At 64.4% G+C, this 108,939-nt stretch carries 115 protein-coding genes, 1 other RNA gene and 1 riboswitch (2 of these 117 running past the window's edge); of the genes, 53 read left to right on the top strand and 63 right to left on the bottom strand.

The genetic code is table 11. The features are described from left to right. The 6 genes from mraY to rsmH all read right to left on the bottom strand — a co-directional run. A protein-coding gene (gene mraY / locus ACVJ5M_RS12300) for a phospho-N-acetylmuramoyl-pentapeptide-transferase (RefSeq protein ID WP_014492955.1) crosses the window boundary here: on the bottom strand, positions 1-1,091 show its 5' portion. 13 nt of this gene lie to the left of the window's left edge; 1,091 of the gene's 1,104 nt are visible here — the first part of the coding sequence; it begins with the start codon at positions 1,089-1,091; its stop codon lies beyond the left edge, outside the window. A 161-nt stretch (positions 1,092-1,252) separates the two neighbouring features. Then, positions 1,253-2,632 carry a UDP-N-acetylmuramoyl-tripeptide--D-alanyl-D-alanine ligase gene (locus ACVJ5M_RS12295; protein WP_063981536.1) on the bottom strand — a complete coding sequence of 460 codons (1,380 nt, stop codon included), beginning with the start codon at positions 2,630-2,632 and terminating at the stop codon, positions 1,253-1,255. Beyond that, on the bottom strand, positions 2,629-4,101 hold the full coding sequence (locus ACVJ5M_RS12290) for a UDP-N-acetylmuramoyl-L-alanyl-D-glutamate--2,6-diaminopimelate ligase (RefSeq protein ID WP_354099551.1): 1,473 nt from the start codon (positions 4,099-4,101) through the stop codon (positions 2,629-2,631). Before ACVJ5M_RS12290 ends, ACVJ5M_RS12295 begins: the two co-directional genes overlap by 4 nt. 84 nt (positions 4,102-4,185) lie before the next feature. Further along, a complete protein-coding gene (locus ACVJ5M_RS12285) occupies positions 4,186-5,940 on the bottom strand; it encodes a peptidoglycan D,D-transpeptidase FtsI family protein (protein WP_071910386.1) in 1,755 nt (584 codons plus the stop codon). Further along, positions 5,937-6,329, bottom strand: coding sequence for a cell division protein FtsL (gene ftsL, locus ACVJ5M_RS12280; protein WP_354099550.1), 393 nt, complete (start codon positions 6,327-6,329; stop codon positions 5,937-5,939). Before ftsL ends, ACVJ5M_RS12285 begins: the two co-directional genes overlap by 4 nt. 3 nt (positions 6,330-6,332) lie before the next feature. Next, entirely contained in the window at positions 6,333-7,322 is a 990-nt protein-coding gene (gene rsmH, locus ACVJ5M_RS12275; protein ID WP_063986143.1) for a 16S rRNA (cytosine(1402)-N(4))-methyltransferase RsmH, read from the bottom strand. Positions 7,323-7,752: 430 nt separating this feature from the next. Here rsmH and ACVJ5M_RS12270 point away from each other — a divergent pair, with 430 nt between their 5' ends. Further along, a complete protein-coding gene (locus ACVJ5M_RS12270; RefSeq protein WP_175618141.1) occupies positions 7,753-8,616 on the top strand; it encodes an N-acetylmuramoyl-L-alanine amidase in 864 nt (287 codons plus the stop codon). A gap of 106 nt (positions 8,617-8,722) precedes the next feature. Here the strand turns inward: ACVJ5M_RS12270 and ACVJ5M_RS12265 are convergent, their stop codons facing one another. The 3 genes from ACVJ5M_RS12265 to ACVJ5M_RS12255 all read right to left on the bottom strand — a co-directional run bounded on the left by ACVJ5M_RS12265 (position 8,723) and on the right by ACVJ5M_RS12255 (position 10,756). After that, complete coding sequence (locus ACVJ5M_RS12265; RefSeq protein WP_371497445.1) at positions 8,723-9,958, bottom strand: RNA polymerase sigma factor; 1,236 nt, start codon at positions 9,956-9,958, stop codon at positions 8,723-8,725. Continuing rightward, positions 9,955-10,305: a YciI family protein gene (locus ACVJ5M_RS12260; RefSeq protein ID WP_063981533.1), complete on the bottom strand. Its 351-nt coding sequence runs from the start codon at positions 10,303-10,305 to the stop codon at positions 9,955-9,957. The genes ACVJ5M_RS12265 and ACVJ5M_RS12260 overlap by 4 nt, the downstream gene beginning before the upstream one ends. Before the next feature lie 100 nt (positions 10,306-10,405). Continuing rightward, entirely contained in the window at positions 10,406-10,756 is a 351-nt protein-coding gene (locus ACVJ5M_RS12255) for a YciI family protein (protein WP_063981532.1), read from the bottom strand. 149 nt (positions 10,757-10,905) lie between these two features. Between ACVJ5M_RS12255 and rnpB the strand changes: the two genes are divergently transcribed. Next, positions 10,906-11,385: RNase P RNA component class A (gene rnpB / locus ACVJ5M_RS12250), an RNA gene on the top strand. Between the two features lie 104 nt (positions 11,386-11,489). On the opposite strand, the gene ACVJ5M_RS12245 is transcribed toward rnpB, so the two are convergent. Beyond that, complete coding sequence (locus ACVJ5M_RS12245) at positions 11,490-12,203, bottom strand: alpha/beta fold hydrolase (protein WP_063986140.1); 714 nt, start codon at positions 12,201-12,203, stop codon at positions 11,490-11,492. Between the two features lie 72 nt (positions 12,204-12,275). Further along, on the bottom strand, positions 12,276-12,734 hold the full coding sequence (locus tag ACVJ5M_RS12240; protein WP_080584009.1) for a DUF983 domain-containing protein: 459 nt from the start codon (positions 12,732-12,734) through the stop codon (positions 12,276-12,278). 49 nt (positions 12,735-12,783) lie between these two features. Between ACVJ5M_RS12240 and ACVJ5M_RS12235 the strand changes: the two genes are divergently transcribed. Beyond that, a complete protein-coding gene (locus ACVJ5M_RS12235) occupies positions 12,784-14,154 on the top strand; it encodes an aminotransferase-like domain-containing protein (protein ID WP_354099549.1) in 1,371 nt (456 codons plus the stop codon). A 7-nt stretch (positions 14,155-14,161) separates the two neighbouring features. Here the strand turns inward: ACVJ5M_RS12235 and ACVJ5M_RS12230 are convergent, their stop codons facing one another. Next, on the bottom strand, positions 14,162-14,422 hold the full coding sequence (locus tag ACVJ5M_RS12230) for a hypothetical protein (RefSeq protein ID WP_063981530.1): 261 nt from the start codon (positions 14,420-14,422) through the stop codon (positions 14,162-14,164). A gap of 231 nt (positions 14,423-14,653) precedes the next feature. Here ACVJ5M_RS12230 and ACVJ5M_RS12225 point away from each other — a divergent pair, with 231 nt between their 5' ends. Next, the gene (locus tag ACVJ5M_RS12225) at positions 14,654-15,397 is read left to right on the top strand and encodes a sulfite exporter TauE/SafE family protein (RefSeq protein ID WP_063981529.1); all 744 of its coding nucleotides are present in this window, start codon (positions 14,654-14,656) and stop codon (positions 15,395-15,397) included. Here ACVJ5M_RS12225 and ACVJ5M_RS12220 read toward each other — a convergent pair. The 5 genes from ACVJ5M_RS12220 to ACVJ5M_RS12200 all read right to left on the bottom strand — a co-directional run bounded on the left by ACVJ5M_RS12220 (position 15,394) and on the right by ACVJ5M_RS12200 (position 23,451). Continuing rightward, on the bottom strand, positions 15,394-16,674 hold the full coding sequence (locus tag ACVJ5M_RS12220; protein WP_063981528.1) for an O-antigen ligase family protein: 1,281 nt from the start codon (positions 16,672-16,674) through the stop codon (positions 15,394-15,396). The genes ACVJ5M_RS12225 and ACVJ5M_RS12220 overlap by 4 nt on opposite strands. A gap of 90 nt (positions 16,675-16,764) precedes the next feature. Further along, the gene (locus tag ACVJ5M_RS12215; protein ID WP_063981527.1) at positions 16,765-18,171 is read right to left on the bottom strand and encodes an MATE family efflux transporter; all 1,407 of its coding nucleotides are present in this window, start codon (positions 18,169-18,171) and stop codon (positions 16,765-16,767) included. A 57-nt stretch (positions 18,172-18,228) separates the two neighbouring features. Further along, positions 18,229-20,028, bottom strand: coding sequence for an ABC transporter ATP-binding protein (locus tag ACVJ5M_RS12210; RefSeq protein WP_063981526.1), 1,800 nt, complete (start codon positions 20,026-20,028; stop codon positions 18,229-18,231). A 499-nt stretch (positions 20,029-20,527) separates the two neighbouring features. Continuing rightward, positions 20,528-22,111, bottom strand: coding sequence for a DHA2 family efflux MFS transporter permease subunit (locus ACVJ5M_RS12205; RefSeq protein WP_063981525.1), 1,584 nt, complete (start codon positions 22,109-22,111; stop codon positions 20,528-20,530). 29 nt (positions 22,112-22,140) lie between these two features. Beyond that, entirely contained in the window at positions 22,141-23,451 is a 1,311-nt protein-coding gene (locus ACVJ5M_RS12200) for an HlyD family secretion protein (RefSeq protein WP_063981524.1), read from the bottom strand. A gap of 199 nt (positions 23,452-23,650) precedes the next feature. Here ACVJ5M_RS12200 and ACVJ5M_RS12195 point away from each other — a divergent pair, with 199 nt between their 5' ends. Together ACVJ5M_RS12195 and ACVJ5M_RS12190 are read left to right on the top strand one after the other, a co-directional pair. Continuing rightward, positions 23,651-24,286 (top strand): TetR/AcrR family transcriptional regulator, encoded by a 636-nt coding sequence (locus ACVJ5M_RS12195; protein ID WP_063981523.1) that lies wholly within the window; start codon positions 23,651-23,653, stop codon positions 24,284-24,286. Between the two features lie 54 nt (positions 24,287-24,340). Continuing rightward, positions 24,341-24,682: a DUF6665 family protein gene (locus ACVJ5M_RS12190; protein ID WP_063981522.1), complete on the top strand. Its 342-nt coding sequence runs from the start codon at positions 24,341-24,343 to the stop codon at positions 24,680-24,682. A gap of 18 nt (positions 24,683-24,700) precedes the next feature. Here the strand turns inward: ACVJ5M_RS12190 and ACVJ5M_RS12185 are convergent, their stop codons facing one another. The 4 genes from ACVJ5M_RS12185 to ACVJ5M_RS12170 all read right to left on the bottom strand — a co-directional run bounded on the left by ACVJ5M_RS12185 (position 24,701) and on the right by ACVJ5M_RS12170 (position 28,160). Then, complete coding sequence (locus tag ACVJ5M_RS12185) at positions 24,701-25,288, bottom strand: histidine phosphatase family protein (protein WP_063981521.1); 588 nt, start codon at positions 25,286-25,288, stop codon at positions 24,701-24,703. 1 nt (position 25,289) lies between these two features. Beyond that, positions 25,290-26,495, bottom strand: coding sequence for an extensin-like domain-containing protein (locus tag ACVJ5M_RS12180; RefSeq protein ID WP_063981520.1), 1,206 nt, complete (start codon positions 26,493-26,495; stop codon positions 25,290-25,292). Between the two features lie 341 nt (positions 26,496-26,836). After that, positions 26,837-27,169: a hypothetical protein gene (locus ACVJ5M_RS12175; protein WP_063981519.1), complete on the bottom strand. Its 333-nt coding sequence runs from the start codon at positions 27,167-27,169 to the stop codon at positions 26,837-26,839. A gap of 130 nt (positions 27,170-27,299) precedes the next feature. Continuing rightward, positions 27,300-28,160, bottom strand: coding sequence for a DUF2147 domain-containing protein (locus ACVJ5M_RS12170; protein ID WP_063981518.1), 861 nt, complete (start codon positions 28,158-28,160; stop codon positions 27,300-27,302). A 190-nt stretch (positions 28,161-28,350) separates the two neighbouring features. Here ACVJ5M_RS12170 and ACVJ5M_RS12165 point away from each other — a divergent pair, with 190 nt between their 5' ends. Both ACVJ5M_RS12165 and ACVJ5M_RS12160 read left to right on the top strand, forming a co-directional pair. Next, entirely contained in the window at positions 28,351-29,136 is a 786-nt protein-coding gene (locus tag ACVJ5M_RS12165) for a DUF2147 domain-containing protein (RefSeq protein WP_354097207.1), read from the top strand. A gap of 436 nt (positions 29,137-29,572) precedes the next feature. Then, entirely contained in the window at positions 29,573-31,036 is a 1,464-nt protein-coding gene (locus ACVJ5M_RS12160) for a FecR domain-containing protein (RefSeq protein WP_354097265.1), read from the top strand. A 303-nt stretch (positions 31,037-31,339) separates the two neighbouring features. Here ACVJ5M_RS12160 and ACVJ5M_RS12155 read toward each other — a convergent pair whose 3' ends face one another. Together ACVJ5M_RS12155 and asd are read right to left on the bottom strand one after the other, a co-directional pair. Then, entirely contained in the window at positions 31,340-31,903 is a 564-nt protein-coding gene (locus tag ACVJ5M_RS12155) for an NUDIX hydrolase (RefSeq protein ID WP_063981515.1), read from the bottom strand. A 67-nt stretch (positions 31,904-31,970) separates the two neighbouring features. Beyond that, positions 31,971-32,834 carry an archaetidylserine decarboxylase gene (asd, locus tag ACVJ5M_RS12150; RefSeq protein ID WP_063981514.1) on the bottom strand — a complete coding sequence of 288 codons (864 nt, stop codon included), beginning with the start codon at positions 32,832-32,834 and terminating at the stop codon, positions 31,971-31,973. 35 nt (positions 32,835-32,869) lie between these two features. On the opposite strand from asd, the gene ACVJ5M_RS12145 reads away from it, so the two are divergent. After that, on the top strand, positions 32,870-34,534 hold the full coding sequence (locus ACVJ5M_RS12145) for an aminotransferase class III-fold pyridoxal phosphate-dependent enzyme (protein WP_063981513.1): 1,665 nt from the start codon (positions 32,870-32,872) through the stop codon (positions 34,532-34,534). A 376-nt stretch (positions 34,535-34,910) separates the two neighbouring features. Here the strand turns inward: ACVJ5M_RS12145 and ACVJ5M_RS12140 are convergent, their stop codons facing one another. From ACVJ5M_RS12140 to ACVJ5M_RS12130, 3 genes are all read right to left on the bottom strand, one after another. After that, a complete protein-coding gene (locus ACVJ5M_RS12140; protein ID WP_014492925.1) occupies positions 34,911-35,570 on the bottom strand; it encodes a hypothetical protein in 660 nt (219 codons plus the stop codon). 238 nt (positions 35,571-35,808) lie between these two features. Continuing rightward, positions 35,809-36,498: a class I SAM-dependent methyltransferase gene (locus tag ACVJ5M_RS12135; protein ID WP_063981512.1), complete on the bottom strand. Its 690-nt coding sequence runs from the start codon at positions 36,496-36,498 to the stop codon at positions 35,809-35,811. Positions 36,499-36,533: 35 nt separating this feature from the next. Then, complete coding sequence (locus tag ACVJ5M_RS12130) at positions 36,534-37,586, bottom strand: glycosyltransferase family 4 protein (RefSeq protein ID WP_063981511.1); 1,053 nt, start codon at positions 37,584-37,586, stop codon at positions 36,534-36,536. A gap of 275 nt (positions 37,587-37,861) precedes the next feature. Here ACVJ5M_RS12130 and ACVJ5M_RS12125 point away from each other — a divergent pair, with 275 nt between their 5' ends. The 3 genes from ACVJ5M_RS12125 (at position 37,862) to ACVJ5M_RS12115 (ending at position 39,641) form a co-directional block, all read left to right on the top strand. Continuing rightward, positions 37,862-38,569 carry a L,D-transpeptidase gene (locus tag ACVJ5M_RS12125; RefSeq protein WP_063981510.1) on the top strand — a complete coding sequence of 236 codons (708 nt, stop codon included), beginning with the start codon at positions 37,862-37,864 and terminating at the stop codon, positions 38,567-38,569. A gap of 110 nt (positions 38,570-38,679) precedes the next feature. Then, positions 38,680-39,102, top strand: coding sequence for a c-type cytochrome (locus ACVJ5M_RS12120; RefSeq protein WP_063986139.1), 423 nt, complete (start codon positions 38,680-38,682; stop codon positions 39,100-39,102). A gap of 206 nt (positions 39,103-39,308) precedes the next feature. Beyond that, positions 39,309-39,641, top strand: a complete 333-nt coding sequence (locus ACVJ5M_RS12115) for a GIY-YIG nuclease family protein (RefSeq protein ID WP_063981509.1) — start codon at positions 39,309-39,311, stop codon at positions 39,639-39,641. Between the two features lie 140 nt (positions 39,642-39,781). Here the strand turns inward: ACVJ5M_RS12115 and ACVJ5M_RS12110 are convergent, their stop codons facing one another. Both ACVJ5M_RS12110 and ACVJ5M_RS12105 read right to left on the bottom strand, forming a co-directional pair. Beyond that, positions 39,782-40,051 carry a hypothetical protein gene (locus ACVJ5M_RS12110; protein ID WP_063981508.1) on the bottom strand — a complete coding sequence of 90 codons (270 nt, stop codon included), beginning with the start codon at positions 40,049-40,051 and terminating at the stop codon, positions 39,782-39,784. Then, positions 40,044-40,838 (bottom strand): DUF899 domain-containing protein, encoded by a 795-nt coding sequence (locus ACVJ5M_RS12105; RefSeq protein ID WP_354097205.1) that lies wholly within the window; start codon positions 40,836-40,838, stop codon positions 40,044-40,046. Before ACVJ5M_RS12105 ends, ACVJ5M_RS12110 begins: the two co-directional genes overlap by 8 nt. 150 nt (positions 40,839-40,988) lie before the next feature. Between ACVJ5M_RS12105 and ACVJ5M_RS12100 the strand changes: the two genes are divergently transcribed. The 8 genes from ACVJ5M_RS12100 (at position 40,989) to ACVJ5M_RS12065 (ending at position 50,567) form a co-directional block, all read left to right on the top strand. Beyond that, complete coding sequence (locus tag ACVJ5M_RS12100) at positions 40,989-42,209, top strand: hypothetical protein (RefSeq protein ID WP_063981506.1); 1,221 nt, start codon at positions 40,989-40,991, stop codon at positions 42,207-42,209. 28 nt (positions 42,210-42,237) lie between these two features. After that, positions 42,238-42,876, top strand: coding sequence for a Vgb family protein (locus tag ACVJ5M_RS12095; protein WP_063981505.1), 639 nt, complete (start codon positions 42,238-42,240; stop codon positions 42,874-42,876). A gap of 138 nt (positions 42,877-43,014) precedes the next feature. Next, positions 43,015-44,583, top strand: a complete 1,569-nt coding sequence (locus ACVJ5M_RS12090) for a DUF4403 family protein (protein WP_063981504.1) — start codon at positions 43,015-43,017, stop codon at positions 44,581-44,583. A 129-nt stretch (positions 44,584-44,712) separates the two neighbouring features. Then, complete coding sequence (locus tag ACVJ5M_RS12085; RefSeq protein ID WP_063981503.1) at positions 44,713-45,837, top strand: ABC transporter ATP-binding protein; 1,125 nt, start codon at positions 44,713-44,715, stop codon at positions 45,835-45,837. A 56-nt stretch (positions 45,838-45,893) separates the two neighbouring features. Continuing rightward, a complete protein-coding gene (locus ACVJ5M_RS12080; RefSeq protein ID WP_063981502.1) occupies positions 45,894-46,952 on the top strand; it encodes an ABC transporter substrate-binding protein in 1,059 nt (352 codons plus the stop codon). A gap of 22 nt (positions 46,953-46,974) precedes the next feature. Continuing rightward, a complete protein-coding gene (locus ACVJ5M_RS12075) occupies positions 46,975-48,237 on the top strand; it encodes an ABC transporter permease (protein WP_354095473.1) in 1,263 nt (420 codons plus the stop codon). Continuing rightward, positions 48,234-49,064: an ABC transporter permease gene (locus tag ACVJ5M_RS12070; protein WP_063981501.1), complete on the top strand. Its 831-nt coding sequence runs from the start codon at positions 48,234-48,236 to the stop codon at positions 49,062-49,064. The genes ACVJ5M_RS12075 and ACVJ5M_RS12070 overlap by 4 nt, the downstream gene beginning before the upstream one ends. A gap of 291 nt (positions 49,065-49,355) precedes the next feature. Further along, a complete protein-coding gene (locus ACVJ5M_RS12065) occupies positions 49,356-50,567 on the top strand; it encodes an ABC transporter substrate-binding protein (protein ID WP_028156330.1) in 1,212 nt (403 codons plus the stop codon). Positions 50,568-50,790: 223 nt separating this feature from the next. Here ACVJ5M_RS12065 and ACVJ5M_RS12060 read toward each other — a convergent pair whose 3' ends face one another. Further along, positions 50,791-51,324: a PRC-barrel domain-containing protein gene (locus ACVJ5M_RS12060; protein WP_063981500.1), complete on the bottom strand. Its 534-nt coding sequence runs from the start codon at positions 51,322-51,324 to the stop codon at positions 50,791-50,793. Positions 51,325-51,561: 237 nt separating this feature from the next. After that, positions 51,562-52,149, bottom strand: a complete 588-nt coding sequence (locus ACVJ5M_RS12055; RefSeq protein ID WP_354099548.1) for a hypothetical protein — start codon at positions 52,147-52,149, stop codon at positions 51,562-51,564. Positions 52,150-52,329: 180 nt separating this feature from the next. On the opposite strand from ACVJ5M_RS12055, the gene ACVJ5M_RS12050 reads away from it, so the two are divergent. Further along, a complete protein-coding gene (locus ACVJ5M_RS12050; protein ID WP_063981498.1) occupies positions 52,330-53,094 on the top strand; it encodes a response regulator in 765 nt (254 codons plus the stop codon). 13 nt (positions 53,095-53,107) lie between these two features. Further along, positions 53,108-54,436, top strand: coding sequence for an ATP-binding protein (locus ACVJ5M_RS12045; protein ID WP_063981497.1), 1,329 nt, complete (start codon positions 53,108-53,110; stop codon positions 54,434-54,436). An 8-nt stretch (positions 54,437-54,444) separates the two neighbouring features. Here the strand turns inward: ACVJ5M_RS12045 and ACVJ5M_RS12040 are convergent, their stop codons facing one another. Then, positions 54,445-54,645: a hypothetical protein gene (locus ACVJ5M_RS12040; RefSeq protein ID WP_063981496.1), complete on the bottom strand. Its 201-nt coding sequence runs from the start codon at positions 54,643-54,645 to the stop codon at positions 54,445-54,447. Between the two features lie 224 nt (positions 54,646-54,869). On the opposite strand from ACVJ5M_RS12040, the gene ACVJ5M_RS12035 reads away from it, so the two are divergent. From ACVJ5M_RS12035 to thiC, 6 genes are all read left to right on the top strand, one after another. Then, a complete protein-coding gene (locus ACVJ5M_RS12035; RefSeq protein ID WP_063981495.1) occupies positions 54,870-55,406 on the top strand; it encodes a lytic transglycosylase domain-containing protein in 537 nt (178 codons plus the stop codon). A 156-nt stretch (positions 55,407-55,562) separates the two neighbouring features. Then, positions 55,563-55,691, top strand: a riboswitch (TPP riboswitch). Next, positions 55,679-56,689, top strand: coding sequence for an FAD-dependent oxidoreductase (locus tag ACVJ5M_RS12030; RefSeq protein ID WP_283017510.1), 1,011 nt, complete (start codon positions 55,679-55,681; stop codon positions 56,687-56,689). Its footprint overlaps the riboswitch before it by 13 nt. Then, positions 56,680-56,877 carry a sulfur carrier protein ThiS gene (gene thiS / locus ACVJ5M_RS12025; RefSeq protein WP_063981493.1) on the top strand — a complete coding sequence of 66 codons (198 nt, stop codon included), beginning with the start codon at positions 56,680-56,682 and terminating at the stop codon, positions 56,875-56,877. The genes ACVJ5M_RS12030 and thiS overlap by 10 nt, the downstream gene beginning before the upstream one ends. A gap of 171 nt (positions 56,878-57,048) precedes the next feature. Continuing rightward, positions 57,049-57,831, top strand: coding sequence for a thiazole synthase (locus ACVJ5M_RS12020; RefSeq protein WP_063986138.1), 783 nt, complete (start codon positions 57,049-57,051; stop codon positions 57,829-57,831). Next, positions 57,818-58,426 (top strand): thiamine phosphate synthase, encoded by a 609-nt coding sequence (locus ACVJ5M_RS12015; RefSeq protein WP_063981492.1) that lies wholly within the window; start codon positions 57,818-57,820, stop codon positions 58,424-58,426. The genes ACVJ5M_RS12020 and ACVJ5M_RS12015 overlap by 14 nt, the downstream gene beginning before the upstream one ends. A 168-nt stretch (positions 58,427-58,594) precedes the next feature. Further along, entirely contained in the window at positions 58,595-60,493 is a 1,899-nt protein-coding gene (thiC, locus tag ACVJ5M_RS12010) for a phosphomethylpyrimidine synthase ThiC (RefSeq protein WP_063981491.1), read from the top strand. Positions 60,494-60,577: 84 nt separating this feature from the next. On the opposite strand, the gene ACVJ5M_RS12005 is transcribed toward thiC, so the two are convergent. After that, positions 60,578-61,813, bottom strand: coding sequence for a Swt1 family HEPN domain-containing protein (locus tag ACVJ5M_RS12005; protein ID WP_354095471.1), 1,236 nt, complete (start codon positions 61,811-61,813; stop codon positions 60,578-60,580). Between the two features lie 71 nt (positions 61,814-61,884). On the opposite strand from ACVJ5M_RS12005, the gene ACVJ5M_RS12000 reads away from it, so the two are divergent. Further along, complete coding sequence (locus ACVJ5M_RS12000; RefSeq protein WP_063981489.1) at positions 61,885-62,397, top strand: mismatch-specific DNA-glycosylase; 513 nt, start codon at positions 61,885-61,887, stop codon at positions 62,395-62,397. 191 nt (positions 62,398-62,588) lie between these two features. On the opposite strand, the gene ACVJ5M_RS11995 is transcribed toward ACVJ5M_RS12000, so the two are convergent. Continuing rightward, positions 62,589-63,317 (bottom strand): SDR family oxidoreductase, encoded by a 729-nt coding sequence (locus ACVJ5M_RS11995; protein ID WP_283017513.1) that lies wholly within the window; start codon positions 63,315-63,317, stop codon positions 62,589-62,591. Positions 63,318-63,507: 190 nt separating this feature from the next. Then, entirely contained in the window at positions 63,508-63,945 is a 438-nt protein-coding gene (locus ACVJ5M_RS11990) for a VOC family protein (RefSeq protein WP_063986137.1), read from the bottom strand. 166 nt (positions 63,946-64,111) lie between these two features. Between ACVJ5M_RS11990 and ACVJ5M_RS11985 the strand changes: the two genes are divergently transcribed. The 3 genes from ACVJ5M_RS11985 (at position 64,112) to ACVJ5M_RS11975 (ending at position 66,060) form a co-directional block, all read left to right on the top strand. After that, entirely contained in the window at positions 64,112-64,762 is a 651-nt protein-coding gene (locus ACVJ5M_RS11985; RefSeq protein WP_063981488.1) for a glutathione S-transferase family protein, read from the top strand. 192 nt (positions 64,763-64,954) lie between these two features. After that, the gene (locus tag ACVJ5M_RS11980; protein ID WP_063981487.1) at positions 64,955-65,347 is read left to right on the top strand and encodes a hypothetical protein; all 393 of its coding nucleotides are present in this window, start codon (positions 64,955-64,957) and stop codon (positions 65,345-65,347) included. A gap of 11 nt (positions 65,348-65,358) precedes the next feature. Further along, positions 65,359-66,060, top strand: coding sequence for a glutathione S-transferase family protein (locus tag ACVJ5M_RS11975; RefSeq protein ID WP_063981486.1), 702 nt, complete (start codon positions 65,359-65,361; stop codon positions 66,058-66,060). Positions 66,061-66,177: 117 nt separating this feature from the next. On the opposite strand, the gene ACVJ5M_RS11970 is transcribed toward ACVJ5M_RS11975, so the two are convergent. After that, positions 66,178-66,612 carry a hypothetical protein gene (locus tag ACVJ5M_RS11970; protein ID WP_063981485.1) on the bottom strand — a complete coding sequence of 145 codons (435 nt, stop codon included), beginning with the start codon at positions 66,610-66,612 and terminating at the stop codon, positions 66,178-66,180. A 528-nt stretch (positions 66,613-67,140) separates the two neighbouring features. Here ACVJ5M_RS11970 and ACVJ5M_RS11965 point away from each other — a divergent pair. The 3 genes from ACVJ5M_RS11965 to ACVJ5M_RS11955 all read left to right on the top strand — a co-directional run bounded on the left by ACVJ5M_RS11965 (position 67,141) and on the right by ACVJ5M_RS11955 (position 68,450). Next, positions 67,141-67,524, top strand: coding sequence for a RidA family protein (locus ACVJ5M_RS11965; RefSeq protein WP_038941868.1), 384 nt, complete (start codon positions 67,141-67,143; stop codon positions 67,522-67,524). Positions 67,525-67,693: 169 nt separating this feature from the next. Next, positions 67,694-67,957, top strand: a complete 264-nt coding sequence (locus ACVJ5M_RS11960) for a hypothetical protein (protein ID WP_063981484.1) — start codon at positions 67,694-67,696, stop codon at positions 67,955-67,957. A gap of 241 nt (positions 67,958-68,198) precedes the next feature. Further along, positions 68,199-68,450, top strand: coding sequence for a hypothetical protein (locus tag ACVJ5M_RS11955; protein WP_063981483.1), 252 nt, complete (start codon positions 68,199-68,201; stop codon positions 68,448-68,450). 107 nt (positions 68,451-68,557) lie between these two features. On the opposite strand, the gene ACVJ5M_RS11950 is transcribed toward ACVJ5M_RS11955, so the two are convergent. Next, entirely contained in the window at positions 68,558-69,043 is a 486-nt protein-coding gene (locus ACVJ5M_RS11950) for a hypothetical protein (RefSeq protein ID WP_063981482.1), read from the bottom strand. A 111-nt stretch (positions 69,044-69,154) separates the two neighbouring features. Between ACVJ5M_RS11950 and ACVJ5M_RS11945 the strand changes: the two genes are divergently transcribed. The 4 genes from ACVJ5M_RS11945 to ACVJ5M_RS11930 all read left to right on the top strand — a co-directional run bounded on the left by ACVJ5M_RS11945 (position 69,155) and on the right by ACVJ5M_RS11930 (position 71,253). Then, positions 69,155-69,922: an SDR family NAD(P)-dependent oxidoreductase gene (locus ACVJ5M_RS11945; protein WP_063981481.1), complete on the top strand. Its 768-nt coding sequence runs from the start codon at positions 69,155-69,157 to the stop codon at positions 69,920-69,922. A 204-nt stretch (positions 69,923-70,126) separates the two neighbouring features. Further along, the gene (locus ACVJ5M_RS11940; protein ID WP_063981480.1) at positions 70,127-70,375 is read left to right on the top strand and encodes a helix-turn-helix domain-containing protein; all 249 of its coding nucleotides are present in this window, start codon (positions 70,127-70,129) and stop codon (positions 70,373-70,375) included. A gap of 50 nt (positions 70,376-70,425) precedes the next feature. Continuing rightward, the gene (locus ACVJ5M_RS11935) at positions 70,426-70,548 is read left to right on the top strand and encodes a hypothetical protein (protein WP_256376470.1); all 123 of its coding nucleotides are present in this window, start codon (positions 70,426-70,428) and stop codon (positions 70,546-70,548) included. A gap of 222 nt (positions 70,549-70,770) precedes the next feature. Next, positions 70,771-71,253, top strand: coding sequence for a collagen-like protein (locus tag ACVJ5M_RS11930; protein ID WP_283017514.1), 483 nt, complete (start codon positions 70,771-70,773; stop codon positions 71,251-71,253). Here ACVJ5M_RS11930 and ACVJ5M_RS11925 read toward each other — a convergent pair. Both ACVJ5M_RS11925 and ACVJ5M_RS11920 read right to left on the bottom strand, forming a co-directional pair. After that, positions 71,250-71,489 carry a hypothetical protein gene (locus ACVJ5M_RS11925; RefSeq protein ID WP_028152311.1) on the bottom strand — a complete coding sequence of 80 codons (240 nt, stop codon included), beginning with the start codon at positions 71,487-71,489 and terminating at the stop codon, positions 71,250-71,252. The two genes, ACVJ5M_RS11930 and ACVJ5M_RS11925, sit on opposite strands and share 4 nt — an antisense overlap. Before the next feature lie 95 nt (positions 71,490-71,584). Beyond that, positions 71,585-71,851: a DUF2277 domain-containing protein gene (locus ACVJ5M_RS11920; protein ID WP_063981478.1), complete on the bottom strand. Its 267-nt coding sequence runs from the start codon at positions 71,849-71,851 to the stop codon at positions 71,585-71,587. A gap of 242 nt (positions 71,852-72,093) precedes the next feature. On the opposite strand from ACVJ5M_RS11920, the gene ACVJ5M_RS11915 reads away from it, so the two are divergent. The 3 genes from ACVJ5M_RS11915 to ACVJ5M_RS11905 all read left to right on the top strand — a co-directional run bounded on the left by ACVJ5M_RS11915 (position 72,094) and on the right by ACVJ5M_RS11905 (position 74,034). Next, positions 72,094-73,155 (top strand): alpha/beta fold hydrolase, encoded by a 1,062-nt coding sequence (locus tag ACVJ5M_RS11915; RefSeq protein ID WP_354099547.1) that lies wholly within the window; start codon positions 72,094-72,096, stop codon positions 73,153-73,155. 18 nt (positions 73,156-73,173) lie between these two features. After that, positions 73,174-73,515, top strand: a complete 342-nt coding sequence (locus tag ACVJ5M_RS11910; protein ID WP_063981476.1) for an MmcQ/YjbR family DNA-binding protein — start codon at positions 73,174-73,176, stop codon at positions 73,513-73,515. Positions 73,516-73,680: 165 nt separating this feature from the next. Next, positions 73,681-74,034 carry a hypothetical protein gene (locus ACVJ5M_RS11905; RefSeq protein ID WP_028152315.1) on the top strand — a complete coding sequence of 118 codons (354 nt, stop codon included), beginning with the start codon at positions 73,681-73,683 and terminating at the stop codon, positions 74,032-74,034. A 5-nt stretch (positions 74,035-74,039) separates the two neighbouring features. On the opposite strand, the gene ACVJ5M_RS11900 is transcribed toward ACVJ5M_RS11905, so the two are convergent. Then, positions 74,040-74,282, bottom strand: a complete 243-nt coding sequence (locus ACVJ5M_RS11900) for a hypothetical protein (protein WP_028156300.1) — start codon at positions 74,280-74,282, stop codon at positions 74,040-74,042. A 45-nt stretch (positions 74,283-74,327) separates the two neighbouring features. After that, positions 74,328-75,764: a S8 family peptidase gene (locus ACVJ5M_RS11895; RefSeq protein ID WP_084794991.1), complete on the bottom strand. Its 1,437-nt coding sequence runs from the start codon at positions 75,762-75,764 to the stop codon at positions 74,328-74,330. 170 nt (positions 75,765-75,934) lie between these two features. On the opposite strand from ACVJ5M_RS11895, the gene ACVJ5M_RS11890 reads away from it, so the two are divergent. Continuing rightward, positions 75,935-76,537, top strand: a complete 603-nt coding sequence (locus ACVJ5M_RS11890; RefSeq protein WP_028156299.1) for a pyridoxamine 5'-phosphate oxidase family protein — start codon at positions 75,935-75,937, stop codon at positions 76,535-76,537. A 172-nt stretch (positions 76,538-76,709) separates the two neighbouring features. Here ACVJ5M_RS11890 and bfr read toward each other — a convergent pair whose 3' ends face one another. From bfr to ACVJ5M_RS11875, 3 genes are all read right to left on the bottom strand, one after another. Then, the gene (bfr, locus tag ACVJ5M_RS11885) at positions 76,710-77,198 is read right to left on the bottom strand and encodes a bacterioferritin (protein ID WP_014492874.1); all 489 of its coding nucleotides are present in this window, start codon (positions 77,196-77,198) and stop codon (positions 76,710-76,712) included. A gap of 130 nt (positions 77,199-77,328) precedes the next feature. Next, a complete protein-coding gene (locus ACVJ5M_RS11880; protein WP_063981474.1) occupies positions 77,329-77,601 on the bottom strand; it encodes a (2Fe-2S)-binding protein in 273 nt (90 codons plus the stop codon). A 161-nt stretch (positions 77,602-77,762) separates the two neighbouring features. Continuing rightward, a complete protein-coding gene (locus tag ACVJ5M_RS11875; protein ID WP_063986135.1) occupies positions 77,763-78,053 on the bottom strand; it encodes a hypothetical protein in 291 nt (96 codons plus the stop codon). Between the two features lie 135 nt (positions 78,054-78,188). Between ACVJ5M_RS11875 and ACVJ5M_RS11870 the strand changes: the two genes are divergently transcribed. After that, positions 78,189-78,515 carry a hypothetical protein gene (locus tag ACVJ5M_RS11870; protein WP_063981473.1) on the top strand — a complete coding sequence of 109 codons (327 nt, stop codon included), beginning with the start codon at positions 78,189-78,191 and terminating at the stop codon, positions 78,513-78,515. A 211-nt stretch (positions 78,516-78,726) separates the two neighbouring features. Continuing rightward, a complete protein-coding gene (locus ACVJ5M_RS11865; RefSeq protein WP_063981472.1) occupies positions 78,727-79,008 on the top strand; it encodes a hypothetical protein in 282 nt (93 codons plus the stop codon). A 101-nt stretch (positions 79,009-79,109) separates the two neighbouring features. Here the strand turns inward: ACVJ5M_RS11865 and ACVJ5M_RS11860 are convergent, their stop codons facing one another. Further along, positions 79,110-80,336 (bottom strand): lytic murein transglycosylase, encoded by a 1,227-nt coding sequence (locus tag ACVJ5M_RS11860; RefSeq protein ID WP_063981471.1) that lies wholly within the window; start codon positions 80,334-80,336, stop codon positions 79,110-79,112. 7 nt (positions 80,337-80,343) lie between these two features. Further along, a complete protein-coding gene (gene ettA, locus ACVJ5M_RS11855) occupies positions 80,344-81,993 on the bottom strand; it encodes an energy-dependent translational throttle protein EttA (protein ID WP_166102215.1) in 1,650 nt (549 codons plus the stop codon). Between the two features lie 236 nt (positions 81,994-82,229). On the opposite strand from ettA, the gene ACVJ5M_RS11850 reads away from it, so the two are divergent. Then, a complete protein-coding gene (locus tag ACVJ5M_RS11850; protein ID WP_028152324.1) occupies positions 82,230-82,445 on the top strand; it encodes a hypothetical protein in 216 nt (71 codons plus the stop codon). 133 nt (positions 82,446-82,578) lie between these two features. After that, positions 82,579-83,541 carry a D-2-hydroxyacid dehydrogenase family protein gene (locus ACVJ5M_RS11845; protein WP_456679292.1) on the top strand — a complete coding sequence of 321 codons (963 nt, stop codon included), beginning with the start codon at positions 82,579-82,581 and terminating at the stop codon, positions 83,539-83,541. Positions 83,542-83,597: 56 nt separating this feature from the next. On the opposite strand, the gene ACVJ5M_RS11840 is transcribed toward ACVJ5M_RS11845, so the two are convergent. Beyond that, positions 83,598-84,794 (bottom strand): L,D-transpeptidase family protein, encoded by a 1,197-nt coding sequence (locus ACVJ5M_RS11840; protein ID WP_456679291.1) that lies wholly within the window; start codon positions 84,792-84,794, stop codon positions 83,598-83,600. A gap of 366 nt (positions 84,795-85,160) precedes the next feature. Between ACVJ5M_RS11840 and ACVJ5M_RS11835 the strand changes: the two genes are divergently transcribed. Continuing rightward, complete coding sequence (locus ACVJ5M_RS11835; RefSeq protein WP_456679290.1) at positions 85,161-85,949, top strand: hypothetical protein; 789 nt, start codon at positions 85,161-85,163, stop codon at positions 85,947-85,949. Positions 85,950-85,951: 2 nt separating this feature from the next. On the opposite strand, the gene sseA is transcribed toward ACVJ5M_RS11835, so the two are convergent. The 3 genes from sseA to ACVJ5M_RS11820 form a co-directional block, all read right to left on the bottom strand. Continuing rightward, on the bottom strand, positions 85,952-86,806 hold the full coding sequence (sseA, locus tag ACVJ5M_RS11830; RefSeq protein ID WP_063981467.1) for a 3-mercaptopyruvate sulfurtransferase: 855 nt from the start codon (positions 86,804-86,806) through the stop codon (positions 85,952-85,954). Between the two features lie 185 nt (positions 86,807-86,991). Continuing rightward, positions 86,992-87,405 (bottom strand): rhodanese-like domain-containing protein, encoded by a 414-nt coding sequence (locus ACVJ5M_RS11825; RefSeq protein WP_028152329.1) that lies wholly within the window; start codon positions 87,403-87,405, stop codon positions 86,992-86,994. 56 nt (positions 87,406-87,461) lie between these two features. Next, a complete protein-coding gene (locus tag ACVJ5M_RS11820; RefSeq protein WP_028156289.1) occupies positions 87,462-88,637 on the bottom strand; it encodes a vWA domain-containing protein in 1,176 nt (391 codons plus the stop codon). Positions 88,638-88,760: 123 nt separating this feature from the next. On the opposite strand from ACVJ5M_RS11820, the gene ACVJ5M_RS11815 reads away from it, so the two are divergent. Continuing rightward, positions 88,761-89,006 carry a GlsB/YeaQ/YmgE family stress response membrane protein gene (locus tag ACVJ5M_RS11815; RefSeq protein ID WP_063981466.1) on the top strand — a complete coding sequence of 82 codons (246 nt, stop codon included), beginning with the start codon at positions 88,761-88,763 and terminating at the stop codon, positions 89,004-89,006. A 92-nt stretch (positions 89,007-89,098) separates the two neighbouring features. Beyond that, entirely contained in the window at positions 89,099-89,941 is an 843-nt protein-coding gene (locus ACVJ5M_RS11810) for an AAA family ATPase (RefSeq protein WP_063981465.1), read from the top strand. 66 nt (positions 89,942-90,007) lie between these two features. On the opposite strand, the gene ACVJ5M_RS11805 is transcribed toward ACVJ5M_RS11810, so the two are convergent. The 9 genes from ACVJ5M_RS11805 to ACVJ5M_RS11765 all read right to left on the bottom strand — a co-directional run bounded on the left by ACVJ5M_RS11805 (position 90,008) and on the right by ACVJ5M_RS11765 (position 99,340). Further along, positions 90,008-92,098 carry a hypothetical protein gene (locus ACVJ5M_RS11805; RefSeq protein ID WP_063981464.1) on the bottom strand — a complete coding sequence of 697 codons (2,091 nt, stop codon included), beginning with the start codon at positions 92,096-92,098 and terminating at the stop codon, positions 90,008-90,010. Between the two features lie 836 nt (positions 92,099-92,934). After that, on the bottom strand, positions 92,935-93,384 hold the full coding sequence (locus ACVJ5M_RS11800) for a DUF5958 family protein (protein ID WP_283017515.1): 450 nt from the start codon (positions 93,382-93,384) through the stop codon (positions 92,935-92,937). Further along, entirely contained in the window at positions 93,366-93,776 is a 411-nt protein-coding gene (locus ACVJ5M_RS11795; RefSeq protein ID WP_063981463.1) for a hypothetical protein, read from the bottom strand. The genes ACVJ5M_RS11800 and ACVJ5M_RS11795 overlap by 19 nt, the downstream gene beginning before the upstream one ends. Positions 93,777-93,804: 28 nt before the next feature. Continuing rightward, positions 93,805-94,182: a hypothetical protein gene (locus ACVJ5M_RS11790; RefSeq protein ID WP_084794989.1), complete on the bottom strand. Its 378-nt coding sequence runs from the start codon at positions 94,180-94,182 to the stop codon at positions 93,805-93,807. Positions 94,183-94,507: 325 nt separating this feature from the next. Further along, positions 94,508-94,789: a YrhB domain-containing protein gene (locus ACVJ5M_RS11785; protein ID WP_084794987.1), complete on the bottom strand. Its 282-nt coding sequence runs from the start codon at positions 94,787-94,789 to the stop codon at positions 94,508-94,510. 126 nt (positions 94,790-94,915) lie between these two features. Beyond that, positions 94,916-96,562, bottom strand: coding sequence for a GMC family oxidoreductase (locus ACVJ5M_RS11780; protein ID WP_063981461.1), 1,647 nt, complete (start codon positions 96,560-96,562; stop codon positions 94,916-94,918). 14 nt (positions 96,563-96,576) lie between these two features. After that, positions 96,577-97,170, bottom strand: coding sequence for a GNAT family N-acetyltransferase (locus ACVJ5M_RS11775; RefSeq protein WP_028147003.1), 594 nt, complete (start codon positions 97,168-97,170; stop codon positions 96,577-96,579). 157 nt (positions 97,171-97,327) lie between these two features. Then, positions 97,328-98,254 (bottom strand): SMP-30/gluconolactonase/LRE family protein, encoded by a 927-nt coding sequence (locus ACVJ5M_RS11770; protein WP_063981460.1) that lies wholly within the window; start codon positions 98,252-98,254, stop codon positions 97,328-97,330. 240 nt (positions 98,255-98,494) lie between these two features. After that, entirely contained in the window at positions 98,495-99,340 is an 846-nt protein-coding gene (locus ACVJ5M_RS11765; protein ID WP_063981459.1) for an AraC family transcriptional regulator, read from the bottom strand. A 170-nt stretch (positions 99,341-99,510) separates the two neighbouring features. On the opposite strand from ACVJ5M_RS11765, the gene ACVJ5M_RS11760 reads away from it, so the two are divergent. Beyond that, positions 99,511-100,614, top strand: a complete 1,104-nt coding sequence (locus ACVJ5M_RS11760) for a mandelate racemase/muconate lactonizing enzyme family protein (protein WP_063981458.1) — start codon at positions 99,511-99,513, stop codon at positions 100,612-100,614. Between the two features lie 9 nt (positions 100,615-100,623). Here the strand turns inward: ACVJ5M_RS11760 and ACVJ5M_RS11755 are convergent, their stop codons facing one another. Next, entirely contained in the window at positions 100,624-100,980 is a 357-nt protein-coding gene (locus ACVJ5M_RS11755) for a hypothetical protein (RefSeq protein WP_063981457.1), read from the bottom strand. Positions 100,981-101,165: 185 nt separating this feature from the next. Between ACVJ5M_RS11755 and ACVJ5M_RS11750 the strand changes: the two genes are divergently transcribed. Next, positions 101,166-101,390, top strand: coding sequence for a hypothetical protein (locus tag ACVJ5M_RS11750; RefSeq protein WP_041953164.1), 225 nt, complete (start codon positions 101,166-101,168; stop codon positions 101,388-101,390). 280 nt (positions 101,391-101,670) lie between these two features. On the opposite strand, the gene ACVJ5M_RS11745 is transcribed toward ACVJ5M_RS11750, so the two are convergent. Next, on the bottom strand, positions 101,671-102,327 hold the full coding sequence (locus tag ACVJ5M_RS11745; RefSeq protein ID WP_063981456.1) for a glutathione S-transferase family protein: 657 nt from the start codon (positions 102,325-102,327) through the stop codon (positions 101,671-101,673). Positions 102,328-102,496: 169 nt separating this feature from the next. Between ACVJ5M_RS11745 and ACVJ5M_RS11740 the strand changes: the two genes are divergently transcribed. Continuing rightward, the gene (locus tag ACVJ5M_RS11740; protein ID WP_187387949.1) at positions 102,497-103,720 is read left to right on the top strand and encodes a polyhydroxyalkanoate depolymerase; all 1,224 of its coding nucleotides are present in this window, start codon (positions 102,497-102,499) and stop codon (positions 103,718-103,720) included. A 42-nt stretch (positions 103,721-103,762) separates the two neighbouring features. On the opposite strand, the gene ACVJ5M_RS11735 is transcribed toward ACVJ5M_RS11740, so the two are convergent. The 3 genes from ACVJ5M_RS11735 to ACVJ5M_RS11725 form a co-directional block, all read right to left on the bottom strand. Then, positions 103,763-107,092, bottom strand: a complete 3,330-nt coding sequence (locus ACVJ5M_RS11735; RefSeq protein ID WP_354095466.1) for an adenylate/guanylate cyclase domain-containing protein — start codon at positions 107,090-107,092, stop codon at positions 103,763-103,765. Between the two features lie 314 nt (positions 107,093-107,406). Further along, positions 107,407-107,922, bottom strand: coding sequence for a hypothetical protein (locus tag ACVJ5M_RS11730; protein WP_063981455.1), 516 nt, complete (start codon positions 107,920-107,922; stop codon positions 107,407-107,409). Between the two features lie 473 nt (positions 107,923-108,395). Further along, a protein-coding gene (locus tag ACVJ5M_RS11725) for a helix-turn-helix domain-containing protein (RefSeq protein ID WP_063981454.1) crosses the window boundary here: on the bottom strand, positions 108,396-108,939 show its 3' portion. Its footprint extends 380 nt past the window's final position; 544 of the gene's 924 nt are visible here — the last part of the coding sequence; its start codon lies off the right edge, out of view; it ends in the stop codon at positions 108,396-108,398.

Here is a 108,939-nt window from a genome sequence, read left to right as displayed (position 1 = left end):
AGCGTCGACAGACCGGCGAGCGCCAGCATCACCGAGATGATCCAGAAGCGGATCACGATCTGCGGTTCGGTCCAGCCGAGCTGCTCGAAATGGTGATGGATCGGCGCCATCCGGAAGATGCGTTTGCCGGTGAGCTTGAACGACACCACCTGCACGATGACGGAAACCGCTTCCAGCACGAACAGGCCGCCGATCACCGCGAGCACGATCTCGTGCTTCACCGCGACCGCGATTGCGCCGAGCATGCCGCCGAGCGCGAGCGAGCCGGTGTCGCCCATGAAGATCGAGGCCGGCGGCGCGTTGAACCAGAGGAACCCAAGACCGGCGCCCAGCAGCGCGCCGCAGAGCACCGCGAGTTCGCCGGTTCCCGCGACATATTTGATCTGGAGATAGTCGGCGAACACCGCGTTGCCGGCGAGATAGGCGATCATCGCAAAGCTCGCGGTCGCGATCATCACGGGCACGATGGCGAGGCCGTCGAGACCGTCGGTGAGGTTCACCGCATTGCCGGCGCCGACGATGACGAAGGCGCCGAACACGACGAAGAACCAGCCGAAATGCAGCACGGTGTCCTTGAGGAAGGGAATCGTCAGCGCGGTCGACGCGGGATCGCGGTTCAATCGCACCAGCGCATAGCAGGCGACCAGCGCGATGGCGGCCTCGATCAGCAGGCGCAGCTTGCTGCCGAAGCCCGTCGTGGTCTGCTTGGTCACCTTGAGGTAATCGTCATAGAAGCCGACGAAGCCGAAGCCGAGCGTCACCGCCAGCACGATCCAGACATAGGGGTTGAGCGGATTGGCCCACAGCACGGTGCCGACCGTGAGACCGGACAGGATCATCAGCCCGCCCATGGTGGGCGTGCCTTTCTTGGCGAGATGCGATTGCGGACCGTCGGTCCGGATCGGCTGGCCCTTGCCCTGACGGATGCGCAGATGGTCGATGATCCAGGGCCCGAACAGGAACACGAACAGCGCGCCGGTGACGACGGCGCCGCCGGTGCGGAAGGTGATGTAGCGGAAGACGTTCAGGAAGGTGCGAACGGCACCGAAGCCGGGAAATGTGTTGGAGAGCTCGATCAGCCAGTAAAACATTCAGACGGTCCTATGGCGCCTTTGCACGCGGCCCTGGTGTTGGCCTTGACTTGCCTCACGCGCATTCGCGGGTCTTCTTCATGGGGTCGGGCGACCTCTGGGAAAACGGACGGCTTCGCGCCGCAAAAGGTGGGATTCGGGAACAGCGCCTTCCAAGCAGTTTACGCCTTTGCCTGCAAGGCGGCCACTAGGCCCGGCACAAACTTGTTGACCCAGAACATCTTCTTGCTGCCCTTGACAACCACGACATCGCCTGCCCTCAGCAGATTTGCGACCTCACCCGGCTTCAGCGTGGCGGGGTCGTCGTGCCAGCCAAGGCCCTTGCCCGCCGGCAACACGTCGTACAGATGGCGCATCAAGGGACCCACGCAGTAGACGCCGTCGATGCCGTCGAGATGCTTGGCGAGGGCCGTGTGGTAGTTTGGTGCGTCATCGCCCAGTTCCAGCATGTCGCCGAGCACCGCAATGCGACGGCCGCCGGTCACGTTGCGCGCCTGGAGGCTTTGCAGTGCAGCAGCCACGCTGGCCGGATTGCCGTTGAAACTGTCGTCGATCACGGTGACGCCGCCGATCGCCTGCTCGACGCCGCGGCCGGTCATGATGCCGACCCGGTCGAGCTTGATCGCGAGCGTCGCCGCATCGAGGTTCGCGGCGCGGATCGAGGCGAGCGCAGCGAGCGCGTTCTGCACGCGGTGCGGTGCGCCCGGCGTCAGGCTGAAGGCGATCTCCTTCTTGCCGAGCGCGGCCACGACCTGCCAGCTCTCGCCATGCGGCGCGTGCGCGACCTCGTGCACCTCGGCTTTCTCGCCGAACCGTACCACCTTGCCCTTCCAGTCCGGCGCCTTGATCCCGGCAGGCAGCACCAGCACGCCATCCTCGGGCAGGCCGAGCGCGATCGAGACCTTCTCGCGCCTGATGGCTTCGAGCGAGCCGAGCTTTTCCAGATGCACCGGCTGAACGTTGACGACGAGCGCGACGGTCGGCCGCGTCAGCTCGCTGAGCCGCGCGATCTCGCCGGTCTGGTTCATGCCCATCTCGACGACCCAGAGGCTGGCATCGGGCCTGGCGTTGCACAGCGTCAGCGGCACGCCCCAGAAATTGTTGAAGCTCGATGGGCTGGCATAGGCGCCGGGGTAGGCCGCGAGGAATTCCTTGGTGCTGGTCTTGCCCGCGCTGCCGGTGAGCCCGATCACCGGTCCGTTGAAACGCGCGCGTGCCGCGCGCGCGAGGCCCCAGAGACCGTCGATCAGCGTGTCCTTGACGACGATCTGGGGAATGCGGATGCTGGCGATCTCGTGCGGCACGATCATCGCGACCGCGCCCGAAGCTTCCGCCTTGTCGGCGAACTCCCAGCCGTCGCGCGCGCTGGCGAAGGCCGAGATGAAGCCGCCGCTCGGCGTACCGCTGAGCGCGACGAACAGGCAGCCCGGCTTCACCAGGCGGCTGTCCTGGGTGACGAACTCGATCGGCGTGTCCGGAAATGATCCCGCAGCGCCCAGCGCACGCGCCACTTCGGCAACCGTCCATATTGGCGCGCTCATGCATCCCTCGACGCTAATGCGGCGGCGACCGCCTCGTGATCACTGAAGGGCAGCACCTCGCCGCCGACGATCTGCCCGGTCTCGTGGCCCTTGCCGGCGACGAGCAGCGCGTCGCCGTCTTCCAACTCCTCGATCGCGGTGCGGATCGCCGCGGCACGGTCGCCGATTTCGCGGGCACCTTTTGCAGTCGCGAGGATTTCTGCGCGAATGGCTTCCGGCTTCTCGCTGCGCGGATTGTCGTCGGTGATGATGACGCGGTCGGCGTTTTCGGCCGCGATCTCGCCCATGATCGGGCGCTTGCCGGCATCGCGGTCGCCGCCGGCGCCGAACACGACGACCAGCCGGCGTTTTGCGTAAGGCCGCAAAGCCTGCAACGCCTTCTCCAACGCGTCGGGCTTGTGGGCGTAGTCGACGAAGATCGTCGCACCGTTGCGCTCGCCGACGCGCTCGAGCCGACCCTTGGCGCCTTCGAGATGTTCGAGGCTCGCAAACACGTTGGCCGGATCGCTGCCGGTACCGATCGCCAGACCGGCCGACACCAGTGCGTTCTCGATCTGGAATTCGCCGGCCAGCGGCAGCCGGACCGCATAACGCTTGCCGCGATGTTCGACGGCAAGGACTTGCGAAAAACCTTCGACCTCGGCCCCGGCGAGACGAATGCCCTCGCCTGCCCCGTCGCCGTTGCGGCCGACCGCCATCACGCGCAGGCCGTGCGACCTGGCAGCATTGATTGCCTCCGCCGAGCAATCATGATCGGCGGAGATCACCGCCGCCCCATCCGCCGGGACCAGTTCGCGGAACAGGCGGAGTTTTGCTGCAAGATAATGCGCGACGGTTGGATGGTAATCCATGTGGTCGCGCGAGAGATTGGTGAAGCCGCCGGCGGAGACACGCACGCCGTCGAGGCGGTACTGGTCGAGCCCGTGCGAGGACGCCTCGAAGGCGAGATGCGTCACGCCTTCGCGCGCGATCTCATCGAGCTGCCGGTGCAGCGCGATCGGATCCGGCGTCGTCAGCGAACCGTAGACGGTGCGCTTGGGCGAGACGAGACCGATGGTGCCGATGCTGGCGGAGGCATGCCCCAGCCGCTCCCAGATCTGGCGCGTGAACGCGGCGACCGAGGTCTTGCCGCTGGTGCCGGTCACCGCCGCGATGGTCGCCGGCTGTGCGGGGAAGAATTTGGCCGCGGCCAGCGCCAGCGCGCGGCGCGGATTGGCCACCGTGACGAACGGCATCTTGCTGCCATCAGGTGCATGGTCGCCGACGATCGCCACCGCGCCTGCTGCAATCGCGGCATCGACGAAGCGCGCGCCGTCGGTCTTGCTGCCCGCGAGGGCGAAGAAGAGATCGCCGGGCTTGACCACACGGCTGTCGAGCGCAACGCCGGTCACATCGAGCGCCGCGACAGCGGGCTCGATTGCGGCATCATTGCCTGGAACGTCCTGACCTAGGAGGTCGCGCAGCTTCATGGTCTTCCAGTCGACATGCCGTCCGGAAAGCCGGATCTTCGGAAAAGCCCCGACTCAGCAGCGGCGACGGCCCACCCCCGTTGATTACTGGGTTGTCCTGGATGCTGCAAGAATAAGGCGGTCGGACGGCGGCAGGTCAAACCGTGGCTCGATGCCCAGAAGTGGCGCGATCCGCTCGATCACCTTGCCGCCGGTCGGCACTGCGTTCCAGCCCGAGGTGATGAAACCATGCGTTTCGGGCAGCGCCTGCGGCTCGTCCAGCATGATCAGGATCTGATATTTTGGATTGTCGGAGGGCATGATCGCCGTGAAGGAGTTGAGCACCCGCTTCTTGGCGTAGCGGCCATTGATGACTTTCTCGGACGTGCCGGTCTTGCCGCCGACATAATAGCCCTTGACGTCTGCCTGTCTCGCCGACCCGACCTCCGCATTGAGCCGCATCAGATACCGCATCTTGTCGCTGGTCTCTTGCTTGATCACGCGCTTGGCCATCGCCGCCGCTTCAGCTTCGCTTCGCTTCATGAAGGTCGGCGGAATCAGGTAGCCACCGTTCATCAGCGCGTTGATGCCCATCACCGCCTGGAGCGGCGCCACCGACAGACCCTGGCCGAACGCGATGGTGACCGTGTTCAGCTCGCTCCAGCGGCGCGGCACCAGCGGAGCTGCGCTCTCCGGCAGCTCGGTGCGCAGCCGCGTCAACTGGCCCATCTTGGCAAGGAACGCCTTGTGCGCCTCGACACCCTGGCCGAGCGCGATCCGCGCAGCGCCGATGTTGGAGGAGTAATAAAACACTTCCTTGGTGTTGATGAAACGTCCGAGCGAATGACTGTCGTGGATGGTGAACTTGCCGTAGTGCAGGTTTCCGCGTGCATCCCACGACGAGTTCAAATTGATCTTTCCAGAATCGAGCGCCATCGCCAGCGTGAACGCCTTGAAGGTCGAGCCCATCTCGTAGACGCCCGTGGTCAGGCGGTTGATGCGGTCGGGGTCGTGCGCTTCCTTCGGATTGTTGGGGTCGAAGTCCGGCAGCGAGACCATCGCCACGATCTCGCCGGTCTTGACATTCGAGACGATGCCGGAGGCGGCCTTGGTGTGGTACTTCTCCTTGGCCTTCAAGAGCTCGTCGCGCAGCGCGTGCTCGACGCGCAGATCGACCGACAGCTCGATCGGCTTTTGCAGCCGGTCGGTGGCAAAGCCTGCGCGGTGGAGATCGGCGAGCCCTTGATTGTCGAGCCACTTCTCCATGCCGGCGATGCCCTGGTTGTCGATGTTGACGAGACCGATGAGGTGGGCGACCTCGTTGCCGGTCGGATAGACGCGCTTGTTCTCGCGCAGGAAGCCGATGCCGGGAATGCCGAGCTTGTGGATGTCCTGCTGCTGCTTCGGCGTGATCTCGCGCTTGAGCCAGACAAAACCCTTTCGCGCCGACAGGCGCTCGCGCACCTCGGCCTCGTCGAGGTCAGGCACGGTCGCAGTCAGAAGCTCGATCGCCTCGTCCTTGTCGATGATGCGGCGCGGCTCGCCGAACAGGCTCGCCGCCTTGACATCGGTCGCGAGGATCGCGCCGTTGCGGTCGACGATGTCGGGCCGCGCGGTCGCGACCACCTCTTGCGCGGCAGCACGGCGCGCGCTGTGGGCGTCGGCACCGATCGCGAACATCACGAGCCGGCCGCCGATCAGGACGTAGACCGAGGTAAAGGCGATCATCGCGAGGCCAACGCGCGCGCGCGCCTTCGCGGCGCGGTCAACGTTGCGCCCGTAGAGCAGGCTGCGGATCAGCCGCTGCCGCCAGGGCTCGGGCGGCTTTTGAGTTGGCTTGGCCGGGGTCACAGCGCTCATTGCTTGTCCTCGGGCTGAGGCACGGAGCCCGTCACCGTATCCGGATCGCTCGCGGCTTCGATGGTGTTGAGCATGGCCCCGATCGGATCCGGCTCGCCCGGCCTGAACATCCGCGGCCGACGCTCCGGCAGGTTCTTCAGCGAGTCATACTGCGTGCCGTTGACCGGCTTGAGCGGCAGATGCCGGTCGGACAGGCCCTGCAGGCGCAAGGGCGCATCGAGCTTGGCCCATTCGGAGCGCAGCGCCGCGATCGCATCGCGCTGCTCGCGGATCTCCGCATGCAGCCGCAGCACCTTTTCGGTGCGCGCCGTGGAGTCCATCTTGATCCGGTAGACATAGGCCGCCGCGAAGATCAGCGCGCCGATGACGAGGAGGTGGATGAAGCGCATGCGCTAGCCACCCCTCATCACGTCGGCGAGCTTTGGCCAGGACGAGGTCTCGCCGTCGTCGTGCGCGGGCGCGGACGTGCGCTCGGCGGCACGCAGTTTTGCGGAACGCGCGCGTGGGTTATGGGCGACTTCCTCTTCGCCAGCGATCACCGGCCGGCGCGTCAGCAGCTGGAAGCTCGGCGCGGTTTGCGCCACTTCCGGCAGATGCCGCGAACCGCCGCCTGTCTTGCTACGCTCGGAGAGGAAATTCTTGACGATGCGGTCTTCCAGCGAATGGAACGAGACCACCACGAGGCGGCCGTCCGGCCTGAGCACGCGCTCGGCCGCAGCGAGCGCGGTCTGGAGTTCCTCGAGCTCTTCGTTGACGAAGATGCGCAGGGCCTGGAACGTTCGCGTCGCCGGATGAATATCGCCGGGTTTCGAGCGCACGACCCGGCCGACGAGATCGGCGAGCGCGCGCGTTGTCGTGAACGGCGTCTCCTGCCGGTCGGCGACGATGGCGCGGGCGATACGGCGCGACTGCCGCTCCTCACCAAAGAGATAGATGATGTCGGCGAGATCGCTTTCCGAGGCGCGCGCGACGATGTCGGCCGCCGTCGGCCCCGCCTGCCCCATCCGCATGTCGAGCGGACCGTCGAGACGGAAGGAGAAGCCGCGGCCGGCCTGGTCGAGCTGCATCGAGGAGACCCCGACATCCATCACGACGCCGTCGACGGCATCGACGCCTTGCGCCGCACAGACCTCGGCGAGATTGGAGAAGCGGTCCTCGACCAGCGTCAGCCGGCCCGCGGAGCGTTCGACCAGCTCGGCCCCGCCGGCGATCGCCGTGCGGTCGCGATCGATCGCAATCAGCCGGGTTCCCGGCACGTCGAGAATGGCGCGGCTGTAGCCGCCGGCGCCGAAGGTGGCGTCGATATAGATCCCGCCCGCGCGCGGCGCGAGATGATCGACCGCCTCACGGCCAAGAACGGGGATGTGCGGAACCGAGCTCATGCGCCACACCCGCAGAGCGTCCATGCGAGATCTGGGACGAGCGAGTCCATTACGCCTCGAATAATTCCGCGTCGCGGCGGTTCCACGACCCAACCCTCGTCCAGCATGGTTACCGAGCCCGATCATCCCGGGCCGCAAACCCAGTGTTCCCAGTGGAATTTGTCGGGCAGCCATGGGATTTCGAGCCAAAATACGCTTTGGCCGCCTCCGGACGCGGGTCGGCTCTTCAATCCTCAGTAACGGCCCTTAGCGTTAAGAAAGCGTTGATCGGCTTGTTACAAGTCGAAAAGGTGACGCATCGGTGATGCTCCATCCACACACATGCGCCAAAATGCATCCATTAACCGCGCCGCGCGATTGCGCGCGGCGGAGGGTAAAGGAATAGTAAAGAGAAGGGCTTGGCCCACTCTCTGTCCGACTTGAGCTGTCTATGTCGTCCGGTCCTTCCACGCCGTCTGGATCTGATTCGAAACGTCAACGCGTTCTCCCGGTTCCCAAGGCCGCGGCGAACACGCGGACGTTCGAGCCGGATTCCTCGATCGTCTCCGACATCATCCCTTCGCCGAACCATGGCGACCGCAACAAGGGACGGCAGCCGGATATGATCCTGCTGCACTACACCGGCATGCCCGACGTCGAGGGCGCGTTGGCGCGGCTGTGCACGGCGGGCACCGAAGTGTCGGCGCATTACGTCGTGCTGGAGGACGGCCGCATCGTGCAATGCGTGCCCGAGGCCAAGCGCGCATGGCACGCGGGCGTCTCGTCCTGGGCCGGCGAGGACGACATCAACTCCTGCTCGATCGGCATCGAGATCATCAATCGCGGCCATGACTGGGGCTATCCGGAATATCCGTCGCGCCAGATCGCCGCCGTGATCACGTTGTGCCGCGGCATCATGCTTCGCCGCAACGTCGCCGCGCACCGGGTGCTCGGCCATTCCGACGTCGCGCCGGCGCGCAAGAAGGATCCCGGCGAGAAATTTCCGTGGCATTCGCTGGCCAATTCCGGCGTCGGACACTGGGTGACGCCCGCGCCGGTCGTGCGCGGCGAGAGCCTGATGCTCGGCACCATCAGCGACGAGGTGCTGAGCCTGCAGCAGGCGCTCGCCCGATACGGCTACGGCGTGCCGCTGACCGGCAAATACGACGCCGCGACGATGGAAGTCGTCACCGCCTTCCAGCGCCATTTCCGCCCCGCGCGGCTCGATGGTGTCGCGGATCACTCGACGCTGTCGACATTGCAGGCGTTGCTCGCGAGCCTGCCGGCGGATGCGACGGCAGTCGCGGCGAAGTAATGGCGTTCGTCATTGCGAGCGCAGCGAAGCAATCCAGACTGCCTCCGTGGAAACAGTCTGGATTGCTTCGTCGCTTCGCTCCTCGCAATGACGGAATGTGTGGCGACTACTCCATCTCCCGCATCCGTCGCGCATACAGCCGCCGTAGCGGCTCCAGCTGCGTCGCCGCCGTCGCGGCGACATACGCCTCGCGCGCTTCGTCCTTGCGCCCAAGCCGTCGCAACAGATCCGCGCGCACCGCGGGCAACAGCTCGTAGCCACGAAGCCCGCCGCGCGCGGCGGTCGCATCGACGAGATCGAGCGCGCGCGCCGGGCCGTCGACCATCGAGACTGCGGCGGCGTGGTTAAGCTCGATCACCGGCGACGGATTGATGCGCAAGAGCACTTCGTAGAGGCCAGCGATCTGCGGCCAGTCGGTCTGCTCGTAGCTCGGCGCACGGGCATGCAGCGCGGCGATCGCGGCCTGCACAGCATAGGGCTGCGGGCGGCCAGGCACGCGGAGCGCGTCGTCCACGAGACGCAGACCTTCCTCGATCTGCACACAATTCCAGAGCGAACGATCCTGCTCTTCCAGCAGAACGACGTCGCCGGCTGTGGTCTCGCGCCCGGCACGGCGCGCATCGTGCAGTAACATCAAGGCGAGCAGGCCTTTGATCCCGGCGCGATCCGGCATCAGCCGGTCGAGCAACCGGCCGAGCCTGATCGCTTCGACCGCGAGATCGGGCCGCATCAAATCCGCGCCCGAGGTCGCAACATAGCCTTCGGTGAAGACGAGATAGATCACGGCGAGCACGCCGTTGAGCCGCGGCGCAAGCGCGGCGTGCTCGGGCACTTCATAAGGAATGCCGGCGAGCCTGATCTTCTGCTTGGCGCGGACGAGGCGCTGCGCCATCGCATCCTCGCCGACGAGAAAGGCGCGCGCGACCTGCGCCATGGACAGCCCGCAGACGGTGCGCAGCGTCAGCGCGACCTGGACCTCGATGGCGAAGGCTGGATGGCAGCACGTGAAGATCAGCCGCAGCATATCGTCATCGAGCGTTGCTGTCGGCTCGTCGGGCGCCTGCGCGTTGAACTCGAGCTCATGCACGAGCGCCCGCTGCTTGCCGCGGAACACGGCCTGCCGCCGGATGCGATCGATCGCCTTGTTGCGACCGACATTGACCAGCCAGGCGCGCGGATTATCGGGCACCTCGCCCGCCGACCAGCGCTCCAGCGCGACCGCGAAGGCATCCTGGAGCGCGTCCTCGGCGAGATCGAAATCGCCGACGAGGCGGATCAGCGTGGCAAGCACCCGCCCCGCCTCGTCGCGAAAAATCCGAGCGATGTCGGCAGGACAGATCACTTGTAGATCATGACCGGCCTGACTTCGATGGATCCCTCTTTGGCCTCGGGAATCCGAGCAGCCAGTCCGACGGCGGTGTCCAGATCCTTGGCCTCGACCAGATAGTAGCCGGCGAGCTGCTCGCGAGTCTCCGCGAAGGGACCGTCGGTCGTCAGGGTCTTGCCCTCGCGCACGCGCACGGTGGTCGCCGTCGTGGTCGGCTGAAGCCCGTCGCCGGCCTTGAAATGGCCGCTCTGGACGATGGACTGCGTGTAAGTGCCGTACTCCGCCGACAGCGCCTGACGGTCCGCGGGGGACATGTTGATCATTTTCGCTTCGTTCCGGTAGATCAGCAGTAGGTACTGCATGGCTTACTCCTGTTGTTCGGCCTGATTGCCGACATCCAGTCGAACGGGGCCAACATCAAACGACATCCTCGGGATAATTATTCGATATCAGGGGACGAGATCATTTGTAGATCATCACGGGCCTGACTTCGATCGAGCCGTCCCTGGCTCCGGGAATCCGCGCGGCCATCGCGATCGCTGCGTCGAGGTCTCTCGCCTCGACGAGATAATAGCCGCCGAGTTGCTCGCGGGTCTCGGCGAACGGACCATCGGTCGCGAGTACCTTGCCGTCGCGAACGCGAACGGTGGTCGCAGTCGAGGTCGGCTGGAGCCCGTCGCCGGCCTTGAAGTTGCCGCTCTGGACGATGGACTGGGTGTAGGCGGAATACTCCGCCAACAGCTTCTGGTAATCTGCGGGGTCCATCTTGCTCTGTTGAGCTTCGTTCCGGTAGATCAGCAGCAAATACTGCATCGCTTAACTCCTGTTGCTCGGCTGGATTGCCGGCATCCAGTCGAACTGGGCCCACGCCCAACGACATGTTCAGGATAAATTATTCGCAGCCGGCTTGCGCGGCGATCTCTGCTTGACGGAACCGTCACAAATGCCCCATGCGTAGCCGGTCAGTCGGCCGGACGGCCGCTCCGGCAGGTGCCGAAAGGCCGCCGGGGAGGAAAGTCCGGGCTCCCTTGACATACGGTGCCGGATAACGTCCGGCGGGGGCAACCCCAGGGAAAGTGCCACAGAGAACGAACCGCCCGCCGACGCCCCTTCGGGGCTCTGGCGCGGCAAGCCCTCGGGCCTGCCGTGCCGTAGCAGCGCAAGCTGCGTAGGCAGGTAAGGGTGAAAAGGTGCGGTAAGAGCGCACCGCGGCTCCGGCAACGGAGCCGGCATGGTAAACCCCACCGGGAGCAAAACCGAATAGGGACGGCGTAGCGGGCTGTTCGCGCAAGCGATAACGCCGCGGGGCGATGTCAGGCCCGCCGTCCGGGTAGGTTGCTCGAGGCCATGTGCAAACATGGTCCCAGAGGAATGGCCGTCACGTATCGTTCGCGCAAGCGGACGGTGCCTTACAGAACCCGGCTTACAGGCCGGCTGATATCTTGCAACGAGGGGTTCGATGCTGACCGCATCGGACCCCTCACCATTTTTCACCGTTGTCATTCCGAGGCGCGACGAAGCGAGAGCCCGGAATGACGAGGGTGAACTAGGCCACAATCTTCTCCAACACCGCCATCAAAGCCTCGGGCGCTGTCACGTTCGGCGCATGACTGGCATCGAGTTCGAAATAGCGCCAGCCCTCCTCGTTCTTCGTGCGCTTCGCGAACTGCCCGAACACATCGCCCGGCGGAATGCGCTTGCAATAGATGTAGCTGCGCGGGATCGCCGGCTCGCCGTGTTCGAGCTTGAGCCTGGTCTCGAAACATTTGATCGGCATGTTGATGCGGCGCGCATTGAGCCAGTCGAGATCGGCCTGCGGCGTATCGGGCGGCGGCGGATTCGGCGGGATGCGGTAGCCGTCGCCTGCGGCAGCCGCCTTGCGCATCGGCTCGCGCCCGCCCTCGTTGAGATCGAACAGCGACTGGCCGTCACGCGGCACGAAGGCGTCGAGATAGATCAGCTGCGCCACGCGCTCGCGCGCGCGGTCGGCAACACCGGTCGCGACCATGCCGCCATAGCTGTGGCCGAGCAGCACGATGTCGTCGAGGTCCTCGAACTTGATGACGTTGAGGATGTCCTGGATATGCGTATCCAGATCGATCGCGGGACTCGCGAGATGCGCGCGTTCGCCGAGCCCGGTGTAGGTCGGCGCCACCAGGCGGTGGCCGGCCTGCGCCATCAGCGGATGCATCTTCTTCCAGGCCCATCCGCCGGACCATGCGCCATGACAGAGCAGAAAAGTCTTCGCGCGTGCGGCCATCGGCGTTTCCATCGTTCTTGTTTCTACGATGGAGTGTAGCGGCCGCGCGCGCGATGTAAACGCTGCGGCCTCTCAGGCCGCGCGGGTGTTCGCCTTCACGAGGACGGGCGCGACGGCCTCGCGCCGCAGCTTGCCCGCCTCAAAACCATGCATGCCGATCTGCCATTGCAGGCCGACGATGGCGCCCTTGGTCGGCTGCAGCAGCGCGAGCGAAGCGAACAGCGTCACCGGCAACCACACGGCCAGTTGCAGCCAGACCGCCGGCGCGTAGGCCGTCTCAACCGCGAGGATCGCCGGCACGACGAGGTGACCAACAACGACCATCACCAGATAAGCCGGGAAGTCATCGGCGCGCTGGTGAAACAGCTCCTCGCCACAATGGTCGCAGCTGTCCGCGACTTTCAGGAAACGGCCGAACATGTGTCCTTCGCCGCAGTTCGGGCACTTGCCCAAGAAGCCGCGCCACATCGCCTTCGTGAGAGAGACTGAACCGGTTGCCATGACAGCACCTCTTCCTTTTCGCTGATCCATACAATAATATCTTGTATCCATACATTCAAAGGATATGGGCCTAAATTGCATGGATTGGACCCCTACAATCTCGGAGCTGAGCGGGCCGCGCTACCAGCGCATCGTCGAGGCCATGGAGGCCGACATCGCCGCGGGCCGGCTGGTGCGCGGCCAGCAGCTGCCGACGCAGCGCGCGCTGGCCAAGGCCCTCGGCATCGACCTCACCACGGTGACGCGTGCCTACACCGAGGCGCGGCGCCGCGGCATCATGGAAGCCCGTGTCGGACAAGGCTCATTCGTATCCGAGACCAGCGCGCGCCGCGCGGTCGACCTGCCGCATCCGGTCGCGATCGACCTCTCGATGAACGTGCCGCCGCATCCGCTCGAAGCGCAACTCGACGAGCGGATCATTGCCGGGATGGAAGCCATCCGCGCACAATCAGGCCTGACGGCGCATCTCAACTATCAGCCGCCCGGCGGCAGCGCGCATGAGCGCGAGGTCGCGGCCCGCTGGATGCGTGCACGGGTTCCGCACGCGCACGCCGACAGGCTCGTGATCTTTCCCGGTACGCAGACGATCCTGTTCAACCTGCTCGCTCAGCTCGCGCGGCCCGGCGACGTCGTGCTGACGGAAGCGCTCACCTTCCCCGGCATCAAGGCCGCCGCGGTGCGGCTCGGCGTCAAGCTCGTCGGTATCGCCATGGATGATGGCGGCATCTTGCCCGATGCGCTGGCGAAGGCCTGTCGCGCGCACAGGCCGAAGGCCGTCTATCTCATTCCGACGCTGCACAATCCAACCACCGCGACGCTGTCCACCGAACGGCGCAACGCCATCGCAAAGATCATCAGCGATTCCGATATGACGCTGATCGAGGACGATGCCTACGGGCTGCTCGACCGTTCGGCATCGCCGATCGCAAACCTCATTCCGGAGCGGACCTATCTCGCGACCACGCTGTCGAAATGCATCGCGCCGGCGCTACGCGTCGCCTATCTCGTGACACCCGACAACGCCGCGCAGCGGGACATGCGTGCCGGCTTGCAGGCCACCGTGCAGATGCCGGCGCCGCTGATGGTCGCGCTGGTGACGCATTGGATCGAGACCGGCATCGCCGATCGCATCATCACCGCCATCCGCAACGAGGCGATCGGCCGCCAGCAGCTTGCGCAGCGCGCGCTGAAAGGCATTCAGTTCCTGGCCAAGCCCGCCGCCCACCATCTCTGGCTGCGGCTGCCGGAAGGCCGCCCCGACGTCGCCGCGCATCTGTTGCGGAACGGACTTGCAGTCGTCGCCGGCGATGCCTTCACTGTGGACGGAACACCGCCGCATGCCGCGCGCGTCTCGCTCGGCGCCGCGCGCAATCGATCGGAACTGACGGAAGCGCTGCGCATCCTGGTCGGCGCGCTGCACAGGCCGGCCGACACCAGGCAGATCGTCTAGACTCTTCTTATTGGTGGTGACGGCGGTGGCGCGGGCGAACGACCGGCGTCACGCCTGACGAATAAGCCGCATAGGCCTCGCTCGGTGCCACTGTCTCGCCACGAGCCGCGCGCGCCGCAGGCGTGAGCTGGCCGCCGTTCAGCACATCGCGGTCGGGATGGGCGGCCTGATAGGCCGCGGGTTCGGAGAACTGCGCCTGCGCCATCGTCGGCATCAGGGCCGCCGCAGACAGCAGCGCGGCTGCAACGGCAATCTTCGTGCGGGTCATGGTCGTTCTCCATCATCTCGTTCGGGGAAAGGCCAATGAGAGCGCATCATGGCGTCGGGCAGGCCCCCGGATTGAAGTATGGTCATCATGTAGGCCTGCCTTTGGCGAATGCCCGCGGTTGAGGATCACGCTTGCGTGCGGTTTTGGAATTGACCTGCACGGCCGCAGCCGTGCTATGCGGGCGTTGGCGATCAACAGTTCGGGATCGCCCATTGCGACAAGGACAATCTGTTGGAAACGCTCACTTATGCGCTGCTGCTGTTCGGCGCGCTGGCCGGCGGCTTCGTCTCGGGACTGGCCGGCTTCGGGACCGCGCTGATGGCGCTCGGCATCTGGCTCTACGTCCTGCCGCCCTCGCTCGCGGTGCCGCTGGTGCTGATCTGCTCGGTGATCGCGCAGACCTCGACGCTGCCGTCGATGTGGAAGAGTTTCGACCTGTCGCTGGTCTGGCCGTTCCTGATCGGGGGGCTGATCGGCGTGCCGCTCGGCACCATGCTGATCGCCTCCGCCGATCCAAAAGTGTTCAAGCTGAGCGTCGGCGTGCTGATCCTGATCTTTTCGACCGCTCTCTATCTCAACAAGAGGCCCCTCGCCGTGACGTTCGGTGGCCGCATCGCCGACGGCGCGATCGGCTTTGCCGGCGGCATTCTCGGCGGCCTCGCCGGATTGTCCGGGCCGCTTCCGATCCTCTGGGCCAATATCCGCGGCTGGAACAAGCACGAGCGGCGCGGCATCTTCCAGCTCTTCAATTTCACCGTGCTCGCGACCGCGCTGGTGTTGCAGACGGCGTCGGGCCTCGTCGCATTCAAGGTGGTCTGGCTCGCGCTGGTCGCCTTCCCGGGCACGCTGATCGGCGCCTGGGCCGGCGCCCGCGTCTATCACGCACTGAACGACAAGCATTTTGGCGATGTCGTGCTCGGCCTGTTGTTCCTGTCGGGCCTCACCCTCGTCCGGAACAGCCTTGCAGCGCTTTAGATCTGCATCCTCTTCGCGGCGAGCGCCATGCCGCCGGCGACGCCGACACCGAGCACGTAGATCCAGCCCGAGGTGAAATCGAACAGATGCGTGTTGAGCAGTGAGGACAGCATGTTCTGCACCACAACCAACATGCCGATCCAGCAGGCCAGTCCCTCGCCGCGAAACATCAGAAGGTGCGCGATCCACAGCGCGTAGAGGACCAGCACGCCGACGACGCCCCACTGCACGGCATTACTGAGGGTCTGATTGTGCGGGTTGCTGACGATCTCGCCGCGCAGCGGGTCGTCGTGCGGATTGGCGGCCACGCCGGCGAACAGACCGCGGATCGAGCCTGTGCCGTGGCCGATCAGCGGCGCGTCGGCGATAAACCTCAGGGACTTCCGCCAGTATTCGAGACGCGAGCCCATGCCGCTGATCGAATTGTTGTCGGCCTCCAGGCTCCTTTCGTAATCGCTCTGGAACTTGCCGACGGTCGCGCGCAGATGCGGCGAGACGGCCCAGAGCGCTACGGCGATCAACGCCGTCGCAGCGCCGGCGACGAGCGCCGCCCGCCAGCGCAGATGCAGCAGTGCAAACACCACGAGCAGGACCGGCAGCGTCACCAGCGCCGTGCGCGAGACCACGACGAACATCATGTTGGCGAGGAAGCCGAGCGCCAATACGGCGAACAACGCCGCGATCCGAACGCGGCCCTGCTGGACCAGCGTCACGATCGGGTACACCAGCGCAATCGCACAGAGCGCGAATTCCTGGCTCTGGTCGATATAGTTGCGCACGGCAATCCCGCTCTCGACCTGGTAGGGCCCGCGCGACAGATAGAGCTTGAGCGAGAGCCTGGGATCGATCGCAACAGTGAAGGAGTACAGCATGAGCAGCGTGCAGGAGACCAGGAACGCCGCAAAAACCCATTTGCCGTAGGGCCAGCGCTCGAATTGGTAGATCAGCAGCGGGATCACCAGCAGTTTTGCCGGCGGCCCGAGCGCGTGCAGCCGCTCGGCCCAGGGCGCAACCGACCAGAGCGTGCCGACGAGTGCCAGCACGAACAGCGCGATCGGCAGCAGGCAAATCGGGCGCAGCAGCGAGCGCGGGAGCTCGCGAAGGTCGATGAAAGCAAAGGCGATCAGCCACGGCACGAGCGCAAAAGTCACGCCGGTGGTGCTCCAGGGCAGCAGCAACGCGACCAGCGCAACGAAGCGGGCCGGTGTGCGGTAGCGCGCCGCCCAGATCGCGGAGAGCCAGGACGCTCGTCCTTGCTCGTTCAACACCTCGGTCATTGCAGTCCCTTGCAGATTCGCGGCCCACCCACGGCGCGGCAAACTAGCCGGAGCCGTGGGTGGGCGACAAGCGCGCGTCCGTTCGATCTGCTACGCGGGCTCGCGCATGGGAGGCACAACCGGCTCGGGATTTGCCGGCTTCGCGGTCTTCTCCTGTGCCGGCAGCGCAAGACGCTTTCTGAACTCCCGGAGCAACAGCCACACGCTCAGGGCGGCCTGTAGCGTGGTCGTCGCGATCGACAAATACCAGACATGCTCCATCCGGAAGCCCGGCCACGTCGAGAGCCAGATCGACGGCACGGAATAGGTGAGAACCCGCGTCGCCGAGGTCCACAACACCGGCTTGGTGTTGCCAAGCCCCTGAAACATGCTGGAGCAGGTAAAGATCAGCCCCTGCGCCACCATGTTGAGCGAGACGAGGCGCAGGAACAGCGACGCAACCCCCATCGTCTCCTGATCCCTCGAGAAGCCGGCAAGCAACAGACCGGGTGCGAACTGCGCGAGGATCATGAAGACAATCATCACGGCGGTCGCGATAAGCGACGCCTTGACAAAGGTCTCCCGCACACGTGCTCCATTGCCGGCGCCGAAATTCTGGCCGGCGATGGGCCCTGCTGCGAGGGCGATGGCGAGCGCCGGCATCTGGATCAGCCCGAGGAGACGCGTCCCGATGCCAAACCCCGCCTGCGCCGCCGGGCCAAAAATGCTCAGCACGTAATAGCCCACGGCCATGATGATGAAGATCATCGCAAATTCCCCGCCGGCGGGCAGGCCGACATTGAGGATTCTCTTCCACTGCCGCAGCTGCGGCCGCCATTGCTCGGGGTGAAACGCGACGTAGCGCTCCAGCTTGAGGAAATAGCCGAGCAGCATCAGCACGCCGACGAAGACGGCGATCGAGCTGGCAAGGCCGGCACCGGCCACACCGAGCGCATGTCCGGTGCCCCAGCCCGTGATCAGCACCGGCGCCAGCGCGATGTTGATGACCACGGCCAGCGCCTGCACCAGCATGCTCGGCCGCACGATGCCGGTCGCCCGCAATGCGGACGCCATCACTTGCGTGGCGAATTGCAGCGCCAGCGCCGGCATGAACCAGAGCAGATAGACGGTACCGGCTTCGACCGTAGCTTCGTCGGCTGCAACCGCGCGCATGTAGGGGCGCGACAGCGCGAAGCCCGCGACCAATGTCAGGATCCCGAACAGCACCGACAGGACGACCGACTGGTTGAAGACCAGATTGGCGTCGCCGCGGTCCTTCCGCCCCACGGCATGCGCCATCAGCGCAACCGTGCCGACGCCGAGCACCTGCATCAGCGCATTGACCAGAAAGCCCGCATTGCCGGCCGCCGCGACGCCGGCGATCGCCGCCTCGCCCAGACCCGAGACGAAATACAGATCGACGAGCTGACAGATCATGATCGTGATCATGCCGACCACGATCGGAGGCGCCATGCTCAGGATGTGGCTCACGATGGAGCCGCGCGTCAGGTCCTTCATCTCATTCCATCCTTAACGGCGTGACCGCGGGACTTGCGTCCCGCTGCCGCGCGCCTCTCATTCCGCCGCTGCGATGCGCCCGAGCTCCACCACCTGGCGCTCGAACAGACCGCGATAGATGCCCCCTGGTTTGCTCGCGAGCATGGCATGGGTGCCTTGCTCGACGATCTCGCCGCGGTCGAACACCAGGATCCGATCGAGGCTGCGCACCGTCGACAGCCGGTGCGCGATCACGATCGAGGTCCGGCCCTTCATCAGCCGCTCCATCGCCTGCTGGATCAGCGCCTCCGATTCCGAATCGAGGCTCGAGGTCGCCTCGTCCAGGATCAGCACCGGCGCGTCCGCCAGGAAGGCGCGCGCCAGCGCCACGCGCTGCCGCTCGCCGCCCGACAGCTTCACGCCGCGCTCGCCAACCAGCGTGCCGTAGCCCTTCGGCAGGCGCAGGATGAAGTCGTGCGCATTCGCCAGCCGCGCCGCATGCTCGATGGCCTCCAGGCTGGCACCGGGCCGGCCATAGGCGATGTTCTCCGCAAGCGTGCGGTGGAACAGGATCGGCTCCTGCTGCACGATCGCGATCTGGCTGCGCAGCGATTGCTGCGTAGCGAGCGCGATGTCCTGCCCGTCGATCAGCACGCGGCCACCGGAGACGTCGTAGAGCCGCTGCACCAGCTTGACGAAGGTCGTCTTGCCGGAGCCGGAGCGGCCGACCAGGCCGACGCGCTCGCCGGCGCGGATCGTGACCGACAGTCCGTCATACAGTGGCGCGCGGTGGCCGCCATAGTGGAACGTGACGTCGTCGAACACGATCTCGCCGGCCTCGATCGCGATCGGCCGCGCACTGGCCGCATCGGCAATCCCGATCGGCTCGCCATGGATCGCCACCAATTCGTCCATGTCGTTGACCGAGCGCTGGAGGTTGTTGATGTGCATGCCGACGTCGCGCAGATAGGCGTGGATGACGTAATAGCTCGTCAGCACATAGGTGACGTCGCCGGGCGAGGCGTGCCCGGACATCCACAGCAGCACCGAGCCGCCGATCACGGACGCACGCAGGCATAGCAGCAGCGAGAGCTGCGCCATGGCCGTGTAGTTGTAGCGAAACCAGGTCCGCCGCACGCGCACGCGCCAGCGGTTGATGACGCGGGCGAGCCGCGTATCCTCGCGCGCTTCGGCGCCGAAGGATTTCACCACGGCGTTGCAGGTCAGCGCGTCCGCCAGCGTACCGCCGACCTTGGTGTCCCACGCGTTGGAGACGCGCGCGGCCGGCGCGATGTAGCGCGTCGAGAACAGCACGGTAATGGCGACGTAGAAAAGCGCGCCCACCGCGATCACCGCGCCGAGCGACGTCCAGTGCAGGCCGATCAGGACCATGGAGCCGATTAACACCAGCAGAGACGGCGCCAACGCCATCAGGATGGTGTCGTTGAGCAGGTCGAGCGCCCACATGCCGCGGGTGATCTTGCGCACGGTGGAGCCGGCAAAGGAGTTGGCGTGCCAGTCGGTCGAGAAGCGCTGGACGCGCGTGAAGGCCTCCTGGGCGACATCCGACATGATCTTGAGCGTGAACGGAACGATCGCCTGGAGACCGATCAACCTCAGCACCACGGAGGCCGCACCGAGCGCCACGATGGCGCCGAACGCGACCAGCGCCGCGCGGCGCGCGTCGGGATCGGACGAGCCGCGCGTCAGCGCATCGACCAGATGTCCGGAGAATACCGGCATGAACAGGTCGGCGATGGTTGCGCCCAGCAGGCCGCCGGCCACGATCAGGCCGCGTCCGGGCTGCTTCAGCCAGTGCCGGAATACGAAGGGCAGCACCACGCGTATGGCTGCGGGCCTTTTTGACAGAGAGGTCATGACATTATCCGGCCGCTTTCGGCGCGGGCCGGCTCCATCGACGGACGCAAGCCCGCCACGGAGGGCTGACCGGCGTCACTCACAACTGATTTTGACTTGGGAAGTGGAGAGATCGGGACTCGTGACCCGATCGAATCTGGCGGAAGGGGCCTCTAACAGGCCGCGTACATACCGAACCAGGCGATCATCGAGCGCGGGCGTACGATCTGCGAATGCGACGAAATCATGCAAATCCCTCCCCGGTTGGCTTCAATGAGGTGCGCTTTATAGATGTATCGTTTCCGGTTTGCAACGGGGCTCCCGAAAGATCACGGACGAGTGTTGCAATTTGGTGCGTGGCGCCTTGGTCCGGCATCACCGCCGCCTCAATCTCCGCTGTCATGCCCCGGCTTGACCGGGGCATCCAGTACTCCGCGGCGATAGTTAGCTCACACAACTTCCGCCGCGGAGTACTGGATCGCCCGCCTCCGCGGGCGATGACACCTCGTAAGCCGCTTGCCTAATGCGCGTCGCCGCCACCGGTCATCGATGCCGGTTTGCTCAGCAGCGTGACCAGCAGGCTGAGGCCGAGATAAAACAGCGTCAGCGCGAAGAAGGCGTCGCCAAAGCTCATCACCACGGCCTGGCGGTGCACGATCTGGCTGAGCTGCTTCATCGCCATCAGCGTGGAATCGCCGAGCCCCTGGAATTTCTGCATGAACATGGTCAGGGTTTCGGTCGCGGTCGCATTGCCCCAGGTCACCCGCTCCTGAAGGCGGGTGATGTGCAGGTCGGTGCGATTGTTGAGCACGGTGTTGATGACGGCAAGGCCGACCGCGCCGCCGAGATTGCGCATCAGGTTGAACAGGCCGGAGGCGTTCTTCACCCTGTCGGGTGCCAGCGTTCCGAGCGCGATGTTGTTGGTCGGCACCATCGCGAACATCATGCCGATGCCGCGCAGGATCTGCGGCACCAGCAGCTCGTAGAAATCGTAGTCGCGCGTGATCCATGTCATCTGGTAGGAGCCGATCGCGAACACGACGAGGCCGAACGCGATCATGTAGCGCATGTCGACCTTCACCATGAGACGGCCGACCAGCGGCGCGACCAGGAACATGGTGATGCCGGAGACGAACATGGTCTCGCCGATCATCAGGGCGCTGTAGCCGCGCACCTCGGCGAGATAGCGCGGATAGATGTAGGTCAGGCCGTAGAGGCCGATGCCGATGCAGAACTGCAGGACGCAGCCGATCGCGAAATTGCGGTTGGAGAAGGTGCGCAAATTGACGATCGGTTCGGCCGCGGTGAAGACGCGCCAGAAGAAGGCGATGGCCGAGATCGCGCAGATCCAGGCGCAGATCGCAACGGACGTGTCCTGCATCCACTCATGTTGCGGACCTTCCTCCAGCACGTATTCCAGCGTGCCGAGGAAGCCGGCCATGAAGAGCAGGCCCCACCAGTCGAAGCGGTCGAGCAGCTCGAAATGCGGCTCGTCGAAATCGACCAGCGCCAGCACGCCCAGGGTGATGCCGATGCCGGGCACGACGTTGATGAAGAACAGCCAGTTCCACGACATCAGATCGGTGATGTAGCCGCCGACCGTCGGGCCGATCGTGGGAGCCAGGGTCGCAACAAGCCCGATGATGGGACCGACGATGTGGAATTTGGAGCGCGGGAATACGGTATAGGCCGAGGCGAACACGGTCGGGATCATGCCGGCGCCCAAAAAGCCCTGAAGGGCACGCCAGAGGATCATCTCCTCGATCGTGGTGGCGAAGCCGCAGAGCAGGCTCGAGGCCGTGAAGCCCGCGGCCGAGATCGCGAACAGCAGCCGCGTGCCGAAAGCGCGCGACAAAAAGCCCGACAGCGGGATCGCGATCACCTCGGCGATCAGATAGGCGGTCTGGACCCAGGCGACCTCGCTGGAGCTTGCCGACAGGCCGGCCTGGATTTCACTGAGGGACGCCGAGACGATCTGGATGTCCAGGATCGACATGAACATCCCGAACACCATGATGATGAAGGCGAACAGCCGCTTCGGCGCGATGCGCTCCGAGTCGGGGTTCGCCATCATGGCGGGTGAGGCGGTGGTGGCGTTGGCCATGGTCTGACCTCGCAGCGCTCGATTTGTGGCTACTGCGGGTGGATCGCGGTGGGATCGTCGAGATCGATCTCGCTGTCGGCGTCGGCCGCGCCCTTGTTGGTATCGACGGTCGCATACACCGACATGCCGGCGCGGAGCAGGTTCTGCTTCGCCACCGACTTCGGCACGCGGATGCGGACCGGCACGCGCTGCACGATCTTGGTGAAGTTGCCGGTGGCGTTGTCGGGTGGCAGCAGCGTGAACACCGAGCCCGCGCCCGCTGCGATGCTGTCGACGATTCCGGAGAACTTGCGCATGCCGTAGGCATCGACCTTGATTGTCACCGGCTGGCCGGGACGGATGCGCTTGAGCTGCGTTTCCTTGAAATTGGCATCGATATAGACGTCGTCGAGCGGCACGATGTTGCCGAGGCGCTGGCCGACCGCGACGAAGTCGCCGGCGCTGACGAGGCGGTTCGAGAACGTGCCGTCGACCGGCGCGCGCACCGCGGTGAAGGCGAGATCGCGCTCGGCCTTGGCGAGCGAGGTCTTGAGCTCGGCGAGCTGCGCCTGCGCTTCGGCCTGCTGCGCCTTGGTGACGTGGACATTGCTGACCGCGACGTCGTAGGCGGCCTGGGCGGCCTTGACCGCGGCGGCGCCCTGGTCGCGTCCGGCTTCCGAGCTTTCGAACGTGGCGCGCGAAGCAAAGCCCTTGCTGCTCAGCGCCTGCTGGCGCTCATAATCGAGATCGGCGCGCTTGAGGCCCGCCTCGGCCGAGACGAGCTGCGCCTTGGCCTGTGCAACCTGGCTGTCGAGCGCTGCAATCTGGCGGCCGATGCGATCGATGGTGGCCTGCTGGGTCGCGATCCTGGTCGCGGCGGCATCGACCGCGATCTTGTAGTCGCCGTCATCGATGCGGAAGACGACGTCGCCGGCGCGCACGGTCGTGTTGTCGCCGGCGAGGATCGAAGAGATGTGGCCGGCAACGCGCGCGCCCAGCATGGTGTTGTTGGCGCGGACATAGGCGTCGTCGGTGGCGACGTAGAAGCGGCCGACCAGCGTGTAGTAGCCGGCATAGCTCCCGGCCGCGAGCGCCAGCACGAGGCCAACACCCATCAGGACGAATTTGCGCTTGCCGGGCTTCGGCGCGTCGGCGGCAGCGGGTGCAGCCGGCTTGTCGGTCACGGGCGTCTCCGGCGCCTCATTGGTGCGGCGCTTGGTTTCCTCGGCCACATGAGAGCGCAACTGCTCGGCAAGGGCGACGGATTTCTCGGTCGCAGCTTCACTGCCGGCCTGCCCCGGCGTCGTCTCCACCGCTTCCTGGCGAAGGACACGCGCAGCCTGGTCTCTCGATACGGCCATAAAGGCCTCCCCAACAAAAAAGCAGCGACCAGGGACGGCCGTCCTGCGGCCGGTTCCCTCTCGCCCATCCCAAATATCATTGACCGAACGGTTCGGTCAACATAGATAATATTCCCGGGCAGGACCCTACTGGCCCGAATCCTTTATTTGGGTTTCATGGGTCGAGCCCGATCCAGAAACCTTCCGAGACGCTGAACCAATGGTTGTAGCCGGCCGCGAACATCTCCACGTCGTCCAGGAGGAGGACAGCTCCAAGCGCCGCCAGATCCTGGACGGAGCCCGCAAGGTGTTCATGGATCTCGGTTTCGACGGCGCCAGCATGGGCGAGATCGCGCGCGCCGCGCAGGTCTCCAAGGGCACGCTCTACGTCTACTTCGCCGACAAATGCGCGCTGTTCGAAGCCATCCTCGAGCAGGAGGCGCTCCAGCACGGCCAGGTCGTTTTCAATTTCGATCCCGCGCGCGACGCCGAGACCACGCTGAAGGATTTTGGCCGGGCCTATATCCATCTGCTGTGCCGGCCCGGCGGCGGTTCGGCGATCCGCACCGTGATGGCGATCGCCGAGCGCATGCCTGACGTGGGCCGCCGCTATTATCTGCGCGTGCTGGACAAGACCATCAACCGGCTCTCCGAATATCTCAAAATCCATGTCGCTTCCGGCGATCTCAAGATCGACGATTGCGACCTTGCCGCGTCGCAGTTCATGGAGCTGTGCAAGGCCTCGCTCTTCCTGCCGTTCGTTTTCCAGGCCGCGCCCGCGCCTTCGGAAGAGCGCATGACCGAGGTCGTCGACAGCGCGACGCGGATGTTTCTGGCGGCGTACCGCGCGACGTAGCAGCAGCGGGCCACGCGTTGCGCAGGCCGCTGCCGCGGCACTATATTAAGCGCCATGTCCCGTGATCTTCGCCCGCCTGTCGATATCCTCCATTACGAGATCGTCCAGGAACAGGCCTCAGCGCTTGGACGGATGGGCAGTGCACTCGAACAGAGCCTTGCGCGCTTGCGCGAATTCGACGCCGCGCACGCGCACGCGGAGACGCCGACCTCGATGCAACCGGCGAGGCGCAAGCTGGTGATGGAAGCCGGCCAGGCGCTCTGGATGCTCGTGGTGCAACGTGAGGCGACCGGCTTGCGCGACAGCCGCCATATCATGCGGACCTACAACGTTCCGGGCGAGGTGCAGCGGTGCATGGGGCTGGTCCCCGCACCGTCGAAGCCGGCCTCGAAGTGACTGCCCGGCACCCCGGAGCTAGGCCCCGATCTCTTCCATCTTGCGCCACCCATGCAGGACGCGGCGCCCCTCCCGGGTGAATGCGAAGCAATTGCCGCCGCCGGCCGCCTGATCGTGAACGCGATCGATGGCATGACCGGCTTGGTGACAGAACAGCAGCGTGCCGACGGCACCGTGGCCGACGAAGAGAACATCGCCGGGACGGTTGCGGGCGAGCACCGCCTCGGTCTCGCGCACGATGCGCGCCTGCGCATCGACGGCGCGCTCCCAGCCGCGGACGCTGAGATGTGGCTGCGCGAAAAACTGGTCGGCGACCTCCTCGAACTCGGCCGGTTTCAGGAAGCCGGTCGCCGAACGGTCGTTCTCATGCATGGCCTCGCGGATCTCGATCATGAGTCCGAGGCGGCCTGCGATGATCTCCGCGGTCTCGATCGCCTTGCGCTCGGCGCTCGAGACGATCTGCGTGGTGCTCGCGAGCCAGCCCGCATTCGCCAGCGCTTCGGCGCGCGCGCGACCGACCGAACTCAGGCCCCATTGCGGCACCGGCACGGCGGGATCGATTTGCACCTGCGGATGGGTGAGATAGCGGACGATATCGGCGGTCATCTTACTCGTCGGCGTACTCGTCCTCTTCCTGCTTGCGCGTCGCGCTCTTGCGCGTTCCGAGCGAGCCCGTGACATAGGGATCACGCCGACCGGCGTAAGGGTTGCGCTGCTGGGCGCGGCCGGCGACCTCGTCGCCCGAGACGGCGGCGGGCTGGCAGATCAGGCGGCGGCTGGCGCGGCGCATCAGATCCACATGGATATGATCGTAGTGATAGACGTTCGAGCCCGGCGCGAGCACCGTGGTGAAATGCGCGCACGCGCCCGATTGCACGTCGCGCAGGAACCCCTGCTCTTCCGGCATGCCGCGCCAGCCGTCCTTCACGGTGACGCGGCGACCGTCGGCGAGCACGAAGGCGGCGATGTCGAGCGCGTTGCCGAAGGCGTGCTCGGAAATGTGGGCGTGCGAGTTGCCGTTCATGCCACGGCAGGAATAGGCGGAGATCTGCTTGATCTCGACGACGCGGGCGCCGAACCAGCGCATCGCCGATGGCTGCACGGTGTCGGCGAGCCAGCGATCGAGCTCGGACACGATCGGGCAGGCGAGCGTCGCGGTCGGCTTGATCGCGACGGGGCCGACGGCGATGACGGGATTGCCCTGCGCCGGACCAAGACGCGGCAAAGGTTGCTGCGCGGGCGCCTGCGAGTACGGCGCCGGCCGCGCCGGATAGCTCGGCGCATTCATGTAGCGTGCGGCGCCCGCGGCATCGGTGCCTTCGGGCGGCAGGTCGATCTCGTCCTCTTGCTGTGCCACGCCGGGCGCGTTCAGCGACATCGGGCCGGCCGCGTTGCCATAGCCGGAGGGCTGGCGCACCGCGCTCTCGGGATAGTTCGACCGCTGCGGGTAGGAGGCTGAGGGATAGTTCTGGCTCTGCGGAGGGTTCGATCGCGGCTGCGTCACCGGCCACCGCGGCTGGTTGCCGATGCTCCCCGGCGGGCGCAGTTCCTCGTCGGCAAAGCCATAGCTGCTCGAGGCTTCGCCGATGGCAGCGACCTTCAACGGGAACTCGGCACCGCACATGCCGGGGCCCGAGATCGGGTCGATGCGGACGAGATCCGGCCCCTCTTTCACCGCGCCCGATTTCAGGCATGCGGCCTCGGCCTCGGCCCGCCACGGTTCACGTTCGGCCTGGAAAAAGCCGCGTCCGCAACCCGCCAGCGAAACAAGGACGATGGAGCCGACGAGATACAAACGAACTCCGCGCGTCATGCACGTACGTTCGGTGAATTTACTTAAAGACTCTTCAACGTGTTGATTTTTAGTGTTCTTTAACCATACCGGCGCGCACACGCATACGCCGCCCGGCAGCAGCGGAAGCAAGGCTGACTTTTTCGGAAAGAGACTCTCTGTTAACTATAATGCGCTCGCACGGGGGCAACAGCGGGAGCGATTTTATGACGTTCGCCGGGAGACTGAGCGTTGTTACCGCGTACCTCGCCATGGCCTTTGTCGGCGCCATCGTGCTCGGCATGATCTAGAGACATCACCGACCGCATCACGGGATTGCCCGGCGGCGCCGGATCATCCGGCCGTCGAACCTATTGCCGTGCTCAGAAATTCGAGCAGGACGATCCCGTGACGCCGCCGATCTTGAAGTCGTGGCAGACGAGACCGGGATTATCGGGATCGGGATAGCCGTCGTCCTTCTCGCGATCCGTATGACTGAAGCGCCAGCCCCGCATGCGCATGCAGCGCTTGTATTGCGCTGAGGTCACCGTGCCGTTCTGCGGCGCGCCGAGCTGCGCGTCGCAGAACGCGCTGTCGACATGCAGCGCATCGTCGCCGCGCTGCTGCTTCAGCATGTTGTTCCAGATGTCGGTGTCGGCGTGGGCTGGGATCGCGCAGCCGATCAGCAGCGCGGCGATGAGGCCTAAACGTTTCATGTTGGCTCTCCTTGCATGCGTCATCAGCCATCGGTCGCGTGCAAGCGAGAAGCAGGTTCGGTGCAGGACGATTACAAATTGGACAGGGGCAAGCTGCCACACTCCCCTGGAGGGGAGGGTAAAAGAAACGCTACGACCTTGCGCCCCACTGCCGTGATGTCGTGATCACCTTCTGCTGCCGCTCCTCGACGCGCGTCCAGTCGTTGCCGGAGCACCAGAAGTGGCCGAGCGCGCAGGCTTCGACGCGGAGCCTGCCGGAAGCCGTCAGCGTCATCGTCCCATAATAGGTGCTGCCGCTGGAACGGCTGTAGATGCTGCCGGTCCAGGCCTCGTGCGTTTTCGGCTTCATGTTGACGAGCACGCTTTCGCCCCGGCTCAAGGCTTCGGTCAGCGCATAGCCGCACAGCGCGGCGCCGCAGCGTTCGATGCGAACCGTGCCCTTGGCGCCGGCGCTCTCCCATTCGCCGAGCGGCGAATAAGCCGGCTCGTTATCGCTGACCTGGGCGATCGATGAAGTCTCGTCGGGCCTCGGAGCGACGGCCGTCGCCTCCATGCGCGGCGGATCGAGCAGGACGGTCTTCGGCGGATCCATGCGCGGCAGCTCAACTCTCGGCGGATCGGGGCTCGGCGCCTCGAGTCTTGGCGGCGGCAAGACAACGGGCTGCGATGTGGCAGCGGCCATGACGGGGGCGGGCGGCGCGGGCGGTGTCACGACGACGGCCGCTGGCGCCGGCCTGACCGGAGCTGCCGGACAAGCCGGTTGCGACGGCGCGACCGCGGGCGGCGGAGCAGATGTCGTGTCGACGTCGTTCGTCGGCCGGAACCTGCGATTGGATGAAACCGACACGCAGGAAGCAGACCGGCAATTCCGCGGCGCCTCGACATGAAACCGGTGGCCGCCGATCGAGAAGGTGTAGGAACCGGCTTGGGCTGACGACGCCATCGCCGCCAAAGCGATCAATGTGCCAAGCGATGTCGCAAGCCGCTTCATCGGTGCCTCCCTCTGTGTCGCGACGAGGTTACGCGGGCTGACTTGCCGCTGAATGTGCGCTGCCTCACCCAGCCGACGCGGTCCGTTGTGACGTCCATCACAGAAGGCGGGACAGGCCCGGCGTAGGATCGAACCACGCTTCATCCACCAGCGACACCAGTTCAGACCGGCACAATTTTCAGAGGTTGCCATGAACAAGCTCACCATCGCCGCCACCGCGCTCTTCCTCGCTTCGACCGCCGCCGCGCATGCCGGCAATTCGATTGCGTTCCAGATCGAAGGCCAGCACATCCGCATCGAGACGCCGCCCAACTGCGCCTCGCTCGATTGCGTGACGATCGTCGCACCGGGCCTGTCGGACAAGCCGATCAAGCTGAACAACATCAACCTCAAGGGCCTCGGCGGCTCCAAGGACGACGACGACACCACGCCAGCTCCGTCCACGACGACCGCGCAGCCCGCGCCGGCTCCGGTGCAGCAGCAGCCCGTGCAACAGGCGCCGCTGCAGGCGACCGCGCCGGCAGCGCCTGCTGTCGCCGCCCCCGCGGCGCCCGCCACGACGGTTGCCGCCGCTCCGGCCGCCGGCTACGACAACACCGCGCCGGTCACGGCTCCCGTTGCCGCGCCCGCACCGGTCGCGATTGCTCCCGCGCCCGCTCCGGCGCCGGTTGCTGCCGCGCCCGTGCAAGCCGCCAATACGCCGATCGGCGTCTGGGCGACCGAAGAGAACAAGGGCAATGTCCGCGTCGAACAGTGCAGCGCCAATCTCTGCGGTTACGCCGTGAAGTCCAACGAGCGCATCCTGATCAACATGAAGCCCGACGGCGCGAAGTGGAGCGGCCGCATCCACGATCCCGACTCCGGCCGCAACTACGACTCCATGATCGCGATGAAGGGCCCGAATGCGATGCGCGTGCAGGGCTGCGCCTTCGGCGGCATGTTCTGCGGCGGCCAGACCTGGAAGCGCGTGAGCTGACATCAACGATGTCATCCTCGACAGGTGCACAATGATCGTCATGCCCGGGCTTGTCCCGCCTGCGCGGCCGAAGCCGCTTCGGCGAGGAGAAGGCCCGGGCATCCACGTTCTCAGTACCGCGCGTCAAGGCGTGGATGGCCGGAACAAGTCCGGCCATGACGATCCGAGAGACACTGCGCCACAAGCAAGCAAACTCTATCCCCTCACCCTGAGGAGCCTGCGCAGCAGGCGTCTCGAAGGGCGAGGCCCGAATCAACAGCTGGGCCTCTATGGTTCGAGACGCGCGCAAGGGCGCGCTCCTCACCATGAGGGGAGAGAGCGCCGTTTGAACGTTCGCCCCGTCCATGCGACACATGTTCATCCGCCATTCAGCTAACCCCGGCTGATATCGGCCGATCTCGCCTCGCGCTCTCACCGGGACTTCCTCGTGACATCAATGGTGGCTTGGCGCCGCTTCGTCTTCGCGCTTCCGTTGCTGGCGTTGCCGCTGGCCGGCGCGAGCGTGGCGCTCGCATCCGATGCAATCGAGCTTGCGCAGGCCCAGCCCCAAGCGCAGCCAAATCCCACCCCGTCCCCGACGCCGTCGGCTTCACCTGCGCCCGCCACGGACGCGCAACCCGCTGCCGTCGAGCCGATCGGCAACGTCGCGACCGTGACGGGGATCGCAACCGTGGTCCGCGACAAGAACTCGTATCCGCTGCGCGTGCGCGACGACATCTATCTCAACGACGTCGTGCAGACCTCGTCGAACTCCTCGCTCGGCATCACCTTCAACGACGCCACCACGTTCAACCTCTCCGCCAGCGCCAAGATCACCATCGACAATTACGTCTATGAGGACGGCGGCAAGCAAATTTCGGCGATCTTCGACATCGGCAAGGGCACCGTTGCCTTCGTTGCGGCAGCCGTGGCGAAGACCGGCGACATGAAGATCGCAACGCCGACCGCAACGCTCGGCATCCGCGGCACCACCGGCGTCGTCGACGTTCCCGAAGGCGCGGCGGCCAGTGCTGCGAATAACGTCAACATCAAGCTCTATCCCGACGCCGACGGCCGGGTCGGCCACATCGAGGTCAACGATCGCACCAGCGGCACGCGACTCGGCGCGTTGACGCAGGCCGCAAGCGGTTTTGCGATCCGCCCGGGCGCCGGAGGCACAGGCGGCATGCGCTTTGCCGCCGTGCCGATCACGATCGCTCCGCAGCAGATCACGCGCGACCGCGGCTTCGTCAGCCAGGTGCATCTGGCGCAGACCACGGGCCGGCAGATCGTCACCGAGCAGCGCGACTTCCGCCGTGCCAATCCGACCGCAATCAGCCGCATTCCGCGGCCGACCCAGCCACCGCAGCAGCAGCAATTGCGGCCGACGACAGCACCCGGTCAGCAGCCGCAGCGGCCGAACGGCCAGCCCGGCCAGAACAACCGTCCGGGCCAGCAGCAGCCGGGCACGCCGGGCCGCCAGGGCGCGCAGCCGCCGCAGCGGCAAGGACAAGGCGGCGCCGTGCAACCGGGTACGCCGCGCGCGGGCCAGGGTCAGCAGCAGCGAGGCCAGCAGCAGCAGGGCCAGCAGCAACCAGGTCAGCAGCAAGGTGCGGGACAGCCGGCAGGTGCGCCGCGTACTGGACAAGGCACGCAGCCCGGCGGCGCGTTGCAGACGCAGCCACAGCGAAACGGACAGACCCCGGCGCAGCCCGGCGGAGTCGTGCCGTCACAGCCGGGCACGGCGCCGCAGCCGCAAACGCCGCGCACCGGATTGCAGCCGGGCCAGCCGCCCGCGGCTCAGCAGCCAGGCGGCATCCAGCGCCAGGGCGGATTCCAGCAGCGCCTCCCCGCCGCGCAACGTCCCGCAGCACCGCGCAGACCGGCGCCCGCTCCGAAGGAGAAGAAAGAGCGGCGGTGAACGGTGCCTCCCCTCACCCTGAGGAGCTTGCGAAGCAAGCATCTCGAAGGGCGAGGCCACAGTCGGGCCGCATGGTTCGAGACGCGCGCGGTGCGCGCTCCTCACCATGAGGGCCGACGTCGAGTGCGCGGCCCTCTCCTCCGTCATTGCGAGCGAAGCGAAGCAATCCAGAATCTTTCCGCTGAGGGACTCTGGATTGCTTCGCTGCACTCGCAATGACGACTTGGAGGGAACTAAGGCTCCCACAAACTTGCTAGCTCGCGGATGTTTCCAAACTCGCGAGCAGAGCAGCGTGAAGACAATTTACGCCTCTCCCCGCAGCCAGGCCTTCACCTTCTGCAACAGCCCATGAGGCAGCTCGCCAACTGACGCGGCTTCGGCGGGCGTCAGCGTCTGCAAAGCTACATCGATGTCGTCGGTTGCTGGCGCCGGCTCGGGCACCGGCGTAGGCTCAAGCCCGGCCGCCGCGAGCGCGATCGGACCGACCTGCACCAGGAACGCGCGCTCATATTCACGCGACAGGCGCGCGAGCGCATCCTCCAGCGTGAGCCAGTCGACCGCCTTGATGTCGTTCATCAGCTTGCGAACGGGACCGCCCTCGGCCTCCATGCGCCAGAAATGCACGACCTTGGAGCGCCCTCCCGACTGGTAGACGAGCGTGCCGAGGAATTCGTGGATGGCCACATCGTGGCCGGTCTCTTCCAGCACCTCGCGGTGCGCGGCTTCCTTCGGCGTCTCGCCGTCGTCGAGCTTGCCCTTGGGCAAAACCCATTCGTTGCGCTTGCGCTGGCGCACGACCGCAACCAGCGGCGGTGCGCCACGCCGCAGCACAATACCACCCGCCGCCATCACCGGCGCCCGCGCCATCACAACATTCCGTGTCGATCCAATCGGCCCGCCGACGATATAGGCTGCCGACGCGGCGGATTGAAGGCTAGTTCTTCTTCAACAGCGCTTGACCTGCGCGAATGCGGGTGCCCTCGCCGATGCCGTCGCAGAAGTTGAAATCACCCGGCGCCAGGATGATGATGGTGGAGCCGTGCTCGAACCAGCCGAGTTCCTCGCCCTTGGTCACGTTGACGTCGCAGGGGAAATTGACCGGGCCGCGAGTCTGCGCGTTCAGCACCATGTCGAGGAAGTGCAGGCGGATGCTCGCGACCAGGATCGCGGCGACCGGCACCAGCGTCACGGCTTCGCCGGTCGACAAATGCGTGCGGATCACCGCGCGCTCGTTCTTGCAGAACAGACGCTCGACCCGCTTCAGCGCGATCGGGTTGACGTTCCAGACGTCGCCATGGATCAGCGTGACGCGCTCGATATGTGCATCATAGGGCGCATGGAAGCGGTGATACATGCTCGAGGTCAACCGCAGCGTGACGAAGCTTCCGTTGCGGTGCTGATCCACGAGCGCGGAGTCACCGAGCAGGTCGAGCAGCGAATAGGGCGCGCCCTTGACCTGGAACAGCTCGGTGTCGGCGATCCGGCCATGGGCGCCGACGATGCCGTCCGAGGGGCTGGCGACAATGGAGGGGTCGGGATCAAAGGGCCGCAGCCCCGGCTTGAGTTCCCGGGTGAAACAATCGTGCAGACTCCTAAAGTGGGTCTTGCGCGCCTCCGATAGATCGAGGTCGGAAAACAGCTTCCACAGCGCGATCGAGAAGTCCCTGACGAGCGGGTTCTCGATCTTGGAGAATCGGCCCATGAAGCGGGTCAGGGCCGCGCGGGGGATGCGGTTGGTCAACAGGAAGTTGAGGTCTTCCTGCTGGGTGAAAGAGGCAATGAGGGCTTTGACTGTCATGAATCTGTCAGCTCGCAGTATTAGCGCTTGTTGTCATGGAAACGACACTCCCGATTCTCTCATTTTCCGTGGCCGCCGCAGCGTCCGCTGCCGCCGCCTTCCCGAAGATCAAAGCGCGGATCGAACTGTCCCGCGCCAAGCACCGGTCGCTCGCCGGACACTCCAAGATGTCGCGCCGGGTGGCCAAGCTGCTCCCGTTCTACGAGTTCGAGGGCGACAAGTACTTCGGCTGCGACGGCGCGCCTGATAACGTGGTGCAGCAGCGCAAGGACGCCTTCTTCCGCCTCGCCAGCCTTTACGCCGAGCGCTACCCCAAGGGCCGCGCGATGACGAAGGAAGCGGCGGAAAAGATCTCCGACCTGCACTTCACCGAAACCTACCGCGTGCCGTTCCAGTTCTCGCGCCTCGTCCGCGAGCATCTGGGCACCTCGACCTTCATGGAATCGTCCAGCGGCGTCACCGTCACGGATGTCGACGGCAACACCTCCTACGACCTCACCGGATCCTACGGCGTCAACATCTTCGGCAACGACTTCTACAAGGAGTGCATCGAGGGCTCGGAGAAGCGCGCGCATGCACTCGGACCCGTGCTCGGCCCCTACCACCCCGTCATCCTCGAGAACGTGCAGCGGCTCTGCCAGATCTCGGGCCTCGACGAGGTCTCGTTCCACATGTCCGGCACCGAGGCCGTGATGCAGGCGGTGCGGCTGGCGCGCTACCACACCAAGCGCACCCATCTCGTCCGTTTCGCCGGCGCTTATCACGGCTGGTGGGGCGACGTGCAGCCCGGCGTCGGCAACCCCATTCCCGCGCACGAGACCTACACCCTCGCCGAGATGTCCGAGAAGACGCTGCACGTGCTGCGCACGCGCAAGGACATCGCCTGCGTCCTGGTCAATCCGTTGCAGGGCCTGCATCCGAACGGCAACGCGCCCGGCGATTCCTCGCTGGTCGATTCCTCCCGCGGCGGCAACTTTGACCGCGCGGCGTATACCGAGTGGCTCAAGAAGCTGCGCGAAGTCTGCACCGAGCGCGGCATCGCGCTGATCTTCGACGAGGTCTTCGTCGGCTTCCGTCTCGCCGCCGGCGGCGCCCAGGAGTACTTTGGCGTCAAGGCCGACATGGTGACCTACGGCAAGAGCCTTGCCGGCGGCCTGCCGGTCGGCGTCGTCTGCGGCAAGAAGGAATTGATGCGCCGCTTCCGCGACGATCGTCCCGCCGATATCTGCTTCGCCCGCGGCACCTTCAACTCGCACCCCTACGTCATGACGGCGATGGACGAGTTCTTGAGCCGCCTCGCCAGCCCGAACTTCCGTGCCATCTATGATGGGCTGGACGCTACCTGGAACGGCCGCGCGCAAAAGCTCAACCAGATGATGACCGACGCCGACCTGCCGGTGCGGTTCGCCAACTTCTCGTCGATCTGGACGGTGAAATACACCACCCCGTCCCGCTACAACTGGATGCTGCAATACTATCTGCGCGCCGAAGGCCTGTCGCTGAGCTGGGTCGGCACTGGCCGACTGATCTTCAGCCTGAACTACACCGACGCCGATTTCACCGAGGTCGCCGAGCGGTTCGTTCGCGCCGCCGAGAAGATGAAAGCCGACGGCTTCTGGTGGCACGACGGCGTGCTCACCAACAAGAATATCAAGCGGCAGATTTTGAAAGAGATGCTGGCCAAGCGTTTCGGGCGCTGAGGCTTTCTCACTCTTAACCCCGATCACCGCCCGCCCTTCTCCCTCGCCCCGCCCTTGTCCGCCGAAGCCTTGGCGAAGGCGGATGCGGGGCCGCGACGAGCTACGCTCGCGCTGAGAGGGTCGGGGTGAGGGGGAGTCTCCGCGCATGCGGTGAGAGTTGATCAACGATCCACTAGCAGCCCCCCCGCGGAGAGCCCCCCTCACCCGGCTTTGCGCTACGCGCAAATCCGACCTCTCCCCGCAAGCGGGGCGAGGTGAAGAGAGCGCTGGGCTCCGCTGAGTCACTTTAAAGGTATCCCCAAGACGTGGATGCCCGGCACGAGGCCGGGCATGACGTAACCATCAGACATCGGAGTGTTGTGTGAGAACAGCGCGCTCAGGCGTGCTGCTCTTCGAGCGTGGGCTCGGAGATCAAACCCAGCGTGTGCTCGGGGTTGAGGTGCAGGCCGGGATCCATCAGCTCGCCGCGCATCAGGGCGAGCGGCGCGCTACGATAGAGCATCAGGTCGTGGAAGGGATCGGTCAGGATCTTGGTCATCCAGACTAGGCCGGTCTCGACATCGCGGATGAAGAACAGGTGCACGGTGCGGAACAACAGACCGCCGCCGCCGATCACCAGCCAGATCTTGGCGACCTGCCGCATGAAATCGGTCGCGCTCGCCCAGGGCGTGAACAGGCCGAACAGCGTCGGATCGACAACCAGCACCAGCGGCGACAGCGCCCAGATCGCCATCAGCACCACTTTGCGCTGAAGGTTGTAGCCGACCTTGATGTCTTCCTTGTACTCGTGCGTCGCCTGGTTGATGTGGTCGTAATCGTGCGGCTCGAAGAAGAAGTGACCGGCCTGGCGCGAGGTCATCGACACCAGCCAGCCGACCAGCGCCGAGATCATGGGATCGACGAACAGCCAGACATAGGCGAAGAGAAAGCTCAGCGCGCTGACGAAGTGCAGGCTCTGATTGATGCGGCTGTGGTGATAGTAGCGATGGTCGTCCCAGCGCTGGATCCGCAGCTGCTCGAGATAATTCTTGATCATGCTCTCCCCCAAAATGCTTTCGGGTTCAGGATTTACAGGGATTCGATGTAGGCCGTGTGACATCATCATTTTGTCATGTGACGATGTGCAGCGGCGCGATGACGCACGTGTTACTCTCTCCCCTCATCCTGAGGAGCGCGGAACGCGCGTCTCGAAGGATGAAGGCCGAGCTGCATCAGCACGGGCCTTCATGGTTCGAGACGGCGCTTACGCGCCTCCTCACCATAAGGAGTGACGGTCAGGCTGCCTTGGCGACGTCGACCTTGCGGAAGCGCACCAGCGAGAAATGGCCGAGCGGCGGAATCAGGCGGCGCTCGGCGAGCTCGATGCCCTTGGCACCGGAGAGCCACTTCGCATAACGCGACCAGGCGAACTCGGCGGTGCGGAAGCCGAGCGGACGCACCACCGGCTGGAGCTTCTGCTCGATGAAGCGGCGCATGCCGGTATCGGCGCTGACGCGGGTGAGGATGATCAGCTCGCCGCCCGGGCGCAGCACGCGGGCGAATTCGTCGAGCGCCACTTCCGGGTTCGGCACGGCGGTGACGACATATTGCGCCATCACGACGTCGAAGGAATTGTCGGGGAATTCGAGCTTCTCGGCGTCCATCACCGCGAGGCCCTCGACATTCTTCAGATTGCCCTCGGTGACGCGCTGGCGCGCCTTGTCGAGCATCGCTTCCGAAATGTCGGTGCCGAAGATGCGCAGATGCGGCGCGTAGAGCGGCAGCGAGATGCCGGTGCCGACGCCGACCTCGAGCACACGGCCCCCGATCTTGTTGGTGGCCGCGATCGCGGCCTGCCGGCCCTTGGCGAACACGCCGCCGAACACGAGATCGTAGACGGGCGCCCAGCGGTCATAGGCCTGCTCAACCGTGCCACGGGTGAGGTCGAGCTGCTGGGTGCCGTCAAGGTTCATGATCTTAGCCATCGATGAGGTTCTCGCTGTGGGTCAAACGTTGCAGATCAGCCGCGCACCGGCCGCCGCGCCATGACCGGCGAGGCGCGCAGGATGCGGCTGGGCTGAAGTGAGGTGAGGTTTCCGACGAACTGCCGCGCGCTGTTTTCCCAGGAACGCTCCAGCGCGAAGTTACGGCAGGTCTCGCGCGACATGGTGAGCGCGCGGAGGCACGCGGTACGCAGATCATGGTCGATCGCGCCGATCGGATGATCGGCGATGACGTCCTTGGGGCCCGTCACCGGAAACGCCGCCACCGGCGTGCCGCAGGCGAGCGCCTCGAGTTGCACCACACCGAACGTGTCGGTCAGGCTCGGGAAGACGAAGACATCGGCGGCGGCGAGATGCGCGGTCAGATCCGCGCCCTTCTTCTCGCCGAGGAAGACGGCATCCGGATATTTCTTTTCGAGCGCCGCCTTCTGCGGGCCGTCGCCGACGACGACCTTGGTGCCGGGCATGTCGAGCGAGAGGAACGCTTCGAGGTTCTTCTCCACCGCGACGCGGCCCATGGTCATGAAGATCGGGCCCGGCAAATCGAGCTTGGCCGGGCTGTCTGGATGAAACAGCTCGGTGTTGACGCCGCGCGTCCAGAAGCCGAGCCGCTTGAAGCCGCGCTCGGAGAGCTCCTGCCGCAGCGAAGGCGTCGCCACCATGGTCATCGCGGCGGCATCGTGGAAGTGGCGCAGCACGGCATAGCCGACGGCATCAGGGATACCGGTCCGCACCGAGATGTATTCGGGAAAGCGCGTCGTGTAGGAGGTGGTGAAGGCAAGGCGGTTGCGGCGGCAATAAGCGCGCGCGGCCCAGCCGATCGGCCCCTCGGTCGCGATGTGCAGCGCTTCCGGCGCGGCCTTCTCGATCCGCCGCGCGATCTCCTTGCCGCTCGGCAGCGCGATGCGCAGGCCCGGATAGGTCGGTAGCGGCCAGGACCGAAAGCCGTCCGGGGTGAGGAAGTCGATCTCGACGTCGAGCGCCTTGGCCGCATTCGCCAGCGAGGTCAGCGTCCGGACCACACCGTTAACCTGCGGATGCCAGGCGTCAGTCGCGATTAATACCCGCATGGGGAAATCCCGAGAGTTTGATGATTCTCGGCTTAGGACCATCAACCACGGATATTTCAGGCGTGTGACGTCACAGAAGTGTCGGCCCGCTGTTTTGTTGGTTAACGGGTCCGCGCCGCCACGAAACCGTCATGAAACAAATCCTTTCCGCCATGAAACCGTTTTCGGTTTTCCGCGCAAAGCTCCCGAAACGTTTTGTCGTTAGTGATTTGGGCAACGGAGCACCGAAACGGTGCCGCGGTGGTCAAGAAACACCGATCAAACAGGGGCGATCAATGATCAATCTGGACACGTTCAAGACGTATTCGTGCGCCGTTGCGCTCAGCGCCGTCGCGATCTCCGCAATCGCATTTGCCGGTCCGGTGAAGGCTGCGCCCGTGCAGCTCTTCCCCTTCTTCCAGCCGCTGCCGCCGATGGCCGCGCCGCAGCCTTACCAGCCCTATCAGGCGACGCCTTACCAGGCCGCGCCGTCCGAGGATCAGGATGCGGTCGAGATGCCGGCGCGCTTCCGCCGCCAGACCGTCTCCTATGCGACGCGTGAGGCGCCGGGCACCATCATCATCGATACGCCCAACACCTATCTCTATTACGTGCTCGGCAACGGCCAGGCCGTTCGCTACGGCATCGGCGTCGGCCGCGACGGCTTCACCTGGTCCGGCGTACAGTCGGTGACCAAGAAGGCCGAGTGGCCGGATTGGACCCCGCCGCCGGAAATGATCGCCCGCCAGCCCTATTTGCCGCGCCACATGGCCGGCGGCCCCGGCAACCCGCTCGGCGCGCGCGCCATGTATCTCGGCGGCACCATCTACCGCATCCACGGCACTAACGCCCCCGACACGATCGGCAAGCACGTCTCGTCCGGCTGCATCCGCCTGACCAACGACGACGTCACCGACCTCTACTCCCGCGTCAACGTCGGCACCAAGGTGATCGTGCTGCCGATGACGGAACGCCGCGCGGATCTCGGCGCCGCAACGCGCTAACGCGACAGGACATTGTGACGCAAACGGCCCCGGAACCCACCGGGGCCGTTTTCGTTTGCATCATGCTCTCCGGGCGGCCTCGCCTGGAGAAGCACTGTTCGGAGGCGCGGATGCGATCACGCCTGCAAAGGTCGCCAGGTCCATGGCTGCGCTCGATCGTTGGTGCCGGCGCATTGACGCTGCTCCTGTCAGCGCCCCCTTCGCTCGCCCAGCAGCCGGCGAACGACGAGGCGGCCCAGCAGGCTTTCAACAATTCCTGTCGCACCTGCCACTCGGTGAAGGATGGCGACAATCGCCTCGGTCCCAATCTCAGCAAGATCGTGGGACGCAAGGCCGGCTCGCTGCCGGACTACAACTACTCTCCGTCGATGAAGGACGCCGGCTTCGTCTGGGACCGGGACAAGCTGACCCGCTTCATGGTCAAGCCGGATGAGGTCGTGTCCGGCAACAAGATGCAGCCCTATGGCGGCGTCTCCGCGGAGGACGCGGCTAGGGTGGTTGCGTATCTGCAGGCGACATCGGGTTCACAGTAGCGGGCCACGGTGCACCGCTGCATTTTGGTTTGCGATGCGATTGCGGCGCATCCTTCGAGACGCCCGCCTCCGGCGGGCTCCTCAGGATGAGGGCGGAGTGCGTGGCCGCAAATCTGTCCACAGTGCTTGCACCACGTCATGGATGCCAGTTAGCCTCATCCTGAGGAGACCGCGAAGCGGTCGTCTCGAAGGATGGGGCGGGCACGATGACAGAAGGCGCGTACCTCTACATTCTCAGATGCGTCGACGGCAGCTATTACATCGGCACGACGCGCACCGAGCTTGAGCTCAGAATCGCGCAGCACAACGCTGGCACGTTCGGCGGCTATACGAAGTCACGCAGGCCCGTGACCCTGGTCTTCTCGCAATGGTTCGACCGGATTACCGACGCGATCGAATGCGAGCGCAAGCTCAAGAAATGGAGCCGCGCCAAGAAGGAAGCCTTCATGCGCGGAGATTTTGCCGAGCTGCATGAATTGGCAAAGCGCGGATCTCATCATCCTTCGAGACGCCCACCCGCGGCGGGCTCCTCAGGATGAGGGCGGAGTGCGCGGCTCGAGGTTTTCCTCGAAGGACCTGCACTAACCTACGAAGCGCTAGTTAGCCTCATCCTGAGGAGCGCGCTCTTGCGCGCGTCTCGAAGGACGAGGCGTTCACACCGGCGGAAGCCGCTTACCGCTTACCGCGCCCGCCGCCGCTCCGCGATCAGCCTCAGCCATGCCGCTGAATGAAACGCGCTCATCAGCAGATACATCGGCACCATCCCACTCAGCACGGAGCCGTACCCGGCGGCACACAGCATGTCCGCCGGGCCGCCGAGCACGGCCGTCAGCACGGCCATGATCGCGAAGGTCGGCGTCGCCGCCAGAGCCAGCCATCTGGCGAGGTGGCGTGCGGCCACCACGCCATCGCGGCTCGCGCCGGTGGCCACGTTGGCGGGACTAGTCACGGCCTTCCGCGGCCTCGTCGCGAAAGGCCTTCTCGCCGGCCGTCGAGATCTCGACCCATTTCTTGTCGGGCGCAGCGCCTTCCGCGTAGCTGTCGTGCCAGTTCCACCATTTGTAGGTCGGCGTCTGCGGATAGCCCTTTGGCGAGTCCTCCCAGACCTCCTGGCGGCCGAGCGGCGTGATGTCGAGATAGTTCCAGGTGCCGCCCATCTGCTCGTCGCCGCGGCTCTTGATGAAGTAGGTGCGGAAGATGCGGTCGCCGTCGCGGTAGAACACGTTGGTGCCGTGCCATTCGTCGACGCCGAGATCGGCGTCGAAACTGTCGGTGACGGTGACCCAGGGCATGGTCCAGCCCATCCGCTGCTTCAGCCTGATGATGTCGGCCTGGGGCGCGCGCGAGGCGAACACGAGCGTGGTGTCGCGGGCGTTCAGATGCGAGACATGGGCGACCTGGTCGGCCACCATGGAGCAGCCCCGGCAGGCTTGATCGGGCCAGCCGAGCACGCCCGGCTCGAAGAAGGCCCGGTAGACGATCAGCTGCCGCCGGCCCTGGAACAGATCCACCAGACTGATCTTGCCGCCGGGCCCCTCGAACGCATAGGTTTTGGTGACTTCCATCCACGGCATGCGCCGGCGCTCGGCGGCGAGGGCGTCGCGGGTACGGGTATGCGCCTTTTCCTTCACGAGCAGTTGCTGACGGGCGGCCTCCCAGTCCTGCGGCGACACCACCGGCGGTGTTTGCATGGCGGCCTGTCCGTTAGTTCCTGCGTTGTCTGCTGATGTCATCATGGCTCTCCATTCCTCTTGCCCGGGCGGTCATTCCGCGTCGCGCTACGACGGACGCGGAACCGCTCGACCCTCACCGCACATTGTCGGTCGTCAACGATTTCTGGCACCAAGCGGTTGCGCGGAGGGAGTAACAAGTGTGGCGGGATTTGAATGGACTCGCTGATCACGGCCGCCGCGCGCGCGCTTGAGGCCGGCGATCCGCTCGGCGCGCTGAACCGCGTTGCGCTGCGCAACGATGCACCGTCGCTGGCGCTACGCGGCATCGCGATGGCGCAGCTCGGCGATCTCGCGAAGGCGAAGACGCTGCTGCGGAGCGCTGCGCGCGCGTTCGGTCCGAGAGAGGCGGTGGCGCGCGCAAGATGCGTGGTGGCCGAAGCCGAGATCGCGCTCGTCTCGCGCGACCTGAGCTGGCCGGTGAAAACGCTCGCAGCGGCCCGCGCGACGCTCGAACAGCACGGCGATCTCGCCAATGCAGCTCATGCAGGCCACATCGAGGCGCGCCGCCTCCTCCTCGTCGGGCAGCTCGACGAAGCCGAGCGCACGCTGGCCGAGCTCAGCCCCTCCCCGCTCCCGCCTGCCTCTCAGGTCGTCCGCGAGCTCGTGGTCGCCGGCATCGCCATCAGACGACTGAGAGCGAAAGATGCGCGCGCGGCGCTCAACCGCGCGGCTCACGCAGCGCGGCAGGCGAAGATCCCGGCGCTCGTGGCCGAGGTCGACAACGCGAACCTGATCCTCGACACGCCGGCGGCGCGCCTGATCGCGCGCGGCAGCGAGCATCCGTTGTTGCTCGGGGAGGTCGAGAGACTGGCGACCTCGACGGCGCTCGTCGTGGACACCTTTCATCATGCCCTGCGCAGGCAAGGCCGCGTCGTATCGCTCGGAACGCGCCCGGTGCTGTTCGCGCTCGCCCGCCTCCTGGCGCAGGCATGGCCCGCCGATGTCTCGCGAGAGGCGCTGATATCAGGCGCGTTCCGGGCGAAGCACGCCGACGAATCGCATCGCGCGCGGTTGCGCGTGGAGATCGGGCGGCTCCGCACCCAGCTCAAGCCGCTGGCCGACATCAGCGCGACGAAGCAGGGTTTTGTGCTGGCGCCGCGCAAGACGCGCGACGTCCTCGTGCTGGCACGTCCCGTCGAGGAGAAGCACGCCGCGGTGCTCGCCGTCCTCTCCGACGGCGAGCCCTGGTCAAGCTCGGCGCTCGCGCTGGCGCTGGGGACGAGCGCCCGCACCGTGCAGCGGGCCCTCGAAGAGCTGGCGCGGTCGAACAAGGTGCAATCGTTCGGACACGGCCGGGCACGGCGCTGGATGACCCCGCCCGTCCCGGGTTTCCCGACAGGCTTGTTACTCCCCGGACCGCTCCTGAAGGCGTAAGTTGGATCACATCAGAGGGATCAAGCACATGAAGCGTTCCGCCGCCGAGATCGTCAGGGAGTACGGACCTTTTGCGGGTGTCGAGGCCGTGCATGGCGTCACCTACGACGGCACCCATGTCTGGTTCGCATCCGGCGACAAGCTGAATGCGGTCGATCCGGCCAACGGCAAGATCGCACGCTGCATCGATGTCGCCGCGCATGCGGGGACGGCGTTCGACGGCCGGCACCTGTTCCAGATCGCCGAGGATCGCATCCAGAAGATCGACGCCGCCACCGGCAAGGTGATCAGCACGATTCCGGCCCCGGGCGGCGGCGGCGATTCCGGATTGGCCTGGGCGGAGGGCTCGCTGTGGGTCGGTCAGTATCGCGAGCGCAAGATCCATCAGGTCGATCCGGAGACGGGAAAGATCCTCCGCACCATCGAAAGCAAGCGCTTCGTGACCGGCGTCACCTGGGTCGACGGCGAGCTCTGGCATGGCACCTGGGAGGGCGAGGAAAGCGATTTGCGGCGGATCGATCCCGAGACCGGCAAGGTGCTGGAGCAGCTCGACCTGCCCGCCGGGACGATGGTGTCAGGATTGGAGTCCGACGGCGGCGACCGCTTCTTCTGCGGCGGTGGCGATCGCGGCAATGTGAGGGCGGTTCGCCGCCCGCGGCGCAGCTAAGGTGCGCGATGACGGATGCGCGGCACCGATGCTGCCGCAACCGTTAATCTGTTCGCCCCAATTCCACCCCACCGGTGCGCTCTAGCGCCCCCCTCGCCTGCCCTGTAGACTTCCGACCCTGGGTGGCTTGGGGGATTGATGCGACTGACGCTGAACTTGAAGACTGTCCTGATCGCCGTGGCGGTGCTCGCGGCGTCGTTTTTCGTCAGCCTGAAGGCGATGGACTGGCTGTCGCCGCGCGCGGCGACGACTGCGCCGCCGGTCGCGCAATTGCCGCCGCTGCCGCCGGTCGCGAAGAGTTCGATCGTGGTGGCGCCGGTGGCGATCGCGATATCGGCGATCCGCGAACAGGCCGAGAAAGCCGCGCCGCGCAATTTCGCCGGCAAGGCCGATAATCCAATCTCGCAGATCCTGGAGAATGCCGACATCGGCTGGTCCGCCGTGCGCGGGCCGATGGCGGCTGCCGGCGACAAGGACGTGCTGACGATCTCGACGCCGCTCAATGGCAAGCTGAACGTGACGGGCTCGCTGTCGTCGAAAGCCACCGGCGCGCTCGGCGACGCGCTCGGCAGCGTGCTCGGCGGCGACGCAGCGAAACGGATCGGCGCGGTCAACATCAAGAATTTGAACGCCAGCGCCGAGATCAAGGGCAACGTGGTCGTCACCTCGCGCCCGAAGCTCGCGGCCAATTGGCATCTCGAGCCAAATCTCGGCGCCCAGGTCAATCTCGGCGACACCAACCTCAACGTCTCCGGCGCCAAGGTCAACGTGCCGGCGCAGGTGAAGCCGCTGATCGACAAGAATGTCGGCGAGCAGATCAACATCGTCTCCGAGCGCATCCGCAACGATCCCTCGCTGCGCGAGAATGCGAAGCTGCAATGGGCCAAGGCCTGCCGCTCGATCCCGCTGCAGGGCTCGGGCTCCTCGGCCTCGCTGCCGCCGCTCTGGCTCGAGATGAAACCGACCCGTGCCATCGCGGCGCAGCCGCGCGTCGACGCGCAGAACGTGACGCTGCTGCTCGGCCTTGAGCTCGAGACGCGCGTGACCTCGACGTCGACCAAGCCGGACTGTCCCTTCCCTGACAAGATCTCGATCGTGCCGCCGACCGGCACCGGCGTGAACATCGGCGTGCCGATCGACGTGCCCTTCACCGAGATCAACAAGCTGATCGCGGCGCAGATGGTCGGCCACACCTATCCCGAGGACGGCTCCGGCCCGGTCGACGTCACCGTGAAAGGCGTCAACGTGGTGCCGTCAGGCGATCGTCTCCTGATCTCGCTGCTGGTGCGTGCCAAGGAGAAGAAGAGCTGGCTCGGTCTCGGCGCCGAAGCGACCGTGCACATCTGGGGCCGGCCGATGCTCGACCAGGCGCAGCAGACGCTGCGGCTCGCCGACATCCAGCTCGCGGTGGAATCCGAGGCCGCCTTCGGCCTGCTCGGCGCGGCCGCACGCGCGGTGGTGCCGCAGATGCAGCAGGCCTTGGTGCAGAAGGCGACGCTCGATCTGAAGCCGATCGCCGCCAATGCGCGCGAGAAGATCGCGGCCGCGATCGCCGACTACCAGAAGAGCGAGGATGGCCTCAAGGTCGACGCCAAGATCGACAGCCTGACCCTCGCCGACATCGCCTTCGATTCCAAGACGCTGCGCATCGTCGCCGAAGCCGGCGGCTCGCTGAACGTCTACGTGACGAAGCTGTCGGGGATGTAGCGCGTCTTCACTCGCCGGACCCGCGCGCGTCGCTTGCGCCGCTGGCATTCTCGTCGGAGGATGCTAAGCTGTTTCTCGCAACCTCGAACGAGGTGCTGACAGCACTGCAGGGGACAACGCGAGGACAACATGGAAGCCGGCATGGTCACGCCTGCGCCGGCGCTGGTGCGCTTTTCCGGCATTCAGAAGACCTACGATGGCGAGCACCTCGTGGTGAAGAACCTCGATCTCGAAATCAGGAAGGGCGAGTTCGTCACCCTGCTCGGTCCGTCGGGCTCGGGCAAGACGACCACGCTGATGATGCTGGCCGGCTTCGAGGTTCCAACCCATGGCGAAATCTACCTCGCCGAACGGCCGATCAAGAACGTGCCGCCGCATAAGCGCGACATCGGCATGGTGTTCCAGAACTATGCCTTGTTCCCGCACCTGACGATCGCGGAGAATATCGCCTTCCCGCTATCCGTTCGCAACACGGCCAAGGCCGAGGCGCAGGAACGCGTCAACGCGGCGTTGCGCATGATCAAGATGGAAACCCTGGCGCACCGGCGGCCCGGGCAGCTGTCCGGCGGTCAGCAGCAGCGCGTGGCGCTGGCCCGCGCGCTGGTTTTCAATCCGCAGCTCGTGCTGATGGACGAGCCCCTGGGCGCCCTCGACAAGCGCCTGCGGGAGCAGATGCAACTGGAAATCAAGCAGCTGCACGAGACGATGGGCATCACCGTCGTCTACGTCACCCACGATCAGAGCGAAGCGCTCACCATGTCGGATCGCATCGCCGTGTTCAACGACGGCATCGTGCAGCAGATCGACCGGCCCGACGCGCTGTACGAGCATCCGGTGAACAGCTTCGTCGCTCACTTCATCGGTGAGAACAACGTGCTGTCCGGCACCGTCGAGACGATCGAGAAGGACTATTGCCGCGTCACGCTGGCTGGTGGCGGCGCCGTGACCGCACGGGCGGTCAATGTATCCGGCGCGGGCGCGTCGACCTCCCTGTCGGTGCGGCCGGAGCGGATCGCCATCATCCCGGACGGCACCTCCAGCGAGGGACCGAACCGGCTGCCGGCGAAGGTGCAGAACACCATCTATCTCGGCGACCACGCACTGGCCGTGCTCGATGTCGCCGGCAACGGGGAGTTCATGGTCAAGCTTCAGCCGGGGACGCATGACGGATTGAGACATGGCAGTCTAAGATCTGGTGAAAGCGTATTCATCACCTTCCGTCCCGAGGACTGCCTGGCCCTCGATCCCGTCTGATCCGGACCGGCATCGATCAACCTCAACGCAACGCAGATGAAGAAGGAACAAGGACCATGCTGAAGCGCAAGACTGGCAAGATTGCTCTGGGGTTCGCCGTGGCGTTCAGCGCCAGCGCCGCGCTGGCCACGGTCGCGCAGGCGCGTGACCTCACCGTCGTGTCGTGGGGCGGCGCCTATCAGGATGCCCAGAAGAGGGTCTATTTCGAGCCGTTCAAGAAAGCAGCCGGCGTCGCGATGAACGACGAGTCCTGGGACGGCGGCGTCGGCGTGCTGCGCGCCAAGGTGCAGGGTGGTGCCGCCACCTGGGACCTCGTCCAGGTCGAGAGCGACGAACTCGCGGTCGGCTGCGAGGAAGGCCTGTTCGAGAAGATGGATTATTCCAAAATCGGCGGCGAGGCCGCCTATATACCGCCGTCGGTCAATCCCTGCGGCGTCGGCGCCATCCTCTACGATTTCGTTCTCGGCTACGACAAGGACAAGCTGAAGGACGCCCCCAACGGCTGGGCCGACTTCTTCGACACCAAAAAGATTCCGGGCAAGCGCGCCTTGCGTCAGGGCCCGAAGACCACGCTGGAGATCGCCCTCATGGCCGACGGCGTCGCACCGAAGGACGTCTACAAGGTGCTGGCGACCGACGAGGGCGTCGAGCGCGCGTTCAAGAAGCTGGACACCATCAAGGGCGACATCGTCTGGTGGAAGGCCGGCGCCCAGCCGCCGCAATTGCTCGCCTCCGGCGAGGTGGCGATGACCTCGGTCTACAATGGCCGCATCGACACCGCGAACAAGAACGACAAGAAGAATTTTGGCATCGTATGGGACGGAGCGCTCTTCACCCTCGACAGCTGGGTCATCCTGAAGGGCAGCCCGAACAAGGACGCGGCCTACAAGTTCCTGGACTTCGCGGGCAAGGCGGAGAACCAGTCAAAGCTGTCGCAGAACATCGCCTATGGCACCTCGAACAAGGACGCAGCCGCCCTCCTCGCGCCCGCCGTTCTCAAGGACCTGCCGACAGCGCCTGACAACATCAAGAACGCGGTCGAGATCAACGTTGGCTTCTGGCTCGAGAACATCGACCGCCTGACCGAGCGCTTCAACAAATGGGCCGCGAAATAGCGCGCCCCACCAGGCTCGACCAATGACGGCCTCGCTCCTGACCGGCGCCAATGCGTCGACCGAGGTGCCGCTCAAGCGCCGATTGCGGCGTGCGGAGCGGACACGTCAGGTCAAGGCATTGGCGCTGGTGCTGCCGCTTCTCGTCTTCCTGCTCTTCACCTTCGCAGGCCCGATCGCCGGCATGCTGTGGCGCGCGGTCGATGACCGCGAGGTGCGTCAGGTTCTGCCGCAAACCATCGCTGCTCTCGCCAGCTGGGAAGGCAAGGACCTACCGGATGAAAAGGCCTTTGCAGCGCTGGCAAGCGACATCCTGGCGGCGCGCGCTTCCGGCATCATCGCCATCGCGGCCAAGCGGCTCAATTACGCCCTGAACGGTTTTCGTACGATCCTGACCAGCACGGCACGTAATCTGAAGGCGCAGCCGGAGCCCGGCACCGCCAGGGAGACACTGGGCAAGATCAACCCGGCCTGGCGCGAACGGGCCACCTGGACGACGATCAAGGATGCCGGTGGCCCGGTGACCGGATTCTATCTGCTGGCGGCGCTCGACCTGACGCGGAACGTCGATGGTGCGATCGTCGCGGCCGCATCAGACCAGGCGATCTACCGCAACGTCTTCGCCCGCACCTTCCTCATCAGCTTCAGCGTCACGGTACTCTGCCTGATCCTCGGCTTCCCGGTCGCTTACCTACTGGCAACGCTGCCGCCGGGCCGGTCGAACCTGCTGATGATCTTCGTCCTGCTGCCGTTCTGGACGTCGCTTCTGGTCCGCACCTGCGCCTGGATCGTCTTGTTGCAGAGCAAGGGCGTCGTGAACGACAGCCTGCACTGGCTTGGCATCATCGACGAGCCGTTGCGGCTGATCTACAACCGCTTCGGTGTCTGCGTGGCCATGACCCACGTTCTCCTGCCGTTCATGATCCTGCCGCTGTATAGCAGCATGAAAGCGATCTCGCCTGCGTACATGCGTGCCGCCGCCTCGCTCGGCGCGCCACCGACCACTGCCTTCCTGCGGATCTACCTGCCTCAGACCCTGCCCGGCATCGGCGCGGGAAGCCTGCTCGTCTTCATCCTGGCGCTCGGCTACTACATCACACCGGCCCTCGTCGGCGGCGCCGCCGATCAGATGATCAGCTACTTCATCGCGCTCTACACGACCGAGACGGCCAATTGGGGCCTTGCTTCGGCGTTGGGAGCGGTGCTGCTGCTGGCCACTCTTTTGCTCGCTCTCGTCTACGGCAAGCTGGTGCAGGGGCAGCAGGTCACGGGAGGAATGAAGAATTGAGCGATCATTCTTCCCTCCGCACGCCCAGCCAGCGTATCGCGTGGACCGCGACCATCGTCATCTCCACGCTGGTGTTCATCTTCCTGATCGCGCCGATCCTTGCGATCATGCCGCTGTCCTTCAGCTCGGGCTCGTACCTCACCTATCCGCTGCCGGGCCTCTCCTTGCGCTGGTACGACGACTTCATCAATTCGCCGCGCTGGATGAATTCGCTGAAGAACAGCATGATCATCGGCGTCGCCTCGACCCTGCTGTCGATGGTGCTTGGCACGCTGGCTGCGCTGGGGCTGGCGCAGTGGAAGAGCCGGTTCAAACCGCTCGTGCTGGCTTTCGTGCTGTCGCCGGTCGTCGTGCCCGGCGTCATCACCGCGGTCGGCCTGTATTTCTTCTTCGCGCCGATCGGACTGACCGGCAGTTATCTCGGCTTGATCCTGGCCCACACCGCGCTGGCGACGCCCTTTGTGGTGATCACGGTCGGCGCGACGCTGCAAAGCTTCGACACCAATCTGGCACGCGCCGCCGCCTCACTCGGCGCCTCGCCGCTTTATGCGTTCCGCCGCGTGATCCTGCCGCTGATCCTGCCCGGCTTGGCGTCGGGTGCGCTGTTCGCCTTCGCGACCAGCTTCGATGAGGTGGTGATCGTGCTGTTCATGGCAGGCCCGGAGCAGCGCACGCTGCCGCGCGAGATGTTCAGCGGCATTCGCGAGAACATCAGTCCGACCATTACGGCGGCGGCGGTGATCTTGACGACAGTATCGGTCATCCTCCTCGCGACTTTGGAAGGCCTGCGCCGGCGCAACGAACGGCTCAAGGGCAGCAGCGCCTGAAAGGCGTCTTTCTTCCTTCTCCCCTTGTGGGAGAAGGTGGCGCGAAGCGCCGGATGAGGGGTTACCTCCGCAAGTACGAATGCAAGATGGGTACGTGCGGAGAGAGACCCCTCGCCCGTCTCGCCGCTACGCGGCGAGCCACTCTCTCCCACAAGGGGAGAGGGTAAGAACACCGCAGCCCCCTACTTATTTCTCACGCCACCTCACACATCCCCGGCTTTGCCCCCGCGACCGATTGTCGCTAGAACAGTCCCCGCAACAAAACCCAAACAACAACACAGGGAGAAACATATGCAAAAACTCATCGCCGCCGTCGCGGCCGGTCTTGCTCTCGCCGCCACATCAGGCACGGCCCACGCGCAGATCTCAGACGACGTCGTCAAGATCGGCGTGCTCACGGACATGTCGAGCCTCTATGCGGACGCGACCGGCAAGGGCTCGCTCGCCGCCGTCGAGATGGCGGTTGCCGATTACGGCGCCAAGGTCGCGGGCAAGCCGGTACAGGTGGTCGCCGCCGATCACCAGAACAAGCCCGACGTCGGCGTCAACATCGCCCGCAACTGGTACGACAACGACAAGGTCGACGCGATCTTCGACGTGCCGACATCCTCGGTGGCACTGCCGATCTCGGCGCTGACGCGCGAGAAGAACAAGATCAACATCAACTCCGGCGGCGGGTCATCGGATATCACCGGCGTCGCCTGCTCGCCCAACACCGTGCACTGGACCTACGACACCTATGCGCTGTCGAATGTCGCCGGCAAGGCGATGGTGAAGCGCGGCGAGGACACCTGGTTCTTCGTCACCGCCGACTACGCCTTCGGCATGGCGCTGCAGCGCGACGCCGCCAACGTGGTCAAGGAGAGCGGCGGCAAGGTGCTCGGCGAGGTCCGCCATCCGCTCAATTCCTCGGACTTCTCGTCCTTCCTGCTGCAGGCCCAGGCCTCCAAGGCCAAGGTGGTCGCGCTGGCGAATGCCGGCGGCGATACCACCAACGCGCTGAAGCAGGCGGCCGAATTCGGTCTCGTTCAGGGTGGCCAGAAGATGATCGCGCTGCTCCAGGAGATCACCGACACCCATTCGCTCGGCATCAAGGCGACGCAAGGCCTGATCGTCACCGACGCGTTCTACTGGGACATGAACGAGGAGACGCGCGCCTTCTCGAAGCGGTTCAACGAGAAGGTCGGTCATATGCCGACCATGATCCAGGCCGGTCTCTACTCGGCGACCATGCACTATCTGAAGGCGATCGAGGCCATCAAGACCGACGAGGCGCCGAAGGTGATGGAGCAGATGCGCAAAACCCCGGTCAACGACTTCTTCGCCAGGAACGGCAAGATCCGCATCGACGGCCGCATGGTGCACGACATGTATCTGTTCGAGGTGAAGAAGCCGGAGGAGTCCAAGGGTGAGTGGGACCTCTACAAGCTGATCGCCACCGTCCCCGGCGACGAAGCCTTCCGTCCCCTCGACAAGGGCGGCTGCCCGCTGGTGACGCACTGAACGTCTTCTCCCTCTCCCCGCTTGCGGGGAGAGGATTGGGGTGAGGGGGAGTCTCCGCGGGGACGGCGCCAGTTGGGCTCGTCGAGACTCCCCCTCACCCGGATTGCATCTTCGATGCAATCCGACCTCTCCCCGCAAGCGGGGCGAGGTGAAAGACGAAAGACACGACAGCGCACCCGGTGAAAACCGGGCGCGCCTCGTTTCGGCCGTCACGTGAGCAGCATTACTCCGAGTACTTGAACTCGGGCATGTTCTTCAGCTCGTCCTTGCTGGCATTGAACACGGCGTGGTCCGGATACCATTTCGACGTGGACGAGGCGGTCGTAGCCGTCGTGGTCGTCGTGGTCTTCTCGGTGCCGGTCGCAGCGCCAGTGGTCGTGGTCGCCGCAGGCTTCGCGCCGGTGCCGGTGTAGGCGACGGCCTCGTTGACGAACTTCAGCTTCTCGTAGGGGACGGCGACCAGATGCTCGCCCATGCCGAGGAAGCCGCCGACGCCGATCACGGCAATCTTGATGTTGCCGCTCTTGTCCATCAGCAGGTCGTTGATCGAGCCAATGTTCTCGTTGGCGTCGTTGTAGATCTTCAGGCCCGACATCTTCGAGGCACGCCACTCGCCCGACGCGGTCGTCGTCGTCGTTGTGGTGGTGGTGGCCGCGGGCGCCGCCTTGTCGGTGGTGGCCGTCGGGTTTTGCGCGAACGCAACGGTCGCAAGCAGTGCGGTGCCGGCAAGGCCGGCGGCGATCGATTTCATCAACATTGTTGTCCTCTCCTTCAGCAGAAAGCTTATGCGGAGAGAACAGCGGCGATCATCCGCAGTTCCTTTTCTGCGGCAATTTCGTCACGCGATGATGGCGCTGCGCTGCGACGAAAGTTCCTGCGTCACTCAGGAACGTTCGATGAGGAACGTTCCTGATGCACAGTTCCCCGCCGACGATCATGCGCCCTGGGTGAAGCACGATCGCGGCGAGGAACGCGCCGACCTGCGTCGCTCAGGTCAGCTCTTGAAGTCGATCAGAAGTGCGGAGAAATCCGAACCGCCGAATGAGCTGCCGCTGGCGCCGTAGGACGCGCTCGACGATTGCGACTGCTGGAGCGCCTGGAGGAATTGCTGGAGAATGTCCGCCGTGGTCGTGTTGGTCGACGTGCTGCTGGTCGAGTCCGTCGAGGACGAATCCGACGAGCTGTCATCCGGCGGCGGACCGGGCGGCGGTCCGCCCGAACCACCGGGACCACCCGGACCACCGGGACCGCCGGCGCCGCCTGGCCCCTTGGCGAAAGCGGACTGAAACACGTTCTTCAGTTCGTCCGCCTGGTCCGAGGTCAGCGTCCCGTTCGACACTTCGTTGGCGATGAGATCGTCGATCTTCGACTTCATCTCGTCCTTGGAAGGACGCGTGCCACTCGACTGATCGCTGGATCGGCTCGACTGCAAGGCGGTGTCGATGTCGGTCAGCGCGGTCGAGAGCGCCGACTGGTCCGACGACGAGATCGTGCCGTCGGAAACGTCCGATTGCAATTGCTGCTGAAGCCGCTGCAGGGGCGACTGGTAGTTACCGGCGGAGGCCGCCGAAATCGAGGTCATAATGGCTCCGTGGCTTTTGCGGGGTTTCGTAAGCGACACCGCCACGGTATGGTTAGCGGCCTTAACGAGACCTTGCCGCTTCCCTGCCCGGGTATTGCCTGCTGTTGCGCCCGGACAGTCAGAAACAATCCGAAACAAAAATCTTCGCCTTTTGGCCCGAATCTTGGACAAACAAAGCGCATGGCCAATCCCAATATCCTGGTCGTCGAGGACGACCGCGAAACCCGGACGTTGATTGCAAAGTACCTGCGCAACAACGCCTGCAACGTCACCACCGTGAGCGATGGCCGGGAGATGTCGCGTGCCTTGGCCGATCACAGGGTCGACCTCATCATCCTCGACGTCATGCTGCCCGGCGAGGACGGCCTGAGCCTGTGCCGCAAGGTACGCTCGGAGGCGCAGACGCCGATCATCATGCTGACCGCGCGCGGCGAGGACGTCGATCGCATCGTCGGCCTCGAGATGGGCGCGGACGACTATCTGCCAAAGCCGTTCAACCCGCGCGAGCTGCTCGCGCGCATCAACGCGGTGCTACGCCGCCAGGTCGCAGCCCAGGCGGCAAGCTCGATCGAGGGCGCCTCCACGCTCGTCTTCGAGGGCTGGCGCATCGATCTGCGCCTGCGCGAATTGCGCAATCCGGAAGGCGCGCGCGTCGCGGTGACCAGCGCCGAGTTTGATCTGCTACGGACGTTCTGCGAACGGCCCGGCCGCGTGCTGTCGCGCGACAGCCTGCTCGACCTCACGCAAGGGCGCAACACCGGCTCGTTCGAACGCTCGATCGACGTGCTGGTCAGCCGCATCCGTCGCAAGATCGAGCCCAATCCGGCCGATCCCACCATCATCAAGACGGTGCGCTCCGGCGGCTATCTGTTCACGCCCAGAACCGAAGCGGCCGGGACTGAAGCAGCTGGCAACGAAGCGGTCGCGGCGACCCTGAGCAGTTAGTGGAGCGGTCGTCATGACGCCGTTCCGCTTCTTCCACCTCAAAAGCATCGGTGGACAGATCGCCGCGCTGGTGGTGGCGTCGATCGTCGCGCTGCATCTGATCCTCACCGCCAGCTTCCTGATCAGCCGGCCGGACCGGGCCGAGCCGCCGCCCGACGCCGCCCATCAGCTTGCGGACGCGGCCCTGCTGCTCAACGGCACGGATGCGAGCGAGCGGCCGCGCATCCTCGCCAATATCGTGCGTGCGTTTCCGAATGCCGGCATCGAGCTCCTCGCGCCGGGGACCTTCTCCGTCGCCGAAGACAGCGGTGGCCCGCATCTGCGCAACGTGCGCCGGCATCTCGGCCATCAGTACGAGGTGATCGCGCTGACCCCGAACTTCGGCGTGCACCGCGTCGCGGTCGAGCTTCCCGACGGCAGTGTGATCGCAGGTCGCGTCGAGCAGGGCCCGCATCCGCCGCGGTTCTGGGGCGGCCCCTGGATGATAACGCTGCTGTTCGCGCTGATCAGCGTCACGATGCTCGGCCTGTGGGCGGCCTACGCGCTGGCCGCGCCGCTGTCCTCGTTTGCCAGGGCCGCCGAGAATTTCAGCCTGGACGGGGCGGCCGATCCGCTGCCCGAGCGCGGCCCGGAGGAGATCCGCTCGGTCGCGCGCGCGCTCAACCGCATGCATGAGCGGATCGCGCGGCTGATGTCGGATCGCACCCGGATGCTGGCGGCGATCAGCCACGACCTGCGAACGCCGATCACCCGGCTGCGCCTGCGCGCCGAGTTCATCGAGGACGAGGGCAACCGCAGGCGCATGCTGATCGATCTCGACCAGATGCGCTCGATGCTGGAATCCGTGTTGTCGCTGCTGCGCAACGACCGCAAGATCGAGGCGGTGACGCTGGTCGACATCGCGAGCACGCTCCAGGTCATCGCCGACCAGTTCGGCGACATGGGCCATGTCGTGCACTATGACGGCCCCGCTTCGGCGACGGCCGCCGCGCGGCCCGACGAGCTGCATCGGGGCGTCACCAACCTCGTCGAGAACGCGGTTCGCTTCGGCGCCGAAGTGACGATCCGCCTCGACGTATCCGGCACCACGCTCGTCATCGACGTCGAGGACGACGGCCCCGGCATCTCGGATGCGCGCAAGCAGGAGATGCTGGAGCCGTTCGCGCGCGGCGATGACGCGCGCACCATGGACGAGCACACCGGCTTCGGGCTCGGCCTGTCGATCGCGCGCGCGATCGCGATCGCTCATGGCGGCGAATTGTCGTTGCACGACCGCGCGCCGCACGGGCTGATCGTACGGATGCAATTGCCGGTGTGGCAGCAGCCGCGGCGGGCGGCGTAAGGCACGCCTCAGGCGGCGAGCGGCGGATGCTCGATCGGGTGCTCCTCGAAGATCGCCACCGCCTCGAAGCGGTAGCCGCAGGCGTGGCATTTCCAGAGATAGGAAACGCGGCCTTCGCCCGGCTCGATCCAGTCCGGAGACGGGATCGGTGCCCCACATTGCGCACAGGGGTTCTGCTTGGGGATGTCGCCGATGTCTGCTCGGGTCATGGACGTTCTCCCGAATTTTGAATAGCGATTTTTGGGCGAATGCACGAATAGACAGACCTGCTGTCGCGTAACGCACATCGCCAAGTGCAATCCTAACCTGGGTTTGAGTCGTAAAAACGACGGCCCCGCGAAAATCGCCGCTGGCGGCGTTTCGCCACATCATCGCCGTGTTCCCACGGCCTAACGCGCACGGGTGCAGGTTCGTTCTGCCGAGGAATAATTCAATGAAAATTTTGCGTATTGCCGCGCTCGTTGCGGCCGGGCTGATGTTGCCGCAGGCCGCATTCGCGGGCGAAGCCGAGTATGCCGAGATGGTCGCGGCCCATGCCCGCGCCAACGGCGTGCCGGAAGCGCTGGTGCATCGCGTCATCATGCGCGAGAGCCGCTATCAGCCCGGCCTGATCGGTCGCGGCGGCACCATCGGCCTGATGCAGATCAAGCTCGCGACCGCCCGCGGGGTCGGCTACACCGGCGACGCCGCCGGCCTGCGCGATCCCAACACCAACCTCACCTACGCCGTCAAATACCTCGCCGGCGCCTATCGCGCCGCCAATGGCGACCACGCCCGAGCCGTGCGTTATTTCGCGGGCGGCTATTACTACGTTGCAAAGCGGCAGCGCCAGGAAATGGTGCAGCAGGCCAGCAACGACACCTGGCTCGAGCCGAACGGCAATCCGCAGCCGATGCTCGGGATGGCGCCGCATAAGAAGCTGGCCCAGCGCGTCAGCAATGCGCGGGCGCAGGAGGTTCCCAACCACTAGCCAGCGTCATTCCGGGGCGATGCGAAGCATCGAGCCCGGAATCTCGAGCTTCCCCGGTGCGCAATTGCGCACCCGGGGTTCGGTCCGGCGGACCGCGCCGGAATGTCAGCCCTGTGGCTAGCGCGTTGACCACCCCGTCCCGCTGGCATACATTAGAGCCGTTCCGAGGGGTGCTCCGAGGAGGAGCTGAGATACCGCTAAATGGGTCAGAAGGCCCAGGACCGCGGTGACCCTTTGAACCTGATCCGGGTCATGCCGGCGAAGGGACAGGGATGTTGCAGACCACCAAGCGATCGGATTCCCCGGTATCCATCATCGGCGCAGGCATTGCAGGTGCCTGGCAGGCGCTTTTGTTCGCGCAGGCCGGCCATGCCGTGACGCTACACGAGCGCGGTGACGCCGCGATGACCGATTCCACCAGCCATTGGGCCGGCGGGATGCTCGCGCCCTGGTGCGAGGCGGAGGTCGCGGAACCCATCATCTCCAGGCTCGGCCAGCGCTCCCTGGACATCTGGCGGCGCGAGCTGCCGGACACCCCCTTCAACGGCTCGCTCGTCGTCGCCCACCCGCGCGAGCGCAACGATTTCGAGCGTTTTGCCCGGATGACCGACGGCCACCGCCGGCTCGATGCGGCCAGCCTTGCCGAGCTCGAGCCGTCGCTGGAGGGCCGCTTCCGCGACGCGCTGTTCTTCCCGACCGAGGGCCATGTCGAGCCGCGCCGCGTGCTGCCGAAGCTGCATGAGCGCATCCGCGCCGCCGGCGGCACCATCAAGTTTGATAGCGACGTCAGCGCCAAAGACCTCGACGGCATCGTGATCGACTGTCGCGGCCTCGGCGCGCGCGACGAGCAGCCGGAGCTGCGCGGCGTCAAGGGCGAGATGATTTTGATCGAGACCGGCGAGGTGCGGCTGGCGCGCCCGGTGCGGCTGATCCATCCGCGTTGGCCGCTCTACGTGATCCCGCGCGAGGACAATCTGTTCATGCTGGGCGCGACCTCGATCGAGGCCGAGGACACCGGCGTCAGCGTGCGCTCGGCGCTGGAGCTGCTGGGCGCGGCCTATGCCGTGCATCCGGCCTTCGGCGAGGCTCGGATCATCGAATTCGGCTCCGGCCTTCGGCCCGCTTTCCCCGACAATCTGCCGCGCATCGGCATTCGTGGCGAGAGGATCGCCGTCAACGGCCTCTACCGCCACGGCTTCCTGATCGCCCCGGCGCTCGCCGAGCTGACGCTGCAATACGTCCAGCGCGGCCAGATCGACAATGAGGTGATGCAATGCGGGTGATCGTCAACGGCGAGCAGCGCGAGGTGAACTCGGCCAGCGTGGACGCGCTGCTCAGCGAGCTCGACTATGAGGGCACCCATTTCGCGATCGCGCTGAACTACGACGTCGTGCCGAAGAGCCGCTGGGCCGAGACCCACCTCAAGGCCGGCGACGAGATCGAGATCATCACGCCGCGGCAGGGAGGGTGAGGTGATGATGGCACGCTCTCTCCACTTGTCGTCCCCGCGAAGGCGGGGACCCATAACCACAGGGAGCGGCTATGGCGGCCGGTCTCTCCCCACGTGCCCCAAGAGAAATCACGCGGTATGGGTCCCCGCCTTCGCGGGGACGACAGTTGAACTTGAGGAGACACCTTGGACATGGTGACCTTCTACGGCAAAACCTTCCCCTCCCGCCTGCTGATCGGCAGCGCGCTCTATCCTTCGCCTGCGATCATGCAGGCGGCGATCCGTGCCTCCGGCTCGAACATCGTCACGGTGTCGCTGCGCCGCGAAGCCGCCGGCGGCAAGACCGGGGACGCGTTCTGGAATCTGATCCGTGAGCTCGACGTCAGCGTGTTGCCGAACACCGCCGGCTGCCGCAGCGTGCGCGAGGCCGTGACCACCGCAAAACTCGCGCGCGAGCTGTTCGGCACGTCCTGGATCAAGCTGGAAGTGATCGCCGACAACGACACGCTGCAGCCCGACGTCGTCGGCCTGGTTGAGGCCGCCGCCATCCTGATCAAGGACGGCTTTGAGGTGTTCCCCTATTGCACCGAGGATCTCTCGGTCGCGAACCGCCTGGTCGATGCCGGCTGCAAGGTCGTCATGCCCTGGGCCGCGCCGATCGGCAGTGCCAAAGGCATCACCAACCGCGACGCGCTGAAACTGCTGCGTGAACGGCTGCCTGATATCACGCTGGTGGTCGATGCCGGCATCGGCGCGCCGTCACATGCGGCCGAGGCGCTCGAGCTCGGCTACGACGCCGTGCTGCTCAACACGGCCATCGCAAAAGCCGCCGATCCCGTCGCGATGGCCAACGCCTTCCGTCTCGGCTGTGATGCCGGCCGCACCGCCTACGAAGCCGGGCTGATGAACGCCCGCGACTTCGCCTCCCCCTCCACCCCTGTCGTTGGGACACCATTCTGGCATGCCGTATCCTGATCGCTTCTATCCCGTCGTCGACAGCCTCAAATGGGTCGAACGCCTGACCAAGCTCGGCGTCGGCACCATCCAGTTGCGCGCGAAAGACCTCAACGACGCCGACGCGCTCCAGATCGTCACCGACGCGCTGGCGATCACTGAGGACACGCAGGCCAAGCTGGTCGTGAACGACTATTGGCGCGCGGCCGTCGTCGCCGGCGCAAAATATCTGCATCTCGGCCAGGAGGACCTGGCGGACGCGGACCTCAAGGCCATCCGCGAGGCCGGCCTGTCGCTTGGCGTCTCCACCCATGACGACGCGGAGCTCGAGACCGCGCTTGCCGCAGAGCCCGACTATGTCGCGCTCGGTCCGATCTTCTTCACCACGCTGAAATCGATGCGCTTCGAACCGCAGGGCATTCCAAAGATCACGGAATGGAAGAAGCGGATCGGCAGCATCCCGCTGGTCGCGATCGGCGGCATCAAATTCGAGCACGCCGCGGAGATTTTTGCCGCCGGCGCCGATTCCATCGCCGTCGTCAGCGACGTCACGCAAAACGCCGACCCGGACGCGCGGGTGCGGCAGTGGCTCGGCCTATCGCTGGAGGCGGCATGATGCGCATCGCTCTCTCCACCCGTCATTGCGAGCGAAGCGAAGCAATCCAGAGTCTCTCCGCAGAGACAGTCTGGATTGCTTCGTCGCAAGGGCTCCTCGCAATGACGGAGCAAGAATTCACCGCCGTCGCTCAAACGCACGCACAACAGAATTAAACCGGAGGATCCCATGAACATCCGCTCCAACCCCGAAAAGACCGTCCCCGCCGTCACCACCGGCCCGCTGCCCTCGTCGCGAAAAATCTTCGCGTCTCCGGACGCTGCGCCCGACATCCGCGTGCCGCTGCGCGAGATCATCCTCTCCGAAGGTGCCGGCGAGCCGAACCTGCCGGTCTATGACACCTCGGGCCCCTACACCGACCCGACCGTCACCATCGACGTCAACGCCGGCCTGTCGCGCAACCGTCTCGCCTGGGTCAAGGAGCGAGGCGGCGTCGAGGAGTATCAGGGCCGCGATATCAAGCCGGAGGACAATGGCAACGTCGGCGCCTCGCATGCCGCAAAGGCCTTCACCGCGCACCACAAGCCGCTGCGCGGCCTCGACGGCCACAAGATCACCCAGCTCGAATTCGCCCGCGCCGGCATCATCACCAAGGAAATGATCTACGTCGCCGAGCGCGAAAACCTCGGCCGCAAAAAACAGCTCGATCGCGCGGAGGCCGCGCTGGCCGACGGCGAAAGCTTTGGCGCCGAAGTCCCTGCCTTCATCACCCCGGAATTCGTCCGCAGCGAGATCGCGCGCGGCCGCGCCATCATCCCCTGCAACATCAACCACGCTGAGTTGGAGCCGATGATCATCGGCCGCAACTTCCTCACCAAGATCAACGCCAATATCGGCAACTCCGCCGTGACGTCGTCGGTGGAAGAGGAAGTCGACAAGATGGTGTGGGCGATCCGCTGGGGCGCCGACACCGTGATGGACCTCTCCACCGGCCGCAACATCCACACCACCCGGGAATGGATTCTGCGCAACGCACCGATCCCGATCGGCACCGTGCCGATTTACCAGGCGCTGGAGAAGTGCGAAGGCGATCCGGTCAAGCTGACCTGGGAGCTCTACAAGGACACGCTGATCGAGCAGTGCGAGCAGGGCGTCGACTACTTCACCATCCACGCCGGCGTGCGCCTGTCCTACATCCACCTCACCGCCAACCGCGTCACCGGCATCGTCAGCCGCGGCGGCTCGATCATGGCGAAGTGGTGCCTGGCGCATCACAAGGAGAGCTTCCTCTATACGCATTTCGACGAGATCTGCGACCTCATGCGCAAGTATGACGTCTCGTTCTCGCTCGGCGACGGCCTGCGTCCCGGCTCGATCGCGGACGCCAACGACCGCGCACAGTTTGCCGAACTCGAAACGCTCGGCGAGCTGACTAAAATCGCGTGGGACAAGGGCTGCCAGGTCATGATCGAAGGCCCCGGCCACGTGCCGATGCACAAGATCAAGATCAACATGGACAAGCAGCTCAAGGAGTGCGGCGAAGCCCCGTTCTACACGCTCGGGCCCCTGACCACCGACATCGCGCCGGGCTACGACCACATCACCTCGGGCATCGGCGCCGCCATGATCGGCTGGTTCGGCTGCGCCATGCTGTGCTACGTCACGCCGAAAGAGCATCTCGGGCTGCCCGATCGTAACGACGTCAAGGTGGGCGTCATCACCTACAAGATCGCCGCCCACGCCAGCGATCTCGCCAAGGGCCACCCGGCCGCCCAGCTCCGCGACGACGCCCTCTCCCGCGCCCGTTTCGACTTCCGCTGGAGCGACCAGTTCAACCTCGGCCTCGATCCTGATACCGCCAAGAACTTCCACGACGAGACCCTGCCGAAGGAAGCCCACAAGGTCGCCCATTTCTGCTCGATGTGCGGGCCGAAATTCTGCTCGATGAAGATCACCCAGGATGTGCGGGATTATGCGGCGACGCTGAACGATCCGAATTCGATCGGCATGTCGATGCAGGGCACTGCCGAAGACGGCATGGCCAAGATGAGCGCGAAGTTCAAGGAGATGGGCAGCAGCGTGTATCTCGATGCGGAGAAGGTGAAGGAGAGCAATCGGGTGCTCTAGACTGCAAGAACCCGAGAATATGCTTTGTTGTCGTCAGAAGGCCGAGCGAAAGCCCGGCCTTCTTTTCGTCCCCTTCGAGCCACCTCAAAAGACGAAATCCTCCTCACTTGAGATGTCAGATGGCATCCACGGATATTTTGTCGCCCCAGCAATAAAGTCGCCACGATACGAACTCATGTCACCCCAGTACTCTGGAGGATCACTATTCCTGAACTCATTTTTCATGTTCGTCGTGCTGGTACTCCATACATCGTTCTGAACAAACGACCAGGCGCTAACGGAGTCGACAACATGCCCTCGCGCCAAGTTGTCCTGCTGAATCAGCTCAGTTTCGGTATCGATCTTTGTCAACAATTCCTTCAGGAGATTGCCCACCTCAGCGTGGGCGGCAACGAGAATCGCTTTACTGAAAATCAGCGAGACCTGCTTCCCAAATCTAGGCACTATATCCGCCGACATTCGAACATGCGGAACGTACTCAGTCATAAACGTCACGAAAGCGAACAGCTTTGGAAAGCTCTCGACAATCTGGGGAGAAGTTAGATTCGTCACCTGAAAACTGCGGAATTGAACGCCGTTAGAAGTTTGCAGGATAGCAGAAGCATAATCGACCTCGACCCGAATCCAGCGGTCCGATCTATCCTGAAACAGCCGCACCTTGCAGGTACTTGATCCAATCGAAGATAGATTTCTGTACCACTCGGCCTCAGTGTTCGTAGGAACCACTCTATCTGCCTGCGTCATCTCGACTAGATATTGTTCAATACCAACAAATACGTGATTTACATTCTGCTTGATCAATTCGATGTCGTCATGTTTGACCGGCCTAAAGTGCGCCAGTGAATTTCGTACAGTGCCAATCTCATCAAGTTTTGTCTTTATGATCTCCCGCTTTCCTCGGAAATGAGGCTTGAACAGATCCCAATAGGTGTCCGACGTGATGATTCGTGTTAACTCTCCACTATTGAGATACATCAAGGGAGAGCTCACTTCATAGCCGAGATAGCCGTACCCCTTAGCCTGCGCCACGCGCTTGCTCGCGACGGCGGCGATTGTTGATTGCTCTTCATCAACAGTTTGCAAGGCAGTTTCTGTCCACTTCTCTCCGTATCGATTCTTCAAAACGACGTAGACAAAAACGCGCAATGCGTTTTCCATCCTGAACAAGATATTCAAGGCCTCGTAGTAGTGCAGAAGAAGCCAGCGCTTCGGTATCTCGACGGATCCTCCTTCCTTTCCCTTTGCCGACTTCCAGTCCATGGCATCCCCCTTCTTGCAGCGCAAAGCGCTTGTACGATCGGTAAGGCGCTTAAAGTCCATTCGTGCTTCTTTCAACTCTTACATCTATCAGTTTTGCTACGGTTTGCCACAATCACAGATGGACCCGCGGTTTGCCTGAAGTCGCTCCCCACCGCCTCCCCGACCTTCTCCGTCCCAACCTCCTTCTCGTCTTCGTCGGCACCGCCGCCTCTACGCGCTCGGCCGAGGTCGGGCACTACTACGCTCATCCCGGCAACCGCTTCTGGCGCGCGATCCATGAGGCCGGCATCACGCCGCGACGCTATCAGCCGGGCGAGTTCGCTGCGCTGATCGAGCTTGGGATCGGCTTCACCGATCTCTCCAAGTCGGGCACCGGGATGGATTACCAAATCGCGACTGAAACGATCGACGTGCCGGGGTTCAGGGCCAAGATCGAAAAGTATCGGCCGCGCGCGATTGCGTTCACGAGCAAGAAGGCGGCGAGCCTGTTTTACGGCAGGCCGTCGAGCGGGATCGCGCTGGGGCGTCAGCCGCGCGATGCAGGTTTGCCGGAGGTTTTCGTGCTGCCCTCGCCGTCCGGTGCCGCGTCAGGGCATTGGACGCTGGAGCCGTGGCGCGAGCTCGCTGCCTGGATCGCAGCGTAGTGTGGATTGGCGCTGGCGCTCCAAACTCAGCCGTCCGTCCCGGCGAAGGCCGGGACCCATAACCACAGGCCACGGTTTGGCGAAGACTCGTGGTTCGGTACTTCTACCGGCCGTAACCGATAGATTCCGCGGTATGGGTCCCGGCCTTCGCCGGGACGACACCGTTGCCTGCGCTCTACCCATCCTACACACTAAAGATCGAAATTGGTGGGCAGCATGACCACGTCGCGAATGGTCATGCCGCGCGGCCGCGTCAGCATGAACATCACGACTTCGGCCACGTCACTGGCCTCCAGCAGGCTGCCCGAGTCCCTGGCTTCCTGCAGCTTCTCGGGCGGCCAGTCCGCGAGCAGTGAGGTGACGACCGGGCCGGGCGAGATCGAGCCGACGCGAATGCCGTGCTTGAAGACCTGGCGCCGCACCGTCTGGACGAAGCAGTTGATCGCCCATTTGGACGACGCATAGACCGGCTCCCAGGGCGTCGGAAAATGCGCCGCCAGCGAACTCGTGACGATGATGTCGCCGCTCCCGCGCGCGATCATGTGCGGCAGCACGTCGTGCACGTTCTTCATCACGACGTTGACATTCAGGTTCAGCATCCGGTCGATGGCCATATTGTCGGCATCGACCAGATCGCCACCGACATAGGTGCCTGCATTCGCATGCAGGATGTCGAGCTGGCCTGCCTTCTCCAGGACGCGCGGCAGCAACGATGCGCAGTCCTTGGGATCCAGGAGGTCGACGACCAGCGGGATCACGGCGTCGCCATGCTTGTTGCCGAGCGCCTTCAGCGCGGCCTCGTCGCGGTCGACCATCACCACGCGCGCGCCCGCGGCCAGCATTGCTTCAGTGCTCGCCAACCCGATGCCCGACGCGGCTCCGGTCACGGCAGCAACCTTGCCTTCCAATTCGTTTCCCATGGGGGCACCATCCTGCTGATGGTCGGCAGTATAGCGATACAAGACGAATTGGCGATGCGGATCGCTGGCTTCGTAGGGTGGGCAAAGGCGCTCTTGCGCCATGCCCACCATCTCTCCACAAATCCGGACGAACGGTGGGCACGGCGCGCGAAGAGCACGCCTTTGCCCACCCTACGACACCGTCAGCCCCTCACCCCGCATTCGCCCTATCGAGGTCCGCGATGACGATCTTCCGCATCTCCATCATCGCCTGCATGACGCGGTTCGCTCTGGTACGGTCGGGATCGCCGAGGTAGCGGCCGAGCGCCGACGGGATCACCTGCCAGGACAGTCCAAATTTGTCCTTGAGCCAGCCGCAGCGGGATTCCTCGCCGCCGTCGGCGGTGAGGCGGCTCCAGAAGTAGTCGACCTCGGCTTGCGTCTCCACGCTGATGAAGAACGAGACCGCCTCGGTGAAGCGGTATTGCGGGCCGCCGTTGAGCGCGTGGAAGCGCTGGCCTTCGAGTTCGAACACCGCCATGAAGTCGCTGACGGTCTCGACTTCAGCGTTGGGGAACACCGCTTTGTAGAAGGCGACGGCTTCCGGGACATTGTTGGCGAACCAGAGGAATGGCGTGATTGACGTCATGAAGTTGTATCCTTTCGTCTTGGACCGGACGCGCGACCATCGCTCCAAGGACGAGCGGCGGGACGGTGTTCCGACACGGGCGCTGGTCTTTTTAAGGCGCCCCTGTCGGAACCCGAGCCGACCATTCGTCCTTTGAATGCAACGCCGATCACCCCGGAGCCGCCAGATGCCCACCATCACAGCCTTTGAAAACTCGCCCGACCGCGGCAAGGGACAGGCGCGCGATATGCGGGTTCGCTGGGCGCTGGAGGAAGTGGGCCTGCCCTACGACGTCCGCCTCGTGTCGTTCGCGGCGATGAAGGACCCTGCCCATCTTGCGCTGCATCCGTTCGGGCAGATTCCGACCTATGAGGACGGTGATCTCGTCCTGTTCGAGTCGGGCGCGATCGTGCTCCATATCGCCGAGCGCCACGTTGGATTGTTGCCAAAAGATGCGAATGCGAGGAGCCGCGCGATCGCATGGATGTTTGCCGCGCTCAACACGCTGGAGCCGCCGATCGTCGAGTTCGGGATGACGATGCTGTTCGAGCGCGACAAGGGCTGGTACGAGGAGCGGCTGCCGGTCCTGAAGGATCGCGTCCGTGTCCGCCTGGGCGAATTGTCCCGTCGCCTCGGCGGGGCCGAGTGGCTCGACGGCGCGTTCAGCGCAGGCGATCTCATGATGGTGACGGTGCTGCGCCGGTTGAACGCATCTCGCCTGCTGGAGGAATATCCCGACCTCTCAGCCTACGTCGCCCGCGGCGAAGCGCGGCCTGCGTTCCGGCGGGCGTTCGATGGGCAGCTGGCGGTGTTCACCGCCGCATCGATCGGCATATAGAGGCCGCGCCTCTCACCGAGAACCGGTACATCTCCGATCCCATACGTCGAACGGGCGACGCCGGGCGTCCTCCGATCGAATGACGCTGCGCACAATGCGCAAGGACTGTTGCCAGCCCGTCGCTCCGGCGATACGACTTGAGATGGAAGAGCCTGATATCAACCGGCCCGCATCATCCCAGGAAGGCACCGCATGAGCAACGATCTCTCCGGCGTCTGGGATGGCAGCTACATTCAACCGAGCACCGGAATGGTCACCTTCACCGCAACTCTGGTCGAAACCGGCGGCGCGCTCACCGGAAGCGTGACCGAGCCCTGCTCGAACCCGCGATGCCCGCTCCGCACCCACAACGCCTCGATCGCGGGTCAGCGCTCCGGCAACGCGGTCTCGTTCGTCAAACACTACGAGCCGCCCGGCCACGGCTACGACACGGTCCATTACGAAGGCACGGTGAACGCCGAGGCGACCGAAATCGACGGGCGCTGGCAGCTGCCTGGCTCTTCCGGCGCGTTCCTGATGATCCGCGCCAGCAAGGCCGCGCAAGCGGCCACGACGGAGCAACACGCCAAGGTGCCATCGCGCTGAAGGGAACAACCATGCTGACGCTCTATTCCTACCCGGAACTGTTCGGCGTCGCCGACAACAACGGCTACGGCCTCAAGGTCTACGCGTTCCTGAAGCTCGCAGGCCAGCCGTTCGTGCACGAGCATCTCTTCGATGCCTCTGCCGCGCCGCGCGGGCAGCTGCCTTACGTCGTCGACGACGGCGAGACCATCGGCGACAGCGAGACAATCATTGCGCATGCGATCGCCAAATATCGTCTGAGCATCGATGCCGCGCTGTCGCCGGACGCACGGCGGACCAATCATCTCGTCACCCGCATGCTGGACGATCTCTACTGGGTGATGTCGTATTCGCGCTGGAAGGACGATCGCTTCTATCCGGCATTCCGCGACGCCTTCATCGCGCAGCATCCGCAACTCGATGCCGAGGGACTGGAGAAGGCGAAGGCGTATAATTCGCAGCGCTATTATTTCCAGGGCATCGGCCGCTACACGCCCGAGCAGGCTTACGCGCGGGGGCTTGCCGATCTGCAAGTGCTGGCCGAGATCGTGCCTACGGCAGGCTTCGTCCACGGCGCGGCGCCGACCAGCATCGACGCCGGCATCTACGGCTTCATCGCCAACATCTTTTATTTTCCGATCCCGACGCCGCTGAAGGCCTTCGTCGATGCGCACGCCAATCTCGTCGCGCATTGCGAGCGGATTCATGCGGCGGTGAGCGGGCGTAATTCGTAGGGTGGGTTAGCGCAGCGTAACCCACCACTTCTGTCACAGCGGAGACGAAAGAGGTGGGTTACGCCCAGCGGACGCGCTTCGCGCATCCGCAAGGCTAACCCACCCTACGTACCTGTTTTACCGCATCGTGATCGCGAGCCCGCTCAGATCCGCATTCGCCATCAGGCCGGTCTGGTAGCCCGACAGCTCCAGCACCGCGCCCTTCTGGTTGGTCAGCACGATGGCGCGGGCGCCGCGGCCGACGGCGAGGCCGGCACCGGCCGCGCCATAGACGCCGGAGACGTCGGAGGGGCGGTTGATGTTGGAGACCCGGCCACGCAGCACGGTCTTGGAGCCACCGAAGACGAGGCCGTAGTCGAGGCCGCCGGTCGAGAGCGAATAGGAGCGGCCGCGGAAGTTCAGCACGCCCGAGCCGCCCGAACCGCCGATGATCCAGCCCGCCTTGTAGATCGTCAGCACCACGGTGCCGCCGTCGGCCAGCGCCGAGGTCGAAAGGCCGGCCAGAGCGGCAATGGCGACCAGCGCGGCGCGGAAGGTGGTAGCGAGCTTCATGGGGCGTCTCCGGGGGCTATTTTTCAAGGGAGGATTCGAATCAGACGCAGCGAATGTATCCGATGGATCGCGGCGGCAACATGATGGAGCGATGTGGGACGCGAGATGCAGCAGCGCGTTCAACCGTCATCGCCCGGCTCGACCGGGCGATCCAGTACGCCGAGACGGCAATGAGATGCGGAGAAGCCGCAGCGTACTGGATGCCCCGCCTGCCGCCTACGCTAAAGCTTCGGCGCCCCTGAACCTCGACCCCGGCGAAGCCTTGGCGTAGCCGGGTCGCGAGGCATGACGGCGGAGTTTGGGACCGCCTACCGACACCACCGCCATGATGCCATCCTGCCCCTGTTTTGCCCGACGGAGCAAGCGAATTGTTCGGCTATACCGAATTTGAAACACTCACGATTTCTACTGTGCATGGGGTTGTTTTCGCGTTTTTGTTTTACCCGCCTTCCCCAATGCCGATTGCAACTCCCCCGCATGTCGCTACGCTCGTGCGGACGACGCGACCGTTCCATCCGAGGTGATCCCATGTCGATCCAGCATTTCGCACCCCCGCCGCACGTCAAGGCGCCGCCGCTGTCCTTTGCCACGCGTGTCGGCGATCTCCTGTTCGTCTCCGGCATTCCCGGCTTCGACGGCAATGGCGCGCTGCCGGACGGTTTCGAGGCGCAGTTCGCCAACGTCGCCGTCAACATCAAGCGCGTGCTGGACGAGGCCGGCGCGACGGTCCGCGATCTCGTCAAGGTCAACGTGCTGCTCACGCGCGCCTCGGACGTCGCCGCGATGAACGCACTCTATGCCGGCGCGTTCGGCCCGCCGCCCTATCCGGCGCGCACCACGTGCGTGGTGCAGGCCCTGCCCGACCCGAAAATGCTGATCGAGATCGAGGCGGTGGCGTCACTGGCGAAGTGAACCACGCTTAGCGTATGTGTCTTGGCGCATGTGTCTTGCCAGGCACTCGGCCGAACCAAGTGCACGGCTCCCTCTGACATATCCGTGAAACGGCGGCCCCTCGGCTTGCCAAGGACCTGCTTTTACCGCACGGATTTTCGGGTCACACATCCCCACAAGGAGATTTTTCATGCGTCGCGTTCTCGCCCTCTGTGCCGTTGCCGGCATCGCCTCTTCCGTGTTTGCCGTGCCGGCGTCGGCAGCAGCAGCCGGCTATTACGTGATCCGCTGGGACAACACCGGCATCTGCCAGGTCTGGAACGAGGACCTGAAGTACAAGCCGTTCCAGTGGGGCGCTTCGACCTACAAGGTCGTCAGCAAGCCGGTCCCGACCTTCACCGCGGCTTCGGATCTCCAGATCAAGCTGCGCTCGGAGCGCCGCTGCACGCTCTGAGCGTCACGCGACGAATTTGATCTTGAGGGCGGGCCGCGCGAGCGACCCGCCCTTTTCCTTTGCGGGCGCGCGCTGGTTTTTTCCGGCTCAAATGGCGCATTTCATGCGCGCACGCTTTGAACCTGATCAGCCGACGGAGCTACTCACAACTTGTCCGGGGCGCATCCCCAAAAACGTCCCACACCATCCCTCCCCGTCATTGTCGGGAGGTGCATCACATCTTTCATTTGAGGAGCTGATCATGCGTCGTATTTCCGTGCTGTGCGTTGCTGCGGGTCTTGCCGTCACTGCCTTCGTCGCCGCGAGCCCTGCCGAAGCCAGCTATCACCTGATCCGCTGGCAGGACACCGGCTTCTGCCAGATCTGGGACGAGAGCATCCCGACCGCGCCGTGGCCCTCCGACTACGCCCGCGTCAGCACGACGGTGCCGACCTTCGTCGACGCACTCGTGCTGAAGGATCACGCGTTGAAGAGCGGTCACTGCACCTGGTAAGATTTCGATCGGCGGATCGACGAGCGGGCAAGGGCGCGACGCGTTCTTGCCCGCTCTTTTTATGGCCTGCACAGAGCGGACCGGCGAGGTGCAGCGACAGCGCGCTCTCACGCGTCCTTGTGCGCGCCGGGATGGATGAGGATGTCGCGCGCGGCGGCGAGGTCGATGAAGGCTTGCGCGCTTCCGCCTTGGTCGGGATGCTTGCCCTTGGCGGCGCGGCGATAGGCCTGGTTGATGTCGTCGCAGGTGAGCTGCACGGCGAGCGGCAGGCCGAGCATCCTGCGGGCACGATCCTCGCTGGAGAGCTTCTTCGGCATGGCGTTGCGGCGGCCGAAGCGTGGCGCGGTGAGATCATGGACGACCTCGAGGATCACGCCGACGCGGCGCTGGGCCGCCAGCGTGACGCTGTGATCGTCATTGTCCACGGCCTGGCGCAACACCGGAAGCGCCTGCTCGGCAGCCTGGCGCAGCGTGGCATCCGTGCTCATGCGCACGATCTCGGCGACGAGCCGGCCTGCCTCGGCCCAGTCGGCCGGCTGCGCCGACCGCAGGCGTTCGAGAGCGAGTTTCCAGGATTCAAGCCGTCCCATCATGCGCGCAACGTTTAGCAATGAAGATCAGTATGCCAAGGCGGCCGTTTCCGACCCCTTAATTTCGAGTTAGCCTTTCATGAAACTTCGAAACGAATCCGGGAGGAAATTGTCATGGCATTGCTCGCAAACCACGTCGCCGTCGTCACGGGCGCCGGATCCGGCATCGGCCGGGCGATCGCGGCCGGCTACGCCCGCGAGGGCGCGCGAGTGGTGCTGCTCGACGTCAACGCCGACACGGTCGCGGAGGCCGCGCAGGAGATCCGCAAGGCCGGCGGCAACGCCGAGAGCTTTGCGCTCGATGTCACGAAGCGTGACGACTGCTTTGCGCTCGCCAGGCAGGTCGCCGACAAGGTCGGGCGGGTCTCGATCCTCGTCAACAATGCCGGCATCACCCGCCGCAACGCCTTCACCGCGGACACGGAGACGGTGGCGAAGGACTGGAACGACATCATCTCGCTCAACCTCAACGGCGTCTTCAACGTGACGCAGGCGTTCCTCGCGCCGCTGCGGGCCGCCAAGGGCCGCATCGTCAATATCGGCTCGATCCAGTCCTTCGTGCATCTGCGCACACCGAGCTCGGCGGCGTATACGACCTCGAAGCACGGCGTGCTCGGCTTCACCAAGGCGCTCGCGGCCGAGCTCGGCAAGGAAGGCGTGCGCGTCAACGCGATCGGGCCGGGCTTCATCGAGACCAACATCAACGCCAACGTGCGCGCGACCAATCCGGCGCTGGTGCAGGCCTTCGTCGATCACACCCCGCTGGCGCGCACCGGCAAGCCCGAGGACATCGTGGGCCCCGCGATCTTCCTGGCGTCGGATCTGTCGGCCTATGTCACGGGGACGATCGTGATGGTGGACGGTGGGTATCGGACGGTGTGAGCGGGCGCGCAAAATCGGCCCGCATCGCTATGCATCCCGTGCCAATCGCGGCACCTTCGCGGCAATCCCAAGGTCAATTGGTGCGATCGTCCGCGATTAACCACTCGTTAACCAAACCCGCCCACCGTAGATCTACGGCTAGGGGGCCGTTGGTTCTCGATCGCTTCCAAAGATGGAAGCGGGCGTTGATCGGGAGGTGTGTTGATGACCACTGTTCATGTCGCTGCGTCCGAACCGGGCGCGCAATTTCTTGCCCCTAACCAAATCGTTCCGCTGTTGATCGGCGCGACCGTCGACGAGGTCGAGCGCGAGCTCGTGCTCCAGACGCTCGCACGCTGCGACGGCAACCGCACGCGCGCATCGCGCGTGCTCGGCCTGTCGGTGCGCACGTTGCGCAACAAGATCAGGATCTATGCGGCGTCCGGCATCGACGTGCCCGCGTATCACGACTAGCACGCGACCACGCAAGTTGGATCGTTCCGCCGGCAAGAACCGCAAGCGAGATGGTCGCGACCGCGGCCGCGATCATCTCGATGGCGCGGAGCATGAAGGCGGTCAAGACCGCCCATGCCGCCTGCGGCTCCTCGGCGAACGCGCCCGGCACGATATCGGGCACCAGCAGATGAGCGAGGCCGAGCGCTGCCGCGAGGATGACTGTCGAAATGCAGAATAGTTTCCACGCTGCGCGCATGGGTCGCTCCTCGCAAGGTTGTGGCTCCGCGCCATCCAATGACACGGTGTCTCCTGCTGTCGATTGATGTTGATCAAGCCCGTCGCGATGCGCGGGCGGAATTGCTGCTGTCGTCAAACGCCGCTAAGTAGCTTGCTTCCTTAGAGGGAGTAGTGGCGTGGCAGACGATCAGGGACGGCAGGGGCCGCGTGGGCGGCAGGGCGAGCCGGGACGGCCGGGACCGCAGGGTCATCCGGGGAAGCGAGGGCCGGACGGCCAGCGCGGCAAGCCGGGACCACAAGGCAAACCCGGGGTGGCCGGAAAGGCCGGAGCGCAGGGCAAGGCCGGCCTGCCGGGCAAGCCCGGCGAAGCCGGTGCTCGGGGCGCGGCCGGGCCGGCGGGGCCGCAAGGCCCACGCGGCGAGCCCGGACCGCCCGGCCAGCTGCCGTCGATCGAACAGGTGCTGCCGTGGCTCGATCAACTCTTCGACGCCTGGGACGAGCGCCGCCGCCAGCGCGAGCGTGAAGCCGCCGAGCGCGAGGCGCTGGAAGCCGCCGTGCATGAGGTTGAAGAGGCGATCGTCGATGACGAGGCCGACGACGGCGAAGGCGATGATCACCGGAAGAAGAAGAAAAAGAAGAAGCACGGCCACAAGGACTAACCCGGCGGAAGTTGCTTCGACGCCCCGGAGGACTCATCCTTGCGCGGCAGCATGCCCATGCGCTCGAACTGCCAGCGCATGGCGCGGTACCAGAGATAGCCGACCAGCGTGCCGAGCAGCGTCAGGATGACGAGGTTGACGCTGCTGTAGGAGCCGCTCCACCACATCATCCATGCGGTCCACAGCACGGTGAAGGTGACGGCACCTGCTCTGAGAGGAATAAGGGGGCGGCTCATGGTCGTGCTCCGGGCTGTCAAAACCCCGGCAGACATCATCGCAAGTTGAGGCCGCTCTCACCGTGAGCCAGATCACGGAATGGACGCAGGACCGCCTAACCGAACCGCAGCCGCGAACGTTCCTTGGCCTTCTCCGCCTCGATCTCACGGTCCCGCGCCGGCGCATGGGTGTGCAGCGAAGTCAGGAGCTTTCGCGCAGCCTCCGACACTTCCGCGACCGCAAGCTCGAAGGCCTCTTCATTGGCCTGCGACGGCTTGTTGAAACCGGAAAGCTTGCGCACGAACTGGAGCGCGCTGGCGTGGATCTCGTCCTCCGTCGCGGGCGGCTCGAAGTTGAACAGCGTCTTGATGTTGCGGCACATGCAGGCTCTCCCGTAGCGGTGTTCCCCTGAGGACGATCGGCGAGGCCGAAATCCTACATCCCGGGCGCAGCCGTGTCATAGGCAGGACCAGCCATATCTGATCCGCAATTATTCCCCTTGCGCGCCGCACCATCGGGGAATGTTTTTCGGGGGGCGATGATGGGTCCGGTCTCGATCCTCCGTGACCAGCTGATAAGATCGCGTCCAACGCGGCCGACCATGAGCCGCATGGGGAGAGAAACATGAAAACGTCTTGCGCTGCGCTAGCGGCCATCCTGCTGTCCATCGCAACGCCGGTTATGGCCGCCGATTATCCGGCGCCGAAGCAAGGCGACTGGATCGCCAAGGACTTCAAGTTGCACACCGGCGAGACCATGCCGGAATTGAAGCTGCACTACACCACCGTCGGCGAGCCCTCTGGCCAGCCCGTGCTGGTGCTGCACGGCACCGGCGGCTCGGGCGCGAGCATGCTGTCGCCCGCCTTCGCCGGCGAACTGTTCGGCGCGGGACAGCCGCTCGACGCGTCCAAATATTACATCATCATTCCCGACGCGATCGGCCACGGCAAATCGTCAAAACCGTCCGACGGCATGAAGACGAGCTTCCCGAAATACAATTACGACGACATGGTCGAGGCGCAGCATCGCCTCGTGAAGGAAGGCCTCGGCGTCAAGCATCTGCGGCTCGTGATCGGCAATTCGATGGGCGGCATGCAGACCTGGCTGTGGGGCGAGAAATATCCGCAGGAGATGGACGCGCTGGTGCCGATGGCCTCGCAGCCGACCGAGATGGCCTCGCGCAACTGGATGATGCGACGGATCATGCTCGACATCATCCGCAACGATCCCGACTACAATGGCGGCAATTACACCAGCCAGCCGCGCATGATGAAATATGCCATCACCGCCTACGGCATCGCCAGCATCGGCGGCACGCTCGCCTATCAGCAGCAGGCGCCGACCGCGGCCAAGGCCGACAAGATCGTCGACGAACGGCTGGCGACACCGATCACGTCCGATGCCAACGACTTCCTCTACCAGTGGGGCTCCTCGCAAGACTACAATGCCGGCGACAAGCTCGAGCAGATCGAGGCGACGCTGCTGCTGATCAACTCCGCCGACGACGAGCGCAACCCGCCGGAGACCGGCATCACGGACGCCGCGATGAAGCGGGTCAAGAACGGCAAGCTGTATCTGATCCCCGCGAGCACCGAGACGCGCGGCCACGGCACCACCGGCAACGCGAAATTCTACGTCGAGCAGGTCAGGCAATTGCTGCAAACCGCGCCGCAGCGGACGATGTGAGACGAGCAGCAAGACCGCATGTCGAACGCTCGCTTTCGCAAGGCTGCGCTGACGCTTCCCGGCGTCATCGAGGGCGCACATCACGGCCATGCCGACTTTCGCGTCGGCAAGCGCGTGTTCGCGACGCTGGGCTATCCCGATGAAAAATGGGGCATGGTGAAGCTCACTCCCAACCAGCAGGCCGTGCTCATCGACGCGGAACCGGAGATGTTTCGTCCGGTCCCCGGCGCCTGGGGCAGGAGCGGCAGCACGAATGTGAAGCTGGCGAAGATCGATCAGGTCACGTTGCGGAGCGCACTCGCGATGGCATGGCGCAATGTCGCGCCGAAATCGCTGCTTGCATCGCTCGAGACGGGATAGGAAAGATCGTACGCGCAAGTTCGCGCTGTGCGTCTGGCTGGCCGATCATACCGCAATGCATCATATGCGGCGCCTCTCACGCCGCATATTATTTGAGCATGCATTGCGCTGACAGCTCGGGCTTAATCACATCAACGATACGAATCGAGCGCGACGGAGGATCGCATGCACAGGCTCGCGCTGTGCGTTTGGCTGGCCGCGACGATGGCGCAGACGAGCGCCGCGTTCGCGTTCGACAACGGCCAATACGACCATGTGCCGCCCGACATCCGCGCCTGGTTCAAGAGCGTGATCGCGCCGAACGGCGTACCCTGCTGCGACATCTCCGACGGCCATCGCACCGACTACGATGTGCGAGGCGGCACCTATTGGGTACCGATCGAGGGACAGTGGATGGAGGTGCCCGAGCGCGCCATCATCCGCGATCGCGGCAATCCGGTCGGCCAGGCCGTGGTGTGGTACGTCCACCACCGCGGCGCCATCATCATCAGTTGCTTCGTGCCGGCCGATGCGGTGTAGACCGCTCAGGCCTTGAGGTCTCGCTTGGGCGAGGCCTCGACATATTCGATGTCATCGCCGAAATCGTCGAGCGCGGCACGAACGGATTTGGCGTCGGCCTCGGCGACGGTGAAGATCGCGGCTAGGTTTTGCCGCTTCTGTCCCGGAAACAGGCTCTCGGCGGCGTAGCCGGCATCGCCGAGCGTCTTGATGATCATGCGCCGCCGGCGCTGATCGACATGGTCGTGGAATTTGAATTGCACGGACATGATGCAAAGCTAGCCGCTCGCGGCACCCGATCAAGGGCGCGGAATCTATTTTCGTCCCTTTCTCGCCGGCTTCGCCTTTGTAGTTTTCTTGGCAGTTTTCTTGGCAGCCTTCCTGCCCGATTTCCTCGCCGGTTTCACGCGGCCAAGCGCAGCGGCAACATCCAGCAGGCCGGCGCCGTATTCCGGCGTAAAATCCTTGCCTCGCATCGCCGGCAATTTGGTCGCAGTCGCGATCAGGCGCCCGGCGACCGCAAGCCCGGCCGCCCTGGATTTCGTCTTGTTGATGTAGACGAGTGCAGCGGCGCCCGTCACATGCGGTGTTGCCATCGACGTCCCGGGCCAGGAATCGTAGCTGGTATGGTCGGCGAAGCTTGCCTTCACCCGGGGCACCGTCGACAGGATGTTGACACCCGGCGCCACCAGCTTGATGTGCTTCCCCGTATTGGAGAACGAAGCGCGCCGATGGGACTCGTCGACGGCGCCAACTCCGATCGTGTCCACGTAGCCCGCCGGGTATTCCTTCGGATTGCCGTCCTCGAACTCGTTCCCCATCGCGGTGGAGATGACGACGCCGGCATCGATCAGTTCGGCGAAGGCCGTCGCTTCCGTCTTTGAATGGTCCTCGCCGCCAATGCTGAGGTTAATGACCTTGATGTTGGAATCGAGCGCGGCCACGAGCGCCTTGCTGTAGAAATCGAAGTTGAAATTCTCGTCGTCGCCTGCGCGCTTGGGATCGTCGAACACCTTCCAGCAGTGCAACCGGCAATTGGCCAGGCCTGCGATACCGACCGAGTTATTGACCACGGCCGCGATCGTGCCGCTGACATGGGTGCCATGACCGAGAAAATCACGCGGTCCGTTGCCGTCGTGCCGATATTCCTCGATCGCGTCCACGAGATCGGGATGTCCGGCGTCGACACCGCTATCGAGCACAGCGACATGAACCCGCCCCGCACCTGGCCGCGGTCGATCGAACCATCTGATGGCGCGAAGGCCCCACTGCCGGATCTTCATGGGATCGGCGGCGGCACTGAGCCACCGGTTGGGAACGGGCTCGACCAGATCCACCGCCCTGGAGGCGCGCAGGCGCTTCAGGGTGCCTGCATCTACCTTCCCGTCCTTCAACTGCACGATCTGAAATCCGGCCAGCGCCTCCCGCGGCGGCGCCGTTGCGGAGCGTGCTATCGAGCGATGAACCGCGGCCAAAGCCATCGCCTGGGGCTGCGCGGGTGCCTCATCGTCGCCGACCACGAACAGCGGCTTCATCGACTGAAGCCCGAAATTGTCGCGCAGGAAATCGATCGGACCTCTGACGTCGTCGGGCATTGCAGCCATCAGCGCGCGTGACGTTGTCGCCTGAAGCGAGGCTGCCGCGATCTGCCGGGCAGCGGCCGGCTTCAACCGAACGATCAATTGTCCCGGGACATGCTTGCGACGGCGTGGCCGATCGCCCGCCACCCGCATTGCCTGCGTTGGGGCCATGACGAATTCCTCGCTTGAAAAGCAACAAAGTACGACACCCGTTATAAGCGAAATTTCTGGTCTACGCCACCTGCGTCATGCCGTGGCTACACTGGGCCGCACCTGCTATTTCGGGGATAGCGATCGAGCCGGAGAATGCTATCTTGTCGCCCTCAATCAGGGAGACCTTCGTGACCGATCTTTGCGCCGAAGACCTCGCCACCATCTATGCCAAGCCGAGCCCACGCGTGATCGCAAAGGCGCGTCCCGCGATCGATGCGCATGCGAAGAAATTCATCGAGATGTCGCCGTTCTGCGTGCTTGCAACGTCAGGCGTCGACGGCAGCGTCGATGCATCGCCGCGCGGCGGAGGGGTTGGCTTCGTCCATGTCGCTGGCCCCAACCAGGTGCTGATGCCCGACCGTGCCGGCAACAACCGGATCGATAGTTTTCGCAACGTCGTCGAAGGCTCGGGCTTCGTGCATCTGCTGTTCTTCGTCCCCGGCATCGACGAGACGCTGCGCGTCGGCGGACGCGGCACGCTCTCGGCCGATCCGGATCTGCTCGCATCGATGGTGGAATTCGGCAAGCCGCCGCGCGCGGTCTTGAACGTCGCGGTCAGCGAAGTCTATTTCCACTGCGGCAAGGCGCTGATGCGCTCGAAGCTGTGGTCACCGGAGAAGGTGCAGCGCTCGGTGATGCCCAGCATCGGCCAGGTCATTCACGACCAGACGGGCCTGGGGGAGCCGGAGAGCCAGGAGATCGTGGAAGAGCGCTACAAGACGCAGTTGTAGGTGAGAGCGTTCGCCGCTCGAAAGAACCGTCATGCCCGGGCTAGTCCCGCCTGCGTAGCCGAAGCCGCTTTGGCGAGGCGAAGGCCCGGGCATCCACGTCTTCGTCGCGCGGCCAAACGTGGATGGCCGGGACAAGCCCGGCCATGACGAAGGAGAGAGCCGGTGCCGGAGCTTAGTGCCCCTCGCCCTCGAGCCCACCGACGTGCTTCTGCGTGTACAGCTCGAGACCGATGCGGCCGATCAGGTCGAGCTGGGTTTCGAGGAAATCGATGTGGTGTTCCTCGTCGCTCATCAGCTTCTCGAACAGGTCACGGGTGACGTAGTCCTTGGCGCCGTTGCAATAGCCGGCGGCCTCCTGGTAGAGCGCCCGCGCGCTCATCTCGGCGGCGAGATCGCACTCGATGATCTCCTTGACGTTCTGGCCGATACGCAGGGGGTCGAGCACCTGCATGTTCGGGAAGCCGTCGAAGAACAGGATCCGCTCGGTGAGCTTGTCGGCGTGCTCCATCTCTTCGATGGACTCCTTGCGCCAGACCTTGGCCATGTCCCGCAGGCCCCAATTATCGAGGAAGCGGTAGTGCAGCCAGTATTGGTTGATTGCAGTCAGCTCGTGGCGCAGCGCCTTGTTGAGATAGTCGATGACTTTTGCGTCGCCCTGCATGATGCACTCCAAATCTTGCGTCCAAATCGGCCCTAACCGACTTTAGAACGCTTCTAAATCAGTTTAAGGACGAGAGCAACCGGCCACGGGGACGCAGCCGGGGAAAGCTCAGTCGAAATTGCGGAAGTTTTCAGCAGGCCGCGAGGGCGAACCGGGGGAGCTCGGCCGTCTCGTCATTGGCGGCCACGGTGTGGCTGTGCGGGCAGCCCGAGCAGCAGGACTTGGCGCAGGGGCCAAGCGTTTCGTCGATGATGGTCTTGATGGTACGGGCGCAGCGGCCGCATTCGGCGCTACAGCCGAGGCATCCATAGACCTGCTTGGCATGACGTACGGCGTCGTCGGACTCGGCGACCGCGGCTCGGATGTCGTCATCGCTCAGCACGTTACAGGAACAAACGATCATGGAAGCGGCAGGCCCTTCGGTGATGCGTCATCATCGATATTTAAGGGGCCGTCCGGATGCAAAGGGAAAAACCGGTATTTGAAGCTATTCCAAACTAGCCCGGAAACAGCCTAGAACGGCTCTAAAATAGGGAGTTGTGCTGGATCAATATCTTGGCGGACCTAGTCACCGCCTCCACCACCATCGCCGCCACCTCCGCAATCCCCGCCACTGCTACCGCTATCGCTGCTGGAACAGCTGTCGCTCGAGCTCCCCGAGCTGTCGCTGGAAAACCAACTCCCCAGCGAGAAGCCGTCGCTGGCCGCTGAATAGCCGTCGCCGCTACTTCCTCCGTCACCGCCAGCACCCGCGCGCGAGCGCCGGCCGCGGTTCTGGAGATGGGCGAACCAGCCATAGCCAATCGCGAAAATGACCCCGGCAGCGATCAAAGTATTCATCATCGCGTTGCCCATCGTCGTCTCCCTCGCGGACCTGCGATCCATTAATTGGTCGCCCTCAGCGAAGGTGCCGTTCATTGATCATTCAAACGAAGTATGGAACTTTACCCCCCAAAGAGTTCCCACCTGTTCGTGCGAAAGGTCACGCCAATGAAGAAGTTCTTACTGACGGTCGCCGCCGTCGCCACCCTGGCCCTCACGGCCGGGACACCGGCCCACGCTCAGCGTGGTGTCGCCGCCGGCGTGGCCGCCGGGATCATCGGTGGCGCCATTGTCGGCGGCGCGCTGGCGTCTCCGTATTATTACGGACCCGGTCCGGGCTACTCCTATGGCCCCGGCTATTACCCCCCCCGCTACTACGCGCCGGGTCCCGGCTATGTCGCCGACGACTATTACGGCGACGGCTGCGTCTGGCAGCGGCAGCGCTTCTGGGATGGCTACGCCTGGCGCACCCGCCGCGTCAGAGTCTGTGGCTGAGGCGCGCTGAACAGGTTCGCTACGGATGCGCCGTTCATCTCCGGGCCTGAAAAAGACCGCTTTTTCTCGTCACAGCTCCGTGCGCGTTTACCGTGGATTGACCAATTGCGCGCTTCCTAGCTGCACGGTCGATTTCATCAGAGTGTGCGTGAACCTTTGAAACCCGGGCGCTCCTAACAAGGGACGTCCATCTCCCAGGAGAGCCAAGAGCATGAAGAAGACTTTTGTTGCCGCCCTCACGGTTGCGACGATCGCCGGTTCGCTGGTGACCGCCACTCCGTCCGCGAAGGCCCATGACGGCGTCGGCGCCGGCATCGCAGCCGGCCTGATCGGTGGCGCCATCGTCGGCGGCGCCATCGCGTCGAGCCGTCCCGCCTATGGCGGACCGGTCTACATTGCCGAGCCCCCGCCGCCCGCGCCCTGCTACTGGCAGCGCCAGCGCTATTGGGACGGTTACGGCTGGGTCATCCGCCCGGTTCGCGTTTGCTACTGATCTGATCGCAAGATCCGATCGCATGGCGCATCCGTGCCGCGATCGAAGCCCGGCCGAGCACCTCGGCCGGGCTTTTTTCTTTGGTGAAGAGTTAAGGCCGTTTACCGCGCCGCTTGGATCGAGCGCAGCACCTCTTCGCTCGGCCAGCAATCGACCTTGAGGCCTGCCGACTTCTGGTAGGCGCCGAGCGCCGCGCGCGTCTGCATCCCGGCCTTGCCGTCGATCTTGTCCTTGTAGAGCCCGACGCGCGTGAGCCCGCGCTGCATGGTCTCGACGTCCTTGGTGCGCAACTGCTTGGAGGCCGCCCATTGTGTCGCGAACGGCAGCGGGCTCGTCATGCGGTCGCCGAGATGGCCGACGAACAGCACGTAGAGGTCAGAGAAATTGTACTCCTTGATGACGAAGTAGTTCTTCGTCGTCAGGAACGACGGGCCGTAAATGCCTTCCGGCTGCAGCAGCGAGGCCGGCTGCGCCTGCTCAGCAGCGCTCAGCTTCTCGCCACGCACCGGCACAAAACCTTCGCGCAGCCACTGGCCGATCGGCTTCGTCACCTCGGGCACGCCGCTGGTGCAATCGACCTTGGCCGGCGCCTGCACCTCGTAAGCCCAGCGCACACCGCTCTGCCAGCCCTTGTTGACGAGCTGCTGCGCGGCCGAGGCCAGCGCATCCGGCACCGAATGCCAGATGTCGATGCGGCCGTCGCCGTCGAAGTCGACACCGTGCTTGTAATATTCGGACGGCAGGAATTGTGTGAGCCCGGTGGCACCCGCCCAGGACGAGCGCATGTCCTTGCGCGTCACCACGCCCTCGCCGAGGATCTTCAGCGACAGGATGAACTCATTCCGATAGGTGTCCTTGCGTCGCCCGACATAGGCCTGCGTCGCCAGCACGCGCACGAGATCGTAAGGCAGCGTGTAGCGGCCGTAATCGGTCTCGCGGCCCCAGATCGCGAGCATAATGGTGGCCGGCACGCCGGATTTCTTCTCGATCTCGCTCAGCGCCGGGCGATATTTTTGCAGCAGCCGCTGCCCCTCGCCCGCAAGCCGCGCGATCGAGGCTTCCTTGACGTAGTCGGCCGGCACCTGCACGAACTCGGCCTGCGACGGTGCGCCGGTCGCGGGCCGTCCGGGCAGGATCAGGTCGGGCAGCTTGTAATCAGGCTCGAGCCCGCGCGTCTGCTCATCGAATGTCGCGCGCGACACGCCGGCGGCCTGCGCCTCCGGCCAGAGCGAGGCGATGAACTGCGTGAAGGCGGCGTCGGCAGCGCGGGCGGGCGACAGGCCGCAGATGATAGCGATCACCGCAGCTATGAGCGCCCGCCGCATCATGCCCTCATCACCGCGTCAGCTTCTTGTACTTCACGCGGTGCGGAATGATGCTGTCCTGGCCGAGGCGGCGCATCTTGTCCTTCTCGTAGTCCTGGAAGTTGCCTTCGAACCATTCGACGTGGCTCTCGCCTTCGAAGGCCAGGATGTGGGTCGCGATGCGGTCGAGGAACCAGCGGTCATGGCTGATGATGACGGCGCAGCCGGCGAAATCTTCCAGCGCCTCTTCGAGCGCGCGCAACGTGTCGACGTCGAGATCGTTGGTCGGTTCGTCGAGCAGCAGCACGTTGGCGCCGGACTTCAGCATTTTTGCAAGATGCACGCGGTTGCGCTCACCGCCGGAGAGCGCACCGACCTTCTTCTGCTGGTCGGCGCCCTTGAAGTTGAACGACGAGCAATAGCCGCGCGAGTTCACTTCCTTCTTGCCGAGCAGGATCAGCTCGTTGCCGCCGGAAATCTCCTCCCACACGTTCTTGTTGCCGTCGAGCGCGTCGCGCGACTGGTCGACATAACCGAGATGCACGGTCTCGCCGACCGTGATGGTGCCCTTGTCCGGCGTTTCCTGCTTAGTGATCATCTTGAACAGCGTGGTCTTGCCGGCGCCGTTGGCGCCGATCACGCCGACGATGCCGCCAGGCGGCAGCTTGAAGGTAAGATCGTCGATCAGAAGGCGATCGCCATAGCCTTTGCTGAGCGTTTCGAAATCGACCACGTTGGCGCCGAGCCGCTCGGCGACGGGGATGATGATCTGCGCGGTCTGGGTCTGCTTCTCGCTCGCCTGCTTGAGCAGATCCTCGTAGCGCTGGTAGCGCGCCTTGGATTTGGCCTGACGCGCCTTCGGCGAGGACGCGACCCATTCCTGCTCGCGCGCGATCGTCTTCTGATGCGCAGCGTCTTCACGGCCTTCCTGCTCGAGCCGCTTCTGCTTCTGCACCAGCCAGGACGAGTAGTTGCCCTCGTAGGGAATGCCCTTGCCGCGGTCGAGCTCGAGAATCCAGCTCGTGACGTTGTCGAGGAAGTAGCGATCGTGGGTGACGATCAGGATCGCGCCGGGATAGTTGCGCAGATGGCCTTCCAGCCAAGACACGGACTCGGCGTCAAGATGGTTGGTCGGTTCGTCGAGCAGCAACAATTCGGGCTGGTCGAGCAGCAGTTTGCACAGCGCGACGCGCCGGCGCTCACCGCCCGACAGTTTCGTCACATCGGCATCGTCGGGCGGACAGCGCAGCGCGTCCATCGCCTGGTCGACCTTGCTGTCGAGATCCCAGAGGCCCTGGGCCTCGATCTCGTCCTGCAGCTTGGTCATCTCGTCGGCGGTTTCTTCCGAATAGTTCATCGCCAGCTCGTTGTAGCGATCGAGGATGGCCTTCTGCTTGGCGACACCCAGCATGACGTTCTCGCGCGCGGAGAGCGCCGGATCGAGATGCGGTTCCTGCTCGAGATAGCCGACGCGGGCGCCCTGGGCGACCCAGGCCTCGCCGTTATACTCCTTGTCGAGGCCGGCCATGATCTTGAGCAGCGTCGACTTGCCCGAGCCGTTGACGCCGAGCACGCCGATCTTGGCGTCCGGGTAGAACGACAGATGAATGTTATCGAGCACCTTCCGGGTCGGGTAGCTCTTGGTCAGGCCCTGCATGAAATAGATGAACTGGCGCGCCATCGGTCCCGTGAAACCTTCGATTTGAGGAAATTTGCTTGCCGCCGATGTAACGATCCCGCCCCCAAAGGGCAATGTTTTCCCTCCGTTCACCACGGATCAATACGGAATGGACACCATCCGGCCGCCGATCCGGACAATTGAAACCATTTTTTAATAAAGTGGGCCAAAGCTCGTCATGGCGCCGAAAAAGACGCCACCCGCGGCAGAAGCGACGGGGAGAACAGCGAGGCCGCATCATGGCTCTGATCGAGACCAATTCCATCGCCGTTCCGGCACGAGCCGGTAGCGCTTCCGGACTCGTCACGGAGATCAAGGGCTTCTGGAAGCGCTTCTTCGCCACCGCTTTCAACCCTTACCGCCCCGAGCTGCACTACATGCGTGGGCCCGGCCCCGCCTGGCGCGCCAAGCACGGCATGGATACGCCGTTCCGCCTCAAGCCCCGCGACCTCTGAGCCCTTCTCTCCTATCGGATTTTTGAACACGTCAGCTGCTTGCGCGCAGGCGTGATTGCGCGCAACCATGGCCAGGTTCCGACGATGGCGCTCCCCGCCTGGCGCCGTCACCTCTCGCCATGGATGAAAGCTGATGACGCGGCTGCGCTGTGCAATTCTCGACGACTATTTCAACCTCGCCCTCGACGTCGCCGACTGGCAAAAACTGTCCGACCGCGTCGACGTCACCGTGTTCAGCCATCCCTTTGCCTCGGAGCAGGCCGCGGCGAGCGCGCTGGCCGATTTCGAGATCATTTGCGCGATGCGCGAGCGTACGGCGTTCCCCAAGAACCAGTTCGCGTCGCTGCCGAAGCTGAAGCTGCTTTTGACCTCCGGCATGCGCAACGCCTCGATCGACATGGAGGCTGCGAAGGCGCAAGGCGTTGCCATCGGCGGCACGCAATACTCCCGCGATCCGACCGCGCCGCTGACCATGGGCCTGATCCTCGAACTGACCCGCGGCATCGGCCGCGAGAACGCGCGCATGCATGCCGGCGAGCCCTGGCAGAGCTTTGCCGGTGTCGAGATCGAGGGACTGACGCTCGGCGTCGTCGGGCTCGGCAAGCTCGGCAGCAAGATGGCGGGTATTGCGAAAGCGTTCGGCATGAACGTGATCGCCTGGAGCCCGAACCTCACGCCGGAGAAGTGCGCGGCGGCCGGCGTCGGCTACGCCACCAAGGAGGAGCTGTTCGCCAAGGCCGATATCGTCACCATCCATGTGGTGCTGAGCGATCGTTCGCGCGGACTGGTCGGAGCTGCCGATCTCGCGCGGATGAAGCCGACGGCCTTCCTCGTCAACACCGCGCGCGGCCCGATCGTGGACGAGCAGGCGCTGCTGGAAGCCTTGCAGCAGCGGAAGATCGCGGGCGCCGGCATCACCGTATTCTCGGTCGAGCCGCTGCCGGTCGACCATCCCTTCCGCAAGCTCGACAATCTCGTGCTGACGCCGCATCTCGGCTACGCCACCGAGGACGGCTTGCGCATCCATTACGGGCAGATGGTCGAGGCGATCGACGCCTTCACCGGGGGTCGCGAGCTGCCGCGCAAGCTGGCCTGAAACGAAAAGGGCGTGCCGACGGCACGCCCTTCGCGATTTGAGCTGTTTCGAAGCGCTTAGCGCACGGTGACCGGCGCGGGCAGCGGCGGCACCACCGTCGGCTGGGTGCCCGGGACGGGGCCAGCCTGGGCAGCCATCGGAGCCGGACCGGCAGCGCCCGACGTCGGCGCAGCGGAGGCGGTCGCCGTTCCCGGCGGCGGGCCACCCGGCATCACCACCACGCGGGTGCCGACCTTGACGCGGTCGAACAGGTCGGAGACGTCCTCGTTCAGCATGCCGATGCAGCCCCACGACACGAACTTGCCGATGGTCGAAGGCTGGTTGGTGCCGTGGATGCGGTAGACGGTCGAGCCGAGATACATCGCGCGTGCGCCGAGCGGATTGCCGGGGCCGCCGGCCATGAAGCGCGGCAGATAGGGCTGACGCTCGATCATCTCGGTCGGCGGATGCCAATCCGGCCACTCGGCCTTGCGGGTGATCTTCTGCACGCCGGTCCAGGTGAAGCCATCGCGGCCGACGCGGACGCCGTAGCGGATCGCACGGCCGCCTCCGAGCACGTAGTAGAGGTAGGTGTTCGGGGTATCGACGATGAGCGTTCCAGCCGGCTCCTTGGTCGCCAGCGAGACTTCCTGGCGGCGCAGGTTCGGCGACAACTGCGCGGGAGCAGCGTCGGGCTGCTCCTCGGGCGGCAGCGAAGCGATCGCCATCGGCCGGCCATCGTTGCCCACGGGCGGCTGGCCGGACTGAACCGTTCCGGTCGCGGCGGGGCCGCCAACGGCCTCCGGCGGACGCAGGCCGTCCCTGCCGGGTGCCTGACCCGGGCGATCGGCATAGATCACCGCGGGCGGGCCAGCGGGGCGGCCGTAGCGGGGATCGTCGGGCGACATCACGGGACCCTGCGGCGGCGCCGCCGAATAGACCGGCGGAGCGCCAGCCGGACGGCCATAGCGCGGATCATCGGGCGACATCACCGGCCCCTGCGGCGGGGCGGCGGAATAGACCGGCGGAGGACCAGCCGGGCGGCCGTAACGCGGATCGTCGGCCGGACCAAGCGGCGGCAGCGACGCCTGCGGCATCGCGTCGTCTTCATCGTCTAGCGAGTCGAAATTCGGCGTGCGGTCGCCGGGGCGATATTCGGCCGGAGCGCCATAGCTCGGCGCCTGCTGGACCGGATAGCTCTGAGCCTGTGCGAGCGAGGTTCCCGCCGCAGCGACTGTTGCGGCAGCGCATATCGTCAGAAAATGTTTGATCATCATCGCTCTTGTATAGTCCCCCAGCCCATCCGGACCGTTAACGGCCAGATGACCGAAGATAGCGGCACATTCAAGACATTACAGGCTGATTTGTGCCCGAGTTAGCGATTTGTGATGCAGGCACACACAGTTGCCCCGTTGCATCACGGGGCGGAAATCGCATCGAGCTGTAGATTGCCGGAGTCTCCGGCCCCGAATTTAAGGGAACGGCGCGGAGGCGTTGCGATATGTTCGAATCAGCCTGATTCGCCTCCGCTTTGAGCTTCTGTCCCGGCGTGGCGAACGGCAATCAGTACCGTCACCGCGTTCAGATGGCTCTTGGGTCCCGGCCGCCACCCGCCGGGGCGGAAATTCGTAACCCGTCCGATGCTTCCCGGCTTTCGCTTCCTGTTTGCCGCGATCCTGCTGTCAACCTCCATCCTGGTGTTCGGCCTAGGTGCCGCCGCGCTGCTGGGGGCCACCCACGAGCAGTATGTCAGCAACCCCTCCTGGCGGAACGGCCCGCAGGAAAAGGTGTTTGCGCAAAGCCCAGAGCCGGCCCAGCCGGTGCTAGCGGCGCTCCGCGCCGAGCCGGAGGCGGCCGCCGAGCCCGCGCCATCGCTGCGCGACCGGGTGCCGACCATCGGCTTGCCGGTGAACGAGCCCGAACAGGTGGCCGCCCTGACGACCGAGGCCAACGTGCCGCCGCAGGTCACCGAGGCCGCGCCTCCGGCCGCCGAGCCGGTGCAGGCCGAGGCCACGACGGAAGCCATCGCGCCGGCTCCTGCCGACACACTCACCCCGGCCGACACAATGGCATCGATCCCCGAGCCCACGCCTGCCGTGACCGCCAGCGAACCGGCGCCGGCCGATCCCGATCCCGGTGCGGCCCTCGCCTCCCCGGCGCCCGACATTGCCCCGGCCAAGGTGGCCGCGCTGAACGATCCGGCGGCGCCGGCCTTGAAGGATGCGCCGGCGAAGGCCAAGGGGGACACCAAGGGAGACGCGAAGGCGGACAGCAGCGCCCCGGACAGCAAGGCGGCCAAGCGCCAGGCGAAGGCGAAGAAGCGGCACCGCATGGTGCAGCGTCCTCCGCCCCAGCAGTTGCGGCAGAGCTATGATCCGTTCGGCCAGCAGCAGATGCTGGCGACAACGGCCACGCGCACGCGCCAGTAAGGCTACGCCGGCCCGGTCGCGACCGGCGGGCCGCCGGCCTGGCCCCACTCCGACCACGAGCCGTCATAGAGCGCGGTGTCGGTGATGCCGAGGCGATAGAGTGCGAGCGTCAACACGCCGGCGGACACGCCCGAACCGCAGCTCGTCACGATCGGCGCATCGAGCCTGACGCCGGCGTTCGCGAAGGCGGCGCGGAGATCGTCGAGCGGCTTCATCTCGCCGGTCGCGGCATCGAACAGCTGATTGTAGGGCACATTGCGCGCGCCGGGGATGTGGCCCGAGCGGATGCCCGCGCGCGGCTCAGGCGCGCGGCCCTCGAAGCGGTCGGCGGCGCGTGCGTCGATCACCTGCTCTGCGCTGCTTTCGACGTTGGCGATCAGCTGCTGCATGCTGCGCACGCGTTTTGAGTCGTAGCTCGCCCTAAACGTCGCGGGCTTCGGCTTTACCTCGCCGCTCTCGACCGGATGCCCCTCGGCGCGCCACTTCTTCAACCCGCCATTGAGAATGCGTACATTGCTGTGGCCGAAGGCCAGGAACATCCACCAGGCGCGGGGCGCAGCGACCCATCCGCCGGCATCGTAGAGGACGACGGTGTCGGCATTGGAGATGCCGAGTTGGCCTGCGTCACGGCCGAACTGCTCGGCGCTCGGATACATGTGCGGCAGCGGGTTGGAATGATCCGACACCGCGTCGACGTCGAAGAACACGGCGCCCGGCAGATGCGCGGCGAGATAGTCGTCCTTCGGCAGCGGCAGCACGCCCGGCAGCTTGAAGCTGGCGTCGAGGATCTTGACGTTGGCGTCGCCAATGTGGGCGGCGAGCCATTCGGTGGAGACGAGGGGGTCGGTGACGGTCATGCGAGGTCTTTCTTGTCATTCCGAAGTTGAAGCAATGCGCATCAAACTCCGCTGTCAACGCCCGGCTTGACCGGGCGATCCAGTATTCCAGAGGCGGTTGTGATTGAGTCGAGACGCTGCGGCGTACTGGATTCCCCACTTCGCGGGGAATGACAGCGGAGATTGACGCGACAGCGCAGCACTTCTCACCCCTTCTTCTTCGGCTCCCACTGCTCCACCGGACCGCCGGCATCGCGCCAGGCGGCGTAGCCGCCGGCGATGTGGGCGACGGGCTTCAGGCCCATGTCCTTGGCGGTCTTCGCCGCGAGCGCGGAGCGCATGCCGCCGGCGCAATGGAAGACGAATTTCTTGTCTTCCTGGAAGATCGGTTTTGCGTAGGGGCTCTGCGGATCGATCCAGAATTCGAGCATGCCGCGGGTGCAGGCGAACGCGCCGGGGATGCGGCCGTCGCGCTCGATCTCGCGGGGGTCGCGGATGTCGACGATGACGACATCGCCGTTCTTGGAGATCTCGATGGCCTCCTTGGCGTTGAGCGTCTCGATCTCGGCATTGGCCTCGTCGATCAGCGCCTTGATGCCGCGGGTGATGGTCTGGGGCATGTGGTTCTCCCTCTTGTCGGCCTCTGCGCGGCCGTCCGGACTGACGGCGCGTACAGCTAGTGCGTCAATTCCTTCATCGCACCCTCGAGCCCCTCGATCGTGATCGGGTACATGCGGTTGGCAAAGATGCGTTTGATGATGGTGGTCGATTCCGAATAGTCCCAGTGCTTCTGCTGCACCGGATTGAGCCACACCGTATGCGGATAGGTGCGGATGATGCGGTCGAGCCAGACCGAGCCGGGCTCCTCGTTGACATGCTCGACCGAGCCGCCGGGCACCATGATCTCGTAAGGCGACATCGATGCGTCGCCGACGAACACGACCTTGTAGTCGTGCGGGTATTTGTGCAGCACATCCCAGGTCGGCGTGCGGTCGGTAAAGCGGCGCTTGTTCTGCTTCCACACGCCTTCGTAGAGGCAGTTGTGGAAGTAGAAATACTCCATGTGCTTGAACTCGCTCTTCGCCGCCGAGAACAGCTCCTCGACCTGCTCAATATGCGAATCCATCGAGCCGCCGATGTCGAAGAACACCAGCAGCTTCACCGCATTGCGCCGCTCGGGCCGCATGTGCACGTCGAGATAGCCGTGATTGGCGGTCTCGCGGATCGTGGTGTCGAGATCGAGCTCATCAGGCGCGCCGGTGCGCGCGAATTTGCGCAGGCGCCGCAGCGCCACCTTGATGTTGCGGATGCCGAGCTCGACATTGCCGTCGAGATCCTTGAACTCGCGCTTGTCCCACACCTTCACGGCACGGTTGTTGCGGTTCTTCTCCTGGCCGATGCGGACGCCTTCGGGATTGTAGCCGTGGGCGCCGAACGGCGAGGTGCCCGCGGTGCCGATCCACTTCGAGCCGCCCTGGTGCCGGCCCTTCTGCTCCTCGAGCCGCTTCTTCAGCGTCTCCATGAGCTTGTCCCAGCCCATCGCCTCGATCTGCTTCTTCTCCTCCTCGCTGAGGTATTTTTCGGCGAGCTTCTTCAGCCACTCCTCGGGGATCTCCGCCTTCTCCATGGCGTCGAGCAGGCTTTCCAGCCCCTTGAACACCGTGCCGAAGACGCGGTCGAACTTGTCGAGGTTGCGCTCGTCCTTCACCAGCGAGGTGCGCGACAGATAGTAGAAATTCTCGACCGAGTAGTCCGACAGATCAGCGTCGAGCGCCTCCATCAGCGTGAGGTATTCGCGCAGCGTCACGGGGACCTGCGCATCGCGCAGAGAAGTGAAGAATTGCAGGAACATGGGTGACAGATTGCCCGTCGGGGGGCGAACGTCAAGGGGCCGAGCCCGCCGCGGGACGCTGGACCGGTCGGCTTTTTGCTCTAGAATTGACCGTCTCACGGGGTTGTTTTGGGGACGTTTGCAATGGGAATTCTCGCAGCGCTCATCATTGGCGCGATCGCCGGCTGGCTTGCCGGCAAGATTGTCCATGGGGCGGGATTTGGCCTGATCGGCAACATGGTCGTCGGCATCATCGGCGCGCTGGTTGCGAGCTGGGTGCTGCCGCAACTGCATATTGCGCTGGCCACCGGCACGGTCGGCGCCATCGTGGATGCCACCATCGGCGCGGTGATTGTGCTCGTCATCCTTTCGCTGATAAAACGGGTCTGAAAGCCTGACCGAACCAGGAACGGCCGCCATGAGCGGCCGTTCCGTTTGTTGGACCAGGGCGATGCCCGGCCGACGACCAACAAGGACGCGCGATGAAATTTACCGGCACCAAGGACTATGTTGCGACCGACGATCTCAAGGTCGCCGTCAATGCCTCGATCGTGCTGGAGCGCCCGCTGCTCATCAAGGGCGAGCCCGGCACCGGCAAGACCGTGCTGGCGGAGGAAGTGGCGAAGGCGCTGAACGCGCCGCTTTTGACCTGGCACATCAAGTCCACCACCAAGGCGCAGCAGGGCCTCTACGAATACGATGCAGTGTCGCGCCTGCGCGACAGCCAGCTCGGCGATGCCCGCGTCTCCGACATCAGGAACTACATCAAGCGCGGCAAGCTGTGGGACGCCTTCACCGCCGAGCAGCGCCCGGTGCTCTTGATCGACGAGATCGACAAGGCCGACATCGAATTCCCGAACGACCTCTTGCTCGAGCTCGACCGCATGGAATTCCATGTCTACGAGACCGGCGAGACGATCAAGGCGAAGCAGCGCCCGATCATGATGATCACCTCCAACAACGAGAAGGAGCTGCCGGACGCCTTCCTGCGCCGCTGCTTCTTCCACTACATCAAGTTTCCCGACGCCGACACGATGGGCCGCATCGTCGACGTCCACTTCCCCGGCATCAAGAAGCGCCTGGTCGAGGAAGCGCTGCGCATCTTCTTCGAAGTGCGCGAGGTGCCCGGTCTGAAGAAGAAGCCCTCAACCTCCGAGCTGCTCGACTGGCTCAAGCTGCTGCTCAACGAGGACATGAGCGTCGAGCAACTGCGCGAACGCGACCCGCGCAAGCTGATCCCGCCGCTGCACGGCGCGCTGCTCAAGAACGAGCAGGACGTGCACCTGTTCGAGCGGCTGGCGTTTTTGAGCCGGAGGGAGGTTTGATCTGCAAGCGCGCAGAGACAACCTGACCGCAATTCCTACCGCTACTCTGGGCCGCGCTTCCCCGCGTCATCTCGGATTCGGATGACCGTCAAGGCGGAGCTGATAAACGAAATAGGTTGGGGTACAGAACCCGATCTTTCGGCTTCTCAAGTTATTCAACGCCGGGGCCCTGACGTTGAACCTTGCACTCGTGACAAAATCCGGCATCTGCTGGCAAATATAGTCCTCGCGGCAAAACCGCGACGGCGAGCATGTGTTCAGGAGGCCGCGGCCGACGCCAGCGGCGAAAATGCCGCTGTCGAAATATCCCTTGGCCATCTGCTCAAAGCCCTTGCCTCCGACGATCGCGCAGATTTCCTCGGGCACGCTGCCCGGCCGGATCACCGCCAGCGACGCCTCCTCGGGCTTGCAGGGACGCGTGACGCGGCCCAGCGGCACGCCGATCTTCGTTGGACGGCAGTTGTAGCCGTAGCCGCTCAATTTTCCTTCCGACAGCTTGTAGACGAGTTCTTCCTTGCTGACGCGGTCGCTGAACGCGCGCAGGTTGAAGCCGAGCGGGTTGTTGGCGGCGGTCTTCGCTGTGGAGTCCTCGATGACGTTTGAGCGGCAGCTCAAACCCGCGGCGACATTCTGTGCCGCGGGCACGCATTGGCCGAGATTGGAGGAAGTCGCAGCGTTCGTCACCAACGCCTGACAAGTGAGGTTACGCGTGGCATTGCAGCTCCATTTCGCGGCCTGCGCCAGATCCGCATTCAAAGGGCACGGCATGTTGTCACCGGCGACAACATAGGCCGGATTTCCGCTTTCCCAGGCCGCCGGGGGCGCCGAAGGATGCGGGCGAAAACTGTTCGGCGCCTGACCGAGCGAAACCCGCTCGACATAGTCCTTGCGGCGAACAAGTTCCGCGTAGACATGGGGCGAGAACGGCAACTGCAACTGGTTACCGTCAAGCGCGCTCCTGATCGCGTCCGCGTCGCGGCCGAAATCGAACCGGTCCACGCCGAGAAGATGGAATCCGGCGGTCGAGGATGATTGATGGCAGCCCATGCAGGACGACGTGTTCAGGCGTTCGAGCAGACCCGCGCCGGATTGCACGAATTTTGGTGACCTCCCGGGGACACCCGCCGCCGCGACGATCCGTGCCGCCTGCTCGCTGCCGATTGCGAGATCGAAGGGACGATTGGCCATGCGCGCGCTGCCGGCAGTGGAAAAACTCAGTGCGATGTCGGCCTCCAGGCTCTCCGGTATCCTGAAGGTGCCGTTGTCGATCTCGGCGATGTGGCCGGCGAGATAGTCCTGCAACTGCTTCTGCTTGGCGGGATCCTTCAGGATTGCCTGCACATCAGGCGTATTTTCCAGCCGTGTCGGCTGAAACTTGCCATCCCTCAGCGCGAAGATCCGCATCCAGTAGATCGCCTGTCCGGCGAATTTGCGGTTCTCCATGTTTTCGAGGTCTGATGGGAAGCGCACCACCTGCGCATTGATCTCCATCTGCTTGAAGATGAGTCGCGAAAAATCCAGCGGCCCCTGCAGCAGGCGTTGGGCAACCACTGCCGGATCGTCAGCATCGATCCCGGCGACGCGCCAGAGCGAGGCGACGTCCTGGCAATTCCTGCCGTCATCCGCGTAACTGAACACCATGTTCACGGTGAACGGCATGCGCGACGCGTAAGTCTTGCCGTTCATCCTCACTTCGTAGCCGAGCCGGTAGATGAAGCGCAATTCGCCGCAATGCGCGGAATCGAAATCGCGGCGGTCCATCCGATTGACCACACCCGACAGGAAGAACAATCCGTCGCTGGAACCGAGCCATTTCTCGTTAAACACGCGCGCAACATTGCCATTCAGCCGCAGCGTCTTGCCAGCGTCCGTTTTGGCCGACTTCGGGTCGTAGGTTTTCAGGATCTCCTTTTCCCAATCGATGCCGAGTCCCGCTGTGATACGCGTGATGTCGGCGGACATCACGGCAGCGAACTGCGCGTAGGTCCCACTGAATTGAGACAAATCGCTCGCCCGCGTCGGGCCGTCGGCGACCGACGGCTGCAGCAGCTTTTGCGCGGCGTGAACTTTCCTGAACAGGGTCACCAGCGAAAGCGCGGATGAATTGTCATGATCGAGCACCGCGAGCAGAGGTTCCTGGCTGATCAGGGTCGTCACCTCTGCGGAAGCCCGGGGAGACTGGGCAAAGCAGGGAGAGATCGTGAGGATCAAGAAGCAGAGTATTGAGATGAAGCGCATCTGCTGTTTCTACTACGTCAAGGCGCATCCTGCAATTTAAGGGTGAATGTCCCGAGGAGCCCGCGCTCGAGGAAAGAGGGAAAGCGCACGCTCTCCACATCGTCATTGCGAGCGCAGACACACCGCAGCATCCTCGCGGCGCATTTCGCCCGAGCTTTGCTGTCTCCGTCACGCCCTCCAGGAAAGAGGGCGCAGGGAAGGCCGGGTGCCGGCTGGCACCCACGGTCCGCTGTGCGAAAGCACACGCAGAAGAACTGCACAGCGGCATACAGGTGAAGCCAAACACACGGCCTTCCCTGCGCAGTGGTCGGACGGCGTATGCCGTGCTCTCCCGGGAGCCGAGTTCGTTCTGGCCTCCCTCACCCCTGCGAAAGTCGCCGACACCGCGCCGGTTGACGCAAATGCCGCATCCGCAAGAGCTTGACCGTAGCAGCGACGGCCAGGACCACACGGTTTTGCCGTACGCACACAGCGCCGCTCGTCCGCACGAAGCCTCAGGGCTCACGGAGAGCAATCCGCCCTGCCCTTAGCCTCTCGCGCCCGACGCTGCCGCGTCCACCGCAACCCGGCCCGCGTTTCGAACGACTCGCGAACCGCCCCTCTTCCTCGGGCCGGGCTGTTTCGATGTATGCCGCAATTCCGAATTTCGGTAAAGTGGAATATTTTTGCGAGGAGGGATTGACGGGTGGCGGGGTGTTTTGCCCGACGGGCAAACTTGAGAAGATCGTAGCCCAACACGCGGCGAGTAACCGAGGCTACGCCCCCTTGGCTCGCTTGATCTCATTCACAACCTCCGGGTCGCTTAAGTCGCGGTGCCACCAATGGTTTACGAGATCCAGTGGCCGTTCCCTGCGACGCCTGTTGTCTGCGGCTGCGAGCAACTTGATGAGGAGCCGAAACACTCGAGGCAACTCAAACTCTGGTAGCGTCGAGAGCTTCGCCAATTGAATCTTGAGGTTAGGCATCGCGATCAAGACACACGGAGTAAGCGTCCGCTTCAGCCGCGACTCGGCAATTGCACCTGCCACATCGTCTGGCTTCGGCCCTGCCTGCAATATGAAGTTACTTAAGCCACGAAGCAGCCTGCGTTTGTCGTCCTTGCTCCGCGCGTTGAACCAAGCGTCCCCCTCCGAATCGCTTGCGACCCCCTGCGCCAGTTGGTTCAACAAGATTTCTTCGTCCACATTCAACATCGTGCCACCCATGGCAGCGCTGCACCCCAGCCCACGACAAAGTCATGGTGATTGCTGCAAAGGAGATAGCTCGCCTCCTCGTCACAGACATAAATCTCGAGCGCCGGACAGTCCTCCAGAACCCGAAGCAGGTCCGCACCACACGAAAATTTCCAAATCGATCGGGCGCCTTCCAGAAACATCAAACATTGGTTCGTCCCCACGTATTTCGGAATGAGCTCCCAACCATCGGGCCTTTGCCTCCCTTCGGATGTGGCTTGATCCCACGGCGCGCGGCTCGTCACGTCGACACCGAGTCGCTCCAGCACCCTGATCACGATGGCTCGGCTATCAATTTCGTTCAGCACCTCGGCCTGCACACCAGTGCTGCGAAGCGCAGCAATTACACGATCAAAGGTCATCATTCCGCGATACTCATTGCCGATTTCCCCTTCACGTGCGCAGCGGATTGCCAGGCTTGAAGGGAGACAGGTTTTCGGGTCGCGGTAACACAGACGGCGCATCGCCTGCCAAGCCATACACATCGATGCCCTTCAGCAAGCCACCACTCGAATAGATGAATATTCCACTTTGGTGATCACCATCGTTCAGCAGGAATTCACCGAGAATCTCAGCGCCGGGCGGCGCTTCAGCATGTCCCTTGATTTGGAAGTTGATGCTGGCACATCCACATCGACATCTCCAAGGCGTGACCTCAGCCAGCTTGAGCTGATCCAGATATTGCCTGGCTTCTTCCGTGCCATGCTCCAGCATCCAGCGCGCAAGATCGCGCTCGGCATCTGTGAGAGGACGATTGTGCTCTGTGCTCAAATGACGTCGTCCAAATGCGCAGGGATCGTAGCCCGGACGGAGCGCAGCGAAATCCGGGGAATGCAGGCAGATCGATACAGCTATCCCGGATTGCGCTTCGCTCCACCCGAGCTACGGGACCTTCGGATAGATGCACTGAGATCAGGGAAGACTTCGGAGAATGGCTGGACCTTGGCGATATCAGCTTTTTTCAGCCTCGGATTTTCGCTGACCTCGCGCAGATCTTTCCGGGTGTAGCCCGATCTCTTTCTGGCGTTCGACATAGCCGCTTCTCATAATTAGCGACCGCAGGGTGGGTAAAGCGAAGCGAACCACATCCTATGGGCTACGAGCTTTCATCAGGGGTTTTGATCGCTACCTGCCAAGAACTGGCGCTCGGGAGAATTCTGACTTCTCCATTTCGACGAACCAGTATGGGACCATTCCCGGCGAGAGTTGAACTAGGGTTGCCCGTTTCAACAAACTCCTTCGAATCATAGAAGAAGAGCCATCCCTCCTCTACTTCTTTGGTAAACTCATCAAGCACAACAAACTCATCGCAAACCTTTGCGGCAATGGCCGCCACGGTATTTCTTGCTAGCAACTTGGCTTCACCATAATCGATCATGTTTCAGTCCGTTCTCAGGGACCGTAGGGTGGGTTAGGGTTAGCGTCAGCGTAACCCACCTCTTTTATTTCCGCATCGAGAGAAGTGGTGGGTTACGCTTCGCTAACCCACCCTACGTAGCTGTGCCTACGCTACCGCCGCGTCCGGAATCCGCGCGGATTCCATCGGCTGCTTGCCGCGGATCAGGTCCGAGGCACGATCCGCGATCATCATGGTGGAGGCGTTGAGATTCGCCGAGATCATACGCGGCATCACGGAGGCGTCGATGACGCGGAGGCCCTCCAACCCGTGGACGCGGAGCTGGTCGTCGACCACCGCCCACGTGCTGTCCGCCGGGCCCATGCGGCAGGTGCAGCCGGGGTGGAAAGTGGTGGTGCCGCGTTCGGTGGCGGCGGCGAGGAATTCGTCGTCGGTGTTGATGTTCGGACCCGGGAAATCCTCGTAGGCGTAATAGGGCGACAGCGGCGCGCTCTTCAAAAGCCTGCGCGCGAGCTTCATGCCGCCGACGATGACGCGGCGGTCGAGCTCGGCGTCGAGATAGTTGGTCTGGATGATCGGCGGCGCGAACGGATCAGATGAGCGGATGCGGACATAGCCGCGGCTCTCCGGGCGTTGCTGCCAGGAGGCGACCGTCATACCGGGCTCGTCCTCGAGCTGGCCCTGCACGCCTTCCTTGTAGCTCGCCGGCGTGAAGGTGAGCTGGAGGTCGGAACTGTCGGCGCTCTCGCCGGAGTGCCAGAAGCAATACACCATGGTCGGCGAGAGCGAGAGCAGGCCGCGGCGCGCGGTCGCCCATTTCAGCGCTTCGATCCACAGCGAGAAGCCGCGGCGGAGCTCGTTGATGGTCTTGATGTCCTTCACGCGCGCTACGGTGCGCGGGGCGTAATGATCCTGCAGACCTTCGCCGACCGGCAGCGCGTGGCGCACCGCGATGCCGTGCGCGCCGAGCAGATCGGGTGAGCCGATTCCGGAGAGCTGGAGCAGCTGCGGCGAATTATAGGTGCCGCCGGAGAGGATCACTTCCTTGTTGGCACGCACTTCCACCGGCGTGCCGCCGCGGCCGCCCTTGGTGTAGCGCACGCCGACGGCGCGCTTGCCTTCAAAAATGATCTCGGTCGCGTGCGCGTGGGTGTGCACATGCACGTTCGGGCGCTTCATCGCGGGCTTGAGGAACGCGGTCGAGCCGGAGACGCGCAGGCCCTTGTCGATGGTGCGCTGGCAGTAGGAGACGCCTTCCTGCTTAGCGCCATTGTAATCGGGGTTGCGGGGAATGCCGAGCGAGACCGCGCCTTCCATGAAGGCTTCGCAGAGCGGATCGCGCCACTCCATGGTCGTGACGGTGAGGTTGCCGTCGCGGCCGCGATAGGTGTCCTCGCCCTCGCCGACCCGCTTTTCCAGCCGCTTGAAGTAAGGCAGCACGTCGGCATAACCCCAGCCGCGATTGCCCATCTGCGCCCAGGTATCGAAATCCATCCGCTGGCCGCGATTGTAGATGTGGCCGTTGATCGAGGACGAGCCGCCGAGCGTCTTGCCGCGCGGCGCATAGATGCTGCGCCCGCCGGTGTAGGGCCCCGGCTCCTGCTGGTAGGCCCAGTTGATGCTCTTCATGTGGAACGTCTTGATGAAGCCCGCCGGCAGATGGATGTAGGGATGCCAGTCGCTCGGGCCCGCCTCGAGCACGCAGACGCTCACGTTCGGATCTTCGCTGAGCCGGCTGGTCAGTACGCAGCCGGCGGAGCCCGCGCCGACGATCACATAATCGAATCTGTCCATGGTGCCTCGGCCGCTCAGCGCGGCTTGTCGTTGAGTTGATAGTTCAAATGCGTCCGCACCGTCGGCCATTCGGCGGCGGTGATGCTGTAAACCACGGTGTCCCGCAGCGTACCGTTCGGCGTGACCTGGTGGCTGCGCAGAATGCCGTCCTGCTTGGCGCCCAGGCGCTCGATGGCGCGGCGGCTCTGATGGTTGAAGAAATGCGTGCGGAATTCGACCGCGATGCAGTTCAGCGTCTCGAAGGCGTGGGTCAGCAGCAGAATCTTGCACTGCGTGTTGAGCGGCCCGCGCTGCGCGCTCTTCGCATACCAGGTCGAGCCGATCTCGACGCGGCGGTTGGCGGCATCGATGTTCATATAGGTGGTCTGGCCGACGATCTTGCCGCCGGCATCGAACACGGTGAACGGCAGCATCGAGCCTGCGGCCTGGAGGCCCAAGCGGCGGTCGATCTCCTTGGCCACGTTCTCCGGCGTCGGGATCGCGGTGTACCAGATCGTGTAGAGCTCGCCGTCCTTCACGGCCTCCACCAGCCCCTCGCGATGCTCTTTCGACAGCGGCTCGAGACGGGCGTGCTGCCCACGCAGGGTGACGGGATCAGGCCAGGGCATTTCTCTCTCCATAATGACTGCCGTCCTTCCGGGGCGCGACGACGTCGCGAGCCCGGAATCCATAATCACCGCTCGGGGTTATGGATTCCGGGCCTGCGTGCTGGCGCACGCATCCCGGAATGACGACCGACGCATCGGCACGGCTGCTCAGATACAATCACTTATTCAGAAAGTTCAACGGCAAACCGCCGCGCGGCCAGTCCATGGCGATCAGCTCGCCCTTGCCCGACAGCGTGATGTAGGCGGTCTTCAGCCCCTCGCCGCCGAAGGCGATGTTGGTGGTGACGCGGTCGCCGGTCGGGACCTGCTCCACCAGCGTACCATCAGGCGCGATCACCGAGATGCAGCCGGAGACCAGGGTGGCGACGCAGACATTGCCGTTCGCCTCTACCGCGAGCGAGTCGAACATCTGGTAGCCGCCGAGGCCGCAGATCGGCTTGCCGCGCTCGCCGCGATAGATCACCTCGCGCGGCTTGAGCGTGCCGGGCGCGGAGAGCTCGTAGGCCCAGAGCCGCCCCGTCGGCGTCTCCGCGATGTAGACGGTGTTCTCGTCCGGCGACAGGCCGATGCCGTTGGCCGGCAGAACGCCATGCACGACCTCGACGATCTCGGTCATGCCGGGCTTGAGATAATACATGCCGCCGACATCCATCTCGCGGGCGCGGCGCTTGCCGAGATCGGAGAACCAGAGGCCGCCGTGCTTGTCGAAGACGAGGTCGTTCGGCCCGCGCAGATCGTGCTCGCCGCATTTGGTCACGACGGTCTCGACCTTGCCCGATTGCAGATCGACGCGCTGGATCGAGCCGCCGAGATAGCCGTCCGGCTGCGGGCCGGGCATGATCATCTTGCCGGTCGGAATCCAGGAGAAGCCGCCATTGTTGCAGATGTAGATCTTGCCGTCGGGGCCGAGGGCTGCGCCGTTCGGGCCGCCCGGCACCTTGGCGACGACCTCCTTGCGGCCGTCGGGATGGATTCGGGTCAGGCGCTGGCCGCGAATCTCCACCAGCACGACCGAGCCGTCCGGCATCACCACGGGCCCTTCGGGAAATTCGAGGTCGGTGGCGAGAACGCGAACGTTGGTCATGGGGACCCTCCCGGCTGCTTGTTATGGCTTGCACGGGATGTCCGGCACGGGCCCCACACGCAAGATTTGCCTGCGGTTATGACAAAGTCGCCGGGGCTTGCCAAGCAAGCGGGATGGTATGCCAGCGTTGCAACGTAAAGCGCGATGACATATCGCGCCTTAGGTCTCGTTTGAGCATGATCTCTTCGGAAAACCGCTGCGCACTTTGCGCGAACGCGGCCCTTCGGGTCCGGATCGTGCTTACTCCCGCACTGGTATCCAAATCTCGAAGCCGCCATTGCCGGTCGCGGGATCGAATTTCTCGTCATAGCGCTCGAAGTTCGGCGCATCCGCGGCCTTCAGGCCGGACGCCGGCAGCCACTGATTCCAGATCGTGTTGACGGTGCGGCGGATCGAGGCGACGTGCTCGGTGTGGGTGAACACCGCGTAGCGCTGCTCGGGAATGCGGATGCGACCGAAGCGGCGCGGCAGGTCGGAGAAATCGGCGACCTCGACACCGGCGATGTAGTCGAAATTGCCGGAATCATCGCCGTTGCAGCAGACGCCATAGGCGACTTGAGATTTTCCCTGGCCGACGCGCGCGGGAATGTCGGCGACTTCCTGATGGAAGCGGTGCCACAGTCCCGGAATGGCGGCGCCGTTGTCGCAGGAGATGCGCTCGGCGGGGCCGGCGACGAGGAAGGCCTTCGCGGTTTCGAAACGCGGCGGGACCAGATGATCGAGCATGGTGGAGTCCATGAGGATCGGCTCCTGAAGCTTGAGTTTATCGAGGCACGTTGCCGCCCGCACCGCTTCGGGTGTGGTGCCAAACTGGTCGCGGAACGCGCGGGTGAACGCTTCGTGCGAGCCGTAATCGGCCTCCAGCGCCAGCGACAGGATGTCCGGCGCGCCGTTCGCAAGACTGCGCGCCGCTTCCGTCAACCGCCGCGCGCGCACGTAGCGCATCACCGGAAGCCCGGTGGCTGCGGCAAACGCCCGCACGATGTGGAACCGCGACACGCCAGATATCGCAGCAATCTCGTCGAGCGTCATCGGCTCGGCCAGATGGCTCTCGATATACCAGAGCGCGCGCTGGGCTGGGTTCATGCGTCAAGGGCCCTCGTTCGAAGCCTGGCGATGATGCGCTGACGGCCACCGCCTCGCTTGATCGGCATTGCTGTCCTCGCATGAGAATAGTTCCGGAATAGCCACTGGCAACGCCCCGGCATTCGCAGCTACACTCGTTGCAACCGCTCACCAGAAAGAGGAACCGCGTCATGGAAATCACCGATGTGCGGGCGCACCATATCCGCATCCCCTATGACGCCGGTGTCGCGAGCTTTCGCCAGGGCGCGTCCGCAATCTCCGCGCTCGACATGGTGCTGGTCGAGGTCACGACCGATGCCGGACTGACCGGCTGGGGCGATGCCTTTGCCTATGTCTCCCCGCGCACCACGCGAAGCGCCGTCGAGGAGATGATCGCGCCGCAGGCCCGCGGGCTGAAGGTTCCCGATGCCGCCGGCATTCCGGCGGTGATGGAACAGATCCAGCGCAACCTGCATCTGTTCGGCCGCTACGGCATCACGATGTTCGCGATATCAGGGCTCGACATCGCGCTGTGGGACTTGGCTGCGAAGATCGAGGGCGCGCCGCTGCATCGCCTGCTCGGAGCAAGCAAGCGCTCGAACATCCCCGCCTATGCGAGCCTGTTGCGAATCGGCTCGCCTGAGAACATCACGGGCGAATGCAAGAAGGCGCTCGCGCTCGGCTATGGCGCCATCAAGCTGCACGAGACCACGACGCCGGCGGTGTTTGCCGCGCGCGAGGCCATCGGGCCCGGCATCCCGCTGATGGTCGACATGAACTGCCCGCTCACAGGCGAGCAGGCGATCGCATTCGCGAAGGCGTGCGAGGACGCGCAGCCGATGTTTCTGGAAGAGCCGGTCTGGCCGCCGGAGGATTTTGCCACACTCGCCGAGGTCCGCCGCAAGGGCGGGCTCGGCGTCGCCGCCGGCGAGAACGCCTGCACGGAGTATCAATTCCGCCAGATGATGAATGCAGGCGCGGTGAGCCACGCCCAGCCGTCGGTGACCAAGGTCGGCGGCATCACGGAATTTCTGAAGGTCGCCGCACTCGCCGATCAGCTCGGCGTCAAAATCGTCCCGCACTCCCCGTATTTCGGTCCGGGCCTGCTGGCGACATTGCACCTGCTGGCGACGCGCGACGACGGGTTGGTCGAGATGTTCTATCTGAAACGCGAAGCGTGCCTCTGGGGCGGCCGCGCCGATGTCGATGCCACCGGCCAGGTCGCGGTGCCCTCGGGACCCGGGCTCGGCTATGAGCCCGATCGCGGCGTGATGGAGCGCTACCGCGTGGCGTGACGGCGACGCCTATTTCGCCGCATCCTTCGGTGGCGGCGCGTCCTGCTTCTTCTTCAGATCGTCCGCGATCTTCACCTGTGCAGCCTGGAGATCGGCCAGCGTCTTCTGCAGGCCGGCCACAAGCGTCTTCAGCGCGTCGATCTGGCGGTTGGCGGCATCGTGCTTCTGCTGATGATCGAGCGTCAGCTTGGTGATCGTCTTCTGCAGGAAGTCGACGTTGCTCTGCAGGCAGCTCGTGCGCCGCTCCATGGTCTTCTCGACGGTACAGATCTCGATGCCGGGCACGTCTTGCGCGCGGACCGGCGCAATCGCCAGCGGGGCGAGCAACAACATCGCGAAACAGACGTCGGCGCTTCGAAGCAGCATGCAGGTTCCTCGTCCAAATCAATCACGGCAATGTGCGCTTTTTGCTCGCCGACGCCGGAGGCTACCACACTCGTACCGCATTCTCGCGTTGAGCTTGGCTTGTTCCCTTGGACGGGGATCAGTGAACCGTGCGCGGAAGAAAGTGGGCGCTCTTTCCGCGACTTTGATTAGGGGAGATTTTTGGAATGGCAACGCGCGATAGACGTCTGGCGGAATTCGATGGCGCCGGCGAACCGCCACCTGGCCTGCCGGTGGAGGTGCTGTGCGAGGACCACAGCGGAACGTATCAACTGCCGTTCGCCTGCCGCTATGTCGAGGGCCGCTGGCAGAACGACGCGGCCGGCGTCCCGGTGGAGGCCACTGTCATCGGCTGGCGCGTGCCGCGCGCCAAGCACTCGGGCTTCGCCTGACGAGCGGCGTCTGTCTCAAAATGCAACGGGGCCGCGCTCTGCCTTAACGAACGGAACGCGGCCCGAACGAATCACGTCCGAATCAGCCGAAACGCCGTGTACGCGGCTGTTCACGGCTAGATGTCGCAACAAGCCCGCACGCGTATACAATATCTGCGCAGCATATGGGCCGGCCCGAGCCGGCCACGGGTGCTAAAAGTTAACGGCTTCAAAGACATGGCTGCCGGGTGCGGCAGCCCGGGCCTCGCTCCCAAAACAGGCAGGCGGGCGCCAAGCCTGCCTAATATTCGACCTCGAGCTCCTCGATCTCGGCCGGCTCGTCCTTGGCCGCCGCGATCCATTCCTTCATCTCGGGCATGGCCATGATGGTATCGGCATAGGCCTTCAGCGGCGGCTCGAGGTTGACGTCATAGGTCACGAAGCGCGTCACCACGGGGGCATACATCGCATCCGCCATGGTGCGCCTCGCGCCGAACAGGAAGGGACCGCCTGATTTCTCCAGGCAGTCGCGCCAGATGGACCAGACGCGGTCGATATCAGCCTGCGCGCGCGACCAGATCTTGAAGCCGGGGAAGTGCCCCTTCAGATTGACCGGCAGCGAAGCGCGCAATGTCGTGAAGCCGGAATGGATTTCGCCGCAGATCGAGCGGCAATGCGCCCGCTGGACGCGGTCATCAGGCAACAGACCGGCATCCGGCATCGCCTCGTTGAGATATTCGGCGATCGCCAGCGTATCCCAGACCACGGCGCCGTCGTGGCGCAGGCACGGCACCAGGATCGACGACGACAGCAGCAGGATTTCAGCGCGCGCCGACGCATCGTCCGGCGCGGTGACGATCTCCTCGAAATCGAGCCCGGAAAATTTCGTCAGCAGCCAGCCGCGCAGCGACCAGGACGAATAGTTCTTGCTGCTGATCGTCAGTGTCGCCTTCGCCATATGGCCCATTCCCTACGCCTGTGACTTGCACGCCGCCCGGCCCGCGGGAGTGCTCATGACCTGTGCTTCCCGCAAAAGGAGGAGCAAGCGATGTGCCAGTTTTGAGGGCGGTAGGGCTCCCGTTTGGCTTCGATATTGCATGACAGCACGGGAGGGTGGGCGTTTCAGTATGATGTCGATGTATTATCAGGCCTTTCAGAACCATATGGACCTCACCGCGCCGTGGCGGGCGGGAGCTTCGTCCGCGCTCAGATTCCTCAATCTGGTGCCGCAGGGCCTATCGGACCAGGTCGTCGGCCGGCTCTCCGCCGCGCTGGAGCTGATCTCCCGCTCCACCCTCACCTATCACCGTCCAGCCTACGGCATCGACAGCGTGATGGTGGGCAACCGTGAGGTCGGCGTCACCGAGGAGGTCGCCTACGCGACGCCGTTCGGCTCGCTGCTGCACTTCAGGAAGGACGGCGTGCCGGAGCAGCCGCGCATGCTGCTGGTGGCGCCGATGTCGGGCCATTTCGCCACGCTGCTGCGCGGCACCGTGAAAACGCTGCTGCAGGATCACGACGTCTACATCACCGACTGGCACAATCCGCGCGACATTCCACGCCGCGAAGGCCGCTTCGGGCTCGACGATTACACCGATCATCTCATCGACTTCCTCGGCCAATTGGGCCCGCGTCCGCACATGGTCGCGATCTGCCAGCCCTCGGTCTCGGCACTGGCGGCCGCCGCGGTCATGTGCGAGGGCAACCACCCCTCGCGGCCTGCGACGCTGACGCTGATGGCAGGCCCGATCGACACGCGCATCCAGCCGACCAGGGTCAACGAGTTCGCCAAGAGCAGGCCGATCGACTGGTTCGAGCAGAACCTGATCAACTACGTGCCGGTGCAATGCCGCGGCGCGCTCCGCAAGGTCTATCCCGGCTTCGTGCAGCTCACGGCGTTCGTCTCGATGAATCTCGAGCGCCACATCAAGCAGCACATGGATCTCGCCAACCATATCGCCAAGGGCGAGAAGGAGAAGGCCGCGAGCATCAAGACCTTCTACGACGAATATTTCGCCGTGATGGACCTGCCGGCCGAGTTCTACATCGAGACCGTGCGTGACGTGTTCCAGGAGCACCTGTTGCCGCAGGGCAAGTTGATGCACCGTGGCCGTCCCGTGAACACCAAGGCCGTCAGCCGCATGGGACTGATGACGGTCGAAGGCGAGAAGGACGACATCTGCTCGATCGGCCAGACGCTCGCCGCGCAAGACCTCTGCACCGGTGTGCGCGCCTATCGCCGCGTCCACCACATGCAGGCCGGCGTCGGCCATTACGGCGTGTTCTCGGGCAAGCGGTGGAATAACGAGATCTATCCGCTGCTGCGGGATTTCGTGCACGTGAATTCCTGACTGTCATTCCCTGTCCCCAGACTGGGGGCAAACGGCACGTGCCTAATGCACTTGCTCGACCAGCTCTTTCGCTTCCACGACTTCAGAAAGATTTCGCTCCGCATCGAATTCGGCCAGCACGGGAGCGAGCATTTCGGATGCCCCGCCTGCTCGGCCATTTCTCTTGTGCAGGCGAGCAAGTCCAAGGGCGCTGCGCAGCTCGAAAGTCTTCGTCTGCTGGTGTCGTGCGATCTCAAGCGCTCGGTTGAGGGAAGCTTCGGCACTGGCTTCGTCCGAAGGATCAAGACGCGACAAAAGCTCGCCGCGGGCGCGATGCAGCTCGGCATCAAGCCAATGCTGGCCGGATTGCCCGGTCCACGCGATCAATTCGCTCAAGATTTCCAGCCCGGTTTCGAGTTGGCCCGACGCTGCGTTCGCCAAGGCGACATGCATCCCCCAAAACGGCTCACAGAGATAGCAGTCATTCTCGTGCAGCAAAGTCCAGCCGCGACGCATTTCCGTCAGTCCGGTCATTTGGTCGCCTGCACGCCACTTGGCGAGGCCATTCAGATAGGTGCCGGCGGCCACATACAACGGCATCGTGTGGTCGCGCGCGAGACCGAGCGCCAGGATCGTCTCCGTTTGCTGCAACATGCCTCCGCATAGTCCGTCGAACACAGCGCGATGAACCAGCGCGTTGGCCTGGGACAGCGCCCGCTTTTCTCCCGAAGCACTCACCGCTTCGGCGGCGAGGCGGCGTGCGCGCGCGATCTTGCCAAGCGGCCAAAGCACCAGGGCAAGAAACCTCATGATCACGAACGGGAGATCCAGTGCCGAAGCCCTGAACGTCGCGGGATCCGGCTCGGCACCATAGATCTCGAGTGCCTGCTCGAGATGCATCCTCGCGTTCAAGTAGTCACCGCCGAACCAGCAGGTGACCCCGCCCGTCCAATGTGCAACGACGGCGGCCACCGGTGAATCCGGTCGTCGGTCGGCGGCGCTCCTGATGGCATCCGCCAGCTCCAGCATCGGAGCGAGTTCGCCGTGTGTCAGGCAAGCATTGAAAAGACCCGAATGGACCGGCGCGAGTTCGACGGGATCATTGATGTCGGCAGCGAACTGTCGGGCACGCGTCCATGCGGCTACCGTTTCGGGAGCGCTATGGCCGAGGCTGCCTCGCAATGCACGGCCATACTCGATTTGAAGATGCAGCCTGCTCATCATCCGGCGGGGATCATCCGGCACCTCATCGGCGGACGCAATCGCCTTGCCGAGATGCGCGATCGCCTCGGAATAGGCCGAGCGCTTCAGCGCTTGCTGGCCCGCCTTGCGCCACCATTCGAGGGCGATCTCGCTCAGCCCCGCCTCGGTGAAGTGGTGTGCCAGAACTTCCGGCTCAGTCTCGGCAACGACGGGAAACTTCTCGCGCAGGACATCGCCGATCCGCTTGTGAAGCACCTGCCGTTTGCTCTTGAGCAGGCCTTCATAGGCCGCTTCCTGAACGAGAGCGTGCCTGAAGCTATAGTTTGCGTCGGGCGGTGTCCCGCGACGCACCAGCAGTTCCGCCTCTTCGAGTTGCCCCAGCGCAGCGCTCAGCGTCAGATCATCGCGTCCTGTCACATATCTTAGCAGCGCGTATGAAAAGTCGCGGCCGATGGCGGCGCCTATCTGCGCTACCTCCTTGACGGGAGCCAGCCGGTCGAGCCGCGCCATCAGCGAATCCTGCAGCGTCGCGGGAATAGCGAGCGGCGGGAGCGGACTATCGAGGCGATAGCGTCCGGAATCCTCGACGAGCAGTCCGGACTCCAGCACCATCTTGGTCAGTTCCTCGACGAATAGCGGGATGCCGTCCGTCTTGTCGATGATCTGCTCCATCATCTCGCGCGGCAGCTGGCGGCCAACGGTCACCTGCTCGACCAGCGCACGCGTGTCCTGCCGGTCGAGCCGGTCGAGCCGCAACAGGCTGACGTTGGCGAGGCCCGACCAGGAGGGCTCGAACTCTGGCCGGGTTGTCATGAGCATGAGTATCGGCAGTCCCCTGATCCGGTCGACCCCGAGATCGAACAGTTCAAGTGTCGTGGCATCGGCCCAATGCATATCCTCGCAGATAACCAGCAGGGGTTGCTCTCGCGCCAACCCCTCGAGCTGATCGAGAAGCGAGGCAAATGTCTGTCGCCGCTGCTGCGCCGGGCTCAAACCAAGCGGCGGATAATGGTCGCCGGTTGGAATCGAAAGGAGAGCCGCAATGAGCGGTGTCGCCCGGGCGACCTGTTGCGTTCCAAGCGCCAGCATTGCCTCAAGCTTGTCGAGCTTTTGCCCCGGCGTGTCGTGCGAGCGGATACCGGCTGCGCGCTCCAGCTGCGCGACAAAGGGATGAAGCGCGCTGTTGGTGTGGTAGGGCGAACACTGATATCGCACCCGGCGGTGCGCCCCCAACGCGGGATTTTCGCACAGCGTTGCGACGATGCGCGACTTGCCGATGCCTGCTTCGCCGGAGATCAACACCATCTGGCCCTGCCCCTGCCATGCCAACCGCTGGCGCGAGAGCGTGAATTCGATCTCCTCCCTGCGACCGACAAAGCCGATCGAACGCGCCGCGCGGACCGCCTCGAAGCGACTTTCCGATGCGGCCGCCCCCTCGACCGCCCAGACCGCGATGGGTTCGGCTATCCCCTTGACCTCGCGACGGCCGAGATTGCGAAAAGTGAAGAGATCGCCAAGCAGCCGCCGCGTCGACGAGGCGACGACGACCACTCCCGGTTCCGCCAGGCTCTGAAGCCTGGCTGCAAGGTTTGGTGTATCGCCGACCGTTGCGTGCTCCTCCGACGCATCGCCGCTGATGAGGTCGCCGACCACCACAAGTCCGGTCGCGATTGCGATCCGCAGTTCAACCCGTTCCGTGGCGCCCGTCCTCAGTCGCCCGACCGCAGCGATGGTGTCGAGGCCCGCTCGCACTGCGCGCTCCGCATCGTCCTCGTGGGCGCGGGGATAGCCGAAATAGACCAGTATGCCGTCACCGACGAACCTGGCGATCCTGCCGTCATAAGCAGCGATGACGCTCGCGCAGGCGGCGCGGTAGGCCCGGATCACTTCCCACATATCCTCGGGATCGAGACGCGCGGAGAGCGCAGTCGAGCCGACCAGGTCGCAAAACATAACGGTCAGGTGACGCCGCTCGGCGTCGTGAGGAGGAGCCGGCGATGCGATCAACGCGGCTGGATCGAGGTCGGCAATGGCACGCAGCATTTTGCGGCGATGGCCAAGCAGGACTCCGAGCTTATCGAAGTCCTCGGCCATCAGTTCGGGAAGGACGCCCATGTCGATCCCATTTTGGACAAAACGCTCTGCGTATTGTCCAAGCCCCAGCTTCTCGAGCCACTCCGCAATCTGCATTGGCTCCACCGATCGTGCGGTTGGCGGTTAGCAGAATTTTGGACCACGGCGCGGGGACAATATCCCAACGCCACCATGATGGCACGTCTTGTTTGTTGCGCGATAACTTAGGTTGCTCAGTACCGATGCCGCTTCCAAGCAAGGACATTGCTCGATGCAAACGGTCGCGCTACTAAAAATCGTCTGCACGCAGCGTTGAACGACAGAAGTTGCGATGAGCCGTCAACCACTCGCCTTCAGACCTGACGTCAGCACTGGCACTGGTGCCCACATCACGACGCCAAGCAGACGTTTTTCCGTGAGCACAATTGTCTTCATTCTTCATCCTTGGGCACTACGTAGTTGCGCGCCATCGTTCCCGCCGCAACTTGAAGCGAAGACCCAACGACCCAACAGCCGGCGAGAAACGCTATCAGCGCATTGGGTAGGCTTTGATCAAGGACAAGGATGCTGACGGACAGAGTTGCTGCAATCGCCGCGCCGAACGTACCGGCCGCACTCATGATCTCAGCAACCTCAGAGCCGTTGTATTCTTCCGAGGTGCTCGAAATCGACCTCCGAGCGACAGACCGGGACAAATCAATTCCAACATAATAGCTGAGAGCTCCGTAGAGCATTGTTAGCAGCACGATCCAGCCGCTTTCAAAAAGCCCGCCTTTCTGACGCAACAGGGTCGCACCCACATAGAGGCCGCAAGAGGCCCCAACGGCTGCTAGCCCAATTCTTTCGAGGAGATGGGCCGACTTGATAAGACTGGAACGGGCGATCCCAAGATTACCGGCGTACCTCGTTAGGGAAAATGCGCTGAAAACTGCGTTGCCTATCTTCATTGGGGGCTCCTCAATAAGTAGCAGCCTACCGGCCGACCCCGATTAGAAGCTGCGTGGACGCGCTTCGCGATGCCCTTGATTCCAATTTCCAAAAGATGTGGCTGAGTGATGGGGCTGGCTTGCTCGTAACCAAGACGAGAGCCAGTCCAAAGCTGCGAGCTCGCGGCTTCGCAGGCATTGCATCTCACCCGTGTCTGTCAGTCAGCTCTGGGTGCAGCAATTTCTTGGGGGAGAGTTAGCTCGAAAAGAGAGTGATGGACTATGAGACTGTTCACATACTCCTGTTCCCTGTCGCTCCATCCAGTCACGATCTCAGGAGGACTAAGTTTGCATCGTTGCATACGCGGGAGCGCAGAAGCGCGAACTGACAGGCGCCGTGAGTTCGCAAGCTGTCCCGCGTTGCGCCACGTCAGATGGCGATCTCGCTGGCGAAGCGGCACTGATTTGGATTCTGATTTTGACGCGAAAACGCTCTACTCGTCCCGCCCGCCATGGGTTTCGCGGCGCCATGCGCCCGGACTGACGCCGACCATCTGGGTGAACACCCGCGTGAAATGGCTTTGATTGGCAAATCCGGCCGAGATCGCAATCTCGGACAACGGCAGGTTGCGGACGGTCATCAGCTGCGTGGCCGCCTTCACGCGCTGGCGCAGCAGCCATTGATGCGGCGGCAGGCCGGTGGAGATCCGGAATGCACGTGAAAAGTGGCTGACCGAAAGGCCGAGCTCGGTCGCGATCTGCTCCAACGCGACCTTGCCTGAGAGATCGGAGTCGAGCCGGTCGCAGGCGCGCTTCACCTGCCATGGCGCGAGGCCACCACGGTTAGGCTCTGCGACAGGCTTCAGCCCGCCATAGGTCTGGGCGACGTGGGCGGTGAGCGCGAGCATCATGTGATCGACGAAAAGCTGGTTGGTCTCGTCAGGCCGACGCAGTGCTTCCTGCAAGCTGGCGCCGATATGACGGATGACCCCGTCGTCATGGCCCACACCGGGCTCGTAACTGAGCTCGCCAATGCGC

Source organism: Bradyrhizobium sp. S3.7.6, from assembly GCF_054061875.1.
Note: the sequence above shows the minus strand (reverse complement) of the source record. Positions and strands in the feature narration are given on the sequence as shown.

Excerpts from the sequence above, each read along its gene's own strand:
- ACVJ5M_RS12295 (WP_063981536.1), bottom strand. The coding sequence starts at position 2,632 with ATGAGCGCGCCAATATGGACGGTTGCCGAAGTGGCGCGTGCGCTGGGC.
- ACVJ5M_RS12290 (WP_354099551.1), bottom strand. The coding sequence starts at position 4,101 with ATGAAGCTGCGCGACCTCCTAGGTCAGGACGTTCCAGGCAATGATGCC.
- ACVJ5M_RS12285 (WP_071910386.1), bottom strand. The coding sequence starts at position 5,940 with ATGAGCGCTGTGACCCCGGCCAAGCCAACTCAAAAGCCGCCCGAGCCC.
- ftsL (WP_354099550.1), bottom strand. The coding sequence starts at position 6,329 with ATGCGCTTCATCCACCTCCTCGTCATCGGCGCGCTGATCTTCGCGGCG.
- rsmH (WP_063986143.1), bottom strand. The coding sequence starts at position 7,322 with ATGAGCTCGGTTCCGCACATCCCCGTTCTTGGCCGTGAGGCGGTCGAT.
- ACVJ5M_RS12270 (WP_175618141.1), top strand. The coding sequence starts at position 7,753 with ATGTCGTCCGGTCCTTCCACGCCGTCTGGATCTGATTCGAAACGTCAA.
- ACVJ5M_RS12260 (WP_063981533.1), bottom strand. The coding sequence starts at position 10,305 with ATGCAGTACCTACTGCTGATCTACCGGAACGAAGCGAAAATGATCAAC.
- ACVJ5M_RS12255 (WP_063981532.1), bottom strand. The coding sequence starts at position 10,756 with ATGCAGTATTTGCTGCTGATCTACCGGAACGAAGCTCAACAGAGCAAG.
- ACVJ5M_RS12245 (WP_063986140.1), bottom strand. The coding sequence starts at position 12,203 with ATGGCCGCACGCGCGAAGACTTTTCTGCTCTGTCATGGCGCATGGTCC.
- ACVJ5M_RS12240 (WP_080584009.1), bottom strand. The coding sequence starts at position 12,734 with ATGGATCAGCGAAAAGGAAGAGGTGCTGTCATGGCAACCGGTTCAGTC.
- ACVJ5M_RS12235 (WP_354099549.1), top strand. The coding sequence starts at position 12,784 with ATGGATTGGACCCCTACAATCTCGGAGCTGAGCGGGCCGCGCTACCAG.
- ACVJ5M_RS12230 (WP_063981530.1), bottom strand. The coding sequence starts at position 14,422 with ATGACCCGCACGAAGATTGCCGTTGCAGCCGCGCTGCTGTCTGCGGCG.
- ACVJ5M_RS12220 (WP_063981528.1), bottom strand. The coding sequence starts at position 16,674 with ATGACCGAGGTGTTGAACGAGCAAGGACGAGCGTCCTGGCTCTCCGCG.
- ACVJ5M_RS12215 (WP_063981527.1), bottom strand. The coding sequence starts at position 18,171 with ATGAAGGACCTGACGCGCGGCTCCATCGTGAGCCACATCCTGAGCATG.
- ACVJ5M_RS12210 (WP_063981526.1), bottom strand. The coding sequence starts at position 20,028 with ATGACCTCTCTGTCAAAAAGGCCCGCAGCCATACGCGTGGTGCTGCCC.
- ACVJ5M_RS12205 (WP_063981525.1), bottom strand. The coding sequence starts at position 22,111 with ATGGCCAACGCCACCACCGCCTCACCCGCCATGATGGCGAACCCCGAC.
- ACVJ5M_RS12200 (WP_063981524.1), bottom strand. The coding sequence starts at position 23,451 with ATGGCCGTATCGAGAGACCAGGCTGCGCGTGTCCTTCGCCAGGAAGCG.
- ACVJ5M_RS12195 (WP_063981523.1), top strand. The coding sequence starts at position 23,651 with ATGGTTGTAGCCGGCCGCGAACATCTCCACGTCGTCCAGGAGGAGGAC.
- ACVJ5M_RS12190 (WP_063981522.1), top strand. The coding sequence starts at position 24,341 with ATGTCCCGTGATCTTCGCCCGCCTGTCGATATCCTCCATTACGAGATC.
- ACVJ5M_RS12185 (WP_063981521.1), bottom strand. The coding sequence starts at position 25,288 with ATGACCGCCGATATCGTCCGCTATCTCACCCATCCGCAGGTGCAAATC.
- ACVJ5M_RS12180 (WP_063981520.1), bottom strand. The coding sequence starts at position 26,495 with ATGACGCGCGGAGTTCGTTTGTATCTCGTCGGCTCCATCGTCCTTGTT.
- ACVJ5M_RS12175 (WP_063981519.1), bottom strand. The coding sequence starts at position 27,169 with ATGAAACGTTTAGGCCTCATCGCCGCGCTGCTGATCGGCTGCGCGATC.
- ACVJ5M_RS12170 (WP_063981518.1), bottom strand. The coding sequence starts at position 28,160 with ATGAAGCGGCTTGCGACATCGCTTGGCACATTGATCGCTTTGGCGGCG.
- ACVJ5M_RS12165 (WP_354097207.1), top strand. The coding sequence starts at position 28,351 with ATGAACAAGCTCACCATCGCCGCCACCGCGCTCTTCCTCGCTTCGACC.
- ACVJ5M_RS12160 (WP_354097265.1), top strand. The coding sequence starts at position 29,573 with ATGGTGGCTTGGCGCCGCTTCGTCTTCGCGCTTCCGTTGCTGGCGTTG.
- ACVJ5M_RS12155 (WP_063981515.1), bottom strand. The coding sequence starts at position 31,903 with ATGGCGCGGGCGCCGGTGATGGCGGCGGGTGGTATTGTGCTGCGGCGT.
- asd (WP_063981514.1), bottom strand. The coding sequence starts at position 32,834 with ATGACAGTCAAAGCCCTCATTGCCTCTTTCACCCAGCAGGAAGACCTC.
- ACVJ5M_RS12145 (WP_063981513.1), top strand. The coding sequence starts at position 32,870 with ATGGAAACGACACTCCCGATTCTCTCATTTTCCGTGGCCGCCGCAGCG.
- ACVJ5M_RS12140 (WP_014492925.1), bottom strand. The coding sequence starts at position 35,570 with ATGATCAAGAATTATCTCGAGCAGCTGCGGATCCAGCGCTGGGACGAC.
- ACVJ5M_RS12135 (WP_063981512.1), bottom strand. The coding sequence starts at position 36,498 with ATGGCTAAGATCATGAACCTTGACGGCACCCAGCAGCTCGACCTCACC.
- ACVJ5M_RS12130 (WP_063981511.1), bottom strand. The coding sequence starts at position 37,586 with ATGCGGGTATTAATCGCGACTGACGCCTGGCATCCGCAGGTTAACGGT.
- ACVJ5M_RS12125 (WP_063981510.1), top strand. The coding sequence starts at position 37,862 with ATGATCAATCTGGACACGTTCAAGACGTATTCGTGCGCCGTTGCGCTC.
- ACVJ5M_RS12120 (WP_063986139.1), top strand. The coding sequence starts at position 38,680 with ATGCGATCACGCCTGCAAAGGTCGCCAGGTCCATGGCTGCGCTCGATC.
- ACVJ5M_RS12115 (WP_063981509.1), top strand. The coding sequence starts at position 39,309 with ATGACAGAAGGCGCGTACCTCTACATTCTCAGATGCGTCGACGGCAGC.
- ACVJ5M_RS12105 (WP_354097205.1), bottom strand. The coding sequence starts at position 40,838 with ATGATGACATCAGCAGACAACGCAGGAACTAACGGACAGGCCGCCATG.
- ACVJ5M_RS12100 (WP_063981506.1), top strand. The coding sequence starts at position 40,989 with ATGGACTCGCTGATCACGGCCGCCGCGCGCGCGCTTGAGGCCGGCGAT.
- ACVJ5M_RS12095 (WP_063981505.1), top strand. The coding sequence starts at position 42,238 with ATGAAGCGTTCCGCCGCCGAGATCGTCAGGGAGTACGGACCTTTTGCG.
- ACVJ5M_RS12090 (WP_063981504.1), top strand. The coding sequence starts at position 43,015 with ATGCGACTGACGCTGAACTTGAAGACTGTCCTGATCGCCGTGGCGGTG.
- ACVJ5M_RS12085 (WP_063981503.1), top strand. The coding sequence starts at position 44,713 with ATGGAAGCCGGCATGGTCACGCCTGCGCCGGCGCTGGTGCGCTTTTCC.
- ACVJ5M_RS12080 (WP_063981502.1), top strand. The coding sequence starts at position 45,894 with ATGCTGAAGCGCAAGACTGGCAAGATTGCTCTGGGGTTCGCCGTGGCG.
- ACVJ5M_RS12075 (WP_354095473.1), top strand. The coding sequence starts at position 46,975 with ATGACGGCCTCGCTCCTGACCGGCGCCAATGCGTCGACCGAGGTGCCG.
- ACVJ5M_RS12065 (WP_028156330.1), top strand. The coding sequence starts at position 49,356 with ATGCAAAAACTCATCGCCGCCGTCGCGGCCGGTCTTGCTCTCGCCGCC.
- ACVJ5M_RS12060 (WP_063981500.1), bottom strand. The coding sequence starts at position 51,324 with ATGTTGATGAAATCGATCGCCGCCGGCCTTGCCGGCACCGCACTGCTT.
- ACVJ5M_RS12055 (WP_354099548.1), bottom strand. The coding sequence starts at position 52,149 with ATGACCTCGATTTCGGCGGCCTCCGCCGGTAACTACCAGTCGCCCCTG.
- ACVJ5M_RS12050 (WP_063981498.1), top strand. The coding sequence starts at position 52,330 with ATGGCCAATCCCAATATCCTGGTCGTCGAGGACGACCGCGAAACCCGG.
- ACVJ5M_RS12045 (WP_063981497.1), top strand. The coding sequence starts at position 53,108 with ATGACGCCGTTCCGCTTCTTCCACCTCAAAAGCATCGGTGGACAGATC.
- ACVJ5M_RS12040 (WP_063981496.1), bottom strand. The coding sequence starts at position 54,645 with ATGACCCGAGCAGACATCGGCGACATCCCCAAGCAGAACCCCTGTGCG.
- ACVJ5M_RS12035 (WP_063981495.1), top strand. The coding sequence starts at position 54,870 with ATGAAAATTTTGCGTATTGCCGCGCTCGTTGCGGCCGGGCTGATGTTG.
- ACVJ5M_RS12030 (WP_283017510.1), top strand. The coding sequence starts at position 55,679 with ATGTTGCAGACCACCAAGCGATCGGATTCCCCGGTATCCATCATCGGC.
- thiS (WP_063981493.1), top strand. The coding sequence starts at position 56,680 with ATGCGGGTGATCGTCAACGGCGAGCAGCGCGAGGTGAACTCGGCCAGC.
- ACVJ5M_RS12020 (WP_063986138.1), top strand. The coding sequence starts at position 57,049 with ATGGTGACCTTCTACGGCAAAACCTTCCCCTCCCGCCTGCTGATCGGC.
- ACVJ5M_RS12015 (WP_063981492.1), top strand. The coding sequence starts at position 57,818 with ATGCCGTATCCTGATCGCTTCTATCCCGTCGTCGACAGCCTCAAATGG.
- thiC (WP_063981491.1), top strand. The coding sequence starts at position 58,595 with ATGAACATCCGCTCCAACCCCGAAAAGACCGTCCCCGCCGTCACCACC.
- ACVJ5M_RS12005 (WP_354095471.1), bottom strand. The coding sequence starts at position 61,813 with ATGGACTTTAAGCGCCTTACCGATCGTACAAGCGCTTTGCGCTGCAAG.
- ACVJ5M_RS11995 (WP_283017513.1), bottom strand. The coding sequence starts at position 63,317 with ATGGGAAACGAATTGGAAGGCAAGGTTGCTGCCGTGACCGGAGCCGCG.
- ACVJ5M_RS11990 (WP_063986137.1), bottom strand. The coding sequence starts at position 63,945 with ATGACGTCAATCACGCCATTCCTCTGGTTCGCCAACAATGTCCCGGAA.
- ACVJ5M_RS11985 (WP_063981488.1), top strand. The coding sequence starts at position 64,112 with ATGCCCACCATCACAGCCTTTGAAAACTCGCCCGACCGCGGCAAGGGA.
- ACVJ5M_RS11980 (WP_063981487.1), top strand. The coding sequence starts at position 64,955 with ATGAGCAACGATCTCTCCGGCGTCTGGGATGGCAGCTACATTCAACCG.
- ACVJ5M_RS11975 (WP_063981486.1), top strand. The coding sequence starts at position 65,359 with ATGCTGACGCTCTATTCCTACCCGGAACTGTTCGGCGTCGCCGACAAC.
- ACVJ5M_RS11970 (WP_063981485.1), bottom strand. The coding sequence starts at position 66,612 with ATGAAGCTCGCTACCACCTTCCGCGCCGCGCTGGTCGCCATTGCCGCT.
- ACVJ5M_RS11965 (WP_038941868.1), top strand. The coding sequence starts at position 67,141 with ATGTCGATCCAGCATTTCGCACCCCCGCCGCACGTCAAGGCGCCGCCG.
- ACVJ5M_RS11960 (WP_063981484.1), top strand. The coding sequence starts at position 67,694 with ATGCGTCGCGTTCTCGCCCTCTGTGCCGTTGCCGGCATCGCCTCTTCC.
- ACVJ5M_RS11955 (WP_063981483.1), top strand. The coding sequence starts at position 68,199 with ATGCGTCGTATTTCCGTGCTGTGCGTTGCTGCGGGTCTTGCCGTCACT.
- ACVJ5M_RS11950 (WP_063981482.1), bottom strand. The coding sequence starts at position 69,043 with ATGATGGGACGGCTTGAATCCTGGAAACTCGCTCTCGAACGCCTGCGG.
- ACVJ5M_RS11945 (WP_063981481.1), top strand. The coding sequence starts at position 69,155 with ATGGCATTGCTCGCAAACCACGTCGCCGTCGTCACGGGCGCCGGATCC.
- ACVJ5M_RS11940 (WP_063981480.1), top strand. The coding sequence starts at position 70,127 with ATGACCACTGTTCATGTCGCTGCGTCCGAACCGGGCGCGCAATTTCTT.
- ACVJ5M_RS11935 (WP_256376470.1), top strand. The coding sequence starts at position 70,426 with ATGGTCGCGACCGCGGCCGCGATCATCTCGATGGCGCGGAGCATGAAG.
- ACVJ5M_RS11925 (WP_028152311.1), bottom strand. The coding sequence starts at position 71,489 with ATGAGCCGCCCCCTTATTCCTCTCAGAGCAGGTGCCGTCACCTTCACC.
- ACVJ5M_RS11920 (WP_063981478.1), bottom strand. The coding sequence starts at position 71,851 with ATGTGCCGCAACATCAAGACGCTGTTCAACTTCGAGCCGCCCGCGACG.
- ACVJ5M_RS11915 (WP_354099547.1), top strand. The coding sequence starts at position 72,094 with ATGAAAACGTCTTGCGCTGCGCTAGCGGCCATCCTGCTGTCCATCGCA.
- ACVJ5M_RS11910 (WP_063981476.1), top strand. The coding sequence starts at position 73,174 with ATGTCGAACGCTCGCTTTCGCAAGGCTGCGCTGACGCTTCCCGGCGTC.
- ACVJ5M_RS11905 (WP_028152315.1), top strand. The coding sequence starts at position 73,681 with ATGCACAGGCTCGCGCTGTGCGTTTGGCTGGCCGCGACGATGGCGCAG.
- ACVJ5M_RS11900 (WP_028156300.1), bottom strand. The coding sequence starts at position 74,282 with ATGTCCGTGCAATTCAAATTCCACGACCATGTCGATCAGCGCCGGCGG.
- ACVJ5M_RS11895 (WP_084794991.1), bottom strand. The coding sequence starts at position 75,764 with ATGGCCCCAACGCAGGCAATGCGGGTGGCGGGCGATCGGCCACGCCGT.
- bfr (WP_014492874.1), bottom strand. The coding sequence starts at position 77,198 with ATGCAGGGCGACGCAAAAGTCATCGACTATCTCAACAAGGCGCTGCGC.
- ACVJ5M_RS11880 (WP_063981474.1), bottom strand. The coding sequence starts at position 77,601 with ATGATCGTTTGTTCCTGTAACGTGCTGAGCGATGACGACATCCGAGCC.
- ACVJ5M_RS11875 (WP_063986135.1), bottom strand. The coding sequence starts at position 78,053 with ATGGGCAACGCGATGATGAATACTTTGATCGCTGCCGGGGTCATTTTC.
- ACVJ5M_RS11870 (WP_063981473.1), top strand. The coding sequence starts at position 78,189 with ATGAAGAAGTTCTTACTGACGGTCGCCGCCGTCGCCACCCTGGCCCTC.
- ACVJ5M_RS11865 (WP_063981472.1), top strand. The coding sequence starts at position 78,727 with ATGAAGAAGACTTTTGTTGCCGCCCTCACGGTTGCGACGATCGCCGGT.
- ACVJ5M_RS11860 (WP_063981471.1), bottom strand. The coding sequence starts at position 80,336 with ATGATGCGGCGGGCGCTCATAGCTGCGGTGATCGCTATCATCTGCGGC.
- ettA (WP_166102215.1), bottom strand. The coding sequence starts at position 81,993 with ATGGCGCGCCAGTTCATCTATTTCATGCAGGGCCTGACCAAGAGCTAC.
- ACVJ5M_RS11850 (WP_028152324.1), top strand. The coding sequence starts at position 82,230 with ATGGCTCTGATCGAGACCAATTCCATCGCCGTTCCGGCACGAGCCGGT.
- ACVJ5M_RS11845 (WP_456679292.1), top strand. The coding sequence starts at position 82,579 with ATGACGCGGCTGCGCTGTGCAATTCTCGACGACTATTTCAACCTCGCC.
- ACVJ5M_RS11840 (WP_456679291.1), bottom strand. The coding sequence starts at position 84,794 with ATGATCAAACATTTTCTGACGATATGCGCTGCCGCAACAGTCGCTGCG.
- ACVJ5M_RS11835 (WP_456679290.1), top strand. The coding sequence starts at position 85,161 with ATGCTTCCCGGCTTTCGCTTCCTGTTTGCCGCGATCCTGCTGTCAACC.
- sseA (WP_063981467.1), bottom strand. The coding sequence starts at position 86,806 with ATGACCGTCACCGACCCCCTCGTCTCCACCGAATGGCTCGCCGCCCAC.
- ACVJ5M_RS11825 (WP_028152329.1), bottom strand. The coding sequence starts at position 87,405 with ATGCCCCAGACCATCACCCGCGGCATCAAGGCGCTGATCGACGAGGCC.
- ACVJ5M_RS11820 (WP_028156289.1), bottom strand. The coding sequence starts at position 88,637 with ATGTTCCTGCAATTCTTCACTTCTCTGCGCGATGCGCAGGTCCCCGTG.
- ACVJ5M_RS11815 (WP_063981466.1), top strand. The coding sequence starts at position 88,761 with ATGGGAATTCTCGCAGCGCTCATCATTGGCGCGATCGCCGGCTGGCTT.
- ACVJ5M_RS11810 (WP_063981465.1), top strand. The coding sequence starts at position 89,099 with ATGAAATTTACCGGCACCAAGGACTATGTTGCGACCGACGATCTCAAG.
- ACVJ5M_RS11800 (WP_283017515.1), bottom strand. The coding sequence starts at position 93,384 with ATGGGTGGCACGATGTTGAATGTGGACGAAGAAATCTTGTTGAACCAA.
- ACVJ5M_RS11795 (WP_063981463.1), bottom strand. The coding sequence starts at position 93,776 with ATGATGACCTTTGATCGTGTAATTGCTGCGCTTCGCAGCACTGGTGTG.
- ACVJ5M_RS11785 (WP_084794987.1), bottom strand. The coding sequence starts at position 94,789 with ATGATCGATTATGGTGAAGCCAAGTTGCTAGCAAGAAATACCGTGGCG.
- ACVJ5M_RS11780 (WP_063981461.1), bottom strand. The coding sequence starts at position 96,562 with ATGGACAGATTCGATTATGTGATCGTCGGCGCGGGCTCCGCCGGCTGC.
- ACVJ5M_RS11775 (WP_028147003.1), bottom strand. The coding sequence starts at position 97,170 with ATGCCCTGGCCTGATCCCGTCACCCTGCGTGGGCAGCACGCCCGTCTC.
- ACVJ5M_RS11770 (WP_063981460.1), bottom strand. The coding sequence starts at position 98,254 with ATGACCAACGTTCGCGTTCTCGCCACCGACCTCGAATTTCCCGAAGGG.
- ACVJ5M_RS11765 (WP_063981459.1), bottom strand. The coding sequence starts at position 99,340 with ATGAACCCAGCCCAGCGCGCGCTCTGGTATATCGAGAGCCATCTGGCC.
- ACVJ5M_RS11760 (WP_063981458.1), top strand. The coding sequence starts at position 99,511 with ATGGAAATCACCGATGTGCGGGCGCACCATATCCGCATCCCCTATGAC.
- ACVJ5M_RS11755 (WP_063981457.1), bottom strand. The coding sequence starts at position 100,980 with ATGCTGCTTCGAAGCGCCGACGTCTGTTTCGCGATGTTGTTGCTCGCC.
- ACVJ5M_RS11750 (WP_041953164.1), top strand. The coding sequence starts at position 101,166 with ATGGCAACGCGCGATAGACGTCTGGCGGAATTCGATGGCGCCGGCGAA.
- ACVJ5M_RS11745 (WP_063981456.1), bottom strand. The coding sequence starts at position 102,327 with ATGGCGAAGGCGACACTGACGATCAGCAGCAAGAACTATTCGTCCTGG.
- ACVJ5M_RS11740 (WP_187387949.1), top strand. The coding sequence starts at position 102,497 with ATGATGTCGATGTATTATCAGGCCTTTCAGAACCATATGGACCTCACC.
- ACVJ5M_RS11735 (WP_354095466.1), bottom strand. The coding sequence starts at position 107,092 with ATGCAGATTGCGGAGTGGCTCGAGAAGCTGGGGCTTGGACAATACGCA.
- ACVJ5M_RS11730 (WP_063981455.1), bottom strand. The coding sequence starts at position 107,922 with ATGAAGATAGGCAACGCAGTTTTCAGCGCATTTTCCCTAACGAGGTAC.